The sequence below is a fragment of the Sinorhizobium sp. 6-70 genome, assembly GCF_030124375.1.
GTDB lineage: Bacteria > Pseudomonadota > Alphaproteobacteria > Rhizobiales > Rhizobiaceae > Sinorhizobium.
Window position 1 is genome coordinate 1 of record NZ_JASKLS010000011.1, and the last position, 110,044, is coordinate 110,044.

The 110,044-nt window shown below is 63.0% G+C and carries 113 protein-coding genes and 1 pseudogene (1 of these 114 cut by a window edge); 44 read left to right on the forward strand and 70 right to left on the reverse strand.

Annotated features, from left to right (window positions below; translation table 11 throughout):
• Both QN222_RS20405 and QN222_RS20410 read right to left on the reverse strand, forming a co-directional pair.
• Window positions 1-1,677, reverse strand: a 1,677-nt coding sequence (locus QN222_RS20405; protein WP_284005571.1) for an adenylate/guanylate cyclase domain-containing protein, incomplete at its 3' end; no start/stop codon positions are given.
• A 225-nt stretch (window positions 1,678-1,902) separates the two neighbouring features.
• Window positions 1,903-2,232, reverse strand: a complete 330-nt coding sequence (locus QN222_RS20410) for a hypothetical protein (protein ID WP_283965772.1) — start codon at window positions 2,230-2,232, stop codon at window positions 1,903-1,905.
• Between the two features lie 130 nt (window positions 2,233-2,362).
• Between QN222_RS20410 and QN222_RS20415 the strand changes: the two genes are divergently transcribed.
• Window positions 2,363-2,989 (forward strand): ribonuclease D, encoded by a 627-nt coding sequence (locus QN222_RS20415; RefSeq protein ID WP_283965771.1) that lies wholly within the window; start codon window positions 2,363-2,365, stop codon window positions 2,987-2,989.
• A 3-nt stretch (window positions 2,990-2,992) separates the two neighbouring features.
• Here the strand turns inward: QN222_RS20415 and QN222_RS20420 are convergent, their stop codons facing one another.
• Window positions 2,993-3,337: a YqaA family protein gene (locus tag QN222_RS20420; RefSeq protein ID WP_283965774.1), complete on the reverse strand. Its 345-nt coding sequence runs from the start codon at window positions 3,335-3,337 to the stop codon at window positions 2,993-2,995.
• Between the two features lie 308 nt (window positions 3,338-3,645).
• Here QN222_RS20420 and QN222_RS20425 point away from each other — a divergent pair, with 308 nt between their 5' ends.
• Window positions 3,646-4,527, forward strand: coding sequence for an aldo/keto reductase family oxidoreductase (locus QN222_RS20425; RefSeq protein ID WP_283965770.1), 882 nt, complete (start codon window positions 3,646-3,648; stop codon window positions 4,525-4,527).
• 124 nt (window positions 4,528-4,651) lie between these two features.
• Here QN222_RS20425 and QN222_RS20430 read toward each other — a convergent pair whose 3' ends face one another.
• A complete protein-coding gene (locus QN222_RS20430) occupies window positions 4,652-4,933 on the reverse strand; it encodes a SelT/SelW/SelH family protein (RefSeq protein ID WP_283965769.1) in 282 nt (93 codons plus the stop codon).
• Window positions 4,934-5,113: 180 nt separating this feature from the next.
• Between QN222_RS20430 and QN222_RS20435 the strand changes: the two genes are divergently transcribed.
• Window positions 5,114-5,569 carry a DoxX family protein gene (locus tag QN222_RS20435; RefSeq protein WP_283965768.1) on the forward strand — a complete coding sequence of 152 codons (456 nt, stop codon included), beginning with the start codon at window positions 5,114-5,116 and terminating at the stop codon, window positions 5,567-5,569.
• 58 nt (window positions 5,570-5,627) lie between these two features.
• On the opposite strand, the gene rnk is transcribed toward QN222_RS20435, so the two are convergent.
• The gene (gene rnk, locus QN222_RS20440) at window positions 5,628-6,023 is read right to left on the reverse strand and encodes a nucleoside diphosphate kinase regulator (protein WP_283965767.1); all 396 of its coding nucleotides are present in this window, start codon (window positions 6,021-6,023) and stop codon (window positions 5,628-5,630) included.
• Between the two features lie 496 nt (window positions 6,024-6,519).
• Here rnk and QN222_RS20445 point away from each other — a divergent pair, with 496 nt between their 5' ends.
• Both QN222_RS20445 and QN222_RS20450 read left to right on the forward strand, forming a co-directional pair.
• The gene (locus QN222_RS20445) at window positions 6,520-7,011 is read left to right on the forward strand and encodes a GFA family protein (RefSeq protein WP_283965766.1); all 492 of its coding nucleotides are present in this window, start codon (window positions 6,520-6,522) and stop codon (window positions 7,009-7,011) included.
• Window positions 7,008-7,565, forward strand: a complete 558-nt coding sequence (locus tag QN222_RS20450) for a sugar O-acetyltransferase (protein WP_284005572.1) — start codon at window positions 7,008-7,010, stop codon at window positions 7,563-7,565. The genes QN222_RS20445 and QN222_RS20450 overlap by 4 nt, the downstream gene beginning before the upstream one ends.
• A gap of 460 nt (window positions 7,566-8,025) precedes the next feature.
• Here the strand turns inward: QN222_RS20450 and lepA are convergent, their stop codons facing one another.
• Both lepA and QN222_RS20460 read right to left on the reverse strand, forming a co-directional pair.
• Window positions 8,026-9,861, reverse strand: coding sequence for a translation elongation factor 4 (lepA, locus tag QN222_RS20455; RefSeq protein ID WP_283960693.1), 1,836 nt, complete (start codon window positions 9,859-9,861; stop codon window positions 8,026-8,028).
• 72 nt (window positions 9,862-9,933) lie between these two features.
• Window positions 9,934-11,193, reverse strand: coding sequence for an MFS transporter (locus tag QN222_RS20460; RefSeq protein ID WP_284005573.1), 1,260 nt, complete (start codon window positions 11,191-11,193; stop codon window positions 9,934-9,936).
• A 183-nt stretch (window positions 11,194-11,376) separates the two neighbouring features.
• Between QN222_RS20460 and QN222_RS20465 the strand changes: the two genes are divergently transcribed.
• Window positions 11,377-11,955 (forward strand): XRE family transcriptional regulator, encoded by a 579-nt coding sequence (locus tag QN222_RS20465; RefSeq protein WP_283960691.1) that lies wholly within the window; start codon window positions 11,377-11,379, stop codon window positions 11,953-11,955.
• A gap of 274 nt (window positions 11,956-12,229) precedes the next feature.
• Window positions 12,230-12,757 (forward strand): GNAT family N-acetyltransferase, encoded by a 528-nt coding sequence (locus QN222_RS20470; RefSeq protein ID WP_283960690.1) that lies wholly within the window; start codon window positions 12,230-12,232, stop codon window positions 12,755-12,757.
• Between the two features lie 155 nt (window positions 12,758-12,912).
• On the opposite strand, the gene QN222_RS20475 is transcribed toward QN222_RS20470, so the two are convergent.
• Window positions 12,913-13,551: an exopolysaccharide biosynthesis protein gene (locus tag QN222_RS20475; protein ID WP_283960689.1), complete on the reverse strand. Its 639-nt coding sequence runs from the start codon at window positions 13,549-13,551 to the stop codon at window positions 12,913-12,915.
• Between the two features lie 347 nt (window positions 13,552-13,898).
• On the opposite strand from QN222_RS20475, the gene QN222_RS20480 reads away from it, so the two are divergent.
• On the forward strand, window positions 13,899-14,564 hold the full coding sequence (locus QN222_RS20480; RefSeq protein WP_180941374.1) for an OmpA family protein: 666 nt from the start codon (window positions 13,899-13,901) through the stop codon (window positions 14,562-14,564).
• A 130-nt stretch (window positions 14,565-14,694) separates the two neighbouring features.
• Here QN222_RS20480 and QN222_RS20485 read toward each other — a convergent pair whose 3' ends face one another.
• From QN222_RS20485 to epmA, 5 genes are all read right to left on the reverse strand, one after another.
• The gene (locus tag QN222_RS20485; RefSeq protein WP_283960688.1) at window positions 14,695-16,143 is read right to left on the reverse strand and encodes an MFS transporter; all 1,449 of its coding nucleotides are present in this window, start codon (window positions 16,141-16,143) and stop codon (window positions 14,695-14,697) included.
• Window positions 16,144-16,169: 26 nt separating this feature from the next.
• Complete coding sequence (gene sigJ, locus QN222_RS20490; RefSeq protein ID WP_283960687.1) at window positions 16,170-17,060, reverse strand: RNA polymerase sigma factor SigJ; 891 nt, start codon at window positions 17,058-17,060, stop codon at window positions 16,170-16,172.
• A 1-nt stretch (window position 17,061) separates the two neighbouring features.
• Complete coding sequence (locus QN222_RS20495; protein WP_283960686.1) at window positions 17,062-17,493, reverse strand: carboxymuconolactone decarboxylase family protein; 432 nt, start codon at window positions 17,491-17,493, stop codon at window positions 17,062-17,064.
• Window positions 17,494-17,590: 97 nt separating this feature from the next.
• Window positions 17,591-18,643, reverse strand: a complete 1,053-nt coding sequence (locus tag QN222_RS20500; RefSeq protein ID WP_283960685.1) for a lysine-2,3-aminomutase-like protein — start codon at window positions 18,641-18,643, stop codon at window positions 17,591-17,593.
• Entirely contained in the window at window positions 18,640-19,692 is a 1,053-nt protein-coding gene (epmA, locus tag QN222_RS20505) for an EF-P lysine aminoacylase EpmA (protein WP_283960684.1), read from the reverse strand. The genes QN222_RS20500 and epmA overlap by 4 nt, the downstream gene beginning before the upstream one ends.
• 208 nt (window positions 19,693-19,900) lie before the next feature.
• Between epmA and efp the strand changes: the two genes are divergently transcribed.
• From efp to mbfA, 3 genes are all read left to right on the forward strand, one after another.
• Window positions 19,901-20,470: an elongation factor P gene (gene efp / locus QN222_RS20510; protein WP_283960683.1), complete on the forward strand. Its 570-nt coding sequence runs from the start codon at window positions 19,901-19,903 to the stop codon at window positions 20,468-20,470.
• 311 nt (window positions 20,471-20,781) lie between these two features.
• A complete protein-coding gene (gene cfa1, locus QN222_RS20515; RefSeq protein ID WP_283960682.1) occupies window positions 20,782-22,023 on the forward strand; it encodes a cyclopropane-fatty-acyl-phospholipid synthase in 1,242 nt (413 codons plus the stop codon).
• A 213-nt stretch (window positions 22,024-22,236) separates the two neighbouring features.
• Window positions 22,237-23,220, forward strand: a complete 984-nt coding sequence (mbfA, locus tag QN222_RS20520; RefSeq protein WP_283960681.1) for an iron exporter MbfA — start codon at window positions 22,237-22,239, stop codon at window positions 23,218-23,220.
• A gap of 293 nt (window positions 23,221-23,513) precedes the next feature.
• On the opposite strand, the gene QN222_RS20525 is transcribed toward mbfA, so the two are convergent.
• Together QN222_RS20525 and QN222_RS20530 are read right to left on the reverse strand one after the other, a co-directional pair.
• The gene (locus QN222_RS20525) at window positions 23,514-24,134 is read right to left on the reverse strand and encodes a transglutaminase-like cysteine peptidase (protein ID WP_283960680.1); all 621 of its coding nucleotides are present in this window, start codon (window positions 24,132-24,134) and stop codon (window positions 23,514-23,516) included.
• A gap of 265 nt (window positions 24,135-24,399) precedes the next feature.
• Entirely contained in the window at window positions 24,400-25,209 is an 810-nt protein-coding gene (locus QN222_RS20530; protein WP_283960679.1) for an alpha/beta hydrolase, read from the reverse strand.
• 220 nt (window positions 25,210-25,429) lie between these two features.
• Here QN222_RS20530 and infC point away from each other — a divergent pair, with 220 nt between their 5' ends.
• The 3 genes from infC (at window position 25,430) to rplT (ending at window position 26,889) form a co-directional block, all read left to right on the forward strand.
• Window positions 25,430-25,966, forward strand: a complete 537-nt coding sequence (gene infC / locus QN222_RS20535; RefSeq protein WP_180941375.1) for a translation initiation factor IF-3 — start codon at window positions 25,430-25,432, stop codon at window positions 25,964-25,966.
• Window positions 25,967-26,241: 275 nt separating this feature from the next.
• Entirely contained in the window at window positions 26,242-26,445 is a 204-nt protein-coding gene (gene rpmI, locus QN222_RS20540; RefSeq protein ID WP_012710090.1) for a 50S ribosomal protein L35, read from the forward strand.
• 39 nt (window positions 26,446-26,484) lie between these two features.
• A complete protein-coding gene (rplT, locus tag QN222_RS20545; RefSeq protein ID WP_012710091.1) occupies window positions 26,485-26,889 on the forward strand; it encodes a 50S ribosomal protein L20 in 405 nt (134 codons plus the stop codon).
• Here the strand turns inward: rplT and QN222_RS20550 are convergent.
• Window positions 26,886-27,071, reverse strand: a complete 186-nt coding sequence (locus QN222_RS20550; protein ID WP_284005575.1) for a hypothetical protein — start codon at window positions 27,069-27,071, stop codon at window positions 26,886-26,888. The two genes, rplT and QN222_RS20550, sit on opposite strands and share 4 nt — an antisense overlap.
• Window positions 27,072-27,092: 21 nt before the next feature.
• On the opposite strand from QN222_RS20550, the gene pheS reads away from it, so the two are divergent.
• Entirely contained in the window at window positions 27,093-28,175 is a 1,083-nt protein-coding gene (pheS, locus tag QN222_RS20555; protein ID WP_283960678.1) for a phenylalanine--tRNA ligase subunit alpha, read from the forward strand.
• A 35-nt stretch (window positions 28,176-28,210) separates the two neighbouring features.
• Window positions 28,211-30,637: a phenylalanine--tRNA ligase subunit beta gene (pheT, locus tag QN222_RS20560; RefSeq protein WP_283960677.1), complete on the forward strand. Its 2,427-nt coding sequence runs from the start codon at window positions 28,211-28,213 to the stop codon at window positions 30,635-30,637.
• A gap of 99 nt (window positions 30,638-30,736) precedes the next feature.
• Here pheT and QN222_RS20565 read toward each other — a convergent pair whose 3' ends face one another.
• Window positions 30,737-31,096 (reverse strand): nuclear transport factor 2 family protein, encoded by a 360-nt coding sequence (locus QN222_RS20565; protein WP_283960676.1) that lies wholly within the window; start codon window positions 31,094-31,096, stop codon window positions 30,737-30,739.
• A gap of 225 nt (window positions 31,097-31,321) precedes the next feature.
• Entirely contained in the window at window positions 31,322-32,317 is a 996-nt protein-coding gene (locus tag QN222_RS20570) for an aldo/keto reductase (RefSeq protein WP_283960675.1), read from the reverse strand.
• Between the two features lie 182 nt (window positions 32,318-32,499).
• Here QN222_RS20570 and QN222_RS20575 point away from each other — a divergent pair, with 182 nt between their 5' ends.
• The gene (locus QN222_RS20575; RefSeq protein ID WP_283960674.1) at window positions 32,500-33,390 is read left to right on the forward strand and encodes a LysR family transcriptional regulator; all 891 of its coding nucleotides are present in this window, start codon (window positions 32,500-32,502) and stop codon (window positions 33,388-33,390) included.
• Window positions 33,391-33,529: 139 nt separating this feature from the next.
• Here QN222_RS20575 and QN222_RS20580 read toward each other — a convergent pair whose 3' ends face one another.
• A complete protein-coding gene (locus QN222_RS20580) occupies window positions 33,530-34,021 on the reverse strand; it encodes a ferritin-like domain-containing protein (RefSeq protein WP_283960673.1) in 492 nt (163 codons plus the stop codon).
• A 209-nt stretch (window positions 34,022-34,230) separates the two neighbouring features.
• Between QN222_RS20580 and QN222_RS20585 the strand changes: the two are divergent.
• Window positions 34,231-35,000: pseudogene (locus tag QN222_RS20585) on the forward strand (SDR family oxidoreductase).
• Window positions 35,001-35,055: 55 nt separating this feature from the next.
• Window positions 35,056-35,685 carry a hypothetical protein gene (locus QN222_RS20590; RefSeq protein ID WP_283960672.1) on the forward strand — a complete coding sequence of 210 codons (630 nt, stop codon included), beginning with the start codon at window positions 35,056-35,058 and terminating at the stop codon, window positions 35,683-35,685.
• Window positions 35,686-35,769: 84 nt separating this feature from the next.
• Here QN222_RS20590 and QN222_RS20595 read toward each other — a convergent pair whose 3' ends face one another.
• Entirely contained in the window at window positions 35,770-36,720 is a 951-nt protein-coding gene (locus tag QN222_RS20595) for an aldo/keto reductase (protein WP_283960671.1), read from the reverse strand.
• Window positions 36,721-36,993: 273 nt separating this feature from the next.
• Between QN222_RS20595 and QN222_RS20600 the strand changes: the two genes are divergently transcribed.
• From QN222_RS20600 to QN222_RS20615, 4 genes are all read left to right on the forward strand, one after another.
• The gene (locus tag QN222_RS20600) at window positions 36,994-37,980 is read left to right on the forward strand and encodes a Gfo/Idh/MocA family oxidoreductase (protein WP_283960670.1); all 987 of its coding nucleotides are present in this window, start codon (window positions 36,994-36,996) and stop codon (window positions 37,978-37,980) included.
• Between the two features lie 157 nt (window positions 37,981-38,137).
• Window positions 38,138-38,917, forward strand: a complete 780-nt coding sequence (locus tag QN222_RS20605) for a helix-turn-helix domain-containing protein (protein ID WP_283960669.1) — start codon at window positions 38,138-38,140, stop codon at window positions 38,915-38,917.
• A 207-nt stretch (window positions 38,918-39,124) separates the two neighbouring features.
• A complete protein-coding gene (xseA, locus tag QN222_RS20610) occupies window positions 39,125-40,723 on the forward strand; it encodes an exodeoxyribonuclease VII large subunit (protein WP_284005576.1) in 1,599 nt (532 codons plus the stop codon).
• A 10-nt stretch (window positions 40,724-40,733) separates the two neighbouring features.
• Window positions 40,734-41,324 carry an NAD(P)H-dependent oxidoreductase gene (locus QN222_RS20615; RefSeq protein ID WP_283964308.1) on the forward strand — a complete coding sequence of 197 codons (591 nt, stop codon included), beginning with the start codon at window positions 40,734-40,736 and terminating at the stop codon, window positions 41,322-41,324.
• A 5-nt stretch (window positions 41,325-41,329) separates the two neighbouring features.
• Here the strand turns inward: QN222_RS20615 and QN222_RS20620 are convergent, their stop codons facing one another.
• Complete coding sequence (locus tag QN222_RS20620) at window positions 41,330-41,827, reverse strand: MarR family transcriptional regulator (RefSeq protein WP_283964332.1); 498 nt, start codon at window positions 41,825-41,827, stop codon at window positions 41,330-41,332.
• 135 nt (window positions 41,828-41,962) lie between these two features.
• Between QN222_RS20620 and QN222_RS20625 the strand changes: the two genes are divergently transcribed.
• Entirely contained in the window at window positions 41,963-42,838 is an 876-nt protein-coding gene (locus tag QN222_RS20625) for an EamA family transporter (protein ID WP_283964309.1), read from the forward strand.
• 213 nt (window positions 42,839-43,051) lie between these two features.
• On the opposite strand, the gene QN222_RS20630 is transcribed toward QN222_RS20625, so the two are convergent.
• Both QN222_RS20630 and QN222_RS20635 read right to left on the reverse strand, forming a co-directional pair.
• Window positions 43,052-44,308: an aminopeptidase gene (locus tag QN222_RS20630; protein WP_283964310.1), complete on the reverse strand. Its 1,257-nt coding sequence runs from the start codon at window positions 44,306-44,308 to the stop codon at window positions 43,052-43,054.
• A 185-nt stretch (window positions 44,309-44,493) separates the two neighbouring features.
• Window positions 44,494-45,180, reverse strand: a complete 687-nt coding sequence (locus QN222_RS20635; protein WP_283964311.1) for a glutathione S-transferase family protein — start codon at window positions 45,178-45,180, stop codon at window positions 44,494-44,496.
• Between the two features lie 87 nt (window positions 45,181-45,267).
• On the opposite strand from QN222_RS20635, the gene QN222_RS20640 reads away from it, so the two are divergent.
• Window positions 45,268-45,720 carry a MarR family transcriptional regulator gene (locus tag QN222_RS20640; protein ID WP_283964312.1) on the forward strand — a complete coding sequence of 151 codons (453 nt, stop codon included), beginning with the start codon at window positions 45,268-45,270 and terminating at the stop codon, window positions 45,718-45,720.
• 10 nt (window positions 45,721-45,730) lie between these two features.
• On the opposite strand, the gene ybaK is transcribed toward QN222_RS20640, so the two are convergent.
• The 4 genes from ybaK to tatA form a co-directional block, all read right to left on the reverse strand.
• A complete protein-coding gene (gene ybaK, locus QN222_RS20645) occupies window positions 45,731-46,204 on the reverse strand; it encodes a Cys-tRNA(Pro) deacylase (RefSeq protein ID WP_283964313.1) in 474 nt (157 codons plus the stop codon).
• Between the two features lie 10 nt (window positions 46,205-46,214).
• The gene (locus tag QN222_RS20650) at window positions 46,215-46,565 is read right to left on the reverse strand and encodes an ArsC family reductase (RefSeq protein WP_283964314.1); all 351 of its coding nucleotides are present in this window, start codon (window positions 46,563-46,565) and stop codon (window positions 46,215-46,217) included.
• Between the two features lie 80 nt (window positions 46,566-46,645).
• Window positions 46,646-47,281 carry a YitT family protein gene (locus QN222_RS20655; RefSeq protein ID WP_283964315.1) on the reverse strand — a complete coding sequence of 212 codons (636 nt, stop codon included), beginning with the start codon at window positions 47,279-47,281 and terminating at the stop codon, window positions 46,646-46,648.
• 13 nt (window positions 47,282-47,294) lie between these two features.
• A complete protein-coding gene (gene tatA / locus QN222_RS20660; protein ID WP_283964316.1) occupies window positions 47,295-48,464 on the reverse strand; it encodes a tyrosine aminotransferase in 1,170 nt (389 codons plus the stop codon).
• Between the two features lie 219 nt (window positions 48,465-48,683).
• Here tatA and QN222_RS20665 point away from each other — a divergent pair, with 219 nt between their 5' ends.
• Complete coding sequence (locus tag QN222_RS20665) at window positions 48,684-49,154, forward strand: Lrp/AsnC family transcriptional regulator (protein ID WP_283964317.1); 471 nt, start codon at window positions 48,684-48,686, stop codon at window positions 49,152-49,154.
• Window positions 49,155-49,366: 212 nt separating this feature from the next.
• Here QN222_RS20665 and QN222_RS20670 read toward each other — a convergent pair whose 3' ends face one another.
• The 4 genes from QN222_RS20670 to QN222_RS20685 form a co-directional block, all read right to left on the reverse strand.
• Window positions 49,367-50,428 carry a M14 family metallopeptidase gene (locus QN222_RS20670; protein ID WP_283964318.1) on the reverse strand — a complete coding sequence of 354 codons (1,062 nt, stop codon included), beginning with the start codon at window positions 50,426-50,428 and terminating at the stop codon, window positions 49,367-49,369.
• Between the two features lie 318 nt (window positions 50,429-50,746).
• Window positions 50,747-52,309, reverse strand: a complete 1,563-nt coding sequence (gene guaA / locus QN222_RS20675) for a glutamine-hydrolyzing GMP synthase (protein WP_283964319.1) — start codon at window positions 52,307-52,309, stop codon at window positions 50,747-50,749.
• Window positions 52,310-52,399: 90 nt separating this feature from the next.
• Window positions 52,400-53,038, reverse strand: a complete 639-nt coding sequence (locus tag QN222_RS20680; RefSeq protein WP_283964320.1) for a 5'-methylthioadenosine/S-adenosylhomocysteine nucleosidase — start codon at window positions 53,036-53,038, stop codon at window positions 52,400-52,402.
• Window positions 53,035-53,487, reverse strand: coding sequence for a PaaI family thioesterase (locus tag QN222_RS20685; RefSeq protein WP_180941378.1), 453 nt, complete (start codon window positions 53,485-53,487; stop codon window positions 53,035-53,037). Before QN222_RS20685 ends, QN222_RS20680 begins: the two co-directional genes overlap by 4 nt.
• 227 nt (window positions 53,488-53,714) lie before the next feature.
• Between QN222_RS20685 and QN222_RS20690 the strand changes: the two genes are divergently transcribed.
• Window positions 53,715-54,269: a GNAT family N-acetyltransferase gene (locus QN222_RS20690; RefSeq protein ID WP_283964321.1), complete on the forward strand. Its 555-nt coding sequence runs from the start codon at window positions 53,715-53,717 to the stop codon at window positions 54,267-54,269.
• 14 nt (window positions 54,270-54,283) lie between these two features.
• Here QN222_RS20690 and QN222_RS20695 read toward each other — a convergent pair whose 3' ends face one another.
• The 10 genes from QN222_RS20695 to QN222_RS20740 all read right to left on the reverse strand — a co-directional run bounded on the left by QN222_RS20695 (window position 54,284) and on the right by QN222_RS20740 (window position 66,080).
• Entirely contained in the window at window positions 54,284-55,366 is a 1,083-nt protein-coding gene (locus QN222_RS20695) for a DUF1513 domain-containing protein (protein ID WP_283964322.1), read from the reverse strand.
• A 78-nt stretch (window positions 55,367-55,444) separates the two neighbouring features.
• Window positions 55,445-56,434, reverse strand: coding sequence for a magnesium transporter CorA family protein (locus tag QN222_RS20700; protein WP_283964323.1), 990 nt, complete (start codon window positions 56,432-56,434; stop codon window positions 55,445-55,447).
• Window positions 56,435-56,666: 232 nt separating this feature from the next.
• Complete coding sequence (locus tag QN222_RS20705) at window positions 56,667-57,794, reverse strand: imelysin family protein (RefSeq protein ID WP_283964324.1); 1,128 nt, start codon at window positions 57,792-57,794, stop codon at window positions 56,667-56,669.
• On the reverse strand, window positions 57,794-59,389 hold the full coding sequence (locus QN222_RS20710) for a di-heme oxidoredictase family protein (protein ID WP_283964325.1): 1,596 nt from the start codon (window positions 59,387-59,389) through the stop codon (window positions 57,794-57,796). Before QN222_RS20710 ends, QN222_RS20705 begins: the two co-directional genes overlap by 1 nt.
• A 48-nt stretch (window positions 59,390-59,437) precedes the next feature.
• Window positions 59,438-60,718, reverse strand: a complete 1,281-nt coding sequence (locus QN222_RS20715; protein ID WP_283964326.1) for an imelysin family protein — start codon at window positions 60,716-60,718, stop codon at window positions 59,438-59,440.
• 366 nt (window positions 60,719-61,084) lie between these two features.
• On the reverse strand, window positions 61,085-62,374 hold the full coding sequence (locus QN222_RS20720; RefSeq protein WP_283964327.1) for an RsmB/NOP family class I SAM-dependent RNA methyltransferase: 1,290 nt from the start codon (window positions 62,372-62,374) through the stop codon (window positions 61,085-61,087).
• 129 nt (window positions 62,375-62,503) lie between these two features.
• Window positions 62,504-62,878 carry a septal ring lytic transglycosylase RlpA family protein gene (locus tag QN222_RS20725; protein WP_180939882.1) on the reverse strand — a complete coding sequence of 125 codons (375 nt, stop codon included), beginning with the start codon at window positions 62,876-62,878 and terminating at the stop codon, window positions 62,504-62,506.
• Window positions 62,879-63,341: 463 nt separating this feature from the next.
• On the reverse strand, window positions 63,342-64,217 hold the full coding sequence (locus tag QN222_RS20730) for an SDR family oxidoreductase (protein WP_283964328.1): 876 nt from the start codon (window positions 64,215-64,217) through the stop codon (window positions 63,342-63,344).
• The gene (gene queG / locus QN222_RS20735; RefSeq protein WP_283964329.1) at window positions 64,205-65,377 is read right to left on the reverse strand and encodes a tRNA epoxyqueuosine(34) reductase QueG; all 1,173 of its coding nucleotides are present in this window, start codon (window positions 65,375-65,377) and stop codon (window positions 64,205-64,207) included. The genes QN222_RS20730 and queG overlap by 13 nt, the downstream gene beginning before the upstream one ends.
• A gap of 10 nt (window positions 65,378-65,387) precedes the next feature.
• Window positions 65,388-66,080, reverse strand: coding sequence for a glutathione S-transferase family protein (locus QN222_RS20740; RefSeq protein ID WP_283964330.1), 693 nt, complete (start codon window positions 66,078-66,080; stop codon window positions 65,388-65,390).
• A 254-nt stretch (window positions 66,081-66,334) separates the two neighbouring features.
• Between QN222_RS20740 and QN222_RS20745 the strand changes: the two genes are divergently transcribed.
• A complete protein-coding gene (locus QN222_RS20745) occupies window positions 66,335-67,141 on the forward strand; it encodes an undecaprenyl-diphosphate phosphatase (protein WP_283964331.1) in 807 nt (268 codons plus the stop codon).
• A 219-nt stretch (window positions 67,142-67,360) separates the two neighbouring features.
• Here QN222_RS20745 and QN222_RS20750 read toward each other — a convergent pair whose 3' ends face one another.
• The 8 genes from QN222_RS20750 to dnaN all read right to left on the reverse strand — a co-directional run bounded on the left by QN222_RS20750 (window position 67,361) and on the right by dnaN (window position 72,537).
• On the reverse strand, window positions 67,361-67,522 hold the full coding sequence (locus QN222_RS20750; RefSeq protein ID WP_136506661.1) for a hypothetical protein: 162 nt from the start codon (window positions 67,520-67,522) through the stop codon (window positions 67,361-67,363).
• A gap of 231 nt (window positions 67,523-67,753) precedes the next feature.
• Window positions 67,754-68,734, reverse strand: a complete 981-nt coding sequence (locus QN222_RS20755) for a complex I NDUFA9 subunit family protein (protein ID WP_284005577.1) — start codon at window positions 68,732-68,734, stop codon at window positions 67,754-67,756.
• Between the two features lie 120 nt (window positions 68,735-68,854).
• Window positions 68,855-69,142, reverse strand: coding sequence for a DUF1330 domain-containing protein (locus tag QN222_RS20760; protein ID WP_283965489.1), 288 nt, complete (start codon window positions 69,140-69,142; stop codon window positions 68,855-68,857).
• 136 nt (window positions 69,143-69,278) lie between these two features.
• Window positions 69,279-69,983: an orotidine-5'-phosphate decarboxylase gene (pyrF, locus tag QN222_RS20765; RefSeq protein ID WP_283965488.1), complete on the reverse strand. Its 705-nt coding sequence runs from the start codon at window positions 69,981-69,983 to the stop codon at window positions 69,279-69,281.
• A gap of 7 nt (window positions 69,984-69,990) precedes the next feature.
• A complete protein-coding gene (locus QN222_RS20770; protein ID WP_283965487.1) occupies window positions 69,991-70,572 on the reverse strand; it encodes a histidine phosphatase family protein in 582 nt (193 codons plus the stop codon).
• 8 nt (window positions 70,573-70,580) lie between these two features.
• A complete protein-coding gene (gene pmtA, locus QN222_RS20775) occupies window positions 70,581-71,183 on the reverse strand; it encodes a phospholipid N-methyltransferase PmtA (RefSeq protein WP_283965486.1) in 603 nt (200 codons plus the stop codon).
• A gap of 23 nt (window positions 71,184-71,206) precedes the next feature.
• Window positions 71,207-71,398 (reverse strand): hypothetical protein, encoded by a 192-nt coding sequence (locus tag QN222_RS20780; protein WP_283965485.1) that lies wholly within the window; start codon window positions 71,396-71,398, stop codon window positions 71,207-71,209.
• Window positions 71,399-71,418: 20 nt separating this feature from the next.
• On the reverse strand, window positions 71,419-72,537 hold the full coding sequence (dnaN, locus tag QN222_RS20785; protein ID WP_283965484.1) for a DNA polymerase III subunit beta: 1,119 nt from the start codon (window positions 72,535-72,537) through the stop codon (window positions 71,419-71,421).
• A 270-nt stretch (window positions 72,538-72,807) separates the two neighbouring features.
• On the opposite strand from dnaN, the gene rsmI reads away from it, so the two are divergent.
• The 9 genes from rsmI (at window position 72,808) to QN222_RS20830 (ending at window position 81,872) form a co-directional block, all read left to right on the forward strand.
• On the forward strand, window positions 72,808-73,722 hold the full coding sequence (gene rsmI, locus QN222_RS20790) for a 16S rRNA (cytidine(1402)-2'-O)-methyltransferase (protein ID WP_283965491.1): 915 nt from the start codon (window positions 72,808-72,810) through the stop codon (window positions 73,720-73,722).
• Complete coding sequence (locus QN222_RS20795) at window positions 73,712-74,080, forward strand: YraN family protein (RefSeq protein WP_283965483.1); 369 nt, start codon at window positions 73,712-73,714, stop codon at window positions 74,078-74,080. Before rsmI ends, QN222_RS20795 begins: the two co-directional genes overlap by 11 nt.
• Window positions 74,081-74,206: 126 nt before the next feature.
• Complete coding sequence (gene ugpB / locus QN222_RS20800; RefSeq protein ID WP_283965482.1) at window positions 74,207-75,523, forward strand: sn-glycerol-3-phosphate ABC transporter substrate-binding protein UgpB; 1,317 nt, start codon at window positions 74,207-74,209, stop codon at window positions 75,521-75,523.
• A 76-nt stretch (window positions 75,524-75,599) separates the two neighbouring features.
• On the forward strand, window positions 75,600-76,484 hold the full coding sequence (ugpA, locus tag QN222_RS20805) for a sn-glycerol-3-phosphate ABC transporter permease UgpA (RefSeq protein WP_283965481.1): 885 nt from the start codon (window positions 75,600-75,602) through the stop codon (window positions 76,482-76,484).
• Window positions 76,485-76,494: 10 nt separating this feature from the next.
• Complete coding sequence (gene ugpE, locus QN222_RS20810) at window positions 76,495-77,343, forward strand: sn-glycerol-3-phosphate ABC transporter permease UgpE (protein WP_283965480.1); 849 nt, start codon at window positions 76,495-76,497, stop codon at window positions 77,341-77,343.
• Window position 77,344: 1 nt separating this feature from the next.
• Window positions 77,345-78,463 carry a sn-glycerol-3-phosphate import ATP-binding protein UgpC gene (locus QN222_RS20815; protein WP_283965479.1) on the forward strand — a complete coding sequence of 373 codons (1,119 nt, stop codon included), beginning with the start codon at window positions 77,345-77,347 and terminating at the stop codon, window positions 78,461-78,463.
• The gene (locus QN222_RS20820; protein WP_283965478.1) at window positions 78,460-79,452 is read left to right on the forward strand and encodes an endonuclease/exonuclease/phosphatase family protein; all 993 of its coding nucleotides are present in this window, start codon (window positions 78,460-78,462) and stop codon (window positions 79,450-79,452) included. Before QN222_RS20815 ends, QN222_RS20820 begins: the two co-directional genes overlap by 4 nt.
• A 187-nt stretch (window positions 79,453-79,639) precedes the next feature.
• Complete coding sequence (locus QN222_RS20825) at window positions 79,640-81,172, forward strand: YifB family Mg chelatase-like AAA ATPase (protein WP_284005578.1); 1,533 nt, start codon at window positions 79,640-79,642, stop codon at window positions 81,170-81,172.
• 214 nt (window positions 81,173-81,386) lie between these two features.
• Window positions 81,387-81,872: an SRPBCC family protein gene (locus tag QN222_RS20830; protein ID WP_283962445.1), complete on the forward strand. Its 486-nt coding sequence runs from the start codon at window positions 81,387-81,389 to the stop codon at window positions 81,870-81,872.
• Between the two features lie 101 nt (window positions 81,873-81,973).
• On the opposite strand, the gene cysK is transcribed toward QN222_RS20830, so the two are convergent.
• On the reverse strand, window positions 81,974-82,942 hold the full coding sequence (cysK, locus tag QN222_RS20835; RefSeq protein ID WP_283962444.1) for a cysteine synthase A: 969 nt from the start codon (window positions 82,940-82,942) through the stop codon (window positions 81,974-81,976).
• 136 nt (window positions 82,943-83,078) lie between these two features.
• Window positions 83,079-83,696: a LysE family translocator gene (locus QN222_RS20840; protein WP_283962443.1), complete on the reverse strand. Its 618-nt coding sequence runs from the start codon at window positions 83,694-83,696 to the stop codon at window positions 83,079-83,081.
• Window positions 83,697-83,868: 172 nt separating this feature from the next.
• On the opposite strand from QN222_RS20840, the gene QN222_RS20845 reads away from it, so the two are divergent.
• Both QN222_RS20845 and QN222_RS20850 read left to right on the forward strand, forming a co-directional pair.
• Window positions 83,869-84,501, forward strand: a complete 633-nt coding sequence (locus tag QN222_RS20845; RefSeq protein WP_283962442.1) for a LysE family translocator — start codon at window positions 83,869-83,871, stop codon at window positions 84,499-84,501.
• Window positions 84,502-84,661: 160 nt separating this feature from the next.
• On the forward strand, window positions 84,662-85,423 hold the full coding sequence (locus QN222_RS20850) for a gamma-glutamylcyclotransferase (RefSeq protein WP_283962452.1): 762 nt from the start codon (window positions 84,662-84,664) through the stop codon (window positions 85,421-85,423).
• Here the strand turns inward: QN222_RS20850 and QN222_RS20855 are convergent.
• Window positions 85,407-86,318: a DMT family transporter gene (locus tag QN222_RS20855; protein WP_283962441.1), complete on the reverse strand. Its 912-nt coding sequence runs from the start codon at window positions 86,316-86,318 to the stop codon at window positions 85,407-85,409. The two genes, QN222_RS20850 and QN222_RS20855, sit on opposite strands and share 17 nt — an antisense overlap.
• 135 nt (window positions 86,319-86,453) lie before the next feature.
• Between QN222_RS20855 and QN222_RS20860 the strand changes: the two genes are divergently transcribed.
• Window positions 86,454-86,888: an Lrp/AsnC family transcriptional regulator gene (locus QN222_RS20860; RefSeq protein WP_283962440.1), complete on the forward strand. Its 435-nt coding sequence runs from the start codon at window positions 86,454-86,456 to the stop codon at window positions 86,886-86,888.
• Between the two features lie 117 nt (window positions 86,889-87,005).
• On the opposite strand, the gene dut is transcribed toward QN222_RS20860, so the two are convergent.
• Window positions 87,006-87,476, reverse strand: coding sequence for a dUTP diphosphatase (gene dut, locus QN222_RS20865; RefSeq protein WP_283962439.1), 471 nt, complete (start codon window positions 87,474-87,476; stop codon window positions 87,006-87,008).
• Between the two features lie 96 nt (window positions 87,477-87,572).
• On the opposite strand from dut, the gene QN222_RS20870 reads away from it, so the two are divergent.
• Window positions 87,573-89,156 (forward strand): peptide chain release factor 3, encoded by a 1,584-nt coding sequence (locus QN222_RS20870; protein WP_283962438.1) that lies wholly within the window; start codon window positions 87,573-87,575, stop codon window positions 89,154-89,156.
• Window positions 89,157-89,191: 35 nt separating this feature from the next.
• Here QN222_RS20870 and QN222_RS20875 read toward each other — a convergent pair whose 3' ends face one another.
• From QN222_RS20875 to QN222_RS20925, 11 genes are all read right to left on the reverse strand, one after another.
• Window positions 89,192-89,563, reverse strand: a complete 372-nt coding sequence (locus QN222_RS20875) for a hypothetical protein (protein ID WP_283962437.1) — start codon at window positions 89,561-89,563, stop codon at window positions 89,192-89,194.
• 126 nt (window positions 89,564-89,689) lie between these two features.
• The gene (locus tag QN222_RS20880) at window positions 89,690-90,382 is read right to left on the reverse strand and encodes a phenylalanine--tRNA ligase beta subunit-related protein (RefSeq protein WP_283962436.1); all 693 of its coding nucleotides are present in this window, start codon (window positions 90,380-90,382) and stop codon (window positions 89,690-89,692) included.
• A gap of 47 nt (window positions 90,383-90,429) precedes the next feature.
• Window positions 90,430-91,332: a DMT family transporter gene (locus QN222_RS20885; protein ID WP_283962435.1), complete on the reverse strand. Its 903-nt coding sequence runs from the start codon at window positions 91,330-91,332 to the stop codon at window positions 90,430-90,432.
• A 73-nt stretch (window positions 91,333-91,405) separates the two neighbouring features.
• Window positions 91,406-92,212, reverse strand: a complete 807-nt coding sequence (locus QN222_RS20890; protein WP_283962451.1) for an AraC family transcriptional regulator — start codon at window positions 92,210-92,212, stop codon at window positions 91,406-91,408.
• 4 nt (window positions 92,213-92,216) lie between these two features.
• Window positions 92,217-92,621 carry a GFA family protein gene (locus QN222_RS20895; protein ID WP_283962434.1) on the reverse strand — a complete coding sequence of 135 codons (405 nt, stop codon included), beginning with the start codon at window positions 92,619-92,621 and terminating at the stop codon, window positions 92,217-92,219.
• Window positions 92,622-92,781: 160 nt separating this feature from the next.
• Window positions 92,782-93,582, reverse strand: coding sequence for a 5-deoxy-glucuronate isomerase (gene iolB / locus QN222_RS20900; protein ID WP_283962433.1), 801 nt, complete (start codon window positions 93,580-93,582; stop codon window positions 92,782-92,784).
• Between the two features lie 194 nt (window positions 93,583-93,776).
• Complete coding sequence (iolE, locus tag QN222_RS20905) at window positions 93,777-94,679, reverse strand: myo-inosose-2 dehydratase (RefSeq protein ID WP_283962432.1); 903 nt, start codon at window positions 94,677-94,679, stop codon at window positions 93,777-93,779.
• 234 nt (window positions 94,680-94,913) lie between these two features.
• On the reverse strand, window positions 94,914-96,767 hold the full coding sequence (gene iolD / locus QN222_RS20910; RefSeq protein ID WP_283962431.1) for a 3D-(3,5/4)-trihydroxycyclohexane-1,2-dione acylhydrolase (decyclizing): 1,854 nt from the start codon (window positions 96,765-96,767) through the stop codon (window positions 94,914-94,916).
• A gap of 67 nt (window positions 96,768-96,834) precedes the next feature.
• Window positions 96,835-98,751, reverse strand: coding sequence for a 5-dehydro-2-deoxygluconokinase (gene iolC / locus QN222_RS20915; RefSeq protein ID WP_283962450.1), 1,917 nt, complete (start codon window positions 98,749-98,751; stop codon window positions 96,835-96,837).
• Between the two features lie 160 nt (window positions 98,752-98,911).
• Window positions 98,912-99,766 carry a MurR/RpiR family transcriptional regulator gene (locus QN222_RS20920; protein ID WP_283962430.1) on the reverse strand — a complete coding sequence of 285 codons (855 nt, stop codon included), beginning with the start codon at window positions 99,764-99,766 and terminating at the stop codon, window positions 98,912-98,914.
• Window positions 99,767-100,009: 243 nt separating this feature from the next.
• A complete protein-coding gene (locus tag QN222_RS20925; protein WP_283962429.1) occupies window positions 100,010-101,140 on the reverse strand; it encodes a Gfo/Idh/MocA family oxidoreductase in 1,131 nt (376 codons plus the stop codon).
• A gap of 252 nt (window positions 101,141-101,392) precedes the next feature.
• Between QN222_RS20925 and QN222_RS20930 the strand changes: the two genes are divergently transcribed.
• A complete protein-coding gene (locus tag QN222_RS20930; RefSeq protein ID WP_283962428.1) occupies window positions 101,393-102,226 on the forward strand; it encodes a class II glutamine amidotransferase in 834 nt (277 codons plus the stop codon).
• 31 nt (window positions 102,227-102,257) lie between these two features.
• Here QN222_RS20930 and coaBC read toward each other — a convergent pair whose 3' ends face one another.
• The 6 genes from coaBC to ubiE form a co-directional block, all read right to left on the reverse strand.
• The gene (gene coaBC / locus QN222_RS20935; RefSeq protein ID WP_283962427.1) at window positions 102,258-103,466 is read right to left on the reverse strand and encodes a bifunctional phosphopantothenoylcysteine decarboxylase/phosphopantothenate--cysteine ligase CoaBC; all 1,209 of its coding nucleotides are present in this window, start codon (window positions 103,464-103,466) and stop codon (window positions 102,258-102,260) included.
• A 186-nt stretch (window positions 103,467-103,652) separates the two neighbouring features.
• Window positions 103,653-104,123: a nucleoside deaminase gene (locus tag QN222_RS20940; RefSeq protein WP_283962426.1), complete on the reverse strand. Its 471-nt coding sequence runs from the start codon at window positions 104,121-104,123 to the stop codon at window positions 103,653-103,655.
• Window positions 104,124-104,168: 45 nt separating this feature from the next.
• Window positions 104,169-104,948, reverse strand: a complete 780-nt coding sequence (locus tag QN222_RS20945) for an SDR family oxidoreductase (protein WP_283962425.1) — start codon at window positions 104,946-104,948, stop codon at window positions 104,169-104,171.
• Window positions 104,949-105,086: 138 nt separating this feature from the next.
• A complete protein-coding gene (locus tag QN222_RS20950) occupies window positions 105,087-105,623 on the reverse strand; it encodes a GNAT family N-acetyltransferase (RefSeq protein WP_283962449.1) in 537 nt (178 codons plus the stop codon).
• A 342-nt stretch (window positions 105,624-105,965) separates the two neighbouring features.
• Entirely contained in the window at window positions 105,966-107,540 is a 1,575-nt protein-coding gene (ubiB, locus tag QN222_RS20955) for a 2-polyprenylphenol 6-hydroxylase (protein WP_283962424.1), read from the reverse strand.
• A 5-nt stretch (window positions 107,541-107,545) separates the two neighbouring features.
• The gene (ubiE, locus tag QN222_RS20960; RefSeq protein WP_283962423.1) at window positions 107,546-108,322 is read right to left on the reverse strand and encodes a bifunctional demethylmenaquinone methyltransferase/2-methoxy-6-polyprenyl-1,4-benzoquinol methylase UbiE; all 777 of its coding nucleotides are present in this window, start codon (window positions 108,320-108,322) and stop codon (window positions 107,546-107,548) included.
• 224 nt (window positions 108,323-108,546) lie between these two features.
• On the opposite strand from ubiE, the gene mutM reads away from it, so the two are divergent.
• Together mutM and QN222_RS20970 are read left to right on the forward strand one after the other, a co-directional pair.
• Window positions 108,547-109,437: a bifunctional DNA-formamidopyrimidine glycosylase/DNA-(apurinic or apyrimidinic site) lyase gene (gene mutM, locus QN222_RS20965; protein ID WP_283962422.1), complete on the forward strand. Its 891-nt coding sequence runs from the start codon at window positions 108,547-108,549 to the stop codon at window positions 109,435-109,437.
• 39 nt (window positions 109,438-109,476) lie between these two features.
• Window positions 109,477-110,044, forward strand: the 5' portion of a protein-coding gene (locus tag QN222_RS20970; RefSeq protein WP_283962421.1) for an enoyl-CoA hydratase. 206 nt of this gene lie beyond the right edge of the window; 568 of the gene's 774 nt are visible here — the first part of the coding sequence; the start codon lies at window positions 109,477-109,479; its stop codon lies beyond the right edge, outside the window.

Here is a 110,044-nt window from a genome sequence, read left to right on the forward strand (position 1 = left end):
GGTATGAATGCCGAAGCGCGTGCGGAATTCCGGAAGACCCTTTGCCTTCTGTTTCTCGTTGAACGCCTGCAGCCTCTCCTTGACGGCGAGCGCGCAGCGACAGGCGTGTTCGGCATGTCGTTCGTCGGCGACCGGTGCGTTCCACATGGCGAAGACCGAGTCGCCGAGGAACTGGATGATCGTGCCGTCGTGGGCGTGGACGGTTTCGCTGAAAATATCGAAATACTCCGAAAGCATCGCCACCACCTCCTCCGGCGCGTGACGCTCGCTGATGGTGGTGAAATCGTAGATATCGGTGAAAAGCGCCGTCACTTCCTGACGCCAGGCTGCCCGGCCGCCGAACTGCCCGGATTCGATGCCTCGGCGCACCAGTTCCTTGGGCACGTAGAGCGCGAAGGTGAAGATGGCGTCGCGGGCCTTGTTCATCGCGCCGTTGAGCGTCGAGATTTCGGTCACGTGCGAGGGGACGTCGATCGGCGTGGTGAAGTCCAGGTCCTGCAGCCGGTTGGCGCTGGCGGTAAGCTGGTGCAGGGACTTCGTGATCAGGTGCGCGAGAACGAGAGCGCTGAGGACGGCGAGCACCACGACGGCGCCTGAAACCGCAAGACCCTCGAGCAGGGCGGCGTTGGCGGTCGCCATCAGTTCGTCGAGAGGGGCAGCGACCACCACCCGATGCCCCGAAAGCAGCACGGCCGAGGCTAGCGGCGTCACCACGACGAGATAGGTGCGATCGCCGACATCGACGAAGCTTGCCTTGCCCGGGGCAGGCGGGTTGAGGCGGATGCTTTCGATGAGCGGATCGTTTTGCGGCGCAGCGACCGGATCGTACTTCTGCTTTGCCGCCATGATACGCTGCATCATGGCGGGATCAGAGTGGATGATCGGCCGTCCGACCGCGTCGAGAATGAATGAAACGGAACCCTCGGTGAGTCGCTCGCGCGACAGGAAGTCGGTAATCGTGTCGAGCACGACGTCTGCGCCGATGACAATCTTTCCGTTTCCGTGATGGGCTTGCGATATCGTCATTCCGAGCTTGCCGGTCGTGGCCATTTCGTAGGGCCCGGTCGATACGGGAGCTTTCCCGTCGACGGCGGCCTGGTACCAGGGGCGAGTTTCCGGGTCGAAGCCGGTTGATGTCAGCCGGCGCTCGGCGAACTGCATGCCGGCTTCATCGAGAAACAGGACGCGGTTGACCGGCTTTCCTTCGGCGTCCTTTTCCATCGAGCGCGCGGCAATCGCTGCACCGCGCGGCGCGTCGAGCGCCATTCGCCACGCGGGCATTGCCAGATCGACGACCTGGAAGAACGCCCCATCCGGATAGCCGACATAGACGCCATCGATGTGCGGAGACCGCATGATGCCTTCACGCAGGATCGCGATCTTGTCGTTCAGGCGTTCCGGCGGGGGCACGAGGAAGGAATTGGCTACCGATGCCACGAGGCCGACCAACGCCGAAGTGTCGCCGGAAAGGACCCCGAGCCGGTCGACGAGACGGCCGACGAAGGCGCGCATGCTGGCTTCGGCATCTTCGATCGCGGCATTGCGCGACCGGCGGTAATCAAGACCGACCAGGGTGGCGGATACCACGATGAGCATGGCAACCATCACGAGGGCAAATAGCGACCGGAGCGAATGCGTCCAGATCGCGGGATGCCTGTTTTCGTCGGAGCCGCGCATGCGTCTGTGTCCCCGTCAGTACGTTCGCCGTCAATCTTTGCAGCATTGCACGGTGTTTGCCTAGAACTTGTTAATTGGCGAGCCGCAGCAGTTGAAGAGACCAAATACTGCCTCGGTTCGATCCATAGTCGGTAAGCAAGTGCTTACATCGCATCACGTGAGCTTACCGCTTCATCGGGCGAACCGGCGATGATCGGTTGCCCCGCCGAAACAAGATGCGGCGGGCTAATAGTTCAGACCACGCTTCTGCCGTTCGAGCGAGGGCGGCAATCGACTTCCCCGAAAGACCGGGCCGCCGTCGCCCTCGCGGCACTTGTAGACCGTGTCGTAGCCCGGTCCGCGCGAGGACTCGAATGGCGCCCAGCGGTCGACGAAGACCTGCTCGCAAGCCACCCTCGGCGGATCCCGCAGCGGATCCTCGTCGCGCACACCCGGAAGGTCATAGAAGGCTTGGGCGAACTGTTGCGCGCTTTGTGCTGCGAGCGCGGCGCCTGTCGAGAGTCCCAGCAGGAAGGCGGTGCAGGCAGGCACCCGGACGGATCGAAGCGAAATCATGCTCTCGGGCTTTCTCAAGAAGGGGATCGGTAAGACCGGAGGGGAGAACGTACGGTATTGCCTCCGGCAAACTTGCGCTATAGGCCAACTGTGTTCCAATTCACTTGGCTAGTTGATCTGGGGATTTTCGATGGCGAATGCAATACGATTCCACGAAGGCGATATTTCCGCGGCCGATGCGGCCCGCTACACGGGCGCTATCGCCATCGATACGGAAACGCTCGGCCTCGTTCCCCGCCGCGACCGGTTGTGCGTGGTGCAGCTTTCACCGGGTGACGGCACCGCCGACGTGATCCGCATTGCTGCCGGGCAGAGGGAAGCGCCGAACCTCGTTGCAATGCTCGCCGATCCGGCGCGCCAGAAGATCTTCCACTTCGGCCGCTTCGATATCGCCGTGCTCTTCCACACCTTCGGCGTCACGGCAACACCGGTTTTCTGCACCAAGATCGCCTCGCGGCTGACGCGCACCTACACCGACCGGCACGGGCTCAAGGATAATCTCAAGGAACTGCTCGACGTCGATATTTCCAAGCAGCAGCAGTCATCGGACTGGGCGGCCGATATCCTTTCGCCGGCACAGCTCGAATACGCCGCTTCCGACGTGCTCTACCTGCATGCGCTGCGCGACAAGCTGACCGCGCGCCTCCTGCGCGATGGCCGCATGGAGCACGCCGAAGCCTGCTTCGCCTTCCTGCCGACACGGGCGAAGCTCGACCTGCTCGGCTGGGAAGAAACGGATATTTTCGCGCATAGCTGACCTTCACGGCGTCAGCCACAGAACGGCGGCGTAGCGCGCCGCCTTGCCGAGCGTCACGAAGACGAGAAACAGCGTGAGCGGGGTCCTCAGCAGCCCGGCGACGAGCGTCAGCGGATCACCGACAACCGGCAGCCAGGAGAAAAGCAGGACGGGCCGGCCATAGCGCTGAAAGAGTGCCTCGGCCTTTTGCCGCGCGGGCGGCGAAACCGGAAACCAACGGCGGTCCTCGAAACGGATGAGAAAGCGGCCGAGCGCGAAATTGACAACGGCGCCAAGCACGTTGCCCGCGGTCGCCGCCACGAAGAGCGTTGTGCGGCTCGTCTCGCCCGCAAGCGCCGCCGCGACGATTGCGGCCTCCGAAAGGCCGAAGAGCAAGGTCGCCGACAGGAAGGCCGCGGCAAAAACGCCGGAAAGCATACCGAAGTCCAGGCTCAGCTCCTGTCGACATGGCCGAGATCACGCTCGGGCCCGATGCACTCGTGCTTACATGGCGCGCGGCGTCGGAAAATCCGCCTGCATGCACCCGCCACCAAAGCGTTCAGATCGCTGATGCCTACCTTCATTATTCGAAAATCCGCACAGCCTGTGCGGGTTGTATCAGGTAGTCGCACATTCGAACAACGCCTATCTGCGTTTCGTCAGATAGGGGAAAGATCATGACCATCAACGACCAAACTGGAACATTCAAGCTCGGCAATCGCATCCTGAAGCGTGTTGGCTATGGCGCAATGCAGCTCGCCGGGCCCGGCGTGTTCGGCCCGCCCAGGGACCATGACGCGGCCGTGGCCGTGCTGCGCGCGGCCGTTAATGCCGGCGTGGACCACATCGACACCAGCGACTTCTATGGCCCGCATGTCACCAACCGGTTGATCCGCGAGGCGCTTGCGCCCTATCCCGACGACCTCGTTATCGTCACGAAGATCGGCGCCCGACGCGGTGAGGATGGAGCGTGGCTCCCGGCCTTCTCAAGGGAGGAATTGAAGCAGGCGGTACATGATAACCTGCGCAATCTCGGGCTCGACGTGTTAGAGGTGGTGAACCTCCGCATCATGTTCGATGCGCACGGCCCTGCTGAAGGGTCGATCGAGGCACCGCTTACCGTCTTGGCCGAGCTTCAGCAACAGGGCCTGGTGCGCCACATCGGACTGAGCAACGTTACGGCTGCACAGGTTAGCGAAGGACGCCGGATCTGCGACATCGCCTGCGTGCAGAACCACTATAACCTGGCGCATCGCGCTGATGACGTCCTGATCGACGATCTCGCTCGCGACGGCATCGCCTATGTCCCTTTCTTCCCGCTCGGCGGGTTCACTCCATTGCAATCGTCCACCTTGTCCGATGTCGCAAAGCGCCTTGATGCGACACCTATGCAGGTCGCACTCGCATGGCTGCTTCATCGCGGGCCTAACATTCTTCTGATCCCCGGCACATCGTCCGTCGCGCATCTGCGTGAGAACATCGCCGCGGCCGACATCGCTCTCTCGGATGATACGCTCAAGGCGCTGGACGGCATGGCGGAAAGCTCCAGCTTCGGCTGATAATGTGAAGCGCGAAAGCGATCCACTGCTTCGCAACGGCTTCCCACATTGCCGGGCGACTACGCTCCACAGGCGCGTCGAATGCCACGCCGTACGTCGCCGTGATAGCGCTGGAGCAACTGGCTCAGCTCCTGTCGACGTGGCCGAGATCGCGCTCCGGCTCGATCACGTCGCGGATCCGCTGCTTCAGCTCCTTCGGCCCGGGGAAGCCGCCGTCGCGCTTGCGCTCCCAGACGAGGTCGCCATCGACGCGGATCTCGAAATTGCCGCCGGTTCCGGGGATCAGCGCGACTTCGCCGAGCGAATCGCCAAACGTCGACAACAGCTCCTGCGCCATCCAGCCGGCGCGAAGCAGCCAGTTGCATTGGGTGCAATAAAGGATTGTGACGCGGGGCTTTTCGCTCATCTCATGTTTCCTGATTGTGCTCGGACAATAGTGGCGGTTCATAGCCATAACAACGGCCTCTTCACGCACACATCACACACATGTCAACTTTCATAGTCATGTTTTTATCTGAGGGAGCCTTGTATTGCGAACGGCGCCCGGCAAGAGAACTGCTGCAGTGCAACCAGTCCAGAGGAAATCATGACCGACACCACCGTTACGACCGCCCGCCCGCGCGCGATCCTGCCGGCACTCGAAAAGATCTACCTGCCGCTCGGCAACGTCGCCGAGACGCTGCTGCGTGCGCTTGCCGGTGCGCTGCTCGTCACCCATGGCTACGGCAAGATCCTCGATCCCTTCGGTGCCGTTGGCATGGTGGAAGGCCTGGGCTTTTATCCGGGCGTCTTTTGGTCGCCGCTCCTCTCTGCCACCGAATTCTTCGGCGGCATCTTCCTCGCCATCGGCTTCCTGACCCGCCCGGCCGCGTTCGCGACCACCATCGTGTTGCTGGTCACCGTCTATTTCCACGGCATCGTGCAGGGTCAGGGGCTCGGCGGCGCCGAGAAATCAATCCTTTGGGCCGCAATCACCTTCTTCTTTGCCATCCGCGGCGCCAACAGCCAATCGGTCGACGCCAAGCTTGGCAAGCAGTTCTGACCTCCTGCTTTTTGACGCGGCCGCTTGTCGGCCGCATCTCTCCTTCTCACGATCAATACTATCGGGCGACGCTGCGGATCGTCATGCGATGCGCCTTTCCCGCCCGGTCGAGCCAGTCGATCGACTGTCCGACGGAAAGCCCGATCAGCGCCGCGCCGATCGGCGTCAACACCGAAATCCTGCCCGCTTCGATGTCGGCTTCGCCGGGATAGACCAGCGTCACTTCCTTGGCAAAACCGTTGTCGGCATCGAAGGCGACGGTCGAGCCCATCTGCACGCTGTCCTTCGGCAGATCATGTGCGGCGACGCGCGCCCGTTCGAGTTCCGAAAGCAGCGCTTCGGCGACGTCGGGTACGCGGTCGAGTGCCGACATGGCGAGTGCGGTAAGGCGCGCATGGTCCTCGGCATTGATGACGATCGGTGGAAGTTTCTTGCGGTTTACTGTGTCCGCCATGATGATATCCGTGCTTGTGCGCATAGCTGCCTGCGCGCATGTTTCCTCGAATCCGAACCGATTTGAGGAAACACGCAGCAATTCAAAGTGCTGCAGCGTCCTTGCGCGCCTAACGCGGCGCGCGGCGCTGCAGAGGCGCCATGATCGCGATTGTTCCTGTGAAATGTCTTTGCGCTCGCCGCACCTAAAGTCTGTGGATCGCCGCAGACGGTCTTGATGCGAAAGGCTCCCCTTCCCCGGAGAGCGCACGCATCCGGGCCGGGGTCAGGTTCCTGCGATAGGGCAGACCCGGAAAGAACAACAGAAATGGATCGCAAGCGTCGACATGGCCCAAAGGTCGGAAAGTTCGCCCGCGAAGTCAAGGCCGACGATCGTCTCTTGAACGGTGGCGGCGGCCGTGGTCAACCTAGCCCACAGAATGATCTTGACGGAACAGCAGGGTCTCGCGCCGACGCGCCGGCAGGCTTTGCGATCTCGTGATGGAGGAGGTTTGGTCATGAACGAAGCAATCGAGGGCGGCTGTTTTTGCGGGCGCATTCGCTACCGGCTGAAGGCGCGGCCGATGTTCGTCCATTGTTGCCACTGCAGCGATTGCCAGCGGCAGGTGGGAAGCGCTTTCGCGATCAACGGCATCGTCGAGGCGGAAAACGTCGAACTGCTCAACGGCGAGCCCGTGATGGTCACGTTGCCGACCGACAGCGGCCGCCCGCACGACGTTTATCGCTGTGCCGACTGCCAGTCGGCGCTCTGGAGCGACTACGGCCGGCGCAAATGGCTTTCTTTCGTGCGCGTCGCAACGCTCGACCGGCCGTCGGATTTTCCGCCGGACGTACACATCTATACGCGCTCGAAACTCGACTGGGTGACGCTGCCGGCGGGCGCCAAGGCTTTCGAGGAATATTACGACATGCAGGCGTTGTGGCCGAAGGAGAGCCTGGAGCGACGCGATCGCGCCTATGCCAAGTCGAAAGGACAGGCGCAGTCATGACGGGAAGCGAGCGTGAAAAGATGGCGGCGGGCGCATGGTATCGCTGCCTCGATCCGGAACTGGATGAATTGCGCGCCCGCGCCCGCAGGGCGGTCCACCAGCACAACACCCTGCCGCCGGATGAGCGGGGCAGTCTGGCCCCGGCCTTGAGGACGCTGTTTGCCGATGTTGCTGCCGACGCCTTCGTCGAGGCGCCGTTCCATTGTTCCTACGGCATGAACATAACGCTCGGCGCCCGCGTCTACCTGAACGCCGGATGCACCATCCTCGACAGTGCACCCGTCACCATCGGCAGCGATACGATGCTCGGACCGCGCGTGCAGATCTATTGCGCCGAACACCACAAGGATCCGGCGCTGCGCCGGGAGGGACTGGAAATCGCCCGTCCCGTGACGATCAGCCAGAACGTCTGGATCGGCGGCGGCGCAATCATTCTCGCCGGCGTGACGATCGGCGACGGCGCGATCGTCGGCGCGGGCGCGGTTGTGACGCGCGACGTGGCCCCGGGCGCGACGGTGGTGGGGAATCCGGCGCGGGTGCTTGGGAGCCGGTAGCGGCTACCGCACTCTCTCCTCCCCGCCAACATTCCAACTACATCGATCTCGTGTCGATTGCGCGCCAACCCCTCCGCTTGTCATCCTCGGGTCAAGCCCGAGGATGACACAATAGAGAGGGTCAAGAATGCCAGCGCCTACCGGCGCTGGCTCTGCCGCCCGCCCCTGTTACGCGGCACGCTTCTTGAGGGCCGCATCCCGGCTGCCGACGTGCTTGCGTTCAGAATTTCGTTCACGCGACCGGGATTGACGTCGAAGCTGGCGGCAATGCGATTTTTGAACTCGCCGTTCCAGTGCCGGAGCCAGTTTTCGACAGCGTCGTCAAAAGTGAGCGTATAGCTCGGTTTACTATTGTCGTTAGCGAGGAAAGCTTCGAGGATTTACTTGATTGGCTTGAACTGATGAAGCGCAAGTTGCAACGCACTCTAAAGAAGGCAGCTAGCTAATCGCGCCATTCCTCTCACTCATCGCCCATCTTCAGCGCCGCGATAAACGCCTCCTGCGGTATCTCCACCTTGCCGAACTGGCGCATGCGCTTCTTGCCTTCCTTCTGCTTTTCCAGAAGCTTGCGCTTGCGGGTGGCGTCGCCGCCGTAGCACTTCGCTGTCACGTCCTTCCTCAGCGCCCGCACGGTTTCGCGGGCGATGATGCGGCCGCCGATTGCGGCCTGGATCGGGATCTGGAACATGTGCTGCGGGATCAGGTCTTTCAGCTTTTCGCACATGACGCGGCCGCGCTTTTCCGCGGCCGAGCGGTGAACGAGCATCGACAGCGCGTCGACCGGCTCGCCATTGACGAGGATCGACATCTTGACGAGGTCGCTCTCGCGATAGTCCGAGAGGTTGTAGTCGAACGAGGCGTAGCCCTTGGAGATCGACTTCAGGCGATCGTAGAAATCGAAGACCACTTCATTGAGCGGCAGGTCGTAGGTCAGCATCGCCCGGTTGCCGACATAGGTCAGTTCCGTCTGGATGCCGCGCCGGTCCTGGCAGAGCTTCAGGATGCCGCCGAGATATTCGTCCGGCGTCAGGATCGTTGCCCGGATCCAGGGTTCGCGGAATTCGGAGATCTTGACGACGTCCGGCATGTCGGCCGGGTTGTGCAGCTCCTTCTCGGTGCCGTCGGTCATGGTCAGCTGATAGACGACCGAGGGGGCGGTCGCGATGAGGTCGAGATCGAATTCGCGCGACAGCCGTTCCTGGATGATCTCGAGATGCAGCAGCCCGAGGAAGCCGCAGCGGAAGCCGAAGCCGAGGGCGGCGGAGGATTCCATTTCGAACGAGAACGAGGCGTCGTTGAGCCTGAGCTTGCCCATGGCGCCGCGCAGTTCCTCGAAATCGGCGGCATCGACCGGGAAGAGGCCGCAGAAGACGACCGGCTGCGCCGGCTTGAAGCCCGGCAGCGCCTCCGACGTCGGACGCTTGTCTTCTGTGATCGTATCGCCGACGCGGGTATCGGCCACTTCCTTGATCGAGGCGGTGATGAAGCCGATCTCGCCGGGGCCGAGTGAATCCATCGCGACCATCTTCGGCGTCAGCACGCCGACGCGCTCGATCGTGTATTTCGCCCCGGTACCCATCATGCGGATCGTCTGGCCCTTGGTCAGCACCCCGTCGATGATGCGCACGAGAACCATGACGCCGAGATAGGTGTCATACCAGCTGTCGACGAGCAGCGCCTTCAGCGCTGCCTTTTCGCCGCCAGCGCTCTTCGGGGCCGGCAGCTTGTGGACGATCGCTTCGAGCACGTCCGGAATGCCGAGGCCGGTCTTGGCCGAGATCAGCACGGCGTCGGAAGCGTCGATGCCGATCACTTCCTCGATCTGCTCCTTGATCCGCTCCGGTTCGGCCGCAGGCAGGTCGATCTTGTTGAGCACGGTGACGAGCTCGTGGTTGTTGTCGATCGCCTGATAGACGTTGGCGAGCGTCTGGGCTTCGACCCCCTGGCTGGCGTCGACGACGAGCAGCGAGCCCTCGCAAGCCGAAAGCGAGCGCGAGACTTCATAGGCGAAGTCGACGTGGCCGGGCGTGTCGATGAGGTTCAGCACATAGGTCTCGCCGTCATTGGCCTTGTAGTGCAGGCGCACCGTCTGGGCCTTGATGGTGATGCCGCGCTCGCGCTCGATATCCATGCTGTCCAGCACCTGCTCGGACATTTCGCGCTCGGCAAGACCACCGGTCGACTGGATCAGCCGGTCGGCGAGCGTCGATTTGCCGTGGTCGATATGGGCCACGATCGAGAAGTTGCGGATATGCGACAGGGGCGTCTTGGAAGATGTTGTGCTCATGGGCCGCATATAGCAGCGCGATCAAACGGCGCAAAGCGGGAAATGAAGGCTTCGTTCGCTATGTTTGGCCGCGACCGCCGCCTATTCGGAGCGTGCTTCCGCCTCGATCAGTGCGCCGGCATTCGGCACCTGCGCACTCTTGAGTTCGAAACCTTCGCAGAGTTGCGGCGGTACTCTTTCGCGGCTGCGGAGACGCAAGAGCACGAAGGCCGCATAGAGGAGCGCCACAGTCATTGCGGCGTAAATGAAGGTGCGCTGCCCCAGGACGGGCGTCAGCATGGTGACAAGCATCGGAACGATGGTTGCCGACGTCGACCAGGCAACGAGCATGGTGCTGGCGAGCGGCACGAAATCAGACGGATCGGCGCGGTCGTTGGCATGCGCATTGGCGATCGAGTAGACCGTCTCGACCGCGCCGGCGAAGAGCGCGAAGACCAGCATCAGCAGGATGAGATTGGCGAAGGAAACGCTGAGCGCCGCAAGTCCGGCGGCGACGATCAGCGCGCAAGTGGCAATCAAGACAATGCGGCGATCGATACGGTCGGAGAGCGCGCCCATCGGATACTGGATGAACATCAGCCCGAACTGCATGACGAACATAAGCGCCGCTACATCTTTCTGGCCGACATCGTTGGCGGCGGCATAGATCGGCGTGAAGCCCTGCACGACCATCGAAAGGCCGCCGGCCGCAAGGATGCCGACGAAGGCGACGGGAGAATTCCGCCACGCCATCGGAATGTCGATGCTGACCTTGGCGGGCGCTGGCGGCGTCGGCAGGCGGGTGAGGCCGATCGGCAGGATCGCGATTGTGGTGAAGAAGATCGTGATGATCGGCGCGAGGTTGCCTTCCGTGGGGATCTGGCCGAAGAGCCAGGCGCCGGCGCCGAGGCCGATGACATAGGCCATGTAGAAAAGCGCCATCGCCTTGCCGCGCCAGTGGTTTTCGCTGGCGTGGTTCAGCCAGCTCTGGCTGATGATGAAATTCGTATTGCCGGCGGCGCCGTAGAGGCAGCGTGCGAATACCCACAGAAGCGGATGGACGCCAAGACTGATCATCAGTGCAGCGAGAATGACGAGGGCCATCGAACAGGAGAATGCGCGCGCATGGCCGACGCGGCGGATGAGGGGGCCGGCGATCACGCAGCCGACGAGGCCGCCGAAGGCGATGGCAGTGACCGCGGCGCCCGGAACCCAGTCCGGTGCCGCGGACCGTGTCAGCACGAACGGAACATAGGCGAGCATCATGCCGTTGCCGATCGCGACCGCCGTCATCGAGACGACGATGCTGGCGATCGACAGCAGCGAGGAAGGAGACCTGTACCTGGCTTCCGCGACGTCCATGCCGTCCCCCTCGACAAGAGATTTCTAAACTATTGAAGAAGAATGCTTTTGCGAACTAGCGCAGTTTCGCGACCATAGCGCCTGACGCGCCGCCGTGTTGTCGTCAAAACGGCATGGGCGAAATTTTTTTTGGCGGTTCGCCGGCGCCTTGACTCCACTATATGAGAAATGCAATCTCAGATAATGGAACATGTCAACGACCCCCTTGAACGGGCCATCGGCGAACGGGTGCGGCAACTGCGAGCCGGACAGGCGCTGACCCTCGACGATCTCGCGATGCGCTCTGGCGTCAGCCGGGCCATGATATCGCGCATCGAACGCGGTGAAACGAGCCCGACGGCGCAGCTCCTGGCGAAGCTCTGCAGCGCGCTCGGCACGACGCTTTCGGCGCTCTTCGCCTTCGAGGTGAAGGATGCCTCACCGGTCGCGCGGCGGGCGGATCAGCGGCTCTGGCGCGATCCGGAAAGCGGTTACCTGCGCCGCTCTGTTTCGCCGGAAGGCGTCGGCTCGCCGGTCGATATCGTCGAGGTCGAGTTTCCGCCGCAGGCCCGGGTCGTCTTCGAGCGCCAGCCGGCGGACCGCGGCATCACGCAGCACCTCTGGCTCTTTTCGGGCCGGCTCGAACTGACGATGGAGGACGGACCCCATCTGCTCGAGGCGGGCGACTGCCTCTTCATGGGGCTTGAGGAGGCGCATGTCTTTCACAATCCCTATGACGAACCGGCCCACTACGCCGTCATTCTCTGCCGCACCAAGGTGTAGAGCCTTTCATGGTGAACTGGAAACAATTCTGTTGGCTCAAGCGGAGCGGAATGTTTGCTCGGCTGGCGCGCGCCGTAGCCAACGCATACCGCCAAGCCGGCCGAGGAAGCAGGTCGCCCGCTTCAGCCAACCCGAAGGACCGGGCATCTTTCCGCCAGGATCAGAGGCGATCGCCTCGGCCGTGCGTGCGGGTACGACGCTCGCCAATCGCCTCTGCCCTAACGCAAACCTGCTCCGGCAGAATGTTTCCAGTTCACCATGAAAGGCCCTAGCCATGCCTGAGATAAACATCCGTGTGCTCTGCGAAGAAGAAACCCGTGCCGCTCTGCCCGCGCTTGCCGAGATCCTTTCCGAGTGCGTCGAGGGCGGCGCGTCGGTCGGGTTCATGCAGCCTTTCGCGCCGAAGGATGCCTTGCCTTTCTGGGAGGCGGTTTGCGCCTCCGTCGCCCGAGACGAAACGGTACTGATCGTTGCCGATGTCGATGGCCGCTTCGTTGGTACCGTGCAGCTCGGCATCGGCACGATGCCCAACCAGCCGCACCGCGCCGACATCAAGAAGCTGCTTGTCCGCCGGGATGCGCGCGGCCTCGGTCTTGCGCGCCGGCTGATGGAGAAAGCGGAAACCGAGGCCGTGAAGCGCAGCCGCCGCGTGCTGGTGCTCGACACCGCCACCGGTGAACCGGCGGAGGCGATTTATGAGCGCCTCGGCTGGATGCGCGCCGGCGTCGTCCCCGATTACGCGCTGATGCCGGACGGTCGCTATTGCAGTACGACCTTCTTCTACAAGCATCTCGCGCTATAGAGTAGTTCCGGGCGGGCAACGGTTATCTGCCTGAAATTGCATCGGTTCTAAGCCGCGCCGGTTGCGGATCGCCAGGCTGCCGCACGCGTCGGCGCTGCATGGACCGAGACGATGTCGACGGGTCCCCGGCTGGAACTGCCTCCTGTCCCCGTCGCTTACGAAACGAAGAAGCTCGAGAGTCCTTCGCCGGCGGCAAGGGCCAGATAGGCGAGAACAGCGAAATAGACCGTTGTCGCGACAAGAAACAGATAGCCAGCGGCCACCATCAGGCCGTCGCGCTGGATGATTCCGAGCGATAAGAGCAGGATCGCGATGCCGGGCAGCGTGTTCGACAGCGGGATCAGTCCGAGCGGAAACATCAGGAGCACGCCGCCGGCCATGATCATCAGGCCGTTGAAGCGGTTCATGAAGGCGCCCTGCGTCAGGAAGCGCAGCCTTGGCCGCACGAAGCGGTCGAGCTTGGAGACGAGCGCGGCTCCCTTTTGGAGCGTCGGCACGAGCTTCTCGGTTTCGATCTGCCGATCAAGGATGCGTTGCGGCAGCCAGGGCAGGCGATTGAGTGTGATCGCCATTGAGATAAGGATGATTGCGGCACCGAACACGGTGCTGACGCCCGGAATCGAAACCGGAATCAAAAACGGCAGCGTCAGCAGCGCGCAAAGCAGCAGAAAGCCTTGCTCGCCGATTCCGATCATAAGCTCGCGCAGCGTGATCGTATTGCCTCTGATCGAGGCGATCATGTCGTTCAGCGTGTCGCTGAGATTGCGTTCCGTGTCGCCGAACTCGACCGCCATGCTGTCGTCCCCGCTTGTCTGACCCCTTATAGCGCCGTGCGTCTTTCAGACGCACAAAGGTCGCTGCAAGGCTCTCATCTGCTGCATGGCTTTGTTCTTAAATCGGTTCCGATCAAGGAACCATGCAGTGGCCCATGTAACACAGGCATGTGAAGGATCGGTTAGCGGCTGCTCTGGACAGCAATGTGGCGGAGGATGGCCATTTTGTCACGCTGACGAGACCGTTGCCGGCGTACAACATTAAGCTGCACATTGCTGGTTGCAGCTTGAATGGAATGCCTCTTCATCTTCCTGCCTTAATCGATAGTATGAAGCAATTTCGAGCACCAATGGGGACAATCGATTCGATGATCAAGAAATGCGCCATCCTGGCCATTGCGGCCGTTTACCTTTCCGGATGCACCACCACCGATCCCTACACAGGCGAGCAGAAGATGTCGAATACGGCGGGCGGTGCACTGCTCGGCGCGGGCCTTGGTGCCGCAACCGGCCTTCTGGTCGGCGGCAGCGCCGCGGGACGACGTGATGCCGCGCTTGTCGGTGCCGGTATTGGCGCGCTCGGCGGCGGCCTTGTCGGCAACTACATGGACCAGCAGGAATCGGAACTGCGCGCCCAGTTGCAGGGCACGGGCGTGTCGGTGACGCGTGCGGGCGACCGCATCATCCTCAACATGCCCTCGAACATCACCTTTGCGACCGACCGCGACCAGGTGGTCCCGGACTTCTATTCGACGCTCGACTCGGTTGCGATCGTGCTGCGCAAGTTCAACCGGACGCTGATCGACGTCGACGGCCACACCGATTCGACCGGCAGTGCGGCCCACAACCAGGCCCTCTCCGAGCGCCGCGCGGCTTCGGTTGCCAACTTCCTCGGCGGCCGCGGCATCGACCAGCGCCGCATCTCGACCATGGGCTATGGAATGGAGCGGCCGATTGCATCGAACGCCACCGAGGCCGGCCGTGCGCAAAACCGCCGTGTCGAAATCTCGATCGCGCCGATCAAGCAGGGCTGATCCGCAAGATCACGGATACGACGGGGGCCGCCGGCGTGCCGAGCGGCCCTTTTTCTTTCGGGGATGCAGACCATCTTCGCCGAAGCCACTGCAAAATCGCGGCGCGTCTGCCGTGTTCGAGTTCTCGACTCTAATGCATGTCTTGGTTCTGCATATGTCGGTTGGCGCCCGCGCCAACCGCCCTCCGGGCAGAGACCACGCCCAGGGCCGGTGCGAGTGCAAAGAGCCCAAAGAGCCAGATCGCGGCCGAGGTAGCGCCTGCCGCCGTGCCCTCGCCAATGCCGGCAAGGTTGGCTGTCATGCCGGCAAGTGCGGCGCCGAGGGATGCGGCGAAGAGCTGGATCGTCGTAATCGACGCTGCCGCCTTTTCCTCTTCGCCAGCCGGTGCGGCGGCGTAGACGGCCGTGACGATGTGCGGCCATGCGAGCCCGATGCCGAAGCCGACCGCGGCGACCCCGAGGCACAGCGGCACCGCGATCGCGGCGAAGCCAGCCGAGATGAGCGGCATGAAAGCGGCGATGGTCAGGAGACCGACGAGGCCGAAGAACGGGCCGGCGGTAATCGTCTTGCGCGCGCGGTGGCCCTCCCAATGGGCGCTGGTCATCGAGCCGGCTGTCCAGCCGAGCGCCATCAGGGCGGCGATATAACCGGCAACGAGGGGAGACTGTTCGTGCAGTTCCTGCAACAGATAGGCAACGTAAATCTCCGGCTGCATGCCGATCATCGCCAATGCAATGGTGGCATAGAGCGCCGCCAGCGGCGAGCGCGGGCTGAGGGCGCCCTGTGGCAACAGCTGGGCAGTCGCGCGGCGCTCGCTGGCGACGAGCATTGCAAAGAGGACGAGCGCGGCACCGACGCCGGCGATCTGTTCGCCGGTCGTCGTGAGGGTTCCGCTCACCGAGAGCACCAGGACGATGCCGATGAGAAGCGTGAGCTGCGTCAGCGGCAACGGACCGCGCGTGCCTGATGTCGTCCGCGGCAGGATCGAGAGCGCGAGGATCGCGAGCACTGCCGTCAGCGGCAGCAGCGACCAGAAGGCAACCCGCCACGCACCAAATTCGGCAAACCCGCCGCCAATGGCCGGACCGACGAGCGTCGCCGTTCCCCAGGTGGCGGATATGAGCCCGATCGCGCGGGCCCAGAGTGCGGCCGGGAAAACCATGCGGATGACGCCATAGGCCAGCGCGTAAAGAAGCCCGCCGCCGAAGCCCTGGATGGAGCGGCCGGCAAGCAGCAATGCCATGTTTGGCGCCACGGCGCAGGCGAGCGACCCAAGTCCGAAGACCAGCGCAGCGACGGCGTAGGCGCCTCCGGCACCGGCCCGATTGAGCAGCCGCGCCGAGAGCGCCGCACCGAGAATGGACGCGGCCACGAAAAGCGTCGTGCTCCAGGCATAATAGTCGAGCCCGCCGATGTCCCGCACGATGGAAGGCATGACGGTCGTGACGATATAGATGTTGAGTGCATGCAGCGCGACGCCGCCGCTGAGCACAAGCGAATGGATGGCGTTTCCGCCGGAAAAAAGGGCGAGCCAGCCGGCATCGGATGCGGCCGAAGCGTTGTTGGTCTTGTCGAGCATGTGGGCCTCGTTGATCGGCAACCGTTTCAATGGACGGTTGCGTCGTCAAGATGAGCGAGCTTGTCCGGATTGCGGACGATGAAAATATCGGCGACCCGGCCGTCGTTGTCGTAGCCGAACGAAACCGTTGCGGCGATATCGCCGCCTTCGCTGCGCAGGAGGATGCCGCGTCCGCCGTTGAGCTCCGCGGTTTCCCACCGGTAGTGCGACCAGTATTCGGTGAGCCGCTCGGTAATGAAGGCCATGACGGTCTCCTTGCCGGAAAGGATGCCGAGCACGGTCGCGGCCTTGCCGCCGCCATCTGCGGTGAGCTTCACGTCAGCCGACAGCAGCGCCGAAAGGCCGGCGATGTCGCCGCCCTGAATGGCGCCGTGGAAGGCTGCAAGGAGTTCCTCCTGGCGTTCGCGCGGCGTCGTATGCCGGGTCTGAACCACACCGATGTTGGATTTCGCGCGTGACACCAGCTTGCGGGTAGCCGACTCCTGCATGTCGAGCGTTTCGGCAATCTCGTCATAGGGTTGGCCGAAAATCTCGCGCAGCAGATAGGCAGCTCGCTCCTTGGGCGTCAGCCGTTCGAGCATCAGCAGGAATGCGGTCGTAAGCGACGCGGTGAGCGCGAGCCTCTCCTCCACGTTATCGTCGCTTGCGGTGTGGATCGGTTCCGGCAGCCACGCGCCGACATAGTCGACGCGTTTGCGGTGCGCGGATTTGAGCAGATCGAGGCAGCGGCGGGTGCAGGCGGTGGTGAGCCAGGCGGCCGCACTTTCGATCGCGGAAAGATCGGCCGCCTGCCATTTCAGGAACGTGTCCTGCACGGCATCATCGGCATCGGCACGCGAACCCAGGATACGGTAGGCGAGACCGAGGAGGCGGGGGCGCGCCTCCTCGAACATGCCGCTCTTGTCGTTGTGAACCATGTCAGTGCCTCGAAATCTGGATGCGGTTCCAAAGGTTGATCATCGCGACGGTCGAAGTGATGACGCTGATCTCGTTGTCGCTGAAGTGCGCGCGAAGCCGCGCACGCAGGCTTGCGAAATCCGTCCGGGGCTCGAGTTCCGTCAAGGCCTCGGTCCAGGCGAGGGCGGCCTTTTCGCGCTCGGAGAAATCGCCGACCTGATCCCAGACGATGATGCGGTCGAGCCGTTCGCTCGTCTCGCCGTCGGCACGGGCTTCTTTCGTATGCATCTTCACACAGAAGCCGCAACGGTTGATCTGTGAGGCACGAAGCTGGACGAGGTGGTGGATCGTCCGGTCGAGGCCGTGGCTGTCCATCTTGTTGTGCACGTCGGCAAGGGCGTCGAGCACATCCGGGATTTCCTGTTCGTAGCGCACGGCTTTGATATCGGTCATGGTCTGTCTCCATCGCTGGGGGTCAATTGATGCTTTCGATCAGTTGACGATTGACCATGGACGCCTGTGACGCGGGTTCGGAATGTTTTTCCGCAAGTCATCCCTTGGGCGGATAGGCGTGCTCGTTTCCGCGGAAATCGGTGACGGTATAGCAGCCACCCCCTTCCGCAGCGATCGTGCTCGCGCTGACGACGGCCTTGCCGTGGCCGCCGGGGATGTCGAGGATGTAGGTCGGCTGGCAGAGACCGGAAACACGGCCGCGAAGCGCGGCGACGAGTTTCTGCCCCTCCTCGATCGACAGCCGGAAATGGCCGGTGCCGGGGGCAAGATCGGGGTGATGCAGATAATAGGGCTTGATCCGCGTTTCGACGAAGGCGCGCATCAGGTCCGCAAGCACGGCCGCATCGTCGTTGATGCCCTTGAGCAGCACCGACTGGCTTACCATGACGATGCCCGCGTCGATGAGGCGGGCCGAAGCGGCGCGCGCCTCGGGCGTCAGCTCGCGCGGGTGGTTGGCATGCAGCGCCACATAAGTCGCCTTGCCGCTCGCCTTCAATGCCGCGACGAGATCGGCGTCGACGCGCTCCGGCTCGACGACGGGCACGCGTGTGTGGAAGCGGACGATCCTGACATGGTCGATCGCGCCGAGTCGCTCCATGATTTCGCCGAGCCGACGGGGTGAAAGCACCAGCGGATCGCCGCCGGTCAGGATCACCTCCCAGATCTCGGAATGGTCTGCAATGTAAGCGACCGCGGCGTCGAGCTCGGCAGGCGTCAAGGTGCCGAGCCCCTGCGGCCCGACCATTTCGCGACGGAAACAGAAGCGGCAATAGACCGGGCACACATGCACCGCCTTGAGCAGCACGCGGTCGGGATAGCGGTGAACGATCCCGCTAACCGGGCTGTGCGAACCGTCGCCGATCGGATCGGCGCGCTCTTCCGGCGTGAGCGTCAGCTCGGCTGCGTCCGGCACGAACTGCCGGGCGATGGGGTCGTCCTTGTCCTGGCGGTCGATGAGATCCGCAACGGCCGGGCTGATCGAAACCGCATAGCGCGATGCAACATGCGATATGGCCTGTTCGTCCGCCGGTGCGATGAGGCCGGTATCGACAAGCTCGCGCGCGGTTCTGATGGAGCGTTGTGCCGTCATGCGCCCGCCTCCGCGACCGGCGCCCAAAGCACCTGATCGATGCGCGAAGCGCCCGTCGCCAGCATCACCAGCCGATCGAAGCCGAGAGCGATGCCGCTCGCCTCGGGCATGATCGCGAGAGCCGACAGGAAGTCTTCGTCGAGCGGATAGGTTTCGCCATAGACGCGCGCCTTCTCCGCCATTTCGAGTTCGAAGCGGCGGCGCTGTTCTGCGGCATCCGTCAGTTCGCCGAAGGCATTGGCAAGCTCGACGCCGCAGGCATAGAGCTCGAAACGCTCGGCGACACGGCGGTCCCGTGCCGTCGGCCTGGCGAGCGCCGCCTCGGCGACCGGGTATTCGTCGAGGACCGTCGGCCGACCGAAACCGAGATTGGGTTCGACCTTTTCCACGAGCACGCGGCTGAAGAGATCAGCCCAGGTGTCATCGTCGGCGACGCGCAAGCCGGAAACTCTCATGGCCGCCGCCAACTGGTCGCGATCCGTCGCGCCGTCCTCGGCGATCGAGGCGAGCAGGTCGATGCCTGCAAAGCGCTCGAAGGCTTCGGCCAGGGAAAGCCGCTCGGGTTCGATAAACGGGTCCGTGCTTCTGCCCTGATAGGTGAGGGATCGGATGCCCGTCGTCTCGGCGGCGAGCGCGAGCATTTCGCCACAGTCGCGCATCAGCGCCTCGTAGCTCTCGCCGGCGCGATACCATTCGAGCATGGTGAATTCGGGATGGTGCAGCGGCCCGCGCTCCCGGTTGCGGTAGACATGGGCAAAACAGGCGATCCGCGTTTCGCCGGCCGCCAGCAGTTTCTTGCAGGCGAATTCCGGCGAGGTATGGAGATAAAGCGGCTGGGCGGAGCCGTCGTGGCCGAGCGCTTGCGTTGCAAAGGCATGCAGGTGTGCCTCGTTGCCCGGCGACACCTGCAGGCTGGCCGTATCGACCTCGACGAAATCGCGCTCGTCGAAGAACCGCCGCAAGGCCGATTGGATCCGGTTGCGTCCGATGAGAAACGGGCGCCGGTCGGCATGGACATCCGGTGTCCACCAGGGAGAAGCATGCGGCATGATCGGTCGGTCCAAACTTTCTTCGCCTGCCAAGTTTCTTCGCGTGCCAGTTTCTTCGCGTGCCAGTTTCTTCGCGTGAATGCCGGCGCAGGCTGGCTATTTGCGCGAAATTAGGGTAGTTGCGGCGCGAAATCCTAGTTTTCGCGTCCTTCAGGGCCGGGTTTCCCGGTCCGAGGTGTCGCGCATACCTCTGTTACAAGGAAGACTAATGGTCAAGGTCATCGCCTCTTCTGTCCGCAAGGGCAACGTGCTCGACGTCGACGGCAAGCTCTATGTCGTGCTTACCGCACAGAACTTCCACCCGGGCAAGGGCACGCCGGTCACGCAGGTCGACATGCGCCGCATTTCCGACGGTGTAAAGGTTTCGGAGCGCTACCGCACGACCGAGCAGGTCGAGCGCGCTTTCGTCGAAGACCGCGAACACACGTTCCTCTACGAGGACGGCGAAGGGTTCCACTTCATGAACCCGGAATCCTATGATCAGCTCGTCATGTCGTCCGACGACATCGGCGACCAGAAGGCCTATCTCCAGGAAGGCATGGCGGTGATGCTGTCGATCCACGAAGGCGTTGCGATCGCCATCGACCTGCCGCGCCACGTCATCCTCGAGATCACCGAGACCGAGCCGGTGGTCAAGGGCCAGACCGCGTCGTCCTCCTACAAGCCGGCCCTGCTTTCGAACGGCGTTCGCACCTCGGTGCCGCCGCACATCCAGGCCGGCACCCGCGTCGTCATCGCGACGGAAGACGGCTCCTACGTCGAGCGCGCCAAGGACTGAGTTGCGCTCAGGGGGTAGAAGCCCAGTCCGTGCTTTTGCCCCTCACCCTAACCCTCTCCCCGTCACGACGGGGAGAGGGGACTGACGCCGGCACGGTTTGCGCCTTCTCCCCGCGAGCGGGGAGAAGGTCGCGGCAGCGGAATGAGGGGCCGCGCGAGCGTCAGGTCTGGCAGCAATCCGTGCGATCGTCGGGGTGGCAGGTGAGCACCTGCTGCTCCTTTCATTGCCGACCGGAACCACATACGAAAATCAGGGGAGCAATTTCCGAGCCGGGTGCTAGGATGCCGCCGTTTTCGAGAGAGAGGCATTGCATGTTCCCACTGTCGCATATGATGAAGTCCTTCATTCGCAAGGGTCGCCTGACGGTGATCGATGCCGATGGCAAACGCCACGTCTTCTCCGGCGAGCCCGGGCCACACGTGACGATGCGGCTGACGGACAAGCGGCTTTATCGCAGCCTCGTCTTCAACGCCGAGCTTGCCGCCGGCGAGGCCTATATGGATGGCACGATGCGCTTCGAGGAAGGCTCGACGCTCCGGGATTTCCTCCAGCTGTTCTCGATCAACCGGCTCTCGCTCGGTTCCTATCCGATCCAGAAGCTGTTGCGCGCGGTCAAGATGCGCTTCCGCAAGCGCCAGCAGGCAAACCCGAAGGGCAAGGCGCAGCAGAACGTCGCGCATCACTACGATCTCGGCAATGATTTCTACAAGCTCTTCCTCGACGAGAACATGCTCTATTCCTGCGCCTATTTCCGCGCGCCCGACGAGACGCTGGAGGCGGCGCAGCGCAACAAGCTGAGGCTGCTCGCCGCGAAGCTCTGCCTGAAGCCGGGGATGCGTGTGCTCGATATCGGCTGCGGCTGGGGCGATCTGGCGCTCTACCTAGCGGCGCTCGAGAATGTCGAGGTCTTGGGGGTGACGCTTTCGAAGGAGCAACAGGCGCTCGCTTCCGAGCGGGCCCGCAAGGCAGGCATGGCCGACCGCGTGCGTTTCGAGCTGAAGGATTACCGCGACGTTCAGGGTCCCTTCGACCGCATCGTCTCGGTCGGTATGTTCGAGCATGTCGGCGTTCACCACTACGACGAGTTCTTCAAGAAGCTGAATGCTTTGATGCCTGATGACGGGCTCGCCGTGCTGCACTCGATCGGACACATGAGCCCGCCCGGTATGGCGAGTTCGTGGCTGCGCAAGTACATCTTCCCCGGCGCCTATTCGCCGGCACTGTCGGAGGTCTTCTCTGTCGTTGAGCAGAACAGCCTGTGGGTGACTGATCTCGAATTCCTGCGGGTGCACTATGCGACGACGCTGGCACACTGGGGCAAGCGCTTCGAGGAAAACCGCGACAAGGTGATCGCGATGTACGACGAGCGCTTCGCCAGGATGTGGGAGTTCTACCTGATCAGTGCGGAGATGATGTTCCGCACCGGCAGCCAGCTTGTCTTCCACATGCAGTTGTCGCGCTCGCGCGACGCAGCCCCGATCGTGCGCGACTACATCACGGACCAGCAGCGCGCTTATATCGAGCAGGAAAAGGCGCTCAGCCTCTCGATCTGAGCCATCATTTTCCCCTCAACTTCCCCCTCATCCTGGCCCTCTCCCCGCAAGCGGGGAGAGGGGATTTGAGCGCCCCGCACGGTTCCTTCTGCGCGCGTGCGGGGAGAAGGTCGCGGGGCGGCGCACTGTATCGCTATTTGCCGCCAACCCGCAGACTTGACGCCCGTCGCAACGCTTCCTATTTTTAGAATCATTCTAAAAAGGTTCTTGTCGATGTTTTTTCGCCTTTTCTCCCGTTTCAAGCGCCCGTTTCTTTCTTTAAGCGAGCAGGAAATCCTCGCGCTGGCGATCTCTTCCGAGGAGGACGACGGCCGCATCTATCTCGCCTATGCGGATGCGCTGCGCGAAAAATATCCGCATTCCGCCAAGGTATTCGAGGATATGGCGGAAGAGGAAAGCCATCATCGCCAGGCACTGATCGACCTGCATGTCGCCCGTTTCGGCAACCGCATCCCGCTGATCCGGCGCGAGCATGTGCGCGACTTCCCGGAGCGCAAGCCCGATTGGCTGATCGCCGAGATGCCGATCGAAAAAGCGCGCGAAGAAGCGGAGGCGATGGAGGAGGCGGCCCACCGTTTCTATGTTGAGGCGGCCGCACGTACACAGGATGCGGCGACGCGGAAGTTGCTCGGCGACCTGGCGATTGCCGAAAAGTCGCATGAATCGCTCGCCCGCCGGCTGGGCGAGAAGCATACGCCTGAAGACGTGCGCGCTGAGGAAGAGCAGACGTCGCGCCGGCAGTTCATCCTTACTTACGTACAGCCGGGCCTTGCCGGCCTGATGGACGGATCGGTCTCGACGCTGGCGCCGATCTTTGCCGCCGCCTTCGCAACCCAGGACACGTGGCAGACCTTTCTCGTCGGCCTTTCGGCCTCGGTCGGCGCCGGCATTTCGATGGGTTTCACCGAGGCCGCCCATGACGACGGCAAGCTTTCCGGACGCGGCTCACCGATCAAGCGCGGACTTGCGTCGGGCATCATGACGGCGCTCGGGGGGCTCGGCCACGCGCTGCCTTATCTGATCCCGCACTTCTGGACGGCGACGGCGACGGCGGCGGCAATCGTCTTCTTCGAACTTTGGGCGATCGCCTTCATCCAGAACCGCTACATGGAAACGCCATTCCTCAGGGCAGCCTTCCAAGTCGTCCTTGGCGGCAGTCTGGTGCTCGCCGCCGGCGTCCTGATCGGCAATGCCTGATGCATGTCGCCCAAAAGTGCGCAGCGGTTTTGGGATAACGACATGCATCGAAAAAGGCACATGCATGTCGCCCAAAAGTGCGCAGCGGTTTTGGGATGACGACATGCATCGAAAAAGGCACACGCATGTCGCCCAAAAAGTGCGCAGCGGTTTTGGGATGACGACATGCATCGAAAAAAGCACATGCATGTCGCCCAAAAAGTGCGCAGCGGGATAACGACATGCAGCGAAAACCGGCATGAAAAAAGGGCCTCAGACCGGGCCCTTTTTTTGATAACTCGCCGCTACCTTGGTCAGTTGCCGACCGAGCCGACGACGATCTCCCCGCCGTTGTCGATGGTCACCCAGCGGCCGCTGTTGTAGGAGGCCTGGCGCTTGAGATAGCGATAGGGTGTTTGGGTCCAGAGCTTCACCCTGTTCTCGAGGTTGTCGAGGATAAAGTCGCCCTGCGCGGTGCGGACGGTTAGGACCGCATGGCCCTCGCCATCAGGCTTGCGCACGACAGTCATTAGCAACTGACTGGCAGAAAAGCCTCGCTTCATCAGCCGGCGGCGTTTTTCGAGCGCGAAGTCTTCGCAATCTCCGGTGGTAGTCGGATAGGACCAGACTTCGTCCCTGCCGAAAACCTGCTGGTCGGTTACGGGCGTGAACTCGCGGTTGACCTGGGCATTGACCTGGCGGATGACGGCCCAGCCACGGTCGGTAACACGCGGCGCGACGGTGGTCTTGGACCGCGCACCGCACTCACCGCGATACTTCTGGCAAAACTCGTAATGCCCGATCGGCTGGGAGGTTACCGAGCCGGTCTGCATCCATGGAGAGGGCCCCGCCTGGGCGGGTATTGCCGTGTTTGCTGAAATGAAAACTGCGCAGAAAGCCGCAATGCTTGCCTTAACCCCTGTCCAAGACGCCATACAGATCCCCTGCAACGCGGCGTACCGGTTCTTCCTGTCCGGACCTATCCGCGCAATCCTGAGTTGACGACAGCTTCTGTAGGATTTCCCCCGAGCGCTGCTCTAATCGTTAACAAAGAGTTAATATTGTTAGATCGTTGGAGTCAATCTTCTGATTCGCGGATCAGCCTTTATGGTTAAAAACGCCGAGAATTGGCGGCAATAACGCTTGCGCCGCAACAGCGTTGCACGGCGCGCAATGAAAAGAAGGCTGGCGGCGTGGTCGTCAGGCTTGCGTCAGCATCGCGCCGATCGCCTGTTTCAATTTGGCAATATCCTCGTCGCGCGAGAGCCGATGGTCGCCGTCGCGAATGAGGGTCATCACGACATCGTCCGCGGGCATGTGCTCCATCAGCTTCAGTGCATGGGTATAGGGCACATCGGGATCGCGCATGCCCTGGAGGATATGGACCGGACAGCCCGTTTCGACCGGGCCCGAAAGCACGCGATTGGCGCGGCCGTCATCGATCAGAGCACGGGTGAAGATGTTGGGCTCGGGACTGTACTGCGACGGCTCCTCGAAATAGCCGCGTTCGGCAAGCGAGGTTTTCTCGGCTCTCGTGAGATTGGGTTCGATCAGCTCCGCGGTGAAGTCCGGAGCGGGGGCGATCAGCACGAGTCCTGCGACGCGGTGCGTCTCGCCTCCCCGTTTGAGCTCCTGAATGAGCCGCAACGCGACCCAGCCGCCCATCGAGGAGCCGACGAGGATCAGGCGCGAGGCCGGCGCGGCGTGATCGATGACGGCAAGGCTTTCCTCGATCCAGCGCGAGATCGTGCCGTCCCGGAAGTCGCCGCCGGAGGAGCCGTGACCGGAATAGTCGAAACGGATGCAATCGGTTCCGGCCGCGCGGGCATAGTGCTCGACCTCGACGGCCTTCGTGCCGGTCATGTCGGAGCGATAGCCGCCGAGCCACATGAGGGTGGGGCGCTTCGAGCCCGCGTCCGTGCGAAAGATCCGCATGGCGATCGAGCGCGCGGCCGCGCCGCTGCCCACCTCGATCCGCGTGATTTCAGTTTCGGCTGATGCTGTTGACATCGGAGATCCTCTTGAAAGACGGCGGCCGGCGGCAAGTTCCTTCTAAAACAGATTCGCCTATGCTTCGACAGAGGGTGATTTTCCTTGCGAGCCATGCTATTGACTCTGGCGCCGCAATTCACACATTGCCGTCAGTGACAGTTTCAAGCGCTTCGTTTGAGATCGCGCTGACCGTTCAAGCAGACCAAATATACGTAAATAGCTCGAGGAGAGTACGACCATTCGCAGACCGTTCAAAGCGGACGCCCCAGTTAAAGAGGGGCCGCGCTCAAACAAGGAAATCCGGGTCCCCCGGGTTCAGCTTATCGATGCCGAAGGCCAGAATATCGGCGTCGTTCCGATCGACCAGGCGCTCCGCATGGCGGACGAAGCCGGTCTTGATCTGGTAGAGATCGCACCGAACTCAGAACCGCCGGTGTGCAAGATTCTCGATCTGGGCAAGCTGAAATACGCCAACCAGAAGAAGGCCGCCGAAGCGCGCAAGAAGCAGAAGATCGTCGAGATCAAAGAGATCAAGATGCGTCCGAACATCGACACCCACGATTACGAGGTGAAGATGAAGGCGATGAACCGCTTCTTCGAGGAAGGCGACAAGGTCAAGGTGACGCTGAAGTTCCGCGGTCGCGAAATGGCTCACCAGGAACTCGGCATGAAGCTTCTGCTTCAGGTGAAGGACGACACCCAGGCGATCGCCAAGGTGGAAGCCGAGCCGAAGCTCGAAGGCCGCCAGATGATGATGGTGCTGGCGCCGAAGTGACCGGGCACGCCCACGCATGGTGAATATGACGGGAAGCCGCCGCTTGAGGCGGCTTTTTGTTGGATGAGCATCGCGCCGGCGGCGTTGGTTGCCGAGCGAAGCGACGGTGCTTCGGGTCGCGGCCGGCTCCTTTGTCTCCCCGCTTGCGTTTTTCAAGACGTGCGGGTATAAGCCCCCGTCCGAACGGTCCGGCAGGGCATGCCGTGGCCGTTCTTAACGCTGGAAATAGGCCTCGTCTGCCTGTTTCGCACTATTAAGAACAATGGAGTAGCAAAATGCCCAAGATGAAGACGAAATCGTCTGCCAAGAAGCGGTTCAAAGTCACCGCCACCGGCAAGGTTCGTGCTGCCGCCGCTGGCAAGCGTCACGGCATGATCAAACGTACCAATAAGTTCATCCGCGACGCGCGTGGAACCATGGTTCTCGCCGAGCCCGATGGCAAGAAGGTCGTCAAGAACTACCTGCCGAACGGTCTCTAAGACTTTCAGGCATATTGGACACGTTAAGGAGATCATGACATGGCACGTGTAAAACGCGGTGTGACCGCCCACGCCAAGCACAAGAAGACGCTCAAGGCCGCCAAGGGTTTCTACGGCCGCCGCAAGAACACCATTCGCGCCGCCAAGGCAGCGGTGGACCGTTCGAAGCAGTACGCCTACCGCGACCGCAAGGTTAACAAGCGCAACTTCCGCGCTCTCTGGATCCAGCGCATCAATGCTGCTGTCCGTGAATTCGGCCTGACCTACGGTCGCTTCATCGACGGCCTCAACAAGGCCGGTATCGAAGTCGACCGCAAGGTTCTGTCCGACATGGCGATCCATGAGCCGGCAGCATTCGGCGCTCTCGTCGAAGCTTCCAAGAAGGCGCTCGCCTATCTCAAGGAAGCCGGCACGGCAAACGAGTTTGAAAGCGCTGTCCGTTAAGCCAGCGTTTTCCCAAAACCGTTCTTGAAATTTGTTGGGAAACCCGCGCTGGCAGGGCTGGCGCGGGTTTTTCTATTCGGCGCGTCAAAAAAGAAGCGCGCCGACGGCAGTGACAGATCTCGTCCACGTCCCGGCGCGACGCGATCACATTCTTGAAGATTTGAATCGGTAAGAACCGACATTCCCGCATCGAGGCTGCACGGATGAGTGAACTGGAAACATTGGAACGAACATTGCTGGCGGATATCGATGCCGCCGGCGACGAGGGAGCGATCGAGGCGGTGCGCGTCGGTGCGCTCGGCAAGAAGGGCTCCATTTCCGAACTCTTGAAGACGCTCGGCACGATGTCGCCGGAGGAGCGCCAGACGCGCGGCGCCCAGATCAATGCGCTGAAGAACACCGTGACGGATGCGATCTCCGCCCGGAAGCTGGCGCTCAAGGATGCCGCAATCGCCGAGCGGCTGGCGCGCGAAACGGTGGACATCAGCCTGCCGGTCCGCTCCTCGCCGGCCGAGCGTGGCCGTATCCATCCGATCAGCCAGATCGTCGACGAGATCACCGCGATCTTCGGCGACATGGGCTTCTCGATTGCCGAAGGGCCGGATATCGAGACGGATTACTACAACTTCACGGCGCTGAACTTCCCGGAAGGCCATCCGGCCCGCGAGATGCACGACACCTTCTTCTTCCAGCCGGACGAGAAGGGCGAGCGCAAGGTGCTGCGCACGCACACCTCGCCGGTGCAAATTCGCACGATGGAAGCGCAGAAGCCGCCGATCCGCATCATCATCCCCGGCAAGACCTATCGGCAGGACTCGGATGCCACCCACTCGCCGATGTTCCACCAGGTCGAGGGCCTGGTGATCGACAGGACGGCGAATGTCGCCAACATGCGTTGGGTGCTCGAAGAATTCTGCAAGGCGTTCTTCGAGGTGGATCAGGTGACGATGCGTTTCCGCCCGTCCTTCTTCCCCTTCACCGAGCCGTCCTTCGAGGTCGACATCCAGTGCGACCGTTCCGGGCCGATCGTCAAGTTCGGGGAAGGCACCGACTGGATGGAAATCCTCGGTTGCGGCATGGTCCATCCGAACGTGCTGCGCGCCGGCGGTCTCGATCCGGACGAGTACCAGGGCTTTGCCTGGGGCATGGGCCTCGACCGCATCGCCATGCTGAAATACGGCATGCCGGACCTGCGCGACTTCTTCAACGCCGACGTACGCTGGATGACGCATTACGGCTTTCGCCCGCTCGACATGCCGACGCTCTTCGGCGGTCTTTCCGCTTGATCGCGCGCTGATATTTTTGGGACACAGGTGAAAACATGAAATTCACGCTTTCCTGGCTGAAGGACCATCTGGAAACCGACGCCTCGCTCGAGGAAATCTGCGCCCGCCTGACGATGATCGGGCTGGAAGTGGAGGACGTCGATGACAAGGCGGCCTTCAAGCCCTTCGTCATCGCCAAGGTCGTCTCGGCCGAGCAGCACCCGAACGCCGACAAGCTGAAGGTGCTGATGGTCGACACCGGCAACGGCCAGCCGGTTCAGGTCGTCTGCGGTGCGCCGAACGCACGCAAGGGTCTTGTCGGCGCCTTCGCGGCTCCCGGCACCTATGTGCCCGGCATCGATGTCACGCTCTCGGTCGGCAATATCCGCGGCGTCGAAAGTCGCGGCATGATGTGCTCGGAAAAGGAGCTGGAAATCTCCGACGACCACACCGGCATCATCGATCTGCCGGAGGATGCGCCGCTCGGTACGAGCTACGCGGCTTACGCCGGTCTCGACGATCCGGTCATCGAGATCAACCTGACGCCGAACCGGCCGGATTGCACGAGCGTTCACGGCATCGCCCGTGACCTCGCGGCCTCCGGCTTGGGCACTTTGAAGACGCGCCCCGCGCCGTCCTTCGCGGTCGAAGGCAATACGCCAGTTAAGGTGACGCTCGACCTCGGCGAGGACAAGCATCTCTGCCCCGGCTTCGCGCTCCGCGTCGTGCGCGGCGTCAAGAATGGCCCGAGCCCGGCCTGGGTGCGCCAGCGGTTGAACGCGATCGGTCTGCGGCCGATCAACGCGCTGGTCGACATCACCAATTACCTGACCTTCGACCAGGGTCGGCCGCTGCACGTCTTCGATGCAGCGAAGGTCACCGGCAACCTCACGGTTCGCCGGGCGAAGGAGGGCGAGAAGGTGCTGGCGCTCGATACGCGCGAATACACGCTGTCGCCGGCCAATGTGGTGATTGCGGACGAAGACGGGATCGAGTCGATCGGCGGCGTCATGGGCGGCGAGCATTCCGGCTGCGACGAGAATACCACCGACGTGCTGATCGAATCGGCGCTCTGGGATCCGATGAACATCGCCAAGACCGGCCGCACCCTCGGCATCATCACCGATGCGCGCTATCGTTTTGAGCGCGGCGTCGATCCGGAATACATGGTGCCGGGCCTGGAGCGCGCGACCGAACTGGTGCTGGAACTGTGCGGCGGTACACCTGCCAAGCTGGATGTCGTCGGCTATGAGGGGCATGCGCCCAAGGTGGTCGACTTCCCGGTCTCGGAGGTGAAGCGGCTAACGGGGCTTGAAGTTTCCACGGAAGAGAGTGTTTCGATCCTGATGAAGCTCGGCTTCGGCGTCGAGGGCTCCGGCGAGCGCTTCCGCGTCACCGTGCCCTCCTGGCGCCCGGACGTGGACGGCAAGGCGGATCTCGTCGAGGAAGTCATGCGCATTCACGGCGTCGACAACATCGTTGCGGCTCCGCTCGAAAGCCACAATGTCGTCAACGGCAAGATCCTGACGACGCTGCAGATCCGCACGCGCCAGGCCAAGCGCGCGCTCGCAAGCCGCGGCATGCTCGAAGCCGTTACCTGGTCCTTCATCTCGGAGGAGCAGGCGAAGCTCTTCGGCGGCGGTTCGCCGGCGCTGAAACTCGCCAACCCGATCGCCGCCGACATGTCGGACATGCGGCCTTCGCTGCTGCCGGGGCTCTTGACCGCTGCGCAGCGCAATGCCGACAAGGGCTATGGCGACGTCGCGATCTTCGAGGTCTCCGGGACCTATGAAGGGGATACGCCGGAAGCCCAGCGCCGTGTCGCCGGTGGCGTCCGCCGCGGTACCGCTTCGCTGAACGGCGCTGGCCGGCTCTGGTCGAATGCGGCGAAGGGCGGCGGCAAGCCGGTCGATGTCTTCGACGCCAAGGCCGATGCCATCGCCGTGCTCGAGGCTTGCGGCGTGCCGATGGGCAATGTCCAGTTCGAGGCCGGTGGTCCGGCCTGGTATCACCCCGGCCGTTCCGGCACGATCAAGCTCGGTCCGAAGATCGTTCTCGGCAGCTTCGGCGAGTTCCACCCGAAGACGCTCGATGCACTCGACGTGTCGGGCGCGCTTTGTGGTTTCGAGATCTATATCGACGCCATGCCCGAGCCGAAGAAGAAGGCAACGCGCACCAAGCCGGCGCTGGAGTTGTCGCCCTTCCAGGCGGTCAAACGCGATTTCGCCTTCGTCGTCGACAAGACGGTCGAGGCGGCAGCGATTCTGCGGGCCGCATCCGGTGCCGACCGCAAGCTGGTCACCGGCGTCAACGTCTTCGACGTGTTCGAGGGAGCATCGCTTGGCGAAGGCAAGAAGTCGGTGGCGATCGAGGTGACGATCCAGCCGGTGGAACGTACGCTGACCGACGAGGATTTCGAGGCGCTGACGTCGAAGATCATCGCCAATGTGGCCAAGAGCACTGGCGGCGTGCTTCGCGCCTGACGAAAAATGAGGGCCGCTGCCCGGCAGCGGCCTTCTCCATCGGGATCAGCCCGCGGGTTGCAGCAAGTGCACCGAATGGACCGCTTGCTGTGGATAGGTCTACGAATGGGCGTGCCAGACCTTGTTGACGATCAGCCACCGTCCGTCGATTTTCAGCAGCGACAGGTAATCCGTATAGCGTGAGCCGGCGAATTCATCGACGACCTTCACGCTCGCCGCGTCGCCGGTGATGTGGATCATCTCCACGTCCATGAGAGGCTGTGTTTCCGGCGGTGCCGAGCCTTCCTTCAGGATCGTCGCGATGAAGGCGTCGCGGGTCAGCCATTCGACGGCGTCATCATAATTGCCGACGATCGAGGCGTTCGGGTGGAAGGCCTTGCGCAGCGCCGCCTCGTTGGCGAAGGCCATGCCGTCGACATAGAGGTGGATCACTGCGCTGATCGCCTGCTCTTCGGACATTCCTCATTCCTCCTCTTTTACAGCGCCGCGCGTCCAACCGGACGCGCTAAGGTCGCTGTAGCACCTTGAATTGCTGCATGACTTTGTCCTTAAATCGATTCCGATTTAAGGAATCGTGCAGTAGGCCGACTGCAATACAAGTAGGGCATCGCAGGCGAAATGCGATGCCCTCCCGCATGCCGGAATGTCCGGGTGGCGCCAGAATGTCCGCGAGGCGAATGCGTGTTACTGGTTCGTCAGCGCCAGGGACGCCTCGGCGTAGCGCTTGCCGGCAACAAGGGCCGGCGACAGGATCTCAGCGAGTTTGCTGAGCTCGGCGTCGGAAAGCACGATATCCGCGGCGGCAGCATTCTCTTCCAGGTGCCGGATCCTGCGGGCGCCCGGAATCGGCACGATGAAATCGCCCTGGTTGATGACCCAGGCGAGCGCGAGTTGGGCGGTGGTGATGCCTTTTTGCGCCGCCAGCGTTTCGAGCGTCGAGACCAGGGCCGCGTTGGCGCTCAGGTTTTCTGCCTGGAAGCGCGGCAGCGATCGGCGGAAATCATCGGCGGCGAGATCATCCATCTTGGCGATCGTGCCGGTCAGCATGCCGCGCCCCAGCGGACTGTAGGGAACGAAGCCGATGCCGAGTTCGCGGCAGGTGGCGAGCACTTCCTCTTCCGGATCGCGCGACCACAGCGAATACTCGCTCTGCACCGCCGCGATCGGGTGGACCGCGTGGGCGCGGCGAATGGTGGCGGCACTCGCCTCGGAAAGGCCAAGGGCGCGTACCTTGCCCTGCTTCACGAGCTCCGCCATCGCGCCGACCGTCTCCTCGATCGGCACATTCGGGTCGACGCGGTGCTGGTAGTAAAGGTCGATGACATCGGTCCCAAGCCGCTTCAACGAGGCTTCGGCGACGGCTCTAGCGTTTTCCGGCCGCCCATCGACGCCCTTGATCGCTTCGGCCGCCGGTTTGCCCGGCTCGATGCGGAAGCCGAACTTCGTCGCGATCGTTACCCGGTCGCGCCGGTCCTTCAATGCCTTGCCGAGCAGTTTTTCGTTTTCATAGGGGCCATAAACTTCGGCCGTGTCAAAGAAGGTCACGCCGAGTTCGACGGCGCGATGGAGCGTCCGGATCGATTCTTGCTCGTCCGCCTCGCCATAGGCGAAGCTCATGCCCATGCAGCCAAGGCCGATGGCAGAGACAGTTAGTTCATTTCCGAGCTTGCGGGTTTTCATGGGAGGTCCTTTCAGGCTTAAACGCCGATTTCCGGGCGCGGGAGGCGGCCAGGCTGGCGTCGAAGGATGGTCGTCGGGTGTCGCGTGCGCGCCGGGTTCCGACAACGAGGGGAAAGATAGGGCGACCGTTCGCAGTAGAAAATCTCTGTCAATTCTCACGGGTTGTTCTATTATTTCGATCAATGAACCGTACGCAGTTTTCCCAACTCGCCGTCCTCTCCGCCGTTGCCGCGCATGGCAGCTTCCGCGGCGCGGCAAAGGAACTCGGTGTCGCCCCATCTGCCGTCAGTCATGCCGTCGGCAGTCTCGAGGCAAGTCTCGGCGTGCGACTGCTCTCCCGCACCACGCGCAGCGTCGCACCGACGGAAGAAGGGCGGCGGCTCCTGGAACGGCTGCGTCCGGCACTCGACGAAATCGCCCATGCGCTGGAGGCCGCGGCGGAGGCGCGCGAGCGAGCCGCCGGGAACCTGCGCATCACCGCGCCGCGCTTTGCCGCCGATCTCATCCTTGCACCCCGTCTTGGCGCCTTTCTGGATCGCTTTCCCGATATCGTTCTGGAGATCGCCAACGAAGACGGCTTCACCGACATTGTCGAACAGGGTTATGACGCCGGGATCAGGCTCGGCGAGAGCCTGGAAGCCGACATGATCGCGGTGAAAGTCGGCCCGGACCTCACAAGCGCCGTGGTCGCCGCGCCGTCCTATTTCGAGCGCCACGGAAGGCCGTCGCACCCGCGCGATCTTGCCGCGCACCGCTGCATCCGCCGGCGCTTTTCGAATGGCACGCTCTATCGGTGGGAATTCGAGAAGGAGGGGGAGGAGCTAACCGTCTCGGTGGCTGGCCCCTTGATCCTCGGCGAGGATCGCCCGATCATCAAGGCGGCGCTTGGCGGGGCCGGCCTCGCTTACCTCTTCGAAACGCGGGTGGCTGAATACGTCGCTGCCGGCAGACTGGAGCGTGTGCTCGAAGATTGGTGCGCCCCCTATGCCGGCCCCTATCTTTATTACCCCAGCCGTCGTCAGATGCGCCCGGCGCTCCGGGCCTTCATCGATTTCTTCCGGCACGTCGAGTGACGGCGACCGGCGGCTACAGCGCCGCGCGTCTTATCAGACGCGCAAAGGACGCTGTAGCGCTTTGAATTGCTGCATGCTTTTATCCTTAAGTCGGCTACGATTTAAGGAAACATGCAGTTGTGCCGGCCGCTGCGAACGATCATGCGGCCTTCTTGTTCGCTTGCGCCATGGCGAGTTTCGTCAGTTCCTCGTCGGTGACGAATTCTTCCTTCAGCGTCTTGTCGAGGAGCGATACGGCGTCCTTCAGGCCGATCGTTTGCGCCCAGGTCTTCAAGGTGCCGTAGCGAGCGATCTCGTAGTGCTCGACCGACTGCGCGGCGGAGATCAGGCCGGCGTCGAGTGCAGGAGTGCCTTTGAACTCGTCCATGATCTCCTCGCCTTCGGCAATAATGCCTTCGATCGCCTCGCAGGTTTTGCCCTGTGCGCGCTTGCCGATCATGTCGAACACCTGCTGCAGCCGCTCGACATGGGTTTCCGTCTGTTCCCGGTGCTTCTCGAAAGCAGCCTTGAGTTCCGGTGCCTGCGCGCCGCGCGCCATCTTCGGCAAGGCCCTCAGGATCTTTCGTTCGGCGTAATAGATGTCCTTCAGGGTATCGTGGAACAGATCGTTCAGGTTTTTTTCCTTGGCCATAGTTCGGCGTCCCTTTCGCATCGTGTTTACGGTAGCGCCAACGAAACACCGTCGAACCGCGTTTGTTCCGAGCGTGCGAAATTGCCGCGTAGCCGTGCTCCTCACCTCGAATGTCCGGAGGGAACGGCCTTCTCGCGGCCTCGGGAATCGGGTGGCCGCTTGGCGCCGGATCTGGGATTCCTTTGTCGCTATCGAGAAAGGAACCCGTGATGCCAAGACTTGAAGGAAAGATCGCGATCATAACCGGGGCAAGCTCGGGTATCGGCCGCGCCGCCGCCATGCTTTTTGCCTGTGAAGGCGCAAAGCTCGTCGTTACCGCGCGGCGCGAGCGCGAACTTAAGCAACTCGCGCAGGAAATCGAGGACGCGGGCGGCGAGGCGGCAATCCTCGCCGGCGACATCCGCGACGAGGCGCTGAACGAGGCGCTGGTCGATCTGGCGGTCGCCGCTTCGGCGGGCTGGATATCGCCTTCAACAATGCGGGGACGGTGGGCGCGATGGGCGAACTGCCATCGCTCTCCATCGAGGACTGGCGGAAGACGCTCGACACGAACCTAACGAGCGCTTTCCTTGCAACCAAGCATCAGATACCTGCGATGGTGGCCCGTGGCGGTGGCTCGCTCGTCTTCACGTCGAGTTTCGTCGGACATGCTGCTGGCTTTCCCGGCACCACCGCCTATGCGGCGAGCAAGGCCGGTCTTGTTGGCCTCACACAGTCGCTGGCGGTCGAATTCGGGGCGCGGGGCGTGCGCGTCAATGCGCTGCTGCCGGGCGGGACCGATACGCCGTCCAACCACGCGAACCTGCCGGGTGCGGCACCGGAAACGCGCGGCTTTATCGAGAGCCTGCATGCGCTGAAACGATTGGCGCGGCCCGAGGAAATCGCTGAAGCCGCGCTCTATCTCGCGTCCGACGCGGCGAGCTTTGTCACCGGAGCGGCGCTGTTCGTCGATGGCGGCGTCTCGATCAACCGAACCTGATCTTGCAATCGTCGCGCGCACGGTCACAGTGCGGTCTCGCAAAGGAGGTCGGAGCATGAAGAAACCCGGATCGATGAAATCGCTCGAGGACCTTGGCCGCGTCAGGCTCTCGCAAAACTTCTTCCTGCGGGACTTCCTGCATTCCGAGATTGCCGACTTTTATCGCATTCCGAACATTCCGGACGATCCGGATCTCGCCATCGAGGCGGGGAGGAAGTTGTGCGAGGAACTGCTTGAACCGCTGCAGGCGACCTTCGGTCGCCTCCACATCCGCTCCGCCTATCGAAACCGGGCGGTCAACGCCTTCGGTAATGCCAACAAGCTCAATTGCTCCACCAATGCGGCGACGGCGGCGGACCACATATGGGACATGCGGGACGCCGACGGATGCATGGGCGCAACCGCCTGCATCGTCATTCCCTGGGTTTGGGATCGGGAGCGTGAGGCCGGCGGCTGGCAGAGCCTGGCCTGGTGGATCCACGACCACCTGCCTTATGCCTCGCTCTGCTTCTTTCCAAAACTCTGGGCCTTCAACATCCAGTGGTACGAGAGGCCGCGCCGCACCATCCGAAGCTATGCCGAGCCGCGTGGGCTTTTGACGAAGCCGGGCATGGCCAATCACGAGGGCAGCCACGCGCAGCACTATGCCGGCTTTCCACCGCTCGTGAAGGCAGCGGGCTCATAGTTCATGCCGCCGCAAAACCCTTCTTCGCAAGGGCGAGGGCGTTGTTGCCGCCCCCCCGCCCTCTGTGCCTGGGTCCGCTTTCCGCTATTCGCTCACGTCGTTCAGCCTGCCGATCGCCTCGCCGGAAAGCTTGAGTTCGGCAGACTTCACGAGGCTCGCCAGTTGATCGAGATTGGTCGCGCTGGCGATCGGCGCGGTCACGCCTTTGCGGGCGATGATCCACGCAAGCGCGACTTCCGCCTGTTTCGCCCCGGTTTCCTCGGCAATTTCATCCAGGACGCCGAGTATGCGCATGCCGCGCCCGTCGAGGTATTTTTCGACGCCGCCGCCACGCGCCGAGCCCTCGAGGTCCATGTGCGAACGGTATTTACCGGAGAGGAACCCCCTCGCCAGGCTGAAATAGGTGATGACACCGATTTCCTCGGCGATGCAGAGCTCGCGCAATGGGCCGTCATAGGACGCCCGGTCGTAGACATTATACTCCGGCTGCAGCACGGCGTAGCGTGGCAGTCCCTCCGCCGCCGAAACGTCGAGGGCGTTGCGCAGTTGCGTGGCATCGAGGTTCGATGCGCCGATGGCGCGGATCTTGCCTTGAGCGAGAAGCGCATCATAGGCGGCAAGCGTTTCCTCATAAGGCGTTTCTGGGTCAGGCCAATGCGACAGGTAGAGGTCGATGTGGTCGGTCTGCAGACGGCGCAGCGAATCCTCGACCGCCTGCATGATCCAGCGCCGCGAAAGGCCCTTGCGGTCCGGCCCCAGTTCCGAACCCACCTTGGTGACGATGACGGCCTCGTCGCGCGCACGGCCTGACTGCTTCAGCCACTTGCCGATGATCGTTTCGGATTCTCCGCCCTTGTTTCCGGGCACCCATGAGGAATAGACGTCCGCCGTGTCGACGGCGTTGAAGCCGGCGTCGAAAAAGGCATCGAGCAAGGCGAAGGATGTCTTCTCGTCCGCTGTCCAGCCGAACACGTTGCCGCCGAAAACGAGCGGCGCAATCGAGAGGCCGGTGCGGCCAAGTCTGCGCTTTTCCATGGTTTCGCTCCACAAGGTTGGATGAAAACAAGTCTGCGATTGGGAGGATTGCGGGCTGAAAGATAGGCCACCACTGCGCAGAATGACACCTGCCGGCAGACGTTTTTCTGCGCGTCGCATAGTTGCTAGGTACGTACCTCGGAGCTAGAGCGCCGTGCATTCAAATGAACGCGCAAAGGACGCTCTGGAATCTAGAGCATCTCTTCTGCTTTCGGTAATTCCACTCGAAAGCAGGATGCTCTAGTGTCGGCGCAGCCAAGAAGGAGACTAGCCATGCTGCGTTTCGGAATTCTGTCGACGGCCAAGATCGGCCGCGAACTCGTCGTGCCTGCCATTCAGGATGCGGAAAACTGCGTGGTCTCGGCGATCGCCAGCCGCGATTTCGCCAAGGCGAGAGCGATGGCCGATCGTTTCTCCGTGCCGCATGCGTTTGGATCCTATGAGGAAATGCTGGCATCCGACGTGATCGATGCCGTCTATATTCCGCTGCCGACCTCGCAGCACGTGGATTGGACGATCAAGGCCGCCGATGCCGGCAAGCACGTGCTCTGCGAGAAGCCGATCGCGCTCAAGGCGGAGGAGATCGATGCGCTGATTGCGGCGCGCGACCGCAACAAGGTGCTGGTTTCGGAAGCCTTCATGGTGACCTACAGCCCGGTGTGGCGGAAGGTACGCTCGCTGCTTGCGGAAGGGGCGATCGGCAAGCTCAGGCATGTGCAAGGGGCGTTTACCTATTACAATCGCGATCCCGGCAACATGCGCAACGTCCCCGAACTCGGAGGCGGGGGCCTGCCGGATATCGGCGTCTATCCGACGATCACGACCCGATTCGTGACCGGCAAGGAGCCGGTTCGCGTCCAGGCCGATACCGATCGCGACCCGGAATTCGGCACGGACATCTATTCGAGCGTGCGCGCCGATTTCGGTGATTTCGAGCTGAGCTTCTACATCTCGACCCAGCTTGCCGCCCGCCAGGTCATGGTCTTTCACGGCGACAAGGGCTACATCGAGGTGAAGTCGCCCTTCAATGCGGACCGCTACGGCCGCGAGGAAGTGGAGCTCACCAGCCAGAACCACGGCCAGTCGCAGCTCTTCCGTTTCCAGGATGCGCGCCAGTACAAGCTCGAGGCCGAGGCATTCTCGCGCGCCTCAACCGGCCAGCCGGAAGAAGTGGTGACGCTCGAGAACTCACGCCTCAATCAGAAGCTCATCGATGCCATCTACCGGGCGAGCGAAAAGGATGGCTGGGAGACGGTCTGAATCCATAGCATTAGCCGGCGAATGATGGCCCGCCTCGCGCGGGCCATTTGTTGGAAGCGTTCTCCTGCAACTGGTCAACATCAGACCGGTTACCTCCGAGGTAATGGATTTTGCGCTTCCGTCGGACCAATCTGCCGGCGCAACGGAGGAAAGGTTAATGGAGTTCGGTCGTCACCTGAAGGAATGGCGCGGGCACCGCCGCATGAGCCAGCTCGATCTCGCCGTTGCCGCGGGAATTTCCGCGCGCCATCTTTCGTTCCTGGAAACCGGACGCTCGAAACCGTCCGAAGGGATGATCCTGCGGCTGGCGTCGGTGCTCGATATCCCGGCCCGGGATCAGGGCTCGCTCTTTACCGCCGCAGGCTACCGGCCGCGGATGACGACGCGTCCGGCTCGCGGGCTCGACGCCATGCCTTCCGCCGTCGCAAGCGCGATCCGGCTGATGCTCGAGCGCCATGCTCCCTATCCCGGTCTCGTCTTTGACCATGAATACACCGTGCTGCTCACGACTCCCGCCTTTGCCGCACTTGCGGAAGCCACGAAGGTTCCCGTCAACCCCGGCCAGAACTTCCTCGACGCCTTCCTCGGATCGGAGAACATCCGCGCGCTCGTCATCAACTGGGAGGCGGCTGCCGCGGACCTGGTCCAGCGCGTCCGCATGGAGGCATGGCTGCAGGGGCCACGCAGCCCGCTGCAAAGGCGGCTGGAACGTCTCGTCCTCGATCCGGCAGTCGCCCGGGCAATCGACAACTATCCCGACACCGACCGGCTGCCGGTGCTGCCGATCGAACTGCGCGTCGGCGCGGCTGAACTACGCTTCATCACCACGCTTTCGACCTTCGGCTCGACTCAGGACGCGCTCGTCGAAGGCGTGCTGATCGAATCCTTCTTCCCGGCCGACGACGCGACGCGGCGCTTCTTCGAACATCCGGTTTGATGGTTGGCGGCAGCGAGGACGGATTTGTTGACCGCGACGGGCTTCCTCGAGCCATTGCCGGTTACGGCCGGGACGGGCGTGAAACTCTTCCGCTTCAAGGCAAATATTCTACCGCAGGTCGCGGACTGAGCCGCAATTGGCAGAAAAACGGTAGAAAGGCAGCGTGCGGCTGCTGATCTTCGCGGCGCTGTCGGTTACAAAGGGCGCATGAACTCGTTCTTCGATTCTCCTGCGCCGTCCAATCTCGCCGAATATTCGGTCTCGGAGCTTTCCGGCTCGATCAAGCGCACGGTCGAGCAGGCGTTCGACCAGGTTCGGGTGCGCGGCGAGATCTCCGGTTATCGCGGTCCGCACTCGTCGGGTCACGCCTATTTTTCGCTGAAGGATGATCGCGCCCGCATCGACGCGGTGATCTGGAAAAGCGCGTTTTCGCGGCTGAAGTTCCGCCCGGAAGAGGGGATGGAGGTCATCGCGACAGGCAAAGTCACGACCTTCCCCGGTTCGTCCAAATATCAGATCGTCATCGAATCGCTGGAGCCGGCCGGCGCCGGCGCGTTGATGGCGCTGCTTGAGGAACGCAAGCGCAAGCTCGCAGCCGAGGGTCTGTTCGATGCCGGGCGCAAACGGCCGCTGCCCTTCATGCCCAAGGTGATCGGCGTGGTGACCTCGCCGACCGGCGCCGTCATCCGCGATATTCTCCACCGCATTGCCGATCGTTTCCCGGTTCATGTCGTCGTCTGGCCGGTGCGTGTGCAGGGCGACGGATCGGGCGAGGAAGTGGCAGCCGCCATTCAAGGCTTCAATGCGTTCGAAATCGGCGGGCCCATTCCACGGCCGGACGTGCTGATCGTCGCCCGCGGCGGCGGGAGCCTTGAGGACCTCTGGAGCTTCAACGACGAGGCCGTCGTGCGTGCGGCCGCTGCATCCGATATTCCGCTGATCTCGGCCGTCGGCCATGAGACGGACTGGACCCTGATCGACTATGCCGCCGACCAGCGGGCGCCGACGCCGACCGGCGCCGCCGAAATGGCCGTACCGGTGAAAGCCGACCTCGAGGCGGAGGTGTCGGCGCTGTCGGCACGGCTGAAGGCGGCCGCGGTACGGCAGATGGAGAACCGCCGGCAGGCGGTGCGTTCGCTTTCCCGGGCTCTGCCTTCGCTCGATCAGCTGCTGGCTCTGCCCCGACGCCGTTTCGATGAGGCGTCGGCCGGCCTTGGCCGCGGCTTGCAAATGAATACCGCCAACAAGCGCCGTGCCTTCGAGCGGATAGGTGCGCATCTCCGCTCGGATCTGCTGACGACGCGGATCAGCGATCGCCGGCGGCGCCTCTCGGAGGCGATGAACCGTGCCGAGCGGATCGTCGAGCGTGAGGTCCATCGCGGCCAGTCGCGCGTCTCCGCCGCCGACGCCTCGCTTCGCGCCCTGCCGTCGCGGCTCATCGGACAGATCCACCGTGCCTCGGATCGCGTCGCGGGCCTTCGCGCACGGTCTGATGCTGCTATCGCCGGCGAAATGCGCAGGCTCAAGGGCGTGCTCACCGCGCAGGATAGGGTGCTGCAATCGCTGTCTTATCGCAATGTGCTCAAGCGCGGCTTCGCACTCGTGCGCGATGCGGCGGGCCAGCCGGTGAAACAGGCGGCGACGGTCGCGCCCGGCATGGCGCTTTCCCTGGAATTCGCGGATGGCAGCGTGTCGGCGGTCGCAGGCGAGGGCGGTGCGCCCCCGTCGCCGCAAGAGCCGAAAAAACGTCCGTCACGGTCGCCGGAGCCGGCTTCGGGACCGCCCAAGCAGGGCAGCCTGTTTTAGGGAAGGCACGATGCGCATCCTGATCGTGCTCGCCCATCCCATCGAAGACAGCTTTGCGGCGAGCGTCGCGCGGACAGCCAAGGAAACCCTGGAAGCGAATGGGCATGCGGTCGATCTGCTCGATCTTTATCGCGAGGATTTCGATCCTCGGCTGAGTGCGAAAGAGCGCGCCAGCTATTTCTCCGATCGCTACGACTCTTCGACGGCAGCCTCGTGGATTGGTCGATTGCAATCCGCCGATGGACTCGTGCTCGTCTTTCCGCAGTGGTGGTTCAATTTTCCGGCGATCCTCAAGGGCTTTTTCGACCGGGTCTTCGCGCCCGGCGTGGCCTTCGATCATGATGAGGCAGGCGGTCGCATCGTCCCGCGGCTCGACAACATCAGGCTGTTCTGGGCGCTGACCAGCACGGGTTCACCGTGGTGGGTCGTGCATCTCTACATGGGCAACCCGGTACGGCGGCTGCTCAGGCGCGGCATCGCCGCCTTCTGCGCCAAGGGTCTCGACTTCCGCATGATCAGCCTGCACGACATGGACCGGGCGACGGAGGCGAAGCGTAAGCGCCATATTGAGCGCGTGCGCGCTCTGCTGGGCCGGATCTGATCAACTCATTCAAACGTCGCCAGGAACTTCCGGAGCAGCACGTCGAGCGTTTCCCGCTCCTCGGGCCGCAGATCCGCAACCAGGCGCTGCTGGTTGGCGACATGGGCCGTCACCGCCGCGTCGATGCGTTTTCTCCCCTCCGGCGTCAGGGCGATGATCACCCCGCGCCGGTCTTCGGGATTGTCGAGTCGCTCGACGAGGCCGGCCTTCTCAAGCTGGTCGATACGGTTGGTCATGGTGCCCGAGGTGACCATCGTTGCGGCAAGTAATTCCCCGGGCGAAAGCTGAAAAGGCGGGCCGGAGCGCCGAAGCGTCGCCAGCACGTCGAAGCTCGCCGATGTCAGCTCATATTTGGCGAAGACCGTTTCCTGTTCGCGGGCGATATGGGCCCTCAGCCGTCCGAGGCGACCGAGAAGGCCCATCGCCGAAACGTCCAGTTCCGGCCGCTCCCGGCGCCACTGCGCCAGGATCTTGTCCACATGGTCCTTGTCTGGCTCTTCCATATCGATCCGCAACAGCGAGGCAGCGCCGAACCGTTCCACGCCGTCATGTCCGCTCTAATCCTCAGATATCTTGACGTCAAGACAAATGCGGTTAGAATGCATATCTCTTGACGTAAAGATACTTGAGATAAAGACATGAGCGCGCGCAACTTCGACATCGGCCTCACGGCGGTAGCACCGGCGATCTGGGGCAGCACCTATCTGGTCACGACGGAATTCCTGCCCCCCGGCTATCCGCTCACCGTCGCGATGTTGAGGGCTCTGCCGGCGGGGCTTCTTCTGCTGCTCCTCGTCCGGCAAATGCCGAAGGGGATCTGGTGGCTGCGCAGCTTTCTGCTGGGGGCACTCAACTTCTCGTTCTTCTGGGCCATGCTCTTCGTCTCCGCCTATCGCCTCCCCGGCGGCGTCGCCGCAACGGTCGGCGCCATTCAGCCGCTGATTGTCATCGTGCTGTCGCGGATCGTTCTCGGCTCGCCGATCCGGGCGCTCAGCGTCGGCGCAGGCGTGGCCGGCATGGCAGGCGTGGCGCTGCTCGTGCTGACGCCAAACGCAGCGCTGGATCCGGTAGGTGTTTTCGCCGGTATGGCGGGGGCCGTCTCCATGGCCTTCGGCACCGTGCTCAGCCGTCACTGGGCACCGCCGGTCTCGCCGCTCACCTTCACCGCCTGGCAATTGACCGCCGGCGGCCTGCTGCTGGTGCCGGTCGCGCTCCTGCTGGAGCCCGCCTTGCCGCCGCTCACCACGGCGAACCTCGCGGGTTTCGCCTATCTCGGCCTCATCGGTGCCGCCTTCACTTACGTTCTCTGGCTTCGCGGGCTCTCACGTCTGGAGCCGGCGCAAGTCTCGCCGCTCGGTTTCTTAAGCCCCGTCACAGCGATCCTGCTCGGCTGGGGCGTGCTCGATCAGCAGCTCACGCCGGTGCAACTGATCGGCATCGCCGTCGTCTTCGCGAGCGTCTGGATGAGTCAGCAGGCACAAATGCCGCGCCGTGCCGCTCCCGTCCGAGCGTAGCAGGCGAGGAGAGGGAGATCTGGGCGGCGCAGCGAGTCTCCTTCGCCCCGCTTGCGGGGAGAAGGTGGCCGGCAGGCCGGATGAGGGGGCGGGCCTGCTATTGCATGTTTCCTTAAATCGTAGCCGATTTAAGGATGAGAACATGCAGCAATTCAAAGTGCCACAGTGTCCTTTGCGCGTCTGATAACGCGCGGCGCTGCAGGTCGAAACGGATCAGGCCCACTCGCCCTTCCGCATGACCGGCACGCGGCTGCCGTCCGCCCGTACACCGTCGATATCCACCTTGCCCGAGCCGATCATCCAGTCGATGTGGATCAGGCTCGAATTGCCGCCCTGTGCGCGGATCTGTTCCTGGCTGAGGTTGGCGCCATCGAGGAAGCACTTCGAGTAGCATTGGCCAAGCGCAATGTGGCAGGAGGCGTTTTCATCAAAAAGGGTATTGTAGAAGAGGATGCCGCTTGCCGAGATCGGCGAGGAATGCGGCACCAGCGCCACTTCGCCGAGGCGGCGCGCGCCCTCGTCGGTATCGAGAACCTTCTTCAGCACTTCCTCGCCGCGCGAGGCCTTGGCCTCGACGATCCGGCCGCCTTCGAAGCGCACCTGGATATCGTCGATCAACGTGCCCTGGTGCGATAGCGGCTTCGTGCTCGACACGTGGCCTTCGACGCGCAGCGCATGCGGCGTCGTGAACACTTCTTCGGTCGGGATGTTCGGGTTGCAGGTAATGCCGTTCTTGGCGGTCGAGGCGCCGCCGTGCCATTCGTGGCCATCCGCCAGCCCGACGGTCAGGTCGGTCCCCGGGCCGGTGAAATGCAGCGCGGCGAAGCGCTCGCCGTTCAGCCATGCCGAGCGCCTGCTGAGGTTGGTGTTGTGCTCCTTCCAGGCGGCGATCGGGTCGTCGACGTCGACCCGTGAGGCGGCGAAAATAGCGTTTGCCAGCTTCTCGACGGCGACCGTCTCCGGATCGTCCGGAAACATCTGCTTTGCCCAGGACGGATTCGGATAGGAGACGATGTTCCAGTTGATGTCGAAGTTTGAGATCTTTTCGAGCGCCGGCTTGTAGGCGATCGAGTTCGCCTTGTTGGCGCGCGCGACCTTTGCCGGGTCCTGGGCCGAAAGCATCATCGGGTTGTCGCCGGCAACAGCCAGCCGCGCGGCGCCGCCGGCATAGGCTTTCGCCATGCCTTCGTAGAGCCAGTCGCTCGCGCGGTCGAAACTCTCGTCCGGCGCATGGGCGTAACGGGCGAGCGTTGTCTCCTCATCCGAATAGAACGTCGTCACCAGACCAGCGCCGGCGATATAGGCATGCTTCGTGATGAGGCGGACGAGCGGCAGCGCCGCGATCGGTGAGGTCACCACCAGGTCCTGGCCCCTCTGCAACTGTAGGCCGACCTTGACGGCGACCTCCGCGAGCTTTTCGAGTTTTACGGGATCGACGGGATTCCTTGCGGATTGAAGGGGGGCGTTCATCGCGGCTCCTGCTGTCCTCTCGCGCCGTTTCCTGAGGTCAACGGCGGTTGCCGGTGGAAGCGAGCGCATGCCTGGCTTACGGTGCCGTCGCCGCTGCGCCCATCTGGGCGCGCGCGGTCGGGCGGCGCGTCCGTTTTAGACCGGTTCAGCCGAAAACAGAAGGCCTTTGCGATGTAGCCCCCGTGTCATGCGGCGGCGCGCTGGGAGCGAAGAAGCGCGGCCTCGTGCTTCTTGAGAAACGCCATCAATCGCTCAGGATAGTCTTCCGTCACCGCGGCTTTCACGCTTGCCCGTGCCGCAAGTGCCTTCCGCCAGGCTCTGACCCGCGGCAGGCCGTCGAAGATGCCCATGTCCGAGATCGTGTCGAACAGGTCGAAATAGCGGAAGATCGGCGCGAAGACGGCATCGACCAGGCTGAAATCCGCGCCCGCAAAATAGGGGCCATCGCCGAGCTCTGCTTCGACGGTCGCGAATTTCGTCTTGAGCACGCCGCGCCTGGTTTCGAGCACTTCGGCATCCTGGGTCGTTTCATAGATCCAGAGATCGGAAAGAATCGCCGAGCCGAACTCCATCCAGCCACGATGGCGCGCCCGCGTCAGCGGATCGGAGGGGTGCAGTTTCGCTCCCGGCTGGGTCTCTTCGAGATATTCGCAGATCACCGTGCTTTCGAAGAGGATCGCTTCTCCGCCGTCCTGAGGAACGCGGAGCAGGGGTACCTTGCCGAGCGGCGAGATTTTCAGGAACCACTCCGGCTTGTTGGCGAGATCGATATAGACGCGTTCGAACGGCACGCCTTTTTCGGCGAGCGCGATCGCAGCGCGCTGGACGTATGGGCAGAGGTGGTGGCTGATCAGGGTCAGTGGCGCGGTCATCGATATTTCTCCCTGCTTTGGGTAATGTAGATGCAATTGCATATATATCGACTTGCAAAATCCGTCAAGATAGATGTAATTGCATCTATGAAAGATGAAAAATCAGCAGGCTACGCGCCGACATTGGCGACCACGCGGGCATGGGTCGCTCTCATGCGGGCGCAGCGGCGGGTGCTCTCGGCGATCGAGAAGGATTTTAAAGAGGCGGGCCTGCCTCCGCTCGGCTGGTACGACGTGCTTTGGGAGCTGGTGCGCGCCGAAGCCGGCAGGCTCAGGCCATTCGAGATCGAGGCCCGCACGCTGCTTGCGCAATACAATCTTTCGCGCCTGATCGATCGGCTGGAAAAGGAGGGCCTGGTGCGCCGGGAGGCCTTCGACGAGGACGCACGAGGCTGCTGGGTCGTCGTGACCGAAGCGGGCTGCCAGATGCGGGCGCGCATGTGGCAAACCTATGCGCGATCGATCGAAAGGCACGTCGGCGCGAAGCTCGGCGAGCCTGAGGCAGGCAAGCTCGCCGAATTGCTTTCGCGCCTGACCTGAGACGGCCGGATCAGGCTATCAGCGGGGCGGCGATCGCTTTCAGTGCCGCCTGCGCATCGTTCGGCCGGAGCCGTACCTGCAGTCCCCGCTGGCCGCCGTTGATATAGACCAGCGTCTCAACCAGCGCTGCTTCCTCGATCGCGGTCGGCACGATCTTCTTCTGGCCGAAGGGGCTGATGCCGCCGACATGGTAACCGGTCAGGCGCTCGGCGTCGGCGGGCTTCATCATGTTGGCCGACTTGCCACCGAAGGCGGCAGCCAGTTTCTTCATGCTGACTTCTCTGTCGGAAGGCACGATGCAGCAGACCGGCTTGCCATCCACCTCGGCCATCAGAGTCTTCAATACGCGGGAAGGATCCTCCCCAAGCGCCTCGGCCGCCTGCAGGCCGACGCGCTCGGCGCCGGGATCGTAGTCGTAGCTGTGCACGGTGAAGGAAACGCCGGCTTTGGCGAGCGTCTGCGTGGCGCGGGTCGTCTTGGACATCCCCGGCCTCTTACGCGCCGAACCGGGCTTCGTAGAGCTCCGGCTTGAAGCCGATCATGAGCTTGCCGTCGGCATCGAGCACCGGGCGCTTGATCATCGACGGCTGCTTGAGCATGAGTTCGATCGCCTTGTTGGCCGTTATGTCCTGCTTGTCCGCCCCCGGCAGATTGCGGAAGGTCGTGCCCGCGCGATTGAGCACGGTTTCCCAGCCGAATTCGTCGCACCAGCGCTGAAGAAGCGCACGGTCGATCCCTTCTTGCTTGTAGTCATGGAACTTGTAAGCGATGCCGCGGCCTTCGAGCCAACTGCGTGCCTTCTTCATCGTGTCGCAGTTCTTGATGCCGTAGATCGTAACCGCCATCCCGAATCTCTCCCCGTCTCCGCCAATGCAGGCAACACATAGCGGCGCACTGGCCCGGAGGAAAGCCCGGAGCGGCCGCTTCAGGTTATGCCGACGTAACGGCCGGGCTTGTGGTTGATCGCGAGGATCATGTTGACGACGCAAGCGCCAAGGATCGAGAGCACGAGGTTCGCCGGCGGCAGCACGAAGAAGGCGGCGGCGAGGATCGCCAGATCGACGGCAAGCTGGAAATAGCCGGCGCGGATTCCCCATTTCTCCTGCAGATAGATCGCCAGGATGTTGATGCCGCCGAGGCCGGTGCGGTGCCGGAAGAGAACGAGCAGGCCCATCCCCATCAACCCGCCGCCGACAACGGCAGCGTAGACCGGATCAATCCGCGCGAACTCCACCCATTGCGCCGTCAGCCGGGAAAACAGCGCGACCAGGCTGACGGCGAGGAAGGTGCGCAACGCGAACGGCCAGCCGAGCCGCCGGACGGCAAGAACGTAAAAGGGCAGGTTCACGAGCGAGAAGACCAGCCAGAAATCCGCGCCGGTTGCGTATTGCAGAAGCAGCGCGAGCCCGGCGGTGCTGCCGGTCAAAAGCATCGCCTTGCTATAGATCACCACGCCCAGCGAGACGACGAGCGTGCCGGTAAGGATAGCAAGTGCATCCTCATAGAGCCTGTGGCGCTCGGCGGGCGCAGCGGCAATGCGGGCCTCTCCGTCGACCTTCATCCTGCTGTTTCCGTCAGAGGCCCGTGAAATTGCGGACGACGCTGGCGACTTCCGCCGTCTTCAGCCCGGCGATGTTGATGCGGCCCGATGTCGGCATGTAGATGCCGTGATCGCTTCTGAGCCGCAGCACCTCCGCTTCCGAGAGCGGCAGCATCGAGAACATACCCTCCTGACCGGCGATCGCGCCGAGCGCCTGCCAGCGGGTTCTCAGTCCTTCCGCAAGCGCCCGGCGGATGCCGGTCATGCGCTGGCGCATCGCCTCGAGTTCCTCCGCCCAGTCGCGAGCGAGCTCCTTGTCGGCGAGGATCGTGCGCACGACGGCAGCGCCATGATCCGGCGGCATGGAATAGCTGGTGCGGGCGAGCCCGGCGAGATTCGACCGCACGGTGTCCGCGGAGTTCGGCGAGGCGGTGACTGCGTAGATGGCGCCAGTGCGCTCTCGGTAGAGACCGAAGGATTTCGAGCAGGAAACGGCGACGAGCGCTTCGGGAACGACGCCGATGAGATGCCTCAGGCCGGCAACGTCCTCGTTGAGGCCGCGGCCGAAGCCCTGGTAGGCGAGATCGACCAACGGCAAGAGGCCGCGCTCCGCGACGAGCGCAGCGATTTCCAGCCATTGCGGTTCCGTCAGCGCGCCGCCGGTCGGGTTGTGGCAGCTTGCATGCAGCAGCACGGCGTCACCGGCCGCCGCACCCTCGAGCGCGCTGACGACATTGTCGAAGAGCACTGTCTGCGACGGAATGTCGAAGAAGTCGTAGCTTGCGGTTTCGAGGCCCACCGCCTTGAAGATCGCCGCATGGTTCGGCCAGCTTGGCAGGCCGAGCCAGATCCGGCGGCCGCCGACGCGGTGGATAAGGTCGGCCGCGAGCCTGAGCGCGCCCGAACCACCAGGCGTCTGCACGCTTGCGATATGGCTCCGCTCGACCGTGTCGCCGCCGACGAGCGTCCAGAGATGGTCCAGGAACACGTGGTCCCCTTCGGGCCCGACATAGGCTTTGGTGTCCTGGGTTTCGAGCAGCCGCTTCTCCGCCGCCTTCACGGCTCGGAAGATCGGCGTATGGCCGGTCTCGTCGCGGTAGACTCCAACGCCAAGGTCGACCTTGCCGGGGCGGTCGTCCTTTCGGTAGAGGCCGATCAGGGCCAGCAACGGGTCGTCGGGTTGACGGGCGAGAGCATCGAACATGCCAGGGGTCCCTCTGGTGCTAACAATCGAGGAATAGTCGGTTTGGGCAGGCGGAAAGGCAAGCCGCATGCGCGACTTGTTTGTAACCTGTCTAAGACAGTTCGAACGCAAATTCGATGCTGCATTTGCGGATGGACCGAAGAAGGTTTACATGTATTTGCGTGAAGAGCACAATATTCGCTTCGAGTTTGCGCATTTGTAGGTTGGAGCGAATTCGCGATGGAGCGCGGAAAAATGGAGCTGGATGCGATCGACCGGCGGATCATCCGCCTGCTCGTCGAGGACGCATCGAGAAGCAACAACGAACTGGCGCAAAAGGTCGGTCTCTCGCCGGCGCCACTGTCGCGGCGGTTGGCGCGCCTCTATTCGGCAGGCGTCGTCCGCCAGACGGTCGTTGTGGATCCGCGGGCCACCGGCATCGGCTTCCAGGCCTTTGTCGAGGTGACGCTTGAGCGCACCGCGAGCAAGGTGGGACAGCGTTTCATCGAGTTGGTCTCGCGCATGCCGGAGGTGGTCGAATGCCATACCGTTGCCGGCGATTTCGATTTTCTGCTGAAGATCGCCGTGCGCGATGTTGCGGACTACAAGCGTCTGCTCTGGAGCGAGTTCGAACAGATCGCCGAAATCAAGACGCTCCGCTCGACGATTCTTCTCGACAGTCCGAAGATGAAGGCGGGTGTCGCGCTGTAGACGGTAAAAGTAGCTCAACGGCCCCTCATCCGCCTGCCGGCACCTTCTCCCCGCAAGCGGGGCGAAGGGACTTGCGGCGGCCGCTCAGTCCACTCCTCCACGGCGGCGGAGAATGGGGATTTGGGGAGCGGGGGGCGTTGCTGCGAGTCTCCTTCGCCCCGCTTGCGGGGAGAAGGTGGCCGGCAGGCCGGATGAGGGGTCATTTCAGAGGGTTACGCCTCCAGCGTGCCGGGCTTGCGGACTGCGCTCGAGGGTCCCGCGCAGGCGATCTTCATCAGGTCCGACCGGCGGCGCGCGAGGCGGGTGGAGACCCGGGTGACAATCAGCCCGTCCTGCGGAGCTCTCACCTCCACCACGCCGTCCGGCATGCCGGGCTTGGCGAGGATCGTCGCGAGCAGGTCTCCGGACTTCACGCTTTCGCCGATATCGCGATGGAACAGGATCGCGCCAGCTGCGGGCGCGCGGATCATCTCGATGTTGTCGAGCGGCACGGCCTTGCCCGCAAAGGCCGGAAGATCGGCGCGCGACCCGGCCACCACGCCGCGGGCGAGAAGAAACTGCCAGACGCCGTCGGCATCATTCCGGGCAGTTTCCGGGCAGACGTCGCGCGTGCCGCGCAGTTCGACGGTTACGGAGAGCCGGCCGGGCAGGGTGGTCCTCTTCCGGCCGTCGGCCTCGTTTTTCCAGGCGTAGCCAACCGCTTCCTCGAAAGCGGAGCTTTCGCCGTCGGAGAGAAACACGGCTTTCATGTCGAGCGCCGCGGCGAGGTCCGTTGCTTCCGGCCAGAAAGCCTCGTCGATATAGGCGTATTGCAGGCCCTCGTCGTCGCAATGGAGGTCGAGCACCAGCTCGGCACCAAGCGCCATATGGAGCAGTTGCCGCTTCAACCTGTCGGTCGCCGAATACCGGTCAAGGTCTTCGAGAAGGGTGTCGCGTTCGCCAATGGAAATCAGCGGGAAATCACGGTTGAAATTGGTGCGCGAGCCGAGATCGAAGCGACCTTGCAACTCGCCGAAGTGCGACTGCGCCGAACCGATCGGGTTTGCTTGCGGAACGACAGTGATATCGCCGAGGATTGCGCCGTCGGCATCCGCCCGGCGCAGCTTCTCCAAAAGGAAATGCAAGAGCGCCGTGCCCGGCAGCTCGTTGGCGTGGAGCGCCGCCTGGATATAGGTCCGCGGTGCTTCCGGTTTCGTCCCTTTGAACCGGAAGACCGGCATCCGCCATTCGACGCCCGGCGTATCGCCGGCGATGATGATTTCGGAAATTTCCAATTTTGCTGTCCCTCGATAATGCAACAGGCGATCCGTCCGAGCGGTTTATGGGACTTTGAAAAGGTCAGCGCAAGCTAAAGCCGATGCGAATGAATCGCGTGCGGCGCTTCAGCTCGTGAGCTGCCGACGATGAAGATGGCGACGACGTCCCGGGCCGTAGAGGCCATGCACCAGGACAACCTCGTGCATGGTGCATCGCGCAAGGCGCGGTAGCACGCCGGGCGCAACTCACCGAGCCGCTTCCGTTAGTCGGACGCTGAAATGTCTGGCGCGCGACGCGACAGGTGCTGGCTCATCGATGCTCCGTTGAGAGCAGTTTTATTCCCACTCGATCGTGCCCGGCGGCTTCGAGGTCACGTCGTAGACGACGCGGTTGATGCCGCGGACCTCGTTGATGATCCGCGTTGCGGCGCGGCCGAGGAATTCCATGTCGTAGTGGTAGAAGTCCGCTGTCATGCCGTCGACCGAGGTGACGGCGCGGAGCGCACAGACGAATTCGTAGGTACGACCGTCGCCCATGACGCCGACCGTCTGCACCGGCAGGAGCACGGCGAAGGCCTGCCAGATGGCGTCGTAGAGACCCGCCTTGCGGATCTCGTCGAGATAGATCGCGTCGGCCTCGCGCAGGATTTCAAGCTTCTCGCGGGTGATGCCACCGGGGCAGCGGATCGCAAGGCCGGGTCCGGGGAAGGGATGGCGGCCGATGAAGCTGTCGGGCAGGCCGAGCTCGCGGCCGAGCACGCGCACCTCGTCCTTGAAAAGTTCGCGCAGCGGCTCGACCAACTGCATGTTCATGCGCTCCGGCAGGCCGCCGACATTGTGGTGCGACTTGATCGTCACCGATGGGCCGCCGGTGAAGGAAACGCTTTCGATCACGTCCGGATAAAGCGTGCCCTGCGCGAGGAAGTCGGCGCCGCCGAGCTTCTTTGCTTCTTCCTCGAAGACCTCGATGAAGAGGCGGCCGATGATCTTGCGCTTGGTCTCCGGATCGCTGACGCCCTCCAGTTCGCCGATGAAGCGGTCGGAGGCGTCGATGTGGAGAAGGTGGAGGTTGTAGTGTTCCTGGAACATGGCGACGACGTTCGCCGCCTCGTCCTTCCGCATCAGGCCATGGTCGACGAGGATGCAGGTGAGCTGGTCGCCGACGGCTTCATGGATGAGCAGGGCTGCGACGGAGGAATCGACGCCTCCGGAAAGCGCACAGATCACCTTCTTGTCGCCGACCTGTTCGCGGATCGCCTCGACCGCCTTGGCGCGATAGGCGGACATCGTCCAGTCGCTCTTGATGCCGGCGATCTTGTGCACGAAGTTTGCGATCAGCTTGGCACCGTCCGGCGTGTGGACCACTTCCGGGTGGAACTGCACCGCATAATATTTGCGCTTCTCATCGGCGATGAAGGCGAAGGGCGCGTTCGACGAGGTCGCGACCACCTCGAAGCCTTCCGGGATCGCCGTGACGCGATCGCCATGCGACATCCAGACCTGATGGCGGGAGCCGACCGGCCACAGACCGTCGAAAAGCGCGCATTCCTTCTCGACTTCCAGGAAAGCGCGGCCGAATTCGCGGTGATGCCCTCCTTCCACCTTGCCGCCGAGCTGGGCGCATATGGTTTGCTGGCCATAGCAGATGCCGAAGACCGGCAGACCGCTGTCGAAGATGACCGAGGGCGCACGGGGCGAGCCGATCTCAAGCGTCGAGGCCGGGCTGCCGGACAGGATCACCGCCTTCGGCTTCAGGCGCTTGAAGCCCTCCTCGGCCGACTGGAACGGCACGATTTCGCAATAGACGCCGGATTCGCGTACGCGCCGGGCGATGAGCTGGGTCACCTGGCTGCCGAAATCGATGATGAGGACGGTGTCGGGATGGGCTGTCTCAGTCATGGCGGGCCTTCAAGCTTGATCATGGCGAGCCTTTAATGAAAGCCCGCCTTTGGCGCAACGATTACATTGCACCCCGACAATTTAGGACTTTCAGAGCCTGATTTCACCGGCTTCTATCGCTGCTTCGAGCCGGTCGACCGTCGCCGCCAGCTTCTCGTCGATGACGTGCAGATACTCCATCCAGTCGTCGACGTGCTTCAACTCCGCCTTGCCGTCCGAAATGCCGCGCAGGCCGATCAGCGGCAGGCCGAAGGACTGGCAGGCGCGCAGGTCCGCGAAGGTTTCCATCTCGACCATATCGGCGTCGATGCCGTCATAGGCCTTGCCGGAGACGATGTTGGCGCCGGTCGAAAGCCGCGCCTCCTTTACGCCCGGGATGCGCAGCGGCAGTTTGACAACCGCGGGAAGATCGAGGAACGGTGTTGCGCCCTTCTCGAAACCGAGCGCGGACGCGTCCATGTCGCGATAGCCGACCGACGTCGCCTGGTAGACTTCGGTCTGTTCGAGTGTGGCGGATCCCGCCGAGCCAAGCGAAACGACGAGATTGGGCAGGCTGCTGCTGGCATCGAGCCTGGCGAGCGCCCTCGTCAATGTGACGGCGGCTTCGATCGGGCCGACCCCGGTCATCAGCGGCGCAATCCGGGCACGCAGGCTCGGCCCGTATTCCGCATCGACCGCCATCACGTAGAGGATCGTCTTGCCCGCCACGGGCTTCAGTTCAAAGCTCATCCCTCGATCCCCTCGCGTCCGCGCACCACCATCATCGTCCCCGTCATCGAGGCGATCAGCTTGGCCGGCCCGTCCGGCCGGATGGCATAGGCCCGCCCGTCTGAAACGATGATGGTCGTGCCGGGCTTCGTCACCTCGCCGCGAAACAGGAAACGGTCGCCGCGGCCGGGCGAAAGCAGGTTCACCTTGAACTCGATGGTCAGCAACGACGCGTCGGGGTCGATGACGGAATAGGCGGCATAGGTCCCGGCGGCATCGAGCGCGGCGGAAATCACGCCGGCATGCAGCAGGCCGTGCTGCTGCGTCAGCTTGGGATCGAAGGGCAGTTCGATCTCGACCGTCCCCTGCTCGATGCGCGTCAGCTCCGCGCCGATCGTGTGCATCGCCGCCTGGCGGTCGAAGCTTTCCCGGATACGGGTGCGGAAATCCTGCAGCTCGCTGTCGTCAATCAATGGAAAAAGCCTTTCCGAGGCGGGGGACCGTCCGCCCGCGTCGGGCCGACAGTGGCATGCGCGCGGAATGAGGACAAGCGCGGGCGAGGCGGAAAATCGACGCGCTGGGAGGCCATCGGCCCGACAGACGGCAATACGAACCACATCCACATCCGGGCGAAATATGCGCCAATTGCAGTGCGCGCTTGCTTTCGCGAAACCCGGCTGATCCTTATATATCTACGATGAGGAACATCAGACGCATTGAAATCCGGCCGGCCGACCCCGACGATGTCCTGATGATGGCATCTGTGCTCGTCGAAACCTGGCGGTCGACGTTTCGGGGCATCATCTCCGACGCGTATCTCGATGCGATGACGGTCGAGGATCAGGCGATCCGGCACGCGCGCCGAATGCGCGCCGCGGGCGTTTTCCATATGGTCGCGGCCGATATGGTCACGAAGACGGTGATCGGCCTGGCGAGCTACGGGCAAGCACGAGGGATGCCGCCGGCCTTCGACCGCGAGCTCTACACGCTCTACCTGCTGGAAGAGTTCCAGGGCGCCGGCATCGGCTCCGCGCTCGTACGCACGGTTGCAACGCATTGCCGCGATGCGGGCGCTTCGTCGCTCTTCGCCTGGGTGCTGGCGGGCAATCCAAACCGCGTTTTCTATGAACGGCTCGGGGCGCGTGTCGTCGGGCGAGGGCGTGTCAGCGTCGGTCGGGAAAGCTATGATCAGGTCGCCTACCGCTGGGACGATCTCGCAATGCTCTCAGGCGCCGGAAATGCCGCGATGTGACGTCGGCGGCGCTTCTACCCTATCCGGACAATATGCTGGTCCCAGGCAACGGCGCTTTTGCGCTCCTCGAAGCGCCCGTCGTAGGAGGAGACGGCGAAGCCCTGCGCGGACGCAGCGACGCCTGCGGCCTCCGCGACGAATTCTTCATTCAAGACGGCGCCCGTACGGGCATCGAGCGTGACGGCGACATTGCCCTTCGGCGATGTCAGTCCGACGAGCCCTTCGCGACGATTGACGGCGATCGCGCCGACATAGTTGGCGAGCGCCTCGGTCGTTCGCTCGGGAAGGGTGACAAAGGCAAGGTCCTCACCGCGCGAGAAATGCCCGACGAGCGGCGGCAGGTCGTTGCGCGGCCCTTCATATTGGCAGGCGAACCAGATCTTTCCGTCGTTCCCGATGTCGAGATGGCGTATCGATAGCCGACTAAGATCATTGGGCAGCACATGCTTTTCGATGAGTGCACCCGTGACGGTGTCGACCAGCGTCAGACTCGGCTCCATATGGTCGAGATTGAGCTTGGTGCGGCCGAAGTCCGGATGGGTCTCGATGCCGCCATTGGCGATCGCGAGCGTCCGCCGGTCGGCCGCAAGCGTCATGTCATGCGGCCCGATGCCGTAGGTCGGAAATTCGCCGATCCGGGCAAATCCCCTCGTGCCGTCGTAAATGCCGATCATGCCGCGATTGGCGGAAAAGTCGTTCTCGGTCGCATAGAGCAGGCGCCCGTCGGCGGAAAAGCAGCCGTGGCCGAAGAAGTGGCGGCCTTCGGCGGCTGTAATCACGACGGGTTCGGCAGCACCATCGGCCGAAAGGATCATCGCGTATGTGCCCGGCCGGCGGGCAAAGGCGACGGCCCGGCGGCTTTCCGTTGAGAAGGCCATGCCGTGCGCCCGCGCCGGCAGCAGCGTCCGGTCGATGATTTCGCCCTCGTCCGTGAGGGTCGCGACGCCATAGCTGCCGTCCGGCGCCATGAAGGCCGAGGCGAAGACGGCATCCGCTCTGTCAAGCGCGAAAGCGCCACGCGGGGTTAGCGTCGCCATCCAGGCAGCGCCCGCCATTGTGACGAAGCTGCGTCGATCGATAAGTGTTTTCGCGGTCATGCGCGTCTTGCCGTAAACGGGACGATGACGGCGGCGATGCCCGCCGCCGGTCTCGATTGGGTTTAGCAGATTATCGTCTCAGAGCCAGCCACGGCGCTTGAAATAGAGAAAGGGCAACAGCGCCGACAGCACCATCATCGATAGGGCGTAGGGGTAGCCGAGCTGCCATTTCAACTCCGGCATGACGTCGAAATTCATGCCGTAGACCGAGGCGACCAGCGTCGGCGGCAGGAACACGACCGCTGCGACCGAGAAGATCTTGATGATCTGGTTCTGTTCGAGATTGATGAGGCCGAGCGTCGCGTCGAGCAGGAAATTGATCTTGTTCGACAGGAACAGCGCGTGATCGCCGAGCGAGGCTGCGTCGCGCTGGATCAGCTTGATCCGCTGCCGGCTCTCCTTGGCTGCCTTGCGCTGACTGTTTCCCTCGGTCGCAACGTGGTAGGCGACGAGCCTGCCGACGCTGACCAGACTTTCACGGATGATCGTCAAGAGGTCGCCTTTTTGGCCGATCTGCTCGATCAGGGACTGCAGGTCGCGCGTTTTCTTGGTGGCGCTGGCGTTCGACTTGCGGAAGACCTCGCGCGAGATCGCGTCGACCTCGTTGCCGGCGCGCTCCAGCGCATCCGCGGTGCGGTCGATCATCGCCTCGAGCAACCCCAGCATCACCAGCTCGCCGGTGTCGCACGCAGCTCCGTTCGGCTTCTGGATCCGGTTGGCATAGACCTGGAACGGCTTCGGATCGGCATGACGCACCGTGACGAGACAGGTTCCCTTGAGAATGAACGTCACCGGCACTTTTGCCGGATAGTCACTGTCGAGTTTGGCTGCGGCGGTCATCGTCATGAATTCCGCGCCGTCCTCCTGGTAGAGGCGGTCGGAAAGCTCGATTTCCTGCATCTCGTCGCGTGTCGGAATGGCGATCGCCAACTTGTCTTCGACCAGCCGCGTTTCCTCGGCGGAAGGATTGAAGAGGTCGAACCAGATCACCGGCTCGGGCGAAGCCAGGCTGTTGAGGATATCGAAAAGCGCGAGATGGTTGTTCTGGCTTTTGTAGATGCGCAGCATGTGGGGCTCCATGGGGCGAGTCATCCGACCGCCTGAAGCCCTGATCAATCAGGACCGGACGGCCGTGAGCGTGAAGGCTCGACTTCGACTGTCGGGGTTCATTCCGGTTGATCCTTGGTAGGTGAAACATGCCCGCGAAATGCGGACACGAATTGCGCTTTGCGCCCAAAAGAGCGCCTTGTCAACCGCCGGGCGGCGGCGCCCCTTCACGTTGCCGTGTCAACCTGCCATGTCAATCGCCGTCGGCAAAGGAAAAGCCGGCGCCAAGGCCGATTGCGCCGCCGAATTCGCGGTTGAACCGATCGAGGAGATCGGCTGTGTTGAGCGTGATGAAGTCGAGGGCGGCGCGCTGGTTCTCGTCCGCAAGCGCCGCATCGATCGGTCCCTCGATGCGGTCCGCCGCGCGGATCAGCGCCTTGAAAAGGAAATTGATCGAGCCGGCGATCGAGCGGCTGTCGGCTGGAAGCAGGCTTTCCATGCCGGCCGTATTGAAGAGCTTCTGCAGAGCCCGCAGATTCGCGGAAATGGATGGCATCGTATTGACCGAGCGCCAATAGATGGCGAGCCGTGGATGTCCCTTGTCGGACTTTCCGTCGACGGTGCCGGGGTAGAACGGCCGCAGCCGCTGGTCCTTCACCATCTCAACGCTATGGACAAGGATGCCGAGGAGTTCGGTTGCGGCTTCCTTGCTGTCGCGGAAGAGCGGATTGTCCGGACCCGGATTCCTCCAGGCGGCTTGGATTCCCTCCGGCCTTTCCCATTCGGCGAGGATCTCGCCGGCGATCTGCCTCAGGTTCTCCGATATCGCGACGCCGTAGTGGCAGCGAAAGGCCCCGTCATTCCCTGCAAGCGTTTCTGCCCCGGTGCCGTAGAGTACGTATTCGAGCGCGCCGAGGCCCTGGACAGCGACGCTTTTCGTCTTGAGGCTCTCGGCGTGCGTTGCGCGTTCGTCTTTCTTGGCGAGAATCGCCTGCACCTGCTTCAGGCCGGTGCTCTTGCGGTCGGGATAAAAGAGGAAGCGTTCGAAGCGGTTCTGTTCGAGGGCTGGGCCGAGGCGGATGATCTCGATCGCCGACCAGCTCTGCACGACGCCCGAAAAGGCTGAGCGGGCGGCCTCGAGCGCCGCTGCCGAAGGTGCCTTGCAAAGCGCAGCGCTCGTTTCCGCGAGGCCGACCGTCGCCTCCGCGAGGCCGCGATAGCCGGGGATGATGAAGCCGTCCACGGCTTTTGCCATGACGCCCGGCACGGCGGCCTCGTCGACGACACGCGGCGAAAGCGCTCCACCTTCCTGCGCGGCCGTCGGGGTTGCGATCGCCGCGAACAGGATGACGGCCAGGGTAAGGGGAAGGCTCGGGCGCATCAGAGTGACTCCAGGAATGTGATCAGTGCTTTTCGGTCGTCCTTCGGCAAGGCGGCGAAGGCGTTGCGCGCCTTTTCCGCTTCACCGCCGTGCCAAAGGATGGCCTCGGTAAGATTACGGGCGCGGCCGTCGTGAAGGAAGAAGGTGTGGCCGCTGACGGTGTGTGTCAGTCCGATCCCCCAGAGCGGTGGCGTGCGCCACTCGCGGCCATCGGCGACGCCGACTTGCTGGCCGTCGGCAAGACCCTCGCCCATATCGTGCAGCAGGAAATCCGAGTAGGGCCAGATCAACTGGAACGCCTGTTCCTTGTGCGGCGCATCGCGCCGGGTCACGAATTTCGGCGCATGGCACGCCGCGCAGCCGGATTGGTAGAAGAGCCGCTTGCCCCGCAAGGTTTCGGGGAAGCTCGCCTTGCGGCGGGCGGGCACGGCGAGGTTGGAGGCATAGAAGGCGACGAGGCCAAGCACCGGATCGGGCGCTTCGACCGGGCCGAGCCGTTCCTGAACGCCGGTCGGAAGCGCCAGGCATTCCGTCTGCGCCTCGGTGCAATCACCGTGGCTGCGGTCGTTGCCCGGACTGGATAGGCCGATGTCGATGGCGAAAGCGTCGGCGGCCTGTCGGCCGAGCGTCGTGCTTTGTGCCTTCCAGCCGAAACGGCCAAGCATCATGTCTCCGGTCGCGGCGCCGCGGATCAGCGCAGGCCGCCCGCTGATACCGTCCCCGTCGCGGTCCTCAGGATCCGCGTGCGCGAAAATGTCGGCCTCGTGGATCGCCTCGATCAGTCCGAGACCGATCATCGGCGAAGCGACGCGCGGTGAGAGCGTCGTTGTCGGATCGAGCGGGCCATAGCCGAGGTCGGCGACCGTATAATGGGGCTTCCGCAGGGAAACCGTCTCGCCGTCCGCAAAGCTCACCTGCTCGTCCCTGTAGGTGATCGTTACGCGCCCTTCGGCCGCAAGCCCCGGCACGGCACTGTCCTGAAGCTGCACACCATAGACGGGATCGGGAAAATTGAGCGCGGCATGGGAGGCGAGCATTTCCCGTTCGGCGTCGTCATGCGGCGCACGCGCAAGGCGATAGAACATCGACGTCGAGTCGGACGCGCCTTCCGGGGGATGGCCCCGCCCGTCGCGCGGATGACAGCTCTCGCAGGAACGGGCGTTGTAGAGCGGGCCGAGCCCGTCGGAGGCTTGCGTGGAGGAGGGCGACGAAACCCAGAGCTTCTCGAAGAGCGCCTTGCCGAGCTTGAAGTTCTGTTCGGCCTCGAAGGGCAGGTTCGCCGAAAACTGGGAGAAGATTTGCCGGTCGATCGGCGCAATCGTCGTTGCCGCGCCGGCGGAAAGCGCCTCGAACTGTTCCGCCTTGGAGAAATCCGTCGTCGGCCGGGTGACGGTCAGCACACGCGCGCGGTCGTACTCGGAAAGATCTTCGCGTACGGGGAAGAGGGGGGAGCCCACACCCGCGCCCCCGCCTTCAGCCGTTGCAACCTGGTTGGATTCCGCCCTAGCGACAAGATTTATGTCGCCGCTCATCGCCGCTGCGGTGAAACCAAGGGCGGCGAGCGGCAGCGCTAGGAGGCGGGAGGTCATATGCATTGGACTTGGGCCGGGCCGCACCCTTTTCGAGGCGGCCCGCCTTTCGGCTTATTGGAAGACGGCGCTAGGATTATCCAGGCTGTCGGAACCTTCAAGCTCGATCGTGCCGAGATCGAGCGACGCGATGACGCGTTCGACGGTCTTCGCTTGCGCGATCAAACCGTCGATGGCGGCCTGGACGGTGGCGTTACCCTCGGCATTGCCTTCGCCGATCATCTGGTCATAGGCCTCGACCGTTTCGGCGCGCTTCGCCATCGCCTGCATCTTTTCGACGGTGGCGGCAAGATTGTCCTTCAGTTCCTTGTCCAGTGCCGCGTCCTTCGCGGCAACGAGTTCGGAAAGTGAGGGGCCGGTGAGCTTCGTGCCGTCGACGCGGGTATATTCGCCGGTATAGGCGGACTGGATGCCGATCGCGTCATGGAGATGCGAGTTGTGCGTGTTGTCCGAGAAGCAATCGTGCTCTTCTTCCGGGTCATGCAGCAGCAGGCCGAGCTTCATGCGCTCGCCGGCGAGTTCTCCGTAGGAAAGAGAACCCATGCCGGTGAGGATGGTGGCGAGACCGACCTTTGGGTCGGCTTCGACGGCCTTGGCGGCGGCGCCATCCGGTGTCCAGTTGGAGACCATCTCCTTGAGATCGGAAACGAGCAGGCTGGAGGCTGCCTTCAGATAGCCGGCGCGGCGGTCGCAGTTGCCGTTCGTGCAGGCCTTGGTATCGAAGTCGGTATGGGAGCGGTTGCCGGCGCCCGCGCCGGTGCCGTTCAGGTCCTGTCCCCAGAGCAGGAATTCGATCGCGTGGTAGCCGGTTGCGACGTTCGCCTCGATGCCACCGGCTTCCTGCAGTGTGCCGGACAGGAATTCCGGCGTGATGTTCGTCGCGTCGACGTCCTTGCCGTCGATCTTGGTCGTCTTGTTGGCGATCACGTTGGCAACGAAAAGAGCGTTCTCATCGCTTTCCGTGCCGTAGCTCGTATCGACATAGTCGATCAAACCCTCGTCGAGCGGCCAGGCATTCACCTTGCCTTCCCATTCGTCGACGATCGTATTGCCGAAACGATAGACCTCGGTCTCCTGATAGGGGTTTCGCGCCTTGAGCCAGGCGTCACGCGCGGCCTTCAAGGTCTCTTCGCTCGGGCTTGCGATCAGCGCGTCGACCGCCTTGTCGAGTGCTTCGGCCGTCGTCAGCGCGTCTTCGTATTTGGCGTGTGCAACGGCGGCGTAGTGCTTGACGACCTGAGCGGCGTCGGTGGCGGCATTCGCCGGTTGCAAGGCCAGCGCCGACGTTGCGGCCATGAGCGCCAGCGCGGCGGCGCGGATGAAATTCTTGGTCACGACCCTCTCCTTTGCTTCTCCTCCAGCGCCGTGCGTCTTTACGTGACGCACAAAGGTCGCTGCAGCACTTTGCATCGCTGCGTGTTTCTGCCCTTCAATCGGGTCCGTTCGGAAACCTGCAGTGGGCGGCGAGCAAACGTCTCGGAGCCCGCTAAAGCCCACTTCTCATGGACCAAAAGTAAACTTGTGTCAAAGTGTATAGTTTAGAATGTTTTCAAACTTTCCCGGGGCGGCACGCGCAAACGTCGGCCTGCGATCCGGCACTAAGGTGCGTCGCGTTCAAACGGCCTCACACGGCGCGTTTAGGTCTTCGTGTTCATGCCTGTCGTCCACCCAAAACCGCTGCACACTTTTGGGGGGCATGCATCAGCTCTTTCGGCCCATAAGGCAGAAAAAGAAGCCGTCGGTTCCCGTCGAGGCGGGCGTCAGAGTGACCGTCTTCATGTCGGCGGACCACGGCTGCGGCTTGTCGGTGCCGAAGAGCGTGGCCCATATGTCGGCGGCCGAGAGAATCTCGAATTCCGGATTGTCCTCGCAGAAACCGTAGACCTGCGACTCGTTCTCCTCGGGAAGCACCGAGCAGGTCACGTAGATCAGATGTCCGCCCGGCCGCACGAACTGGGCGGCGCTAGCAAGCGCCTCTTCTTGCTGCGCCAGCCTCTCCTCCAGGTTCTTCTGCGTGAGCCGCCATTTCGTGTCCGGGCGCCGCCGCCACGTGCCGGTCCCGGTGCAGGGCGCATCCACAAGCACGCGATCGAAGCGCCCGGTAAGCGGCGCCAGGGATTCCGCCGATTCATGCACCTGCACATTGCGGGTGCCGGCGCGCTTCAGCCGCTCGATGATCGGCGCCAGCCGCTTGCGATCGGTGTCGTAGGCGTGGACCTGGCCCTTGTTGTTCATCGCGGCCGACATGGCAAGCGTCTTGCCGCCGCCGCCGGCGCAGTAGTCGAGAACCTGCTCGCCTTCCTGCGGGAAAACCAGATCGGCGACGATCTGCGAACCTTCGTCCTGAACTTCGAACCAGCCCTTCTGGAACGAGATCTCCGCGGTGACGTTCGGGAGGCGCGAAGCGCCTTCGCCGGCCGGGATGCGCAAGCCGTGGCGCGCGATTGTCGCCGGTTCGGCGCCGCTTCGGTCGAGCGCCTTCAACACCTTGTCGCGGCTTGCCTTCAGGGTGTTGACGCGCAGGTCCAGTGTCGGCCGCCCGGCAAGCGCCTGGGCTTCCTCGAGCCAGTGGTCGGAGAAGTTCTCCTCGAAAGAGGCCTCAGTCCACTCCGGAATATCCGCCTGCACATGCTTGGGCGCATCGTCGAGCCGGTGCTCGGCAAAGACCTTCATCATTTCCGCCGAGGGAGCCTCGGGCGCGAACTTGTCGTCGGCGAGCTCCGCGGCAAGCGTCGCGGGGGTAAAGCCCCATTGCCGATACATGACCGCGTGGCCAAGCGCGGTCGCGCTGTCGCTGTCCATCAGATAGGCGTGGGAGAGCTTCATCCGCAGCGCGTCGTAAACGATGTTACCGATGGCGGAGCGGTCGCCCGATCCGGCGAAGCGGTGGGAAAGGCCCCAGTCCTTGAGCGCGTCAGCGACGGGCCGTTTCCGTTTTTCTATGTCGTCAAGAACCTCAATGGCTCCTGCGAGCCTTCCGCCCAAGCGCATCTTCGATGAACTCCTTTTTCGCCGTGGTAACGGCGAAGACACCGAAGAGCAAGACGGAAGCGGTAGAAATGGCGGAAGCCGCCCACTGCATGTTTCCTTAAATCGGAGCCGATCAAGGATATTGGCGGATCAGGAATTGATGACCTGGTAACAGATGCTGGCGGTTCCCGAGCGGATCATGCCGATTTGCGAGGCGGCCGCCTTCGACAGATCGAGCACGCGGCCGCGAATGAACGGGCCGCGATCGTTGATGCGGACGACGACCGTCTTGCCATTGCGCTTGTTGGTGACCGCGACCTTCGTGCCGAACTTGAGGTTGCGGTGGGCAGCGGTGAGGCGCGCGGCGTTCATTCGCTCGCCGGACGCGGTCTTGGAGGTCAGCGCGTACCAGGATGCACCGCCGCAAGCGGACCCTGCTGCCTGACTATCGGATGCCGAGACCAACCCCATCCCGACGGTGAATAGCACTGCTGCGGCAGCAGTTTTAATGTTCGCTGGTTTCAAGCGACGGCCCCCACGGTTTGAAAGTTTAGTTAATTTTCCCTGCTGATTGACCTAATTGAGGCGAAAAATGGCAAAACCGTGCTTCAACCGTTAACTGTCTATTAGGTATTGTTGAAAAGCGGTGAAATTTTAAAATGGAAGTTTGTTTGAATTATTTTAGATCGCCGCGTGAAGTTCTTTGGAATCATGGGTTAGACGTCGGACGGGGCCCCGGGCCGAGGGCAGACTCCCCGTGTTCAAAAAAAATCATTTAAAAATTTCGATTCGCATGAATTTCCGTGAATCCTGTTCGTGAAAATCTTCTAACTAGCGCCTAGGTTGTGCAATCCGGCGAAGTATAGACCAAATATGGGCAAGCGTTAGGCAGTCAAACGAAAGTCGTGCTCACCGTTACTATCGGATGATCTGAAGACATGCTTTCATCCGAATGGAGGTATTCTGGCTGCACGAATTGTGGTGGAGTCTACTTGCCGCGCCAGATGCCTGTTTCCCACAACTGTGCAAGCGACACGCGATAGTTCGGGAAGGCAAATTGGAAGCCGGTCCCGCGAAGGCGGGCATTCGAGACGCGCTTGTTCTCGCCGTAGAAGGAGCGCGCCATTGGCGACAATTCGGCGGTCTCGAAGGGAATTTCCGGTGGCGGCTCGACGCCCATCAGCCGGGCGGCTTCCGCCACCACATCTTGCGGCGGGGCCGGTTCATCGTCGGTGACGTTGAAGATCCCACCCATGCTGCGGTTGGCAAGGAAGGCGGTAGCCGATCCGATATCTTCGACGCGAATGCGGTTGAAGACCTGGTTGGGCTTCACCAGCCTGCGTGCCGTGCCTTCGGCGAGGTTGCGAAAGGCATTGCGGCCCGGGCCATAAATCCCGGCAAGGCGCAGGATAGCGACGGGAATGCCGCGCTCAGCGCCGAGGGCAAGCCAGGCATTCTCAGCCCCGACCCTTTCGATCGAACGCTGGGAAACAGGCTCGTAGGGCGTGTCCTCCGTCACCCAGGCACCCTTGTGGTCGCCATAGACGCCGACGGTGGAGAGATAGCCGATCCAGCGAAGATTGGGGAGAAGTTCGGGCAACGCCTGGACACCGGTGCGAAACATCGGGTCGCCGTCCTGGCCCGGGGCAATCGACTGGACGAGATGGGTTGCCTGGTGCATCGCGTCCGCGAGCTCGGCGGATATCGCCGTTCCATCGAAAAGGAGCGGACGAATCCCGGCTTGCGCAAGATCGGCGAGCCTTTCGGGCGAGCGGGTGGTGCCGGCCACGGACTGGGCCGCAGGCACCAGTGCCTTCGCAATCGCCGTGCCGGAATAGCCGGCGCCAAGAATCAGGACATGCATCGGCTTACTCCTGCCATTTCCCATTCGAAAAGTACGTCTTTGTCGCTTTCCGGCGCACACTGCCCGGCGAACGCGGCAAGTTCGTCGCGCGGCAAAAGCCGCGAGAGGGCCCAGACAGCCATACCCCTCACCGTTGGGGAAGCGTCGAGCGCCAACGCCTTGCAATGCGGTACCAGGTCTCTTTCACCGGAGTTGCCGGCCGCGATCAAGGCGTTTCTGACGAAACGGTCGCGACCGATCCGTTTGACCGGAGAACCGGAGAAGAAGGCGCGGAACGCCGCATCGTCCAAGGTCAGCAGGAAGTTCAGCGCCGGCTCTTTCAGGTCGTCGCGCGGCCGGAGTTTCATTTCGGAGGCCGAACGCGCGAACTTGTTCCACGGACAGGCGGCAAGACAGTCGTCGCAGCCATAGATCCGGTTGCCGATCAGAGGTCGGAGCTCGGGCTCGATCGAGCCTTTGTGCTCGATCGTCAGGTAGGAAATACAGCGCCGTGCGTCGATCTGATAGGGCGCCGGAAAGGCGCCGGTCGGGCAGGCGTCGAGACAGGCGCGGCAGGAGCCGCAATGGTCGCGCTCCGACTCGTCGAGGTCGAGGTCGGCGGTCGTGAACAGGCTACCGAGAAATAGCCACGAACCGTATTCGCGGCTGACGAGATTGGTATGCTTACCCTGCCAGCCGATGCCGGCCTTTTCGGCGAGCGGCTTTTCCATGACCGGGGCCGTGTCCACGAAGACTTTCACGTCCTCGCCGAAGCGGGCGGCAAAGCGCGTCGCGACCTCCTTGAGCCGCCCCTTGACGACATCATGATAGTCGCGGTTCTGCGCATAGACCGAAATCGCCCCGCGGTCCCGCTTGGTGAGGATCGCGCGCGGATCGTCCTCGGGACCGTAGTTCATGCCGAACATGACGATCGAGCGGACGTCGCTCCACAGCACACGTGGATCGGACCGGCGTTCTGCCGTTTCGGCGAGCCATTCCATCGTGCCGTGAGCTCCTTCGGCCAGAAACTGTCTCAGCCGCTCGGGCGCCTCCGGAATGGCGTCCGGCCGCGTGATGCGACAGATATCGAAGCCCTTGTCCGCCGCCTCGCTCTTCAGAAACGCGGTCAGTGTGCTGCGCTTCCTGTCCTGGTTCTCCGCTCTTACGGCGCCGCCAGGCATTGCATTGTCCTCAGAAGTCGAGGTCCGCATAGTGCGAGACCGGTGTGATGCCGCGCACGCGCTCGCCGAGCAGCGGCCGGAAAGACGGGCGGGATTTCAATCGCTGGTACCACTCTTTCGCCGTCGGCGCCTCGGACCAGTCGATCTCGCCGAGGTAATCGAGCACTGAGATTGCGGCGGCCGCGGCAAGATCGGCGTAGGAGATGCGGTCGCCCGCAAGCCACGGGCGCGAGCCGGCGAGCCAGGAGAGATATTTCATGTGCTGGCGGATATTTGCGCGCGACGTACGCAGGATTTTCGAATCCGGCGCGCCACCGCCCTGATCCGGGGTCATCTGCAGCTTGAAGATGCGCTCGCGCACCAGCGGGCGCGTCACATCGGCTTCCATCTTGTGCAGGAACCATTCGGTGAGCCGGCGAATCTCCGCTCGTTGGAACGGATCCTCCGCCAGGAGGCGGCGGTCGCGCTTCATGATGCCGCTGGTTTCATCGAGATATTCCGAAATGATCGTCGCGCCGCAAAGCGCGCGCATGCTGTCGTCGACATAGACGGGCAGCGTGCCCGCCGGATTGAGGGCCAGAAAGTCCCGCCGGTTCTCCCACGGCTGCTCCTCGCTGAGCTCGGTCTGGTAGCCGTATTCCGAAAGGATCAGGCGTACGAACCGGGAGGCGGAGGACATGGGGTGATGATAGAGTGTCGGCATCGAGGATCGGCTTCGTGGATCTGTTTTTGCGGGAGCGCTACAGTGCCGCGCGTCTTGTCAGACGCGCAAGGACGCTGCAGCTGTTTGCTGCATGTTTCCTTAAATCGGCTACGATTTAAGGAAACATGCAGTAACGTCGCGGCACATGTGTCTGGCCACGGCTTGTTGTTACGAGCTATAGGTAGTTCAGGTGGCAAACACAAGCGAATCGACCTTCTCCTCCCAAATCCCAACACGTCAGGAACATCTTATTTATGGCGGATCAATCGATCATCAGCGCGCTCGTGCTCGGTCTTGTCGAAGGACTGACCGAGTTCATCCCCGTGTCGTCGACGGCGCATGTTCTTCTTGCCGGCCACTTCCTTGGTTTCAGGTCACCCGGAAATACCTTCGCCGTTCTCATACAACTCGGTGCGATCCTTGCGATCCTGCTGGTCTATTCCCACCGGCTGCTCAAGATTGCGCTGGCTTTGCCGTCGAGCGCTCTCGCACGCCGCTTCGTGCTCTCGGTGCTTATCGCCTTTCTTCCCGCGGCCGTCATTGGTGCGGCGGCCCATGGCTTCATCAAGTCGGTGCTTTTTGAAACACCGATGCTGATCTGCATCGTGCTGATCGTCGGCGGCGCCATCCTTTACGCGATCGACCATCTGCCGCTTAAACCCCGCTATACCGACGTGATGGATTATCCGCCGTCGCTGGCCTTCAAGATCGGCCTCTTCCAGTGCCTTGCGATGATTCCGGGCACGTCGCGTTCCGGCGCCACGATTGCCGGTGCTTTGCTGATGGGAACCGACAAGCGTTCCGCGGCGGAGTTTTCGTTCTTTCTCGCCATGCCGACAATGGTCGGTGCCTTCACCATCGATCTCTACAAGAACCGTGACGCGCTTTCCTTCGACGATATGACGCTGATTGCGGTCGGGTTCCTCGCCGCCTTCGTGGCCGGGGTGTTCGTTGTGCGCTCGCTGCTCGATTTCGTCTCGTACCGCGGCTTTACGCCCTTCGCGATCTGGCGGATCATCGTCGGGGTAGCCGGCCTCATCGGCCTGTGGCTTCTTGGCTAGAGCAATTCCAGGAAAAGTGTGTAACGGCTTTCCGTCAGGACTTGTGTCAAATCAACAAGCTAGATCGTTTCACTGTTTCAATGAAACGATCTAGGCCAAAAATAAAGCCGCATGCGCTCTTTCGAAACGCATGCGGCTCCCTGGCCCCCGCCAAAACTGAAATATCACCGCCGCAGTGCCGTCCGAGAGGACTGGTGCGCTTATGCGACAGGTGCCGGCTTACTCGCCGGAAAACTCGATCGACGCGGTCGTGCAGGGGTCGACGCCATAGGCGGGCGCGCATCCCTTGCTGCTGCTTGCCACGGTACTCGGAGCCATGAACGAGCCAGCCAGAATGATCAGTGCCGCAGACGCAAAAAAGATTGCGATCGACTTGCCCATGGGACGTTATGCCTTTCGAGTGTGATGTTGGCACCGACTGCGCTCGCCGAGCGATGTGGCGCGAGGGGTGTTTATTCGCTGGACATGTCATGATCAATATCAGGACATGCTGAATCCGCGGTAAATGCTATTCGTGTTTTGCAACTGCGGCAGAACTGCAACGGTGTTGCACCATTACCACAAACAAGAACCGCCGGCGGAGCCGGCGGTCACATCGAACGGGATGAGGAGTCAGGCCGCGCGTCCGCCGCGCGTATATTGTCCATGCGGGCGATAGCGCACAAGATAGGTCGGCAGAATCGAATCGAGCATCGTCGGGTCGATTCCGATTCCGGCGAGCGTCCGCCCCTCCGCTTCGGCTTGTTCGGAGACGACATTGTCGGATTTGAGCAACACCACCTGATCGGCCGTGAGCGGCGGCGTGATGAACGGCACCATCGAAGCGACGCCCCCGATGAGGGAAGCGACGCCGAACGGCAGCGGCACGAGGCGGCGCTTGCGGTCGATCGTCTTCAGCATGAGCTCGAGACATTCGCGGAACGACAGGACCTGCGGTCCCCCGAGTTCGTAGATCTTGCCTTTCTCGACCTTGCCGTCGACCGCGCGGGCGACCGCCTCGGCAACGTCGGTCACATAGACCGGCTGGAATTTCGTGCGACCGCCGCCGACGAGCGGCAGGAATGGCGAAAACCGGGACATTTCTGCGAACTTGTTGAAGAAGCCGTCCTCGGGCCCGAAAATGATCGAAGGCCGCATGATGATCGCTTCGGGAAGCGTTTCGAGGATCGCCACCTCGGCGCGGCCCTTGGTGCGTGCATAGCTCGACTCGGACTTGGTGTCGGCGCCGATCGCCGAGATATGGGTCAGTGTCGCCCCGGCAGCGCGCGCCGCTTCGGCGACTGCCCGCGCTCCGAAATCCTGAACCGCGTCGAAGGTGTTGCGGCCGCTCTGGAACAGGATGCCGACACAGTTGATCACATGGTCAGCGCCTTCGACGGCGCGGTCGATCGATTTGCGATAGCGCAGATTGGCCTGGACGAAGGAAATCTGACCGACATTCCCGAGCGGCTGGAGATGGCCGGCGAGGTCCGGACGACGGACCGCAACGCGAATGCGATAGCCGCGCTTGGCGAGCGCGCGCACCACATGACGGCCGACAAATCCGGATCCGCCGAAAATCGTCACCAGCGGCGGAAGGTTGGACAAGGTCATGGGAAACGCACTCCTGATATCATTGGGAAGAATTGCTTGCTACATAGCCCAAGCGGCGGGAGAGGTGAAGGCCAATCCACGATCGCTGCACCGGCACTTTCGCGCCGCCTTCTGCGGGCCTCAGACGCCTTCCACCACCACCATCTCGGCGTCGGCCACTTCCTGCCGGATCGCCGCGGCAATCTGGTATTCGGGCGAGTTGTAACAGTCGACAGCAGCCTGAAGGGAGGGAAACTCGATGACGACGTTGCGGGCGCGAACCGCGCCTTCCAGCCGATGGAAGTTGCCACCGCGCGCGAGGAACTTGGCGCCGTATTTCTCGAAGGCCGGCTTTGCCGCCGCCACATAGTCCTTGTAGCGTTCAGGGTCCCGTATATCGACCCGAGCGATCCAATATCCCTTGGCCATGATAAGCTCCTCGTCTTTCGGTAGAATACACAGACGGGATCGTTACTTCCGGCAATTTGCGGTCAACGTCAAGCGTAGCGTCCGTCCAATGGACGGCAGCCTGCAAAATAGCCGGAGAGCCTTCGGCGCCGGCGGGTCAACCGGAAAGCGCGCTCTCCATCTCGGCCAGTATCGCACGGGCAGCAGTCAACGGCTCTGCAGCCTGGACGACCGGCCGCGCGACCACGAGATGGCTCGATCCCGCACGAAGCGCGTCAGCCGGCATCATCACACGCTTCTGGTCACCCTTGTCGGCGCCGGCAGGCCGGATGCCGGGCGTGACGAGCGCCATGTCCGTTCCGACGATCTTGCGCACGGCAGCAGCCTCTTCGGCGGAGCAGACGATGCCGCCCATTCCCGCAGCACGCGCCTGTTCCGCGCGGCGCAGCACCAGCGTGTGCGGATCGTACTCGTAACCGGCATCGATGACGTCCTGCTCGTCCATGGAGGTGAGGACCGTGACGCCGAGCAGGCAGAGGTCGGATCCGCGCGCCGCCTCGACGGCCGCCTTCATCGCCTTGGGATAGGCGTGCAGCGTCAGCATCGACACGCCCATCTTCACGATGTTCTCGACGCCCTTCGCCACCGTGTTGTCGATGTCGAGCAGCTTCATGTCGAGGAATACCTTCCTGCCGCTCGCGGCAAGATCGCGTGCGAATTCGAGCCCGCCGGCGAAAGCAAGCTGGTAGCCGATCTTGTAGAAGACGATGCTGTCACCAAGTGTCGAGACGATCTTTTCCGCCTCGGCGACCGTCGGTAGATCAAGGCCGACGATCAGCCGGTCGCGCGCGCTCATGGTCATGTCGAGATCACCCCTGCCAGAACTCCATCGGCGTCCAGTCGCACGTGACGGCGCGATCCGCAAGGCGAAAAGCAAAGAGGTTGCCGCCCCCCGCCGGCTGGTCCGCGTTGCGCGCGATCGCGGCGCCGGTCATGCGACATTTGAGCAGCGTCCCGACGCCACCGTGCCCGATGAAGGCGATCGGAACCGCGGGGTCATGGCGATCGAGAATGTAGGAAACGGCGTTCCAGATGCGCGTCTGGGCGTCGATCGCCCGCTCCCAGCCTTTGAAGCTTTCGTTCGGATGGGCGAAAAACCAGTCGGCGGCCTCCTCGAACGCCGGTGGCGGCAGGAACCCTGTCGCGGAGCGGTCGTTCTCGCCCATCTCTTCGTCAGTCTCGACGGGGATGCCTGCCGCACGCGCCAGTATGGCCGCGGTCTCCAGGGCTTTCGTCTCATGGCTGGATATGATGCGGCCGAGGGACCGGACCCAAGGATTCGAAGCCGCCGCGCGGGCGCGATCCCTGCCGAGCTCGGACAATCCCCATTTCGGCACGGCGATTGCCGGGTCGATCGTAACCTGCGGATGGGTCAGATAGACGCCGAACACGCGACGCCTCAGTGCGCCTTGCGATAGACCCAGAGCTGAGCGGGCGGAATGTTGCGCACGACGAAGTCGAGATGCTGGATGCTGTAGCGATCGGGCATGGCGACGACCGGCGAGAGCGCGCCATAGGAAATCTGCACGACGGGCCGTCCGACCGGGATGCGCGAAAGCAGGTCTTCGATAAGTTCTACCCGGCGGTGCATTGGAAAGTTCAACAGCGGCACCGCGGACACGACACTGTCGAACTGCCGGTCCTTCAGCGATCCGAGGGTGTGCTCGAGGTCGAACGCGTCGCCGTTGATGAACTGCACGCCGGCGAAACGAGCCTTCAGCTGGTTGAAGAAATCAGTCGAATATTCGACCGAGACCAGTTTTGCCGGCGCGATGCCGCGCTCCAGGATCGCCTTGGTGATCACGCCGGTCCCGGGGCCAAGTTCCAGCACCGGCAGGCCCGAATAGGGATTGACCACGCTCGCCATCCGTCGCGCCGTGATCGAGGACGTTGGCAGGATCGCTCCGACGGCACGGGTGTTGTTCATCCAACCCTTGAAGAAGCGGATTTCCTCGTCGAACTTCCGACCGAACTTTTCCTTCACCTTCAAGCGCAAACTCATCGAACCCCCTCGAAAAATCGTTCTCATTTCGGTTGCGCGCGGCCCATGCTGCGTTCTGATTCGGCCGGGTCGCGCAAACATATGGAGCATAATGTGCTCCCATCTGCGGCAAAAACAAGTCTGTCCGCGTCCAAAAGCAACAGCTTATCAACAAGACGCGACCGCAGGTTTCGTGAAAAACCCGCCGTCCAGTGGCGGCGGGTCAGCTTTTTCATGCCGCTGTCGAGGCGAACCCTCACACGCGCATCGGCATGAGGACATAGAGCGCGTCCTCGGCGGCAAGGTCACGCACCAGCGTCGGCGAACCGGGATCCGCAAGCATGAAGACCGCATCGTTGCCGGTGAGCTGGGCGGTGATGTCGAGCAGGTACTTGGCGTTGAAGCCGATTTCCAGAGGATCGCTTTCATAGCCAACTGGCAGTTCTTCCGTAGCGCTGCCCGAATCCGGATTGTTGACGGTTAGCGTCATCTGTCCGTCGGTGAGCGCGAGCTTCACCGCGCGGCCGCGCTCGGACGAAATGGTCGAGACGCGATCGACGGCCTGGGCAAAGGACTGGCAATCGACGCGCAGTTCCTTCTCGTTGTTGGCCGGGATCACCCGCTGGTAGTCGGGGAAAGTCCCATCGATCAGTTTCGAGGTCATGATGATGGAGCCGATCGTCAAGCGGATCTTGGCGTCCGAGACCTCGACCGTGACGACGATGTCGGGATTGTCGAGCAGCTTCTGCAACTCGCTGACGGTCTTGCGCGGAATGATGATGCCCGGCATGCCTTCGGAACCGGCCGGAGCCTCGACATCAGCGCGGGCAAGACGATGGCCGTCGGTCGCAACCGCACGCAGCTTCAACTGGCCGTTGCTCTCGACCGTGTGCACGAAAATGCCGTTGAGGTAGTACCGGGTCTCCTCCGTCGAGATCGCGAACTGCGTCCGGTCGATCAGCATCTTGAGGTCCGTCGCCTTCAGCCGGAAGGAATGCGAGAAGCTGCCGGCCGTCAGATCCGGGAAATCCGATTGCGGCAGGCACTGCAGCGAAAACTTGGAGCGGCCGGAGGCAACCGTCATCGCCGTGCCCTCGGCATTGGTCGCAAGCAGCACTTCCGCCCCATCCGGGAGCTTGCGAACGATATCGTAGAGGAGATGCGCCGGAACGGTGGTGGCGCCCGCTTGTTCCACCTGCGCCGGCGTCGCCTCGGTGATCTCGAGATCGAGGTCGGTCGCCTTCATCTCGAGGCTCGCTCCATCGGAGCGCAGCAGCACGTTCGAGAGGATCGGGATCGTGTTTCGCCGTTCGACCACGCGGTGAACATGGTTCAGCGATTTCAGGAGATTGGACCGCTCGAGAGTAATGCGCATGGGATGCTACCGCTTTCAACCATTGCCCGGCGGGCGAACCCGCCGCGGCGTCAACTGCGAGTGTCCCGGCCGCTCGGCCGGAAGGATGTGGACGGGCAAAATGGCAGAAAGAGAACCGCAAAAGCAAGGGGTTTCGCGGGGAGTTTCCCCAATTGCACAAGGGGACGATCGTGACCCGTCCTTGCCTCACGCCATCAGCTCGCCCATAAAGGCTCAAGCCGGCTCGATGGACATAGGCGGCGGGAAGATAAGCAATTGGAAAAGCACGAAATGGCCGAAGCGGCGGACAGGGAGAAACAGCGCGGCTACCGGTTGCACAATGCGACCATACCGGCCCGCCCGCTGGAGCCGGCGCTCTATCTCGTCGCCACGCCGATCGGCAATCTCGCCGACATCACCCTCAGAGCCCTGGAGACGCTTGCCGGCGCCGACGTTCTCGCCTGCGAAGACACGCGCGTCACCCGTGTGCTGCTTGATCGCTACGGCATCGTCAACCGCCCCTTCGCCTATCACGAGCACAATGCTGACGAGGCCGGCCCGCGGCTGCTGGCAGCGCTCGGCGAGGGCAAATCGGTGGCGCTCGTTTCCGATGCCGGCACGCCGCTCGTCTCCGATCCCGGCTATCGCCTGGCGCAGCAAGCGATTGAGGCGGGCCACCGCGTCGTGCCGATCCCGGGGCCGTCGGCTCCGCTTGCTGCCCTCGTCGGCTCGGGCCTTCCGAGCGATGCTTTCCTTTTTGCCGGCTTCCTGCCCGTAAAGGACAAGGCGAGGCGTGATCGCATCAGCGAGCTTGCCGCGGTGCCCGCGACGCTGCTCTTCTTCGAGTCGCCGCACCGGATCGCGGCAACGGTCGCCGCTGCTGCAGATGTTCTCGGCACGGAGAGGAAAGCGGTCGTCTGCCGCGAGCTGACCAAGACCTTCGAGGAATTCCGGCGCGGCACGCTCGGGGAGCTCTGCGCCTTCTACGCCGACGGCGCGAACGTGAAGGGCGAAATCGTTCTGGTCGTCGGTCCGCCGGATGCGAAGCCGGTTCCAAAGGAGGCGGATGTGGACGCGCTCTTGAGCGCGCTCGCAAAGGACATGCCGATGGGCAAGGCCGCAACGGAAGCTGCCCGCCGCACCGGCCTGCCGCGCAAGGAACTCTACGACCGGCTTCTCGCTCGCAAGGAACGCGATGAAGGTTGACCCGCCGGACAGTCGCAAGCTGAAGGCTCTGAAGCGCGGCCATGTCGCCGAATACCGCGCGGCGCTCTGCTTGATCCTCAAAGGCTATCGCATCGTGGCGATGCGCTATCGCACCAGGCTCGGCGAGATCGACATCATCGCCCGTCGCGGCGATCTCATCGCCTGCGTCGAAGTGAAGGCCCGCCGCGGCTTTGACGAGGCGATCTTTGCCGTCTCCGACACGGCGCAGCGGCGGATCAGGGCCGCGAGCGATATCTGGCTGGCGCGCCAGGCGGATTTCCACCGTCTCTCCGTTCGCTACGATATTGTTGCCGTTACCCCCTGGCGCTGGCCGCGACATCTGCCGGATGCATTTTGACACGCGGGCGCATTTTGACCAAACGGGCAAATTTGTAATCGTTCCGACATAAAAGCGTTACCCCACTGTCATCGAAGGTCACTAGTCCACTGCCATTCCCAACGAAGGTGGAGAGGGCAATCGACCATGATCAGGACTTTCATAACTGCCGGTTTCATGCTGGCGCTTTCGGCATCCTCCTCGCTCGCAGCGACAGAAATCACTTGGTGGCATGCCATGAGCGCGGAGCTTGGGCAGAAGCTCGAGGCGATCGCCACGAAGTTCAATGAAAGCCAGACCGACTATGTTGTGAAGCCGGTCTACAAGGGAACTTATCCTGAGACGCTGACGGCGACGATTGCCGCCTTCCGCGCCGGCCAGCAACCGGCCATCGTGCAGGTCTTCGAAGTCGGCACCGGAACGATGATGGCTGCCAAGGGTGCGGTTTATCCGGTCTACAAGCTGATGGCGGATCAGGGCGAGACCTTCGATCCCAAATCCTTCATCGCACCGGTCGTCGGTTATTATACCGATACCGAGGGCAACATCCTTTCGATGCCGTTCAACTCCTCGACGCCGATCCTCTATTACAACAAGGACGTGTTCAAGAAGGCCGGTCTCGACCCCGAAGTCGCCCCGAAGACCTGGGCCGAAGTCGAGGACTTCTCCCGCAAGATCGTCACCTCCGGCGCGGCGAAATGCGGCCTCACCAGCGCCTGGATCACCTGGATCCAGACGGAAAACCTTTCCGCCATCCATGACCAGCCGTTCGGCACGCTGGAAAATGGCTTCGGCGGCACCGGGACGGAATTCACCTTCAACGGCCCGGTCCAGGTCAAGCATTGGGCCAATCTGAAGAAATGGGCCGACGAGGGCCTGTTCCAGTATGGCGGCCCTGTCGGCGGCGATGACGCCGCCACGAAGTTCTATGCGCAGGAATGCGCCATGACGATGAACTCCTCGGCCGGTCGCGCCGGCGTCATCAAGAACGCGAAGGACTTCACGCCCGGTTTCGCGCCGCTTCCCTACTACGACGACGTGACGAAGGAGCCGAAGAACTCGATCATCGGCGGCGCGACGTTGTGGGTTCTGAACGGTCAGAGCGACGACGTCTACAAGGGTGTCGCGAAGTTCTTCACCTATCTATCGCGGCCGGAGCTCCAGGCCGATTGGCATCAGTTCACCGGCTATCTGCCGATCACCAATGCAGCCTACGAGCTCGGCCAGAAGCAGGGCTACTACGAGAAGAACCCCGGTTCCGACGTGGCGATCCAGCAGATCACCCGCGGCACGCCCTCTGCAAACTCGAAGGGCGTACGCTTCGGTAACCTCACGCAGGCACGCGCCATCCTCGACGAGGAGTTCCAGGCGCTGCTCGCCGGCAGCAAGACCGCCCAGCAGGCGCTCGATTCCGCCGTCCAGCGCGGCAACGAACTCCTGCGCGAGTTCGAAGCGGCCAACTAGGGTTGCGCCTTACCAACGGAAGGCCGGCGATACTGCCGGCTTTTCGCCTTTTGGCGGGCCGAAGCGAAAGACTATGATGGACACGAAACGCACGATCTTTCCAAACCGGGTGATGCCCTATCTGCTTCTGGCGCCGCAACTCGTCATCACGCTGGTGTTCTTCATCTGGCCCGCGGGACAGGCGGTGAAGTCGTCCTTCGAGCGGGAGGACCCGTTCGGGCTATCGACGAGCTTCGTCGGGTTTCAGCATTATGTCCGGCTTCTCAGGGATCCGCTCTATCTCGACTCGCTCGCGCGGACGGCCGTCTTCGCCGTCGCCGTGACCGCGCTTTCGATGGCCTTCGGTCTGGCGCTTGCGGTGGCGGTCAATCGCCTGGTGAGAAGCGGGCGCATCTATACGACGCTTCTCGTCTGGCCCTATGCCGTGGCGCCGGTGATTGCCGGCCTGCTCTGGTGGTTCCTGTTCAATTCGACGACCGGCGTGCTTGCCTATTTTCTCGGGCAGCTCGGCATCCGGTGGGACCACAATCTGAATGGCACGCATGCGATGATCCTGATCATCATCGCCGCCGCCTGGAAGCAGGTCTCGTATAATTTCCTCTTCTTCCTCGCCGGCCTGCAGTCCGTGCCGCATTCACTGATCGAGGCCGCGGCGATCGATGGCTCAGGCCCGGTCAAGCGGTTCTTCACGATCGTCCTGCCGCTCCTGTCGCCTACCACCTTTTTTCTGTTCATCGTCAACGTCAACTACACGATGTTCGATACGTTCGGCATCGTCGACGCCACAACGGCGGGCGGCCCGGCCCAGGCGACCAATATCCTCGTCTACAAGGTCTATAACGACGGATATCTCGGCCTCAACCTCGGCTCGTCCTCGGCGCAGTCGGTGCTTCTGATGTTGATCGTGGTCGTGCTCACCGTCATCCAGTTCCGCTATGTCGAGCGGCGCGTGCAATATTGAGGCGATGGCGATGGTCGAAAACCGCCCGTTTCTCACCTTCCTGACGCATCTGGTCCTGGTCGCCGGCGTCGTGATTGTGGCCTTTCCTGTCTATGTCGCCTTCATCGCGTCCACCCACACAAGCGAGGTGCTGGTCGGCGGCATAATTCCGCTCCTGCCCGGCGGGCACCTGATCGAGAACTACACGCAAGTGCTGAGCGCCAGCTCTGCCGCCAACGGCCTGCCGTCCTACCCGCTGATGGCGCTGAATTCGCTCGGCATGGCGCTGATCATCACCTTCGGCAAGATCGCGATTTCGATCCTCTCGGCCTTCGCCATCGTCTATTTCCGCTTCCGTTTCCGCCTGCTCGCCTTCTGGATCATCTTCATCACGCTGATGCTTCCCGTCGAGGTGCGCATCATTCCGACCTACAAGGTGGTGGCCGATCTCGGCATGCTGAATTCCTATCCCGGCCTCACGGTGCCGCTGATCGCTTCGGCAACCGCTACCTTCCTCTTCCGGCAATTCTTCATGACGGTGCCGGACGAACTCATGGAGGCCGCGCGCGTCGACGGTTCCGGCCCGCTCAAGTTCTTCCGCGACATCTTGCTGCCCTTGAGCCGCACCAACATCGCCGCCCTCTGCGTTATCCTCTTCATCTATGGATGGATCCAGTATCTCTGGCCGCTGCTGGTCACCACCGATCCCGGCTACTACACGCTGATGATGGGGCTGAAGCGCATGGTCGCCATCCAGGACGGCGAGGTGCAGTGGCACCTGGTCATGGCCGGCGCCATCCTTGCGATGCTTCCGCCCGTTCTCGTCGTCATCCTCATGCAGCGCCTCTTCATCCGGGGCCTCACCGAAACGGAGAAGTGACATGGCCGCTATCGAAATCCGCGATGTCCGCAAGATCTATGCCGGCGGCGTCGAGGCGGTGAAATCCGTCTCGATCGATATCGCCGACGGTGAGTTCATCGTGCTCGTAGGCCCGTCCGGCTGCGGCAAGTCCACGCTCTTGCGCATGGTCGCGGGACTGGAGACGATCAGCGCCGGCACCGTGTCGATTGGCGGCCGCGTCGTGAACGCGATCGAGCCGGCCGAGCGCGACATTGCCATGGTCTTCCAGAATTATGCGCTCTATCCGCACATGACGGTCTACGAAAACCTCGCCTACGGCCTGAAGAACCGCAAGACGCCAAAGGCCGAAATCGATGCGCGCGTCGCCGAGGCAGCGCGCATGCTCGAAATCGAGCCCTATCTCGACCGCAAGCCGCGGGCGCTTTCCGGCGGTCAACGCCAGCGCGTCGCCATGGGACGGGCGATCGTCCGCAAGCCGGCCGCCTTCCTCTTCGACGAGCCGCTGTCGAACCTCGATGCCAAGCTCCGGGTGTCCATGCGCGGCGAGATCAAGCGGCTGCAGAAGCGCCTCGGCACGACCTCGCTCTACGTCACCCACGATCAACTCGAGGCAATGACGCTCGCCGATCGACTCGTCGTTTTGAACGGTGGCCGGATCGAACAGATCGGTCGCTCGCTCGACGTCTATCACACACCGGCCTCGACCTTCGTCGCGAGCTTCATCGGCTCACCGGCGATGAACCTCGTCAAGGGCGTTCTCGACAGCGGGCGCCTTCAGATAGGCACGCAGTCGATCGACATCGGCCATCGGGCGCCGTCGAGCGGACCGGTAACTGTCGGCTTGCGCGCGGAGGATCTGCGTCTTGCAAGCGTTGGCGAGCGGGCTCTGCTCTTCCGGGTCGATTACGTCGAGGAACTGGGAGCGCAACGCCTCGTTCACGGCGCAATCGGCGATCATGTTGTCACCGTCGCGCTTGCGCCGGAGACGCCGCTTTCGGACGGTCTCGCCATTACCATCGCGCCCGAGCGCTTGCATTTCTTCGCGCCTGACGACGGCAGGAGGATCGGCGGACCAAGATCGGCGGCGGGCAGCGCCCCGGCCACTGTGCGAACTGTAAGCCTGGAGCCGGCATTGTGATTGAAACGACCGCAGCAAGACTTGCCGCACCTTCGCAGGAGGCCCGGACGGATTTTGCCCAGGCCGAACATACCGTTGCAGCCCACGACGCCATCATGGGAAGGCTCGAGGCGATGAACACGATCGAGATCGGCGGCGCGCTCCCCGTCCACGGGGCGCTGGCCTTTCCGTTCGCCGTCGCGGCATGGAATCTCGAACGCTGTCTGTTCGCCAAGGACAGCGCCGCCCATCTTCGCGCCACCGGCGCCGCGCTTGTTCTGCTCTCGGAGATGGACAACGGCATGGCGCGCACCGGCCAGCGGCACCCGACGGCAGAGATCGCCGACGCACTCGGCATGCGATATGCCTACGGCGTCGAATTCGTCGAACTCGGACTGGGCTCCGACACGGAGCGCGAATTCTGCAAGGACGACTTCAACGAGAAGGGCTTCCACGGCAATGCGCTATTGTCGGCGGCGCCGCTTGCCCGCCCGTTCATGCTGCGGCTCTGGGGCGAGAGGCCGTGGTTCATGGACGGCGGCGACCAGCCGCGCGTCGGCGAGCGCCTTGCTATCGGTGCCGTGATCGAGACCCCGGCGGGCCGTTTCGTCGCCGTTTCCACCCATCTCGAAAGCGCCGCTAAGCCCGCCTACCGCGAGCGGCAGGCCAAGGAACTGATCGATGCGCTGGAGGCGGCCTTTCCGGGGCTCCCGATCCTGATCGGCGGCGATCTCAACACCGGCAATCACACCGGCGGCGATTTCGAGGCCGAGGGGCTATTTGCGATGAGCGCCGCGCGCGGCTTTACGCGGCACGGCGGTCCGATCGATGGCATGACGACGCGCCCGAGCCTGATCACCCGCCGGCCGAAACGGGCGATGAAATACGACTGGTTTCTCTCGCGCGGTTTAAGGGTGGGCGAAAGCCGGATCATTCCTTCCCTCGATCCTTCGGGCCGGCCGCTGTCCGACCACGATCTCATCACCTGTGTCGTTGAGGGCTTCGAATAGCGTCCAGAACGCGCGCGACGATGACGCATCAAGGTGGAGTATGTCTCGTTTCGCTCTCCTGAAGGCCCCTGCCACGCATTTGTTCTATTATTGTTCTTGTTTTTGAGCGTAGTCCGTGCAAGATTTGATGCTGCAACCGGCGTCGGTTGTGGCGGCGCGAATGCGGCCGCCGTGACGAGGGGGCATTATGGTCGCGCGTGTCAGCACGGTTGCATTCCAGGGGATCGAAGGTGTTCCGGTCGACGTACAGGTGATGGTCGCACCCGGCAAGGTCGGCATGCAGATCGTCGGCCTGCCGGACAAGGCGGTCGCCGAAAGCCGTGAGCGCGTCCAGGCGGCGCTGCATGCCTCGGGACTGGCGCTGCCGGCCAAGCGGGTCACGGTCAATCTGGCGCCGGCCGACCTGCCGAAGGAAGGCAGCCATTTCGACCTCGCCATCGCCCTCGGGCTGATGGCGGCGCTCGGCGCCGTCCCGGCCGATGCGCTCACCGGCTACGTCGTCATCGGTGAACTCAATCTGGACGGCACCATTGCCGCTGTCGCCGGCGCGCTGCCGGCCGCCATTGGCGCCAACGCGCTCGGCAAGGGTTTGATCTGCCCGGCGGAAAGCGGGCCGGAAGCCGCCTGGGCCGGATCGGAAATCGACATCCTCGCGCCGCGCAGCCTGATCGCCATCGCGAATCATTTTCGCGGCACGCAGGTGCTCTCCCGCCCGGAGCCCGCCATACGGGCCGCCGCTGCCAACCTGCCCGATCTCGCCGACATCAAGGGCCAGGAGAGCGCCAAGCGGGCGCTCGAAGTGGCCGCCGCCGGCAATCATAATCTCCTGATGGTCGGTCCTCCCGGCTCCGGCAAGTCGATGCTTGCCGCACGCCTGCCGTCGATCCTGCCGCCGCTTTCCCCGGCTGAATTGCTCGAAGTCTCGATGGTCCATTCGATCGCCGGTCAGCTGCCGGGCGGCAAGCTTTCCGATCGGCGGCCGTTCCGCGCGCCGCACCATTCGGCCACCATGGCAGCCCTGATCGGCGGCGGGCTCAGGGCGAAGCCCGGTGAGGCGTCGCTCGCCCACCACGGTGTTTTGTTCCTCGACGAGTTTCCGGAGTTTTCGCCGCAGGTCCTCGACGCGCTGCGCCAACCGCTCGAAACCGCCGAATGCATCATCGCGCGCGCCAACCACCGTGTCAGCTATCCCGCGGCGATCCAACTCGTCGCGGCGATGAACCCTTGCCGCTGCGGCATGGCGGGTGAACCGGGGCGTACATGCGCCCGCGGCCCGCGTTGCATGGCCGATTATCAGGCGCGGATTTCCGGCCCCCTGATGGACCGCATCGATATCCGCATCGACGTGCCGGCCGTCAGCGCTGCGGACCTCCTCCGCCCGGTGGCGGCCGAACCGAGCGCAGCCGTTGCCAAGCGCGTCGCTCGCGCCCGCGCGCTGCAGGCGGACCGTTTCGCTGCCCTCGGCCATTCGGAGCTGACGAGCAATGCCCGTGCATCGACGACGATGATCGAGAAGATCGCGGAACCGGACGCCGCGGGCCTGCAGCTCTTGAGGGATGCGGCGGAGAAGATGAAGTTCTCGGCGCGCGGCTATCACCGGGTGCTGAAGGTGGCCCGCACGCTGGCGGACCTCGACGAGGCGGCGACCGTCGGCCGGATCCATCTTGCCGAGGCGATTTCCTATCGCGTCGCCGGTGAGCGATTGCCGGTGGCTGCCTAGATCACGATGAGTTGGGGGAAGCGGGCGGAAAACCGCGCACACTTTGCCTCATCCCGCTTCAGTTCCGCGGCGCTATGGTATGATTCCTCACATCGGCTGCGATCCGGGGACGAAATCATTTTGGCAGTTCCGGGTGCCCAGCGATCTTTGCACGTAGGCGCGACGCTGTGGCTCTCCATTGTCGGAACGCACGTGCGGCAGAGCCAGGTCAACCATGACGGATGAAGCGGCCAGAGGAAGAACGGACACCGCTTCGCGGGCAGTCAGGGCCCCCGTGCAAACGATCTATCGGGCGCTGCTCGACCCGGCGGCCGTGGCCGTATGGCTGCCGCCCGACGGAATGCGGGGCAAGATCGAAAGGTTCGAGGCGCGAGAAGGCGGCGTCTACCGCATGGCGCTTATCTATGAGGAACCTAGCCTCTCGACGCGCGGCAAGACGTCGGCGAGCACCGATATCGTCGAAGGGCGCTTCGTGCAGTTGGTCCCCGACGAACGCGTGGTGCAGCGGGTGGAATTCGAATCCGACGATCCTGCATTTGCTGGCATGATGACGATCACCTGGACCCTCGCAACCATCCCAGACGGCACACTGGTGACGGTGACTTGCGAGAGCGTACCCAGTGGCATCTCGAAGCAGGATCACGATAAAGGCCTCAGATCGACGCTTGCCAATCTTGCCGCCTTCACGGAGACGGAATAGAGCTCCCGCCCACACCAAAGCGCCACGCGTCTGATCGGACGCGCAAAGGTCACTGTAGCGCTTTGAATCACGGCAGAGTTTCTTCGGCACAAACTGCCTGATTACGCCCCCAGGCCCTCGAACAGCACCGTCGAAAGATAACGCTCCGCAAACGAGGGAATGATCACGACAATATTCTTGCCGGCGTTCTCTTCGCGTTGGCCAACCTCGATTGCGGCCTGGAGCGCAGCGCCGGCTGAAATGCCGACCGGCACGCCCTCGAGCCTCGCGACGAGGCGGGCGGCTTCCACCGCTTCGCCCGCATTCACGGTGATCACCTCGTCATAGATGCTCGTATCGAGGATCGCCGGCGCGAACCCGGCGCCGATACCCTGGATCTTGTGCGGACCGGGTTCGCCACCGGAAAGTACAGGAGACTCTTCAGGCTCCACGGCAATGACCTTGACCGACGGCTTGCGTGCCTTCAGGACCTGGCCGGCGCCTGTGATCGTGCCGCCAGTGCCGATGCCCGAGACCAGGATGTCGACGCCGCCTTCGGTGTCGTTCCAGATTTCCTCGGCCGTCGTCTTGCGGTGGATCTCCGGATTGGCCGGATTTTCGAACTGCTGCGGAATGATCGCGTCGGGAAGCGTCTCGGTGAGCTCCTGCGCCTTGGCGATCGCGCCCTTCATGCCCTTCGCGCCTTCCGTCAGAACGAGCTCCGCGCCAAGCAGATAGAGCATCTTGCGCCGCTCGACTGACATCGTCTCGGGCATGGTGAGGATCAGTTTATAGCCCTTGGCGGCTGCAACGAAGGCGAGCGCAATGCCCGTATTGCCCGAGGTCGGCTCGATGAGGGTCGTGCGGCCGGGCGCGATCTTGCCCTCCGCCTCGAGCGACTCGATCATGGAGACGCCGATACGGTCCTTGACCGAGGCGATCGGATTGAAGAATTCGAGCTTGGCGAGGAGATTCGCCTTTACGCCCTTCTCTTTTGCGAGCTTGTCCAGGCGCACGATGGGAGTGTCGCCGATCGTTTCTGTGATCGATGAAAAGACGCGGCCGCGGCCGGGCTTGCGCGTTTCGGACATGTGTTTCTCCCTTGATTGAAATCGTTGCGGCGAGAATACGGGCAATAACAAGCCCGTTCCAGGGTGAGACGGGCCTCGGAGCGTGCCAGCCGGAGGAAAAAAGCGTCTACACGGCACCCCGCGGCGAAATCTTTTTTCAGCTCGCGCGGGTCGCGATATAGGCCGCCGTTCCGGCAAGAATGCCGGCGGCGGCGCGGTTCAATGCCTTGAGCGCCCTCGGCTGCTTCAGAAGCGAACGGGCGCGGGCCGCGAGCAGCATGTAAGGCACCAGCACCGTGAGAAGGACGAGGAAGGTTGCCGCCAAAAGCAGGCTGTAATCCTCGGGGCCGATCGCGGCGAGATCGATGAGCGTCGGCACGAGGGCAACATAGAACAGCATCGTCTTGGGATTGCCGAGCGTCACCATCAGCCCCGACAGAAAAGACATCGCCGCGCTCGCCGACTTTTTCGCCTTTATGTCCTGCGATAACAGGCCGGCGGTCCAAAGCTTCCAGGCGATGTAACCGAGGTAGAGCGCGCCCGCGATCTTCACGATCAGAAAGGCCGCGGTGAAGGTCTGGGCGACGAAGGCGAGTCCGAGCACCACGGCCGTCAGATAGGTCATGTCGCCAAGAATCAGTCCGAGGCCCATGAAGAAGGTTTCACGAAAGCCGGAGCCGAGTGCCCGCGCAACCAGCGCCGTTATCCCGGGGCCGGGAATGGCTGCGGCGATGAAGAGGGCGCCGCTATAGGCGAGAAGGGCCGCGAGTGTCACGATGTCTTTCCTCCTGGACGGGTGATTTGTTTAGCGCAAAGCGTGGCGAAGGAGAACCTGCGTCGATCCCTATCGACGCTTCTCGCGAGAAAATTGATCGGGTGACAAGAACGCCGTTGCTCCGGTCCGGAGCGCCGTGCACCTTCCGGAAGAATCGCGGAAGGCCATCTCCATGCCGGAAATTCAGAACCTTGTCGGTTTTGCCCTGATCGCGCTCGGCATGGTGCTGACGCCCGGGCCGAACATGATCTACCTGATCTCCCGCTCCATCTGCCAGGGACCGGCGGCGGGCCTCATCTCGCTCGGCGGCGTCGCGCTCGGCTTCGTCTTCTACATGGTCTTTGCCGCGCTCGGCATCACCGCATTGCTGCTGGCGGTTCCTTTCGCCTATGACGCCTTGCGTTTTGCCGGAGCGCTTTATCTGCTCTATCTCGCATGGCAGGCGGTCCGGCCCGGCGGCCGCTCGCCCTTCCAGGTGCGCGACCTGCCGAAGGACGGGCCGCGCAAGCTCTTTCTGATGGGGCTTGTCACCAACCTGCTCAACCCGAAGGTGGCAGTCCTCTACCTTTCGCTGCTGCCGCAATTCATCCGCCCCGAACAGGGCGATGTCCTTCTCCAGTCGCTCGTCTTTGGCAGCCTGCAGATCATGATCAGCGTCACCGTTAACGCCTTGATCGCGGTGACGGCGGGCTCGATCGCCGCCTTCCTTGCCGGTCGCCCGCTCTTCATGCTCGTGCAGCGGTGGTTGATGAGCACCGTGCTTGCGAGCCTTGCCGTCAGCATGGCGGCGGAGGCGCGCAGATAAAGCGGGACGCGCGGGCCATAACCTGCTTCCGGGTGGCTGGTGCGCGATCTTCTACAGCGCCGCGCGTCTTTCAGATGCGCAAAGGTCGCTGTAGCACTTTGAATTGCTGCATGTTTTTATCCTAAATCGGGTACGATTTGAGGAAACATGCGTGGCGGAGATGATGACCACACCCGGCAAACCAAGACCGCTCAGCTTGACCCCGGCCCACGTCGCAAAGGTTCACCGGGCGATTGCGGACGGCGGCCCGGGGCCGGGCGCCGTACTACACAGCGATGCGGACTACGACGAATGGGTGGCGCGGATGATGAGGAGCCATCCGGCTCCGGGGTCGCCAACGATGCTCTTCGCCTATGGATCGTTGATCTGGAGGCCGGAGATCGAACATGTCGGCGAAACGGTCGGCGTTGCCCGGGGCTGGCATCGCTCCTTCTGTTTCCGCATGATCCGCTTCCGGGGGACGCCCGAACAGCCGGGCCTCATGATGGCGCTCGATCGCGGGGGGCAATGCCGAGGCGTGCTCTACGAATTGCCGGACGATGACCTCGAGGGGCAATTCGGAAAACTCTTCCGGCGCGAATTCACCTATAAGCCGCCCAACAGCATGCCGCGCTGGATCAAGGTCGAGACGGCCTGCGGGCCGGTGCCGGCCCTGGCCTTCGTCATGAACCGCGCTTCGCCGCTCTATGCCGGACGTCTCTCTCTCGAAGCCGTCGCCGAGGTCCTGGCATGCGCCTGCGGTCATGTCGGCTCGGGAGCGGAGTATCTGCTCAACACCGTGGCGCATCTCGAGGCCAGGGGCATTCGGGACCGTAATCTATGGCGCCTGCAAGCGCTCGTCGCAGAGTGCATCGAGCGCAACAATGGAACGGTGCCTGCGAACGAGACCGCCGAACGCCTGATGATCAGGCGCTCGGTCTGATTGCGCGCTTGAAAAACGGGACCGACCGAAGGCTCCAGCCGAGATTCATGCCGGCCGCGGCCAAGAGGATCGCCGCCGAGCCGGCGATCTGTATCGCCTGCAGTTCGTGGCCGAAAGCCACCCGATCGACGAGGATCGCGGCGATCGGATAGATGAAGGAGAGCGCGCCGGTCATATGGGTCGGCAGCCGCTGGATCGCTCCGTAGAGCAGGATATACATGATGCCGGTATGAACCACGCCGACGGCGACGAGCAGCGTCCATTGCCACGCGCCCTCCGGCAGCGGCGCGGAGAGAGCGAAGGGCGCCAGCATGATCGCCCCGGTGATGACCTGGATGAGCGCGATCAGATGTGGCGGCGTGCCGGTGAGAAGCTTGGTGACGAGCGCGGCGACGGCGTAGAAGAAGGCCGCGCCGATCGCAAGCGCGATGCCGGCCAGATAATGGTCGGGATCGAATCCGCCGCCGGGTTTGGCGGAGACGATCGCCATCATTCCCGCGAAGGAGACCGAAAGCCAGAAAAGCTTGGTAACGGTGATGCGCTCACCCAGAAACAGGGCGCCGAGGCCGAGCAGCATGAAGGGCTGCGTGTTGTAGACCATCGTTGCGATTGAAATCGATGCGCGCGAATAGGCGGCAAAAAGCAGGAGCCAGTTGACGACGATGGCCACGCCACCAAGCGTGGAAAGAAAGACGATGCGCGGCTTCAAGTGGCGAAGGTCAATGAGCCCGAGCATTGCCGCGAGCGCGATCAGCGTCAGCGCCCCGAAGACGCAACGCCAGAATACAACACCTGTGACCGGCTGGCCGGACATCAGCACGAACCAGCCGATGGTCCCCGAAATCAACATCGCCGCCGTCATCTCAACGCTTCCGCGCTTCAGTTCGCTATCCATCGCTGGTCTCCTTTTCCGATTGCATAACAATAGTCGGCTGCCGGGCGATTTTATATGGATTCAGGAAGGCGTGCGGAGTACGATGCCTAATTATGAAAGGCGAAGTTGCTGGTTTGTCTTATTGAGGGTGGATAGATGCTGGATGATGTCGATTGCCGCATTCTCGAGATTCTCGCGGCCAACGCCCGCGTGTCGCTGAAGGAGCTTGCGCAGGAGGCGGGGCTGTCCTCGCCGAGCGCGGCCGACAGGCTGCGCAAGCTCGAGGAACGCGGCGTCATCAACGGCTTCACCGTCTCCGTCGATCCGGCGCGACTTGGCTATCCGTTGCAGGCGGTCGTGCGCGTCAGGCCGATGCCCGGCATGCTGCACATCGTCGAAAAGCTCATTCAGGAAACGCCGGAGATTGTCGAATGTGACAAGATCACCGGCGACGACTGCTTCATTGCCAAGATGCTGGTGCGGGACATGGAGGAACTGGACACGATCCTCGACCGTATCGCCGAAAAGGCACAGACCAACACTTCGATCGTCAAGTCGACGCCAGTCAAGCGCCGGCTGCCGCCGCTTTAGATTCTACAGCGCCATGCGTCTTCCCAGACGTACAAAGAACGCTGTAGCACTTTGAATTGGTGCATGTTTTTGCATGCCGTTAGCCCAAAACCTCTCCACACTTTTGGGCCGCATGCATTACTTGGATCCGGTAGAACCGAAGCCGCCGGCGCCGCGTGCTGTCGTGCTCGCCCCGTCCGCCTCGCGGATCGCCACCTGCGTCACGGGTGCGATCACCATTTGGGCGATGCGCATGCCGCGCTCGACGACGAAGTCCTCCTCGCCGAGATTGATGAGCAGCACCTTCACTTCGCCGCGATAGTCGCTGTCGATCGTTCCCGGCGTGTTGAGGCAGGTGATGCCGTGCTTGAAGGCAAGACCCGAGCGCGGCCTGACCTGACCTTCGTAGCCGGGAGGAATCTCGAAGATGAAACCGGTCGGCACCAAGGCGCGCGCGCCCGGCTTGATCGTCATCGGCCCGCCAGCGGGAACAGCCGCGCGCAAATCCATGCCTGCGGCCCCGGCCGTCTCATAGGCGGGCAGGTCGAGATCCTGCGCATGCGGCAGGCGGACAAGAGTGAGGGCAGGGCGGTTTTCGAGCGGGTGCATGGTCATTCCGTCATAAGCGCCAGCGGTCTTGTCGCAGTCAATTGCATATTGGCCTGCGAGCCTGTAAAGACGCCGCAACTCACAGGATACTCGAATATGGCCGAAAGCATTGCCGAGGCGGTTTCCCGCCGCCGCACATTTGCGATCATTTCGCACCCGGACGCCGGTAAAACGACGCTCACCGAAAAGCTCCTCCTCTTCGGCGGTGCGATCCAGCTCGCCGGTGAGGTCAAGGCTAAGAAGGACCGCATCCAGACCCGCTCGGACTGGATGAAGATCGAGCGTGAGCGCGGCATTTCGGTCGTCACCTCGGTGATGACCTTCGAATATGACGACACCGTCTTCAACCTGCTCGACACGCCCGGCCACGAGGACTTCGCCGACGATACCTATCGCACGCTGACGGCGGTCGATGCGGCCGTCATGGTGATCGACGCCGCCAAGGGCATCGAGCCGCGCACGCTGAAGCTCTTTGAAGTTTGCCGCCTGCGCGACATTCCGATCATCACCTTCGTCAACAAGATGGACCGCGAGAGCCGCGATCCCTTCGAGATCCTCGACGAGGTCGAACACAAGCTGGCGCTCGACTGCGCGCCGGTCACCTGGCCGATCGGCCGCTCGAAGACCTTCTGCGGCACCTATCACCTCGCCACCAACGAGGTGCGCGGCGCCGACACGCAGGAACGCCTGACCAAGGTCAACGATCCGGAAATGGCTTCGCACCGCCTGCCGGAAAACGAGCGTGACGCCTTCATCGAGGAAACGACACTGGCGATCGAGGCCTGCAAGCCGTTCGATCACAAGGCCTTCCTTGAAGGCCATCTGACGCCGGTCTTCTTCGGCTCGGCGCTCAGGAATTTTGGCGTGCGTGACCTCATCAACGCGTTGAGCGAGTTCGCGCCGGCGCCGCGCGCCCAGGTCGCCGATATTCGCACCGTCGAGGCGACGGACGAAAAGATGACGGCCTTCGTCTTCAAGATCCAGGCGAACATGGATCCGAACCATCGTGACCGCATCGCCTTCGTCCGAGTCTGCTCGGGCAAGCTGGAGCGCGGCATGAAGGCACGGCTCTCGCGCACCGGCAAGCAGATGGGCCTGTCGGCACCGCAGTTCTTCTTCGCCTCGCAGCGCCAGCTCGCCGACACCGCCTTTGCCGGCGACGTCGTCGGCATCCCGAACCACGGCACGCTCCGCATCGGCGATACGCTCACCGAGGGTGAGCCGCTCGTCTTCCAGGGCGTGCCGAACTTCGCGCCGGAAATTCTCCGCCGCGTTCGGCTTGAGGACGCGATGAAGGCGAAAAAGCTCAAGGAAGCGCTGCAGCAGATGGCGGAAGAGGGCGTTGTGCAGCTCTTCTCGCCGGAGGACGGCTCGCCGGCAATCGTCGGCGTCGTCGGCGCACTGCAGCTCGACGTCCTGAAGGAGCGGCTGCAGGCGGAATACGGCCTGCCGGTCTCCTTCGAGATGTCGCGCTTCTCTGTCTGCCGCTGGATTTCCGCCGATCATCCGGGTGAGCTCGACAAGTTCATCACGGCCCGCCGCGGCGACATCGCGCGCGATCTCGACGGCGATCCGGTGTTCATGGCGCAGGACAGCTTCTCGCTGCGCTACGAGGCGGAACGCTATCCGGCGATCAGGATGGTGGCGATCAAGGAATATCACGTCGCCAAGGCGGCGTGATCGATCCACGCTAGCCGGCGCCCGCACGGCGCCGGCTAAGACGGTGTCATCCGGAGTGCCAGGATTAGCTGGGCGATACGGACGGTGACCAACACGTACACGGCCACCAGCAGCAGCTGCAGGGCGACGTGCCGCTTGATCTTCCCAAGTCGATGAAGTCCGTCTGCGAAGTTGAGGAAAAACAGCGCAATCCCGGTCGAGAAGACGAAGTAGCCGGCGATCGGGATACTCAACAGCCCCTTCACATCGATGATGTCGGGATGCTCGACGGCATGCAGGCCGGCCGCCGTGACCAGAGTCGCGACAACCAGATTGCGGACGTGGCGAAAGATTTCCTCGAGACCGCCTCGATCGAGAAGCGCCTCCTTGAGGTTCAGAAGCCATGGGGTGGCGCGTTCGTGGGGCATCGCCGCTTTCGTCTCGCATTGTGATCTGGCGCGGATGATATTGGCCTCGCGCTTACGTCGTCAAAGAATTTCGGCCTGTCGCGCGGACATCGGGGGCTTTTTGGGGAGGCGGTGCGCCCGGGCGCCTCAAATATCGAAGCGCGGGGCCGATCGATCCAAAACGGCGCTGCGAGGAGTGACGGCCCAGACCGCGCCCACGGTTTCCGCCAGTTCATGGACGAGCCGGCCAACGTCCGTCGCCGCGCCGACGTGCAACGCTTCGGCAACGATGAGCACAGCCGTCGTCTCGTCACCGACTGCCGAATAGCCGCTTTGGCGGTTCGTCCAGCGGCGCGCATGGGCGCGCCCTTCCTCGTCCGCGAAGATCACTTCGTGCTGCTCGGGATGTTCGGTTTCGCCGGAAAACGTGGTGTAGATCTCGCTGTCGGAGGCGTAACGAACCTCGAGATGACCGACCACTTTGGAGAGATCGAAAACAGCGATCGGAATGGCAAAGGCAAGCGATGCCGCATTGAAAAGGTCGATCACCGGATGGATCCGTGGCAGCGATCCATCCTTGCGGAACCGCCGGAGCAGCGCTTCGGAGGCCGAACGGTATTGCGTCGGCTTCAATCCCAGGCGCGAGAAGGCGCGTCGCCAGGCCTGGATCTCCGGAAATTCGCCCTCCGAGCTTGCCGCGAGCCGTGCCTTCGCCGCGGCCTCGAAAGCAGCGATATGCGCATTGACAGAGACGTCTCGGTGAATGCCTTCGGCGTGAAGAATACCCGCGGAAAGTGCGGGAAAATCCCTCCAGATGTCGCTTGAATGGCGGAAATGCATTGTTGCTGCTCTCTGGTGTGAATGGTGTTTTTCGAACGGAGGCTGCTTCATCCGGCCTCAGAGCGGTTTCGATGGGCGCTCGGCAACCGTAAACCCAGGCTGAGGACGGCGGCGAGCACACAAGCAATGCCGATCAGCTGATTGGCGGAAATCGGCTCTCCAAGCATTACAGAGGCAAGGAGAACTGCTGAGACAGGGGCGATCGCCGTGAACACCGAGGCCTCCGTGCCGCTCACTCTTGCCAGTCCTGCGTACCAGAGCAGGAAGCCACCGACTGTCGGGACAAGAGCGTAGTAGGCGACCGCGATGATCGATTGCGTGGTTACCGCAGCTGCCTGCGGAAATTCGAGGAGGGCAATCGGTGCTGAGACAGCGACGCCCAGGCCGGCCATCAGCGTCGACAGGGCGAGGGGCGAAGTAGCGGTTGTCAGGCGCTTGTTGATGAGGATGAAGAGACCTTCGCAGATGACGGCGCCGAAGACCAGGGTGTTGCCGAGGAGCGAATGCGCGCCGCCGGCGCTTGCCCGGAAGACGATCGAAAGAACGCCCCCAGCGGCGAGGGTGATCGCCAGCAGGATGGAACGATCCGGTCGTTCGCCGAGAACGACAATCGCAATCACCGCCGAAACGATGGGGAGGGTACCGATGATGACTCCGGCATCGGCGGCTGACGTCAGCCGCAGACCGGAAATCAGGAGCGTCGTATATCCGACGCTGCCTGCACCCGCCTGGATGAACAGGATGAGCCAATCGCGCCGTTGCTGCCTCGGACATGCCGTCGCGGTCGCGCGCATCAGCAAGAGGAAGAGCGGAAAGGCAAGCGCGAAGCGCAAGGCCGTGGCAGTGAACGGCGGCAGTCCGGACGCGATGACCTTGCTCGCGATAACCGTGCTGCCGACCAGTGCCATCGCGAGGGACAGATAGATATAACCCTGAAATTGCCTCGACATGACCGCCAACCCTCTTGTGAGGGCTGCAGAAAACCCGATCGACGATCGGCGGTCTTGAACGGAATTGCAGGTATCAGCCCAAGGCTGCGACATAGGCGCCGGGCGAAACGCCATAGGTGCGCACGAAGACGCGTGTCATGTGGCTCTGGTCGGCGAAGCCGCCGGCGATCGCCGCTTCAGCGAGTGGGGTGCCTTCGGCAATCAGGCGCCGGACGATGTCGATCCGCCGCTGAACCAGATAAGCGTGGGGCGTGAGGCCGGTTGCCTTCGCAAATCCCCGCACCAGCTGGAATCGACTGAGGCTGCTTTCGCGCGCCAGATCAGCCAGAGTGATGGCAGCCAGCGGGTCGTCATCGATCAGGCCGCGCGCTGCGGCGATCGATTTCGGCACCTTGGGTGCGTCACGTGGGATGACCTGCATTGCCTCGGCAAAAAGCATCAGCACGAGCTCGTCCCAGCGAACGGTCGCGTCGCCGCCCTCCGAGGTCGTCGCGATTGCGAAAAGTTCGCGGAACCGCGCAGCAAGTGCGGCATTCCGGATGACCGGGTCGGCGAACTCGCACATTCGTCGTCCGCCTTCGCTGATATCGATGACGGCGGTTTCAACGATCGCCGGATCGAGATAGAGCATACGCCAGGAGCGACCGGCATCGCCGATCGGCGTGCCGTCGTGGACCTCGCCGGGATTGACGGTGATCACGTCGCCGCGCTCGGCCTCCACCAGCCCGCGTCCGCTCAGGGACTTTTGCGCCCCTTGGTGGATGAGGCCGATCCCGAACTGGTCATGCGTGTGGCGCGGAAAGCTGTGGAGCGTGGTCGCTTCGACCGCATCCACGCCGGCGATCCGGCGACGCAGCATTTGGAACTGGCCCTTCGTCACGTCTCTAGTCTCGCGGCTTGCCGGGTAGCTTGCCAACGTCCCCGATCCAGGGCAGGGCGGACGAGCACCAGATCTGCGAACGCGGCGCAAGCGCGCGCCGCTGGTTGATCGTGCCGAGGCGGATGCCGATCTCCTCGGCGTCCTCGTCCGTACCCGTCGTGTAGATCGGCGAGCCGCATTCAGGGCAGAAGAACTGCAGCCGTTTTCGCCCGTTCTCGGCGATCTTGACGTAAAGTTTCGGCTCAGCGCCCGTCAGGCGGAAGGACGCCCGCGACGTGCTCGTGGTGACCCGATAGGCCGAGCCTGTCAGTTGCTGGCAATCGGTGCAATGGCAGATCGACACGTCGTCCGGGTCGATCTCCGCCTCGTAGGTGACATGGCCGCAGTGGCATTGACCATCGATCCGCATTGGCCGCTCCTCGCACATCTTCCGCTACTGCATGATTCCTTAAGATCGTAGCCGATTGAAGGAACATGCAGAAAATCAAAGTGCTACAGCGTCCTTGCGTCTACGAGCGTCGCTGTAGAGGAATACGATAGACCAGCCGCGGCAAACGTCCAGAGTCTCCTCAAATCCCGGTGAACAGCCACTCATGTTCCTTGGCGTTGTGGAACTTCCAGATCCGCTTCGGTCCCGCCATGACGTTCAAATAATAGACGTCGTAGCCGTGGACGGCGGCAACCGGGTGGTAGCCCTTCGGAACGAGGGTCACATCGCCGTCTTCCACCGCCATGGTTTCGTCGAGCGAGCGATCGTCCGTGTAGACACGCTGCATCGCAAAACCCTGCGGCGGGTTGAGGCGGTGGTAATAGGTTTCCTCGAGATAGCTTTCGGCCGGCAGATCGTCCTGATCGTGCTTGTGCGGCGGGTAGGACGAGGTGTGCCCGCCCGGGGTGATCACCTCGACGACGAGCAGCGACTGCGCCGATCCGTCATCCTCCGGCATGATGTTGGTGACGTAACGGGTGTTGGTGCCCTTGCCGCGCGTCATCTGAGGATGCGTGCCCGGGCGGATGACCTTGGCCTCGAAGCCTTCGCCACCGGGCGCCGAGCATACGGCAAGATCGAGATCGGTCGTCGCCTCAGCCTGCCATTTGCTGCCCTTCGGCACATAGACCGCGTAGGGCTGGCCCTCGAACGGTGTCATGCGTTCGCCGAGTTCGCCGAGGTCTTCGCCGTCGACGGAAATCTTCGCCTTCCCGCTGACGAGAACGAGGCAGAGCTCCTTTTCACCGGCTTCGCCCGCCGTCCTTTCGCCGGGCTTCAATCGGTTGAGCGCGAAACCGACATAGGTCCAGCCGGCGCTCTCGGGCGTGATCTCCTGCATCAGACCGGATTGTGCCTTCGGTTTGACGAGCAGTTTGGACATTTCGACGGTCTCCTGATCTCGATGACTAGAGGCTGCCCCTCACCCTAACCTCTCCCCGCTCGCGGGGAGAGGGGATTCTGGAACTTGCCGTTACACCTTCTCGCGTTCGCTCAGGGAGGCGGATCTGGGGCGCGGCATATCCCTTCTCCCCGTCCTTACGGGGAGAAGGTGGCGGCAGCCGGATGAGGGGCGAGCTATACCCGGTCCAGCCCCGCGTCCTTCGCGAAAGCCTTCAGCGACTTCAGCCCCAGCGACTGGTATTCGAACGGATTGCGCACAGCTGAATCCTGTTCCGCCTCGATCACCAACCAACCATCATACCCATGTTCGGCGGCGATTTTCAGGACGGGCAGAAAGTCGACGCCGCCTTCCTTGTCGCCTGGAACGGTGAAGACGCCGCGGCGCACCCCCTCAAGGAAGGAGAGGCCCTGGCTCTCCACGTCCTTGCGGATGGCCGGACGGACATTCTTGCAGTGGATATGGCGAACGCGGTGCATGTATTTCCGCGCGACTTCCGCCGGATCGGAACCACCGAACCAGGCGTGACCGGTGTCGAGCAAGAGCTTCGTCGCCGGGCCTGTGTTCTGCATCAGCAGATCGATCTCCTCACCGGTCTGGACGATCGTACCCATGTGATGGTGATAGACGAGATCGATGCCCTGGTCGGCGCAATACTGAGCGATCGCCTCTAGGTCGGCGCCGAATTTCTTCCAATCACCGGCCGGCAGCACCGGCTTGTCGTTGGCGACGGATTTCGAATCGTCGCCATGAATGGCATTGGAGGTCTCGCAGACGATCGCCACCTTGCAGCTATTGTGCTTCAGGAGGTCGAGGTGCGGCTGGATTGCCTTCTTCTCGGCTTCGACATTATGCGTCAGCAGATTGGTGGAGTGCCAGCCGGAAACGAAGACGAGGTCGTAAGAGGCGAGCTTCTGCTTCAGCGCCTCCGGATCGGACGGCATTTTGTGACCCTTCTCGATGCCGTCGAAGCCGATCTTCTGGCAATCGGAAAGGCAATCCTCGAGCGTCAGATGCGCGCCGATCGAATGGTCGTCGTCATTGCTCCAGGCAATCGGGTTGGTTCCGTAGCGGATCATGTCTTTCACTTTCTCTGGCATCATCCGCTTGGGGCGGACGGTTGTTGTCTCTCCGGTGCAGAATGGGTGCAAGGGCCCCTCATCCGGCTGCCGCCACCTTCTCCCCGCTTGCAGGGAGAAGGGATTTGCCGCGCCCGCGCAAGTCCCCTCTCCCCGCCTGCGGGGAGAGGGCTAGGGTGAGGGGCACCAGACGTAAAGCGGCGCCCACAGGAACGCGAGTGCCGGTCGTTGCTTTCACCCGAAGCGCTGCGATTGGAGCGCCTTCTCGTAGCCTTCGCGGGCCGTTTTCACCTGCGCGCGTTCCGACACTTCCGGAACTGCGACATCCCACCAGTGTCCGCCGGCTTCTGTGGTGATCAGCGGGTCCGTATCGATGACGATGACGGTCGTGCGCTGTTCCTCCGCCGTTTCGGCGAGTGCGGCCTCAAGCTCCGGGATCGAGGCGACCTTGCGCGTGACGGCACCCATGGCGCCGGCATGGGCGGCAAAATCGATGCCTGGCAAGGTCACGTGATGCGTGTCCTTCAAGAGGTTGTTGAAGTTGGCGCCGCCCGTTTCCATCTGTAGCCGGTTGATGCAGCCGTAACCGGCATTGTCGAGGAGCACGATCGTCACCTTGGCGCCGAGCATCACCGAGGAGGCAATCTCGGAGTTCAGCATCATGTAACTGCCGTCGCCGACCATGACGATCACGTCGCTGTCGGGCTTGGCGAGCTTGACCCCGAGGCCGCCGGCCACTTCATAGCCCATGGTCGAGAAGCCGTATTCCATGTGGTAGCCGCCGGGCGCTTCCGCCTGCCACAGCTTGTGCAGTTCGCCGGGGAGACCTCCGGCAGCGCAGACGAGCGTCGTCTTCCTGCCGCCGCGGGCGCGCTGGACGGCTCCGATCACCTGGGCATCGGAGGGGAGCGCCGCATTGGTCGTGGCGGTGGCCTTATCGGCCGCGGCCAGCCACTCGGCCTTGCCGGCCTTCGCCTTCTCGGTCCAGGCGCTGTCGGCCTTGTAGCCGCCGAGCCCGCCGGAGATCCGGTTGAGACCGGCCCGCGCATCGGAAATCAGCGGCAGGCCATCGTGCTTGCCGGCATCGAAGGGCTGGACGTTGAGGCCGATGATCTTCAACGCATCGTTCTTGAAGAGCGCCCAGGAGCCGGTGGTGAAATCCTGGAGCCGCGAGCCGACGGCGAGGACAACGTCGGCCTCCTCCGCAAGCGCGTTGGAAGCGGAGGTGCCCGTCACGCCGACCGAGCCCATGTTGAGGGGGTGCGAATGCGGCAGCGCGGACTTGCCGGCCTGGGTCTCGACGACCGGAATGCCGTGCTTCTCGGCAAAATCCGCGAGCTCCGCGCTTGCTTCCGAATAAAGCACGCCGCCGCCGGCGATGATGATCGGCTTCTTCGCCGACTTGAGCAACGCGATCGCGGCGGCGAGCTCGTCGAGGTCGGGCTCGATCCGCCGGGGTACCCACACCTTCTCTTCGAAAAAGTTTTCCGGATAGTCATAGGCTTCCGCCTGCACGTCCTGGCAGAGCGAGAGCGTCACCGGGCCGCAATCGGCCGGATCGGTCAGAACCTGCATGGCGCGACGCAGCGCCGGGATGATCTGTTCCGGCCGGGTGATGCGGTCGAAGTAGCGCGAGACCGGGCGGAAGCAGTCGTTTGCCGAGATCGTGCCGTCACCGAAGCCTTCCACCTGCTGCAGCACCGGATCGGGCCGACGGTTGGCGAAGACGTCGCCGGGCAAGAGCAGGACCGGCAGGCGGTTGACATGGGCGAGCGCCGCCGAGGTGACCATGTTGAGTGCGCCGGGGCCGATCGAGGTCGTGCAGGCCATGAAGCGGCGGCGGACGCTTGCCTTGGCGAAGGCGATCGCGGCATTCGCCATGCCCTGCTCGTTCTGCCCGCGGTAGGTCGGCAGTGTTTCCCGCACGGCGTAAAGCGCCTCGCCGACGCCGGCGACGTTGCCGTGACCGAAAATGGCGAAGACGCCGCCGAAGATCGGCACGCGCTTGCCGTCGATGATTGTCATCTGTTTGGTCAGGAACCGCGCCACGGCCTGGGCCATGGTGAGGCGCACGGTCTTCTGGCTCATTTTCTGTTTCCTCCTCGCGGGCGAAGTGCTTGTTCGCCCATTCCGCTGCACTGTCGCACGCGCGATCCTATGCAGCCTTTGTTTCACCCAGTTGCAGCCAGAGATCCACCAGCGCTTTGAACCTTGCCGCCATGTCGGCGATTGCCTGCTCGTCGGTCATGGTGCCGGCGAGCCAGGCCTTGCTGGCGTCGGCGAAGATCGTCCGGCCGACGGCAAAACCCTTGACCGTCTTCGACGTCCGGGCGGCGGCAAAGCCCTCCTTCAACACCTCGTAGGGCGCCTCGAGGCCGAGCAGGACGACGCCGCGGCAGAGCGGGTCGCGCGTTTCGATCACGGCGTCGATCGCCGCCCAGGCACCGCGGCTTGCCTGTGGCTCCAGTTTCCACCAATCGGGCTTCAAACCGGCATCGTAAAGCTCGCCGAGTGCCCGCGGAACGGTCAGATCGTCGAGCTTGCCGTGTTTGCCGGCAATGACCTCGATCAGGATCTCGCGGCCGACCTTGCGCGCTGCTTCGAAGGCGGAGCGAAGCTTGGCGATCTGCGCGGCCTTGAGCTCGGCCGGATCATCGGGATGGAAGAAGGAGAGCACCTTGATGCAATGGTCGACCGGCCAGTCGATGAGGCGGCTGCCGAGGTCCTGGCTGAATTCGAACTGCAGCGGACGCGAGCCGGGAAGCTCGATCGGCTTGCCGATCCAGAAATCGCGATAGGCGCCGGCGGCATAAAGCGCGTCGCGACCATATTTGTCGTCGATCAGCATGCCGAAGCCCGGCCGGCCGGAGGCGACCTGGGCGGCGGCCTTGACCGCAAGCACCTTGAAAGCGGGGATGCGGGCCAGAAGTTCCGGCTTGCCGTCCGCAATATCTTCGAGCTGGCTGCGGTGATCGATCGCAAGCGCCATCAGGAGCGGAATATCGCGGCGGCGGGTTGTCGCCCAATGAACGTGGTTGATCGCCTCGTCCTTGCGGAGCGCTTTTTCCTTGCTGCCGTTTTCGAGAAAGAACGTAAGTTCGGTCCAGGTGGGGATTTCCGGCGCGCAAAGCAGGCGCGACACCGCGAAGGCGCCGCAGGCATTGGCCCAGGTGGCCGATGTCGCGTGCGGCTCGCCGGTCAGCCAGCCGCGCAGGAAGCCGGACATGAAGGCATCGCCCGCGCCGAGCACGTTGTAGACCTCGATCGGAAAACCCTTGCCGACGATGCCGTCCTCGAGATTGTCGGAGATCGGGCCGTCATAAACGATGCAGCCCATCGGTCCGCGCTTCAAAACGATCGTGGCTTTGGACAGCGAGCGGATGGTCTTCAGCGCCTTCAGCAGATCGCTCTCGCCGGATGCGATCAGAACCTCTTCCTCCGTGCCGACGATGAGATCGCAGTCGCCGAGAACGGTCTTCAGGTGGGCGGAGACGCGGTCGGAGGCGATATAGCGGCTTTCGCCCGCGTCGTGGCCGGCAAGGCCCCAGAGATTGGGGCGATAATCGATGTCGAAGACGACCTTCGCGCCCGCTTCCTTGGCGATGCGTATCGCCTTGCGCTGTGCAGCATCGGTATTCGGCTTGGAAAAATGCGTCCCCGAAACGAGGACTGCGCGCGCGGACCGGATGAAGTCTTCCGCGACATCGTCCTCGCAAAGCGCGTTGTCCGCGCAATTGTCGCGATAGAAGAGCAGCGGGAAGGACTTATCGTTTTCGACGGAAAGGATCGCGAGCGCCGTCAACCGCTCCGGATCGGTGACGATGCCGCGGGTTTCGACACCCTCGCGTTGAAGCTGTTCGCGGATGAAGCGGCCCATCTGCTCGTCGCCGACGCGTGTCAGCAGTGCCGATTTCAGCCCGAGGCGCGCGGTGCCGACGGAGATGTTGCAGGGGCAGCCGCCGACGGATTTGGCAAAGCTTGCCACGTCTTCAAGCCGTGTGCCGATCTGCTGGCCGTAGAGATCGACCGAGGCCCGGCCGATCGTGATGAGGTCGAGGGGCTTGGCTCCCATTGCCGACGTGCTTTGGGCCGACGGGCTTTGGGCCGATGGACTCTGGCTCACTGCTTCCTCCCCGCGGACGCCGCGCCGGCGCCGACAATTATGATGATGTCATGGGCGATGAGGTTATGAAACATAAATTCCGTCATTTCGTCAATATGGAATTTTCATTCTATTGAGCGTCCGCCAGGCGCTGCCGCTTCTCGGCGATCGCCACCGTCAGCGCCATCGCAAAGGCCATGCTTGCGGAAAGGGAACGAAAACCGGCGTGGTCGGCCTCGACCAGTTCGAACCAGACCTTCGATGACTCGGCGAGCGGCGAGAAGGCCGAATCGGTAAGCGAGACGACCGGCACCTTGCGGCTGGCGAGCAGGCGCGCCTGGCTGGCGCTTTCCGAGGCGTAGGGCGAAAAGCTGACCGCGAAGGCCGCATCCTGCTTCGTCGCCATCGCGAGCATGTCGTCGTCGATCCCGGCTGCCGTTCCGATATGCTGATACTTCACTTTCAGCTTGCCGAAGGCGTAAGCCATGTAACTGGAAATAGGGTAGGAGCGGCGCTTGGCGATGAGAAAGATCGTGTCGGCCTTGGCGAGGATGTCGACGGCACGCTCGAAGGCCTCCGGGTCGACGGATGTGGCGACGTTGTCCAGCGATCGATGGGCTGCGGCGACGAAGCCGTTGAAGATCGAGCCGCTCTCGAGCTTGCTGTGTTCGTTCTGGCTCAGCGCTTTCAGCCGCTCTTCGTAGCCGGGGGTGCGTTCCCTGAGCCGCGCTCGAAAAATCTGCTGCAGGCTCGAAAAGCCCTCGAAACCGAAATGCTGCGCGAAGCGCACGAGCGTCGACGGCTGGACATCGGCGGATGTCGCAATGCTCGCCGCCGTGCCGAAGGCGATCTCGTCCGGATTGTCGAGCGAATAGGCGGCGACCTGTTTCAGCCGCTTCGGCAGTTGCGCCTTGCGCTCGAGGATGACGGCCTTCAGCGCCTCGAAATCCTGAGGGACGTCCATGGTCGTCTCCGGCGTTGGCATCGTTCAGAATCTCCGGCCTCTGGTTTCACTGCCTCATTCTAATCGATTGATGACGGTCAGGGTAGAATGGATGTTCCATTTTCCGTCATGTCCGCCCCTCATCCGGCCTGCCGGCCACCTTCTCCCCGCAAGCGGGGAGAAGGACACCCGCGGAGCTCGCTTCAGTCCCCTTTCCCCGCTCGCGGGGAGAGGGTTAGGGTGAGGGGCAAAAAATGTACAGACCGGATAACCGGCCGAATGCACTCAGCCGATTTCGATCCATTTGTTCGTCCGGGCCGACTGGTAGGTTGCCGACAGCACCTTCTGGACCTCGTGGCCCTCGCGGAAATCGGTTGAGGGCTTGCCACCCTTGGCGATCGCGTCGAGAAATTCGTGGACCTCGATCGCCTTCAGATCGTTGAAGCCGATCTGGTGGCCCGGCGCCACGCAGAAGGCGCCGTAGGGCGGGTGCTCCGGTCCGGCCCAGATCGTGCGGAAGCCACGACTGCGAACGTCGTCGCCGGCATAATAGACCTTGATTTCGTTCAGCCGTTCCTGGGTGAAGACAATGCTGCCCTTCGATCCGTAGATTTCGAAGTCATGCTGCATCTTGCGGCCGGTGGCGATCCAGCTTGCCTCGAAGCTGCCGGTCGCGCCGTTCTCGAAGCGGACAAAAGCACGGGTGATGTCGTCGACGTCGACGGTACGCGTCTCGGCAGCGCCGCGCGAGACCGGGCGTTCGGGGATCTGGATGATCGTTTCCGCGAGTACCGACCTGATCGGACCGACGAGGTGGCGCATGGAGGCGATGATGTGGCTGCCGATATCGGCAAGCGCGCCGCCGCCGCTTCGCGGATCGAGCCGCCAGCCCCACGGAACATTGGCATCGGCCATGAAGTCCTCGGCGTGAATCCCGCGCATCGATCGGATTTCGCCGATCTCGCCGCTATCTATGATGTCCTTGGCGAGGAAGATCAGCGGATTCTTGAGATAGTTGAAGCCGACCTGGGTGACGATGCCGGCCTTCTCGGCCGCGGCGACCATTTCCGCGCAGTCGGCGACGGTCGGCGCCAGAGGCTTCTCGCAATAGACGTGCTTGCCGTGGGCGATCGCCGCAAGCGCCATCTCCTTGTGCAGAAGGTTCGGCGTGGTGATATCGATGATGTCGATGTCGGCATCGGTCAAGAGATCCCGCCAGTCCGCCGTTGCCTTGCGGAACCCAAGACGCTGGCGCGCGCCTTCGGCGCTTTCCTCGCTCACGTCAGCGACGGAAACCAGGTCCAGTTCGAAGGGAAGATCGAATACGCGCGCTGCAGTCGTAAAGCCAAGAGCGTGGGCCTTGCCCATGAAACCCGTGCCGATCAGGCCGACGCCCAGTTTGCGTTTGCCGCTCATGTCATTCCTCCCGGGCATGGCCCCTTGCGCTTCGGGGAAATGAAATGAAATGTGCGAATGTTGTCAATATGGAATATTTGTTCGAAATGTCCCTGGCGGCAATGTGCCGCGAGAAACAGCGCCGGAACGGCCAATCCGCTACAAGGGACGGGCCGAGGGTGAATTTGTTAACGCATTTTTACCATGTTTCATTGGAACATCGCCGGTAACGATGGTTAACGAATCGCCCCGAAAAGCCGGAGTGAAGAAAGCATGTGCCGTTGGGCAGCCTATCGCGGAGAGCCGCTTTATCTCGAGGAACTCGTAACCTCTCCGGCGCACTCGCTGATCGAACAGTCCCATTGCGCAACGCGCGCGAAAACCGCGACCAACGGTGACGGCTTCGGTATTGCCTGGTACGGCGATCGTCCGGAGCCTGGCCGCTACCGCGACATCCTTCCCGCCTGGTCCGATTGCAATCTCAGGAGCATCGCCCGGCAGATCCGCTCGCCGCTGTTCCTTGCCCACGTCCGCGCAGCGACCGGCGGCGGTACGCGCCGCGACAATTGCCATCCCTTCGTTTTCGGACGCTGGTCCTTCATGCACAACGGTCAGATCAGCGATTTCGAGCATCTGCGCCGGCCAATGGAGAGCATGCTCGACAACGATCTCTATGCGGCGCGCACCGGGACGACCGACTCGGAGTTGCTCTTTCTCCTGGCCCTGCAGTTCGGCCTCGATCGCAATCCGCTCGGCGCGATTGCCGAGGCGCTTGCCTTCGTCGAGCGGCTTGCCGATCGTCTTGGTTGCCAGCAGCTCGTCCGCTTCACGGCCGCCTTGTCCGATGGCCGCAATCTCTACGCGATACGTTATGCCACCGACTGGAAGGCGCCGACGCTCTATGCGGCGCCGATGGGGCCGAGCGGCGGCTACTGTCTGGTCTCCGAACCGCTCAACGACGACGACAATGCCTGGGTCGAGATCCCCGACGGTGCCGCGGTCATCGTCGGCGAGAACGGCGTCGACGTGCGGCTTTTCGGTACCGCCGAGGTCGAGATACGCGAATGCCCGTTGGCGGACGCGCCACGCGCCGAATTGAGCGCGTAAGCGCGGCAGTACATTTTGATCTCTCGAGTGGCTACTGCGACAACGCGTCGGCGATGCGCGCGGCGAGCTTTGCCGCCACGTCTTCCTTGTCCATGTCCGGCCAGTCTTCGACGCCGTTGCGGCCGATCAGCTTCACCCGGTTGCGATCGCCGCCCATGATACCGGTCGCGGGCGAGACGTCGTTCGCGAGAATGTAATCGGCGCCTTTCCTTTCCAGCTTGGCGCGGCCGTTTTCGGCGACGTTTTCCGTCTCGGCGGCGAAGCCGATCACCAGCTTTGGCCGCGAGGGATGGTGCCCGACCGTTTTCAGAATATCGGGGTTCTCCGCAAGCTGGAGCGGGGGAGGGGCTTCGCCCGGTTTCTTCTTGATCTTGTTGCCAGCGGCGGAGGCGACGCGCCAGTCCGCGACCGCCGCCACCATGACGGCCACGTCGGCCGGAAGCGCCGCAAGTACCGCATCGCGCATTTCCTCGGCGCGCTCGACATGGACGACGCGGATGCCCGCGGGATCGGAAATCGTCACCGGACCGGAAACAAGCGTGACCTCCGCGCCAAGTTTCGCGAGCGCCGCGGCGATCGCGTGACCCTGCTTGCCGGAGGAGCGGTTGGCGATATAGCGCACCGGGTCGATCGGCTCGTGCGTCGGTCCGGATGTGACGATGGCCTTTCGCCCCGCCAAGGGTTTTTGTCCGCCATTCAAGAGTTCCTCGACGGCGGCGACGATCTCGAGCGGCTCGACCATCCTGCCTTCGCCGGCTTCACCGCTTTCGGCCATTTCGCCCGCGGCCGGCCCGACGAAACGAACGCCGTCCCCGGTCAGCGTTTTGCGGTTTCGGCGTGTCGCCGGATGCGCCCACATTTTCGGGTTCATCGCCGGAGCGAGCAACACGGGCCGGTCGGTCGCAAGCAGGATGGTCGAGGCGAGGTCGTTGGCATGACCGTTCGCCATCTTGGCCATCAGGTCGGCGGTTGCCGGCGCCGCGACGACGAGATCGCACTCGCGCGCCAGCCGGATATGGCCGACATCTTGCTCGTCCTCGCGCGAGAAAAGGTCGCTGAAGACATGGGAAGCGGAAAGGGCGCCGACGGCAAGCGGCGTCACGAATTCCTGCGCAGCCGCCGTCATCACCGGCCGGACTTCGGCGCCGCGCTCGCGCAGGCGGCGGATGAGGTCGAGGCTCTTGTAGGCGGCGATTCCGCCCGAAATGATGAGAAGTATGCGCTTGCCGGAAAGTGTCATTCCGCTTCGGCTCTTGGCCGCTCCTGGTTCTTTGACGGCGACCCTAGAGCATCCCGCTTTCAAATGGAATCGAAAGCGGACAAGATGCTCTAGTTTCAAAGTCCTAGAGCGTCCTTTGCGCGTTCGTTTGAACCGCGGCGCTCTACCCGACGGGCCTGCCGCATGTAATTGGAGCCGGTGCGGCGGCTAACCTGCCTGTTGCCGTTTCTGCCACTCGGCGTAAAGCGGCATCTGCTCCTGTGCTTCAAGGGGCACATGGCGAAACCGCATGGCCTGTTCCGTGATCGGCCTGGCCAGTTCCGCGTAGATCGCCGAGGTCGACAGTCCGTAAGGCTCCGCTTGCGCATTTGAATGCGCATAGGCGATCTCGTTGATGCCGGCCATGCGCATCGCGGCAAGGCACATCGGGCATGGCTGACCGCTGGCGTAGACGACGCAGCCCTCGAGCCGCAGCGACTGAAGAGCCTTGGCCGCGTCACGCAGTGCGTTGAGCTCGGCATGGGAAGTCGGGTCGCCCGTCCGGGCCATCTCGTTGACGCCGGTCGCAATCACTGCGCCGTCCTTGACCACGACCGCGCCGAACGGGCGGCCGCCCTTTTCCATATTGCTGCGCGCAAGCGACACGGCCTCGCTCAGAAAGCGTTGTTCCTCATCCATATTCCTGCTCCTACCCCAGTGCTCGCTGCGCGGCCGCGAGAGCGCTCACAGCATCGACCGGCTGAGACCGCCGTCCACCGGCAGCGCGATGCCCGTGACATAGGCCGCCTGGCGGCTCGCAAGGAAAGCGGCGGCCGCACCGAATTCGGCGGGCGTGCCGTAGCGGCCGATCGGAATATCGGACTGGCTGCGCGCGGCGACGGTTTCGACGCTGACGCCCTCGCTTTCGGCATCCATACGGTCGAAGGAGAGTGTGCGATCGGTCGCCAGCCGGCCCGGCAGCAGCATGTTGACCGTGACGCCGTCGGGCGCGACTTCGCCCGCGAGCGTCTTCATCCAGCCGGCAAGCGCGCTGCGCAAGGCATTGGAGGCAGTGAGGCCCGGTATCGGCTCGCGAATGCTGGTCGAGGCAACCGCGATGATGCGGCCGAAGCGGCGCTCGCGCATGGCCGGCAGCAGGCGATGGGTGATGCGCATGCCTGCGAGCACCATCGCCTCGAATTGTGTCCGCCAGAAATCGGGATCGATATCGGCCGCACGCGTCGGCGGCGGTCCGCCGCCGTTCAGCACGAGAATGTCGACCGAGCCGAATTCGGCGGTCAAACTATCCAGAAAAGCGTCGATCGTCTCGGGTTTCGCAAGGTCCAGCGAAAATCCCGCGGCGGTGGGACCGATCTCGGTGGCGACCTTGCCGGCTGCCTGCGCGTTCCGGCCAGTCAGCGCAACTGCAACGCCTTCGGCGGCAAGCGCTTCAGCGATACCGCGCCCAAGTCCCTTGCTCCCGCCGAGTACGAGCGCCCGTTTTCCTTCGATCCCGAGATCCATGATCCAGTCCTCTTATCCATTGCTCGTGCTGTTGGAGCGCGCCTGAGCGCTGTCGTCAATAGGGCGAAGTTGCGTCGGGTTGGGGGCAATTCCACCATTAAATCGAGAACAAGAGCCCGGGCGCATGCACTGCAGCAGTCAGGCGCGAAGGCGCGCCATGGCCAGCACATCGGCAAGCACGCCGTCCCGCAGCGCGTAGGATTTCAGCACGCCCTCGGTTATGAACCCCGCCTGGCGGTAGAGTCCGATCGCCGCTTCGTTGTCGGTAAAGACTGTCAACTCGACGCGGGAAATGCCGAGCCAGCGGTCGGCCGCATCGATCAGCGCGTTCAGCAGCGCCCTGCCGATGCCGCGCCGCCGGTAGTCGTCGTGCACGCTCATGCCGAGATCCGCCGCATGCTGCCGCCGTCCCTTGTGACGATGCAGTCCGGCCAGCCCGACGATACGCCCTTCAAGTTCTGCGACGATAACCATGTCGGTTTCGGTGAGGTTTTCGAGCCACTTCCGCGTCTGTTCCGGCGGTGCGAATGGCAGCCGCAACGTGCCGGCGCGAACGCCTGGCAAGTCCCTGAAGGCGGCGAGCGCCTCCCAATCGGTGGCGGACGCGGCGCGGATATGGAGTTCGGGTGAAGCGGCGTCATCGTTTCCTCTCTCGTTGGGGAACCGAGGAAACAGAGCCGAACCCTGCTCGCCTCGGCAGGGTTTGCTGGAAGACGGTCCGCTTAGCGCAACGGGTCCCCCGCACACCCTGGGGTCTGCGTGGTCACCATCATCACGAGCGAAAAACGACTGTCCATGGGTGGATGCTATTCCAGGATGCGCAGAATCGGAAGAGGCTTTTGGCGGCGGTTATAGTAGCCCCTCATCCGCCTGCCGGCACACTCTCCCCGCCGGCGGGGCGAAGGACTATGCCGCGCCGCCCAAGTTTCCTCTCTCCGCGTGCGGGGAGAGGGTTAGTCCTCGGGTTAAACCCGAGGAGAGGGGCAATCAAGTCAACCCTCTATCGCAGGCTGCCACTCAGCTAAGCTGCCAGGCGATGTAGACGAGCGTCGCGGCGATGATCCAAAGCGCAACGCGGCCAGAGCGCGTATGGCGCGCCTCGGCCTTTCCGATCGCCTGCGCTGTCTCTGGATCGAAGCGCAGACCGTTTTCGCTCATCGCCATGATTTCCGCCGAGAAGCGCTCGGTCCGGGCGGCGATCTCGGGGACCGCCTCGGCAACCCTCAGCGCCGCATGCAGGCCGTCGCGCAGATCGGCGACGATGCGTTTCGGCCCGAGATTGTCGCGAATCCACTTGCCGACGACCGGCTCCGACGCTTTCCACATGTTGAAGCGCGGGTTGAGCGTGCGGGCAACACCTTCGACGACGACCATGGTCTTTTGCAGCATGACGAGCTCCGGCCGCGTCTGCATGTCGAAAAGCTCGGTAACCTCGAACAAGAGTGTCAGCAGTTTCGCCATCGAGATGGTCTCGGCCGGCTGACCATGGATCGGCTCGCCGATCGCCCGGATCGCCTGGGCAAAGCTCGCGGCATCATGATGCGAGGGCACGTAGCCAGCCTCGAAATGGACATCCGCGACACGCTGGTAGTCGCGGGTGATGAAGCCGAAAAGGATCTCGGCGAGGAAACGGCGTTCCTTCTTGCCGAGCCGCCCGACGATGCCCATGTCGACGGCGACGATGTGGCCGGCGTCATCGACGAACAGATTGCCCTGGTGCATGTCGGCGTGGAAAAACCCATCGCGCAGCGTATGGCGCAGGAAGGACTGGATCAGCGTTTCTGCGAGCCGGTTGAGATCGTGGCCGGCCCGCTTCAGACCGTCGATGTCCGACATCTTCACGCCGTCGATCCATTCCATCGTGACGACGTCGCGGCCGGTGCGCTCCCAGTCGACCTTGGGCACGCGGAAACCGGAATCTTCCTTGGTGTTTTCTCCGAGTTCGGAAAGTGCTGCCGCCTCGAGCCTCAGGTCCATTTCGACCTTGGTCGTCTGCTCCAGCGTCTTTGTCACCTCGACCGGCCTCAACCGCCGCGTATAGGGAAGAAACCGCTCCTGCATGCGCGAAACCAGGTACATGGCTTCGATGTCGGCGGCAAAGCGCTGGCGCACGCCCGGGCGGATAACCTTGACGGCCACCCTTTCGCGCCTGCCGTCGCGCAGGACGACGGCGGGGTGGACCTGGGCGATCGAGGCGGCCGCCATCGGCTCGGAAAATTCGGCAAAAAGCGCGTCGACCGGCCGCCCGAGCGAGCCTTCGATCGCGGCCCTGGCGTCGCTTTCCGGGAACGTGGCCATCCGGTCCTGCAAGAGCGAGAGATCGGCGGCGAGCTCGGCTCCCACGACATCAGGGCGCGTTGCCAGAAATTGGCCGATCTTGACATAGGAGGGGCCAAGCCGCTCGACGGCGCGGGCAAGCCGGCCGCTGCGCGCTTCAAGCCGGGCCCGGCGGCGGGCAAGCAAGCCGGCGAGCCTCTGCACGAAACGCGCAAGCGGAGGAAGGTGCTCGGACGGGACGGCAGAAAAAGCGTCCTCGCGCGCGAGGACCCAGCCGATCCGCACGAGGCGGAAATATGCTCCAGGCGTGCTCATTGTGGTCAGATTTTCCAGCCGGAATGAAGCGCCGCGATACCGCCGGTGTAATTGGTGAAGCTTACGCGTGAAAAGCCGGCGTCCTTGATCATCGCAGCGAAATCCCGCTGGTTCGGGAACTTCCGGATCGATTCGACCAGATACTGGTAGGGCGCATCGTCACCCGTGATCAGCTTGCCGAACTTCGGGATCGCATTGAACGACCAGGCATCATAGAAACGATCGAGCAGCGGCATCTCGACCTCGGAAAACTCGAGCACCAGCAGCCGTCCGCCGCGCTTCAACACGCGATAGGCCTCCTTGAGTGCCACGTCGATGCGCGGCACGTTGCGGATGCCGAAGGCGATCGTATAGGCATCGAAGGAATTCGAAGCGAAAGGCAGGTCCTCGGCATTGGCCTCGACGAAGTCGAGATTGGCCGAAAGCTTCTTCTTGCTTGCCCGTTCGGCGCCGACGGCGAGCATCGAGCCGTTGATATCAAGCACCGTCGCATGGGCCTTGCGATCAGAGGCTTCGACGATGCGAAACGCGATATCGCCGGTACCGCCGGCCACATCGAGCACCCGATAATCCTCCCGCCGCGGCGGATTGAGCGCGGCGATCATCGCATCCTTCCAGACACGGTGAAGCCCGGCCGACATCACGTCGTTCATGATGTCGTAGCGCTTGGCGACCTTGTGGAAGACATCGTTGACGAGCGGCTGCTTTTCGCCCGCGCCGACCTCGCGGAAACCGAAGGAGGTCTCCATGCCGCCATTGGCCGATACGCGCTCATCCGTCATTACGAAAACTCCACTTCAACCAATTTTGGCGGCACCATAGCGAAATCGCCCCGTCCGCGCTATCTCAGCGGTGAGGATGGGCCGGAGCCTACGGCGCCGTGCGTCTTTCGGACGCATAAGGGTCGCTGTAACGCTTTGGAATCGCCGCATCCCTATAGGACATCGATGCCGTGAAGGGAATGCCGCGCACGACCGCTGCGCGAGCGCAAGAAGGAAGACGAACAATGCCGGAATTGCCCGAGGTCGAGACAGTGAGGCGGGGGCTGGCGCCGACCATGGAGGGGGCGCTCCTCGTGCGGGCCGAGTTGCGCAGACCGGACCTGCGTTTTCCCTTTCCGGACAATTTTTCAGCTTCCGTCTCCGGGCGTCGCATCGTTTCCCTGTCGCGCCGGGCCAAATATCTGATGATCGATCTCGAAGGCGGCGATGTGATTATCGCGCATCTCGGCATGTCCGGTTCTTTCCGGATCGAGGCCGGCGACGATCCTGCCGCACCGGGCAAGTTCCATCATCCGCGCGGCAAGGACGAGAAGCACGATCACGTGATCTTTCACCTCGACGGCCGGTCCGGCCCCGCGCGCGTGATCTACAACGACCCGCGCCGCTTCGGCTTCATGGATCTCGCCCGGCGCGACGCGATCGCCGATCACATGTTCTTCCGCGACCTCGGCCAGGAGCCGACGGGTAATGCGCTTGATGCCGACTATCTCGCCCGGCGCTTTGCCGGCAAGGCACAGCCGCTCAAGGCAGCGCTTCTGGATCAAAGGATCGTTGCCGGCCTTGGCAATATCTACGTTTGCGAAGCGCTGTGGCGGTCGGACCTGTCGCCCTCCCGTCCGGCCGGCTCGCTGGTGGACAAGCGCGGGCACGCGAAGCAAGGCCTGGTAACGTTGACGGAGACGATCCGCGCGGTGATCGCGGACGCGATTGCCGCCGGCGGCTCGTCCTTGAAGGACCACATCCAGGCGGACGGCTCGCTCGGCTACTTCCAGCATTCCTTTTCGGTCTACGATCGTGAAGGCGAGGCTTGCCGCAAGCCGGGCTGCGGCGGTACCGTCGCCCGCATCGTTCATGCCGGGCGTTCGACCTTCTACTGCCCGCGCTGCCAGAAATAGGACGCTCGATCGGGCGCATCCGAATGGAGGAGATCAAGAATGAGTTACGAGACGTTGCTGGTCGAAACACGTGGACGCGTGGGCCTGATTACGCTCAATCGCCCCCAGGCGCTGAACGCGCTGAATTCGACCGTGATGCGGGAGCTCGATGCGGCGTTTAAGGCATACGACGCCGACAAGAATATCGGCGCGATCGTGCTGACGGGTTCGGAGCGTGCGTTCGCGGCCGGCGCCGACATCAAGGAGATGCAGGCGCTCGATTTCGTCGATTCCTATCTTGGCGATTTTCTGGGCGGCTGGGAGCGGGTGGCCGGCGCCCGCAAGCCAGTGATTGCCGCGGTTTCCGGCTTTGCGCTCGGCGGCGGCTGTGAACTCGCGATGATGTGCGACATCATCATTGCGTCGGAGACGGCGAAGTTCGGCCAGCCGGAGATTACCCTCGGCGTCATTCCGGGCATGGGCGGTTCGCAGCGCCTCACCCGCGCCGTCGGCAAGGCGAAGGCCATGGATCTGGTGCTGACCGGGCGGATGATGGAAGCGGCGGAAGCCGAGCGGTCGGGACTCGTATCGCGTGTGGTGGCGCCTGAAAAATTGATGGAAGAGGCGC

What these genes read in the sequence shown, in the direction of transcription:
- QN222_RS20450 (WP_284005572.1), top strand. Translation starts at nt 7,008, where the DNA reads ATGACGGGAAGCGAGCGTGAAAAGATGGCGGCGGGCGCATGGTATCGC.
- QN222_RS20580 (WP_283960673.1), bottom strand. Translation starts at nt 34,021, where the DNA reads ATGGCCAAGGAAAAAAACCTGAACGATCTGTTCCACGATACCCTGAAG.
- rnk (WP_283965767.1), bottom strand. Translation starts at nt 6,023, where the DNA reads ATGGCGGACACAGTAAACCGCAAGAAACTTCCACCGATCGTCATCAAT.
- iolB (WP_283962433.1), bottom strand. Translation starts at nt 93,582, where the DNA reads ATGTCCAAACTGCTCGTCAAACCGAAGGCACAATCCGGTCTGATGCAG.
- QN222_RS20720 (WP_283964327.1), bottom strand. Translation starts at nt 62,374, where the DNA reads ATGCGCTTGGGCGGAAGGCTCGCAGGAGCCATTGAGGTTCTTGACGAC.
- QN222_RS20615 (WP_283964308.1), top strand. Translation starts at nt 40,734, where the DNA reads ATGCGCATCCTGATCGTGCTCGCCCATCCCATCGAAGACAGCTTTGCG.
- QN222_RS20575 (WP_283960674.1), top strand. Translation starts at nt 32,500, where the DNA reads ATGAACCGTACGCAGTTTTCCCAACTCGCCGTCCTCTCCGCCGTTGCC.
- QN222_RS20700 (WP_283964323.1), bottom strand. Translation starts at nt 56,434, where the DNA reads ATGCTGCGCATCTACAAAAGCCAGAACAACCATCTCGCGCTTTTCGAT.
- QN222_RS20605 (WP_283960669.1), top strand. Translation starts at nt 38,138, where the DNA reads ATGGAGTTCGGTCGTCACCTGAAGGAATGGCGCGGGCACCGCCGCATG.
- QN222_RS20860 (WP_283962440.1), top strand. Translation starts at nt 86,454, where the DNA reads ATGCTGGATGATGTCGATTGCCGCATTCTCGAGATTCTCGCGGCCAAC.
- QN222_RS20825 (WP_284005578.1), top strand. Translation starts at nt 79,640, where the DNA reads ATGGTCGCGCGTGTCAGCACGGTTGCATTCCAGGGGATCGAAGGTGTT.
- pmtA (WP_283965486.1), bottom strand. Translation starts at nt 71,183, where the DNA reads ATGAGTTTGCGCTTGAAGGTGAAGGAAAAGTTCGGTCGGAAGTTCGAC.
- QN222_RS20740 (WP_283964330.1), bottom strand. Translation starts at nt 66,080, where the DNA reads ATGCCGACACTCTATCATCACCCCATGTCCTCCGCCTCCCGGTTCGTA.
- ugpE (WP_283965480.1), top strand. Translation starts at nt 76,495, where the DNA reads ATGGTCGAAAACCGCCCGTTTCTCACCTTCCTGACGCATCTGGTCCTG.
- efp (WP_283960683.1), top strand. Translation starts at nt 19,901, where the DNA reads ATGGTCAAGGTCATCGCCTCTTCTGTCCGCAAGGGCAACGTGCTCGAC.
- mbfA (WP_283960681.1), top strand. Translation starts at nt 22,237, where the DNA reads ATGTTTTTTCGCCTTTTCTCCCGTTTCAAGCGCCCGTTTCTTTCTTTA.
- QN222_RS20600 (WP_283960670.1), top strand. Translation starts at nt 36,994, where the DNA reads ATGCTGCGTTTCGGAATTCTGTCGACGGCCAAGATCGGCCGCGAACTC.
- QN222_RS20530 (WP_283960679.1), bottom strand. Translation starts at nt 25,209, where the DNA reads ATGTCAACAGCATCAGCCGAAACTGAAATCACGCGGATCGAGGTGGGC.
- QN222_RS20465 (WP_283960691.1), top strand. Translation starts at nt 11,377, where the DNA reads ATGGAACATGTCAACGACCCCCTTGAACGGGCCATCGGCGAACGGGTG.
- QN222_RS20945 (WP_283962425.1), bottom strand. Translation starts at nt 104,948, where the DNA reads ATGGATCTCGGGATCGAAGGAAAACGGGCGCTCGTACTCGGCGGGAGC.
- ubiE (WP_283962423.1), bottom strand. Translation starts at nt 108,322, where the DNA reads ATGACGGATGAGCGCGTATCGGCCAATGGCGGCATGGAGACCTCCTTC.
- rsmI (WP_283965491.1), top strand. Translation starts at nt 72,808, where the DNA reads ATGGCCGAAGCGGCGGACAGGGAGAAACAGCGCGGCTACCGGTTGCAC.
- QN222_RS20650 (WP_283964314.1), bottom strand. Translation starts at nt 46,565, where the DNA reads ATGGCGGTTACGATCTACGGCATCAAGAACTGCGACACGATGAAGAAG.
- QN222_RS20625 (WP_283964309.1), top strand. Translation starts at nt 41,963, where the DNA reads ATGAGCGCGCGCAACTTCGACATCGGCCTCACGGCGGTAGCACCGGCG.
- rpmI (WP_012710090.1), top strand. Translation starts at nt 26,242, where the DNA reads ATGCCCAAGATGAAGACGAAATCGTCTGCCAAGAAGCGGTTCAAAGTC.
- sigJ (WP_283960687.1), bottom strand. Translation starts at nt 17,060, where the DNA reads ATGGTTCACAACGACAAGAGCGGCATGTTCGAGGAGGCGCGCCCCCGC.
- QN222_RS20565 (WP_283960676.1), bottom strand. Translation starts at nt 31,096, where the DNA reads ATGTCCGAAGAGCAGGCGATCAGCGCAGTGATCCACCTCTATGTCGAC.
- QN222_RS20630 (WP_283964310.1), bottom strand. Translation starts at nt 44,308, where the DNA reads ATGAACGCCCCCCTTCAATCCGCAAGGAATCCCGTCGATCCCGTAAAA.
- QN222_RS20460 (WP_284005573.1), bottom strand. Translation starts at nt 11,193, where the DNA reads ATGGACGTCGCGGAAGCCAGGTACAGGTCTCCTTCCTCGCTGCTGTCG.
- dut (WP_283962439.1), bottom strand. Translation starts at nt 87,476, where the DNA reads ATGCACCCGCTCGAAAACCGCCCTGCCCTCACTCTTGTCCGCCTGCCG.
- QN222_RS20930 (WP_283962428.1), top strand. Translation starts at nt 101,393, where the DNA reads ATGTGCCGTTGGGCAGCCTATCGCGGAGAGCCGCTTTATCTCGAGGAA.
- QN222_RS20550 (WP_284005575.1), bottom strand. Translation starts at nt 27,071, where the DNA reads ATGTCGGTTCTTACCGATTCAAATCTTCAAGAATGTGATCGCGTCGCG.
- QN222_RS20435 (WP_283965768.1), top strand. Translation starts at nt 5,114, where the DNA reads ATGACCGACACCACCGTTACGACCGCCCGCCCGCGCGCGATCCTGCCG.
- QN222_RS20495 (WP_283960686.1), bottom strand. Translation starts at nt 17,493, where the DNA reads ATGACCGATATCAAAGCCGTGCGCTACGAACAGGAAATCCCGGATGTG.
- lepA (WP_283960693.1), bottom strand. Translation starts at nt 9,861, where the DNA reads ATGCGGCCCATGAGCACAACATCTTCCAAGACGCCCCTGTCGCATATC.
- guaA (WP_283964319.1), bottom strand. Translation starts at nt 52,309, where the DNA reads ATGACTGAGACAGCCCATCCCGACACCGTCCTCATCATCGATTTCGGC.
- QN222_RS20710 (WP_283964325.1), bottom strand. Translation starts at nt 59,389, where the DNA reads ATGCATATGACCTCCCGCCTCCTAGCGCTGCCGCTCGCCGCCCTTGGT.
- rplT (WP_012710091.1), top strand. Translation starts at nt 26,485, where the DNA reads ATGGCACGTGTAAAACGCGGTGTGACCGCCCACGCCAAGCACAAGAAG.
- QN222_RS20750 (WP_136506661.1), bottom strand. Translation starts at nt 67,522, where the DNA reads ATGGGCAAGTCGATCGCAATCTTTTTTGCGTCTGCGGCACTGATCATT.
- cysK (WP_283962444.1), bottom strand. Translation starts at nt 82,942, where the DNA reads ATGTCCGAAACGCGCAAGCCCGGCCGCGGCCGCGTCTTTTCATCGATC.
- QN222_RS20470 (WP_283960690.1), top strand. Translation starts at nt 12,230, where the DNA reads ATGCCTGAGATAAACATCCGTGTGCTCTGCGAAGAAGAAACCCGTGCC.
- QN222_RS20780 (WP_283965485.1), bottom strand. Translation starts at nt 71,398, where the DNA reads ATGAAAAAGCTGACCCGCCGCCACTGGACGGCGGGTTTTTCACGAAAC.
- pheT (WP_283960677.1), top strand. Translation starts at nt 28,211, where the DNA reads ATGAAATTCACGCTTTCCTGGCTGAAGGACCATCTGGAAACCGACGCC.
- ugpB (WP_283965482.1), top strand. Translation starts at nt 74,207, where the DNA reads ATGATCAGGACTTTCATAACTGCCGGTTTCATGCTGGCGCTTTCGGCA.
- QN222_RS20665 (WP_283964317.1), top strand. Translation starts at nt 48,684, where the DNA reads ATGGAGCGCGGAAAAATGGAGCTGGATGCGATCGACCGGCGGATCATC.
- QN222_RS20635 (WP_283964311.1), bottom strand. Translation starts at nt 45,180, where the DNA reads ATGACCGCGCCACTGACCCTGATCAGCCACCACCTCTGCCCATACGTC.
- pheS (WP_283960678.1), top strand. Translation starts at nt 27,093, where the DNA reads ATGAGTGAACTGGAAACATTGGAACGAACATTGCTGGCGGATATCGAT.
- QN222_RS20855 (WP_283962441.1), bottom strand. Translation starts at nt 86,318, where the DNA reads ATGGATAGCGAACTGAAGCGCGGAAGCGTTGAGATGACGGCGGCGATG.
- QN222_RS20795 (WP_283965483.1), top strand. Translation starts at nt 73,712, where the DNA reads ATGAAGGTTGACCCGCCGGACAGTCGCAAGCTGAAGGCTCTGAAGCGC.
- QN222_RS20570 (WP_283960675.1), bottom strand. Translation starts at nt 32,317, where the DNA reads ATGAAAACCCGCAAGCTCGGAAATGAACTAACTGTCTCTGCCATCGGC.
- QN222_RS20485 (WP_283960688.1), bottom strand. Translation starts at nt 16,143, where the DNA reads ATGCTCGACAAGACCAACAACGCTTCGGCCGCATCCGATGCCGGCTGG.
- QN222_RS20760 (WP_283965489.1), bottom strand. Translation starts at nt 69,142, where the DNA reads ATGGCCAAGGGATATTGGATCGCTCGGGTCGATATACGGGACCCTGAA.
- QN222_RS20620 (WP_283964332.1), bottom strand. Translation starts at nt 41,827, where the DNA reads ATGGAAGAGCCAGACAAGGACCATGTGGACAAGATCCTGGCGCAGTGG.
- QN222_RS20475 (WP_283960689.1), bottom strand. Translation starts at nt 13,551, where the DNA reads ATGGCGGTCGAGTTCGGCGACACGGAACGCAATCTCAGCGACACGCTG.
- QN222_RS20845 (WP_283962442.1), top strand. Translation starts at nt 83,869, where the DNA reads ATGCCGGAAATTCAGAACCTTGTCGGTTTTGCCCTGATCGCGCTCGGC.
- QN222_RS20590 (WP_283960672.1), top strand. Translation starts at nt 35,056, where the DNA reads ATGAAGAAACCCGGATCGATGAAATCGCTCGAGGACCTTGGCCGCGTC.
- QN222_RS20730 (WP_283964328.1), bottom strand. Translation starts at nt 64,217, where the DNA reads ATGCATGTCCTGATTCTTGGCGCCGGCTATTCCGGCACGGCGATTGCG.
- QN222_RS20850 (WP_283962452.1), top strand. Translation starts at nt 84,662, where the DNA reads ATGATGACCACACCCGGCAAACCAAGACCGCTCAGCTTGACCCCGGCC.
- QN222_RS20445 (WP_283965766.1), top strand. Translation starts at nt 6,520, where the DNA reads ATGAACGAAGCAATCGAGGGCGGCTGTTTTTGCGGGCGCATTCGCTAC.
- QN222_RS20815 (WP_283965479.1), top strand. Translation starts at nt 77,345, where the DNA reads ATGGCCGCTATCGAAATCCGCGATGTCCGCAAGATCTATGCCGGCGGC.
- QN222_RS20880 (WP_283962436.1), bottom strand. Translation starts at nt 90,382, where the DNA reads ATGCATTTCCGCCATTCAAGCGACATCTGGAGGGATTTTCCCGCACTT.
- QN222_RS20925 (WP_283962429.1), bottom strand. Translation starts at nt 101,140, where the DNA reads ATGAGCGGCAAACGCAAACTGGGCGTCGGCCTGATCGGCACGGGTTTC.
- ubiB (WP_283962424.1), bottom strand. Translation starts at nt 107,540, where the DNA reads ATGAGCACGCCTGGAGCATATTTCCGCCTCGTGCGGATCGGCTGGGTC.
- QN222_RS20655 (WP_283964315.1), bottom strand. Translation starts at nt 47,281, where the DNA reads ATGAAGGTCGACGGAGAGGCCCGCATTGCCGCTGCGCCCGCCGAGCGC.
- QN222_RS20425 (WP_283965770.1), top strand. Translation starts at nt 3,646, where the DNA reads ATGACCATCAACGACCAAACTGGAACATTCAAGCTCGGCAATCGCATC.
- QN222_RS20690 (WP_283964321.1), top strand. Translation starts at nt 53,715, where the DNA reads ATGAGGAACATCAGACGCATTGAAATCCGGCCGGCCGACCCCGACGAT.
- QN222_RS20640 (WP_283964312.1), top strand. Translation starts at nt 45,268, where the DNA reads ATGAAAGATGAAAAATCAGCAGGCTACGCGCCGACATTGGCGACCACG.
- QN222_RS20525 (WP_283960680.1), bottom strand. Translation starts at nt 24,134, where the DNA reads ATGGCGTCTTGGACAGGGGTTAAGGCAAGCATTGCGGCTTTCTGCGCA.
- iolE (WP_283962432.1), bottom strand. Translation starts at nt 94,679, where the DNA reads ATGATCCGCTACGGAACCAACCCGATTGCCTGGAGCAATGACGACGAC.
- pyrF (WP_283965488.1), bottom strand. Translation starts at nt 69,983, where the DNA reads ATGACCATGAGCGCGCGCGACCGGCTGATCGTCGGCCTTGATCTACCG.
- mutM (WP_283962422.1), top strand. Translation starts at nt 108,547, where the DNA reads ATGCCGGAATTGCCCGAGGTCGAGACAGTGAGGCGGGGGCTGGCGCCG.
- xseA (WP_284005576.1), top strand. Translation starts at nt 39,125, where the DNA reads ATGAACTCGTTCTTCGATTCTCCTGCGCCGTCCAATCTCGCCGAATAT.
- QN222_RS20500 (WP_283960685.1), bottom strand. Translation starts at nt 18,643, where the DNA reads ATGACGGCACAACGCTCCATCAGAACCGCGCGCGAGCTTGTCGATACC.
- ugpA (WP_283965481.1), top strand. Translation starts at nt 75,600, where the DNA reads ATGGACACGAAACGCACGATCTTTCCAAACCGGGTGATGCCCTATCTG.
- QN222_RS20940 (WP_283962426.1), bottom strand. Translation starts at nt 104,123, where the DNA reads ATGGATGAGGAACAACGCTTTCTGAGCGAGGCCGTGTCGCTTGCGCGC.
- QN222_RS20920 (WP_283962430.1), bottom strand. Translation starts at nt 99,766, where the DNA reads ATGCCAACGCCGGAGACGACCATGGACGTCCCTCAGGATTTCGAGGCG.
- QN222_RS20895 (WP_283962434.1), bottom strand. Translation starts at nt 92,621, where the DNA reads ATGCGGATCGATGGTCAATGCCACTGCGGCCATGTCACCTACGAGGCG.
- queG (WP_283964329.1), bottom strand. Translation starts at nt 65,377, where the DNA reads ATGCCTGGCGGCGCCGTAAGAGCGGAGAACCAGGACAGGAAGCGCAGC.
- iolD (WP_283962431.1), bottom strand. Translation starts at nt 96,767, where the DNA reads ATGAGCCAGAAGACCGTGCGCCTCACCATGGCCCAGGCCGTGGCGCGG.
- QN222_RS20695 (WP_283964322.1), bottom strand. Translation starts at nt 55,366, where the DNA reads ATGACCGCGAAAACACTTATCGATCGACGCAGCTTCGTCACAATGGCG.
- QN222_RS20430 (WP_283965769.1), bottom strand. Translation starts at nt 4,933, where the DNA reads ATGAGCGAAAAGCCCCGCGTCACAATCCTTTATTGCACCCAATGCAAC.
- tatA (WP_283964316.1), bottom strand. Translation starts at nt 48,464, where the DNA reads ATGTTCGATGCTCTCGCCCGTCAACCCGACGACCCGTTGCTGGCCCTG.
- QN222_RS20680 (WP_283964320.1), bottom strand. Translation starts at nt 53,038, where the DNA reads ATGAGCTTTGAACTGAAGCCCGTGGCGGGCAAGACGATCCTCTACGTG.
- QN222_RS20480 (WP_180941374.1), top strand. Translation starts at nt 13,899, where the DNA reads ATGATCAAGAAATGCGCCATCCTGGCCATTGCGGCCGTTTACCTTTCC.
- cfa1 (WP_283960682.1), top strand. Translation starts at nt 20,782, where the DNA reads ATGTTCCCACTGTCGCATATGATGAAGTCCTTCATTCGCAAGGGTCGC.
- coaBC (WP_283962427.1), bottom strand. Translation starts at nt 103,466, where the DNA reads ATGACACTTTCCGGCAAGCGCATACTTCTCATCATTTCGGGCGGAATC.
- QN222_RS20415 (WP_283965771.1), top strand. Translation starts at nt 2,363, where the DNA reads ATGGCGAATGCAATACGATTCCACGAAGGCGATATTTCCGCGGCCGAT.
- dnaN (WP_283965484.1), bottom strand. Translation starts at nt 72,537, where the DNA reads ATGCGCATTACTCTCGAGCGGTCCAATCTCCTGAAATCGCTGAACCAT.
- QN222_RS20830 (WP_283962445.1), top strand. Translation starts at nt 81,387, where the DNA reads ATGACGGATGAAGCGGCCAGAGGAAGAACGGACACCGCTTCGCGGGCA.
- QN222_RS20705 (WP_283964324.1), bottom strand. Translation starts at nt 57,794, where the DNA reads ATGCGCCCGAGCCTTCCCCTTACCCTGGCCGTCATCCTGTTCGCGGCG.
- QN222_RS20875 (WP_283962437.1), bottom strand. Translation starts at nt 89,563, where the DNA reads ATGCCCCACGAACGCGCCACCCCATGGCTTCTGAACCTCAAGGAGGCG.
- ybaK (WP_283964313.1), bottom strand. Translation starts at nt 46,204, where the DNA reads ATGTCCAAGACGACCCGCGCCACGCAGACGCTCGCCAAAGCCGGCGTT.
- iolC (WP_283962450.1), bottom strand. Translation starts at nt 98,751, where the DNA reads ATGGGAGCCAAGCCCCTCGACCTCATCACGATCGGCCGGGCCTCGGTC.
- QN222_RS20595 (WP_283960671.1), bottom strand. Translation starts at nt 36,720, where the DNA reads ATGGAAAAGCGCAGACTTGGCCGCACCGGCCTCTCGATTGCGCCGCTC.
- epmA (WP_283960684.1), bottom strand. Translation starts at nt 19,692, where the DNA reads ATGCCGCATGCTTCTCCCTGGTGGACACCGGATGTCCATGCCGACCGG.
- QN222_RS20755 (WP_284005577.1), bottom strand. Translation starts at nt 68,734, where the DNA reads ATGACCTTGTCCAACCTTCCGCCGCTGGTGACGATTTTCGGCGGATCC.
- QN222_RS20870 (WP_283962438.1), top strand. Translation starts at nt 87,573, where the DNA reads ATGGCCGAAAGCATTGCCGAGGCGGTTTCCCGCCGCCGCACATTTGCG.
- QN222_RS20410 (WP_283965772.1), bottom strand. Translation starts at nt 2,232, where the DNA reads ATGATTTCGCTTCGATCCGTCCGGGTGCCTGCCTGCACCGCCTTCCTG.
- QN222_RS20745 (WP_283964331.1), top strand. Translation starts at nt 66,335, where the DNA reads ATGGCGGATCAATCGATCATCAGCGCGCTCGTGCTCGGTCTTGTCGAA.
- QN222_RS20885 (WP_283962435.1), bottom strand. Translation starts at nt 91,332, where the DNA reads ATGTCGAGGCAATTTCAGGGTTATATCTATCTGTCCCTCGCGATGGCA.